Annotated in this window: 103 protein-coding genes, 1 tRNA gene, 1 pseudogene and 1 riboswitch (2 of these 106 cut by a window edge); of the genes and pseudogenes, 50 read left to right on the forward strand and 55 right to left on the reverse strand. The window is 73.0% G+C overall.

Annotated features, from left to right (window positions below; translation table 11 throughout):
• Nucleotides 1-125, forward strand: the end of a protein-coding gene (locus ACFYM0_RS06460) for an ABC transporter ATP-binding protein (protein WP_388497247.1). The gene continues 715 nt to the left of window position 1, outside the view; the window shows 125 of its 840 coding nt (coding positions 716-840); its start codon lies off the left edge, out of view; it ends in the stop codon at nt 123-125.
• Nucleotides 126-216: 91 nt separating this feature from the next.
• A complete protein-coding gene (locus tag ACFYM0_RS06465) occupies nt 217-1359 on the forward strand; it encodes an agmatine/peptidylarginine deiminase (protein WP_388497250.1) in 1143 nt (380 codons plus the stop codon).
• Nucleotides 1360-1446: 87 nt separating this feature from the next.
• Here ACFYM0_RS06465 and ACFYM0_RS06470 read toward each other — a convergent pair whose 3' ends face one another.
• Both ACFYM0_RS06470 and ACFYM0_RS06475 read right to left on the reverse strand, forming a co-directional pair.
• Nucleotides 1447-1857, reverse strand: coding sequence for a DUF4440 domain-containing protein (locus ACFYM0_RS06470; RefSeq protein WP_388497253.1), 411 nt, complete (start codon nt 1855-1857; stop codon nt 1447-1449).
• A 385-nt stretch (nt 1858-2242) separates the two neighbouring features.
• Nucleotides 2243-2327: transfer RNA gene (locus ACFYM0_RS06475), tRNA-Leu, on the reverse strand.
• Between the two features lie 334 nt (nt 2328-2661).
• Between ACFYM0_RS06475 and ACFYM0_RS06480 the strand changes: the two genes are divergently transcribed.
• Nucleotides 2662-3912 carry a low temperature requirement protein A gene (locus ACFYM0_RS06480; RefSeq protein ID WP_388497256.1) on the forward strand — a complete coding sequence of 417 codons (1251 nt, stop codon included), beginning with the start codon at nt 2662-2664 and terminating at the stop codon, nt 3910-3912.
• On the opposite strand, the gene ACFYM0_RS06485 is transcribed toward ACFYM0_RS06480, so the two are convergent.
• The gene (locus ACFYM0_RS06485; RefSeq protein WP_327256070.1) at nt 3899-4840 is read right to left on the reverse strand and encodes a beta-ketoacyl-ACP synthase III; all 942 of its coding nucleotides are present in this window, start codon (nt 4838-4840) and stop codon (nt 3899-3901) included. The genes ACFYM0_RS06480 and ACFYM0_RS06485 overlap by 14 nt on opposite strands.
• Nucleotides 4841-5054: 214 nt before the next feature.
• Between ACFYM0_RS06485 and fdhD the strand changes: the two genes are divergently transcribed.
• Entirely contained in the window at nt 5055-5888 is an 834-nt protein-coding gene (gene fdhD / locus ACFYM0_RS06490; RefSeq protein WP_388497258.1) for a formate dehydrogenase accessory sulfurtransferase FdhD, read from the forward strand.
• A 68-nt stretch (nt 5889-5956) separates the two neighbouring features.
• Here fdhD and ACFYM0_RS06495 read toward each other — a convergent pair whose 3' ends face one another.
• The 3 genes from ACFYM0_RS06495 to ACFYM0_RS06505 all read right to left on the reverse strand — a co-directional run bounded on the left by ACFYM0_RS06495 (nt 5957) and on the right by ACFYM0_RS06505 (nt 7916).
• The gene (locus ACFYM0_RS06495) at nt 5957-6229 is read right to left on the reverse strand and encodes a hypothetical protein (RefSeq protein ID WP_388497261.1); all 273 of its coding nucleotides are present in this window, start codon (nt 6227-6229) and stop codon (nt 5957-5959) included.
• Between the two features lie 118 nt (nt 6230-6347).
• A complete protein-coding gene (locus ACFYM0_RS06500) occupies nt 6348-6779 on the reverse strand; it encodes a (2Fe-2S) ferredoxin domain-containing protein (protein ID WP_388497263.1) in 432 nt (143 codons plus the stop codon).
• Nucleotides 6780-6788: 9 nt separating this feature from the next.
• The gene (locus ACFYM0_RS06505; RefSeq protein ID WP_388497266.1) at nt 6789-7916 is read right to left on the reverse strand and encodes a bile acid:sodium symporter family protein; all 1128 of its coding nucleotides are present in this window, start codon (nt 7914-7916) and stop codon (nt 6789-6791) included.
• A gap of 201 nt (nt 7917-8117) precedes the next feature.
• Between ACFYM0_RS06505 and ACFYM0_RS06510 the strand changes: the two genes are divergently transcribed.
• The 9 genes from ACFYM0_RS06510 to ACFYM0_RS06550 all read left to right on the forward strand — a co-directional run bounded on the left by ACFYM0_RS06510 (nt 8118) and on the right by ACFYM0_RS06550 (nt 18423).
• A complete protein-coding gene (locus ACFYM0_RS06510; RefSeq protein ID WP_388497267.1) occupies nt 8118-8969 on the forward strand; it encodes a LysR substrate-binding domain-containing protein in 852 nt (283 codons plus the stop codon).
• A gap of 158 nt (nt 8970-9127) precedes the next feature.
• Entirely contained in the window at nt 9128-9250 is a 123-nt protein-coding gene (locus tag ACFYM0_RS06515) for a hypothetical protein (protein WP_388497270.1), read from the forward strand.
• Between the two features lie 154 nt (nt 9251-9404).
• On the forward strand, nt 9405-10052 hold the full coding sequence (locus tag ACFYM0_RS06520; RefSeq protein ID WP_388497271.1) for an NADPH-dependent F420 reductase: 648 nt from the start codon (nt 9405-9407) through the stop codon (nt 10050-10052).
• 109 nt (nt 10053-10161) lie between these two features.
• Nucleotides 10162-11985 carry an AMP-dependent synthetase/ligase gene (locus tag ACFYM0_RS06525; RefSeq protein WP_388497274.1) on the forward strand — a complete coding sequence of 608 codons (1824 nt, stop codon included), beginning with the start codon at nt 10162-10164 and terminating at the stop codon, nt 11983-11985.
• A 132-nt stretch (nt 11986-12117) separates the two neighbouring features.
• Entirely contained in the window at nt 12118-13383 is a 1266-nt protein-coding gene (locus ACFYM0_RS06530; protein WP_388497277.1) for an ABC transporter substrate-binding protein, read from the forward strand.
• 16 nt (nt 13384-13399) lie between these two features.
• Complete coding sequence (locus ACFYM0_RS06535) at nt 13400-16192, forward strand: ATP-binding cassette domain-containing protein (protein WP_388497279.1); 2793 nt, start codon at nt 13400-13402, stop codon at nt 16190-16192.
• Complete coding sequence (locus ACFYM0_RS06540) at nt 16189-16962, forward strand: ABC transporter ATP-binding protein (RefSeq protein ID WP_388497282.1); 774 nt, start codon at nt 16189-16191, stop codon at nt 16960-16962. The genes ACFYM0_RS06535 and ACFYM0_RS06540 overlap by 4 nt, the downstream gene beginning before the upstream one ends.
• 155 nt (nt 16963-17117) lie before the next feature.
• The gene (locus ACFYM0_RS06545; RefSeq protein ID WP_388497284.1) at nt 17118-17966 is read left to right on the forward strand and encodes an aldo/keto reductase; all 849 of its coding nucleotides are present in this window, start codon (nt 17118-17120) and stop codon (nt 17964-17966) included.
• 7 nt (nt 17967-17973) lie between these two features.
• A complete protein-coding gene (locus ACFYM0_RS06550) occupies nt 17974-18423 on the forward strand; it encodes an RICIN domain-containing protein (protein ID WP_388497287.1) in 450 nt (149 codons plus the stop codon).
• Nucleotides 18424-18519: 96 nt separating this feature from the next.
• On the opposite strand, the gene ACFYM0_RS06555 is transcribed toward ACFYM0_RS06550, so the two are convergent.
• Together ACFYM0_RS06555 and ACFYM0_RS06560 are read right to left on the reverse strand one after the other, a co-directional pair.
• The gene (locus ACFYM0_RS06555; protein ID WP_388497289.1) at nt 18520-19278 is read right to left on the reverse strand and encodes a class I SAM-dependent methyltransferase; all 759 of its coding nucleotides are present in this window, start codon (nt 19276-19278) and stop codon (nt 18520-18522) included.
• 23 nt (nt 19279-19301) lie between these two features.
• Nucleotides 19302-19607 carry a 4a-hydroxytetrahydrobiopterin dehydratase gene (locus ACFYM0_RS06560; protein WP_388497290.1) on the reverse strand — a complete coding sequence of 102 codons (306 nt, stop codon included), beginning with the start codon at nt 19605-19607 and terminating at the stop codon, nt 19302-19304.
• A gap of 233 nt (nt 19608-19840) precedes the next feature.
• On the opposite strand from ACFYM0_RS06560, the gene ACFYM0_RS06565 reads away from it, so the two are divergent.
• Both ACFYM0_RS06565 and ACFYM0_RS06570 read left to right on the forward strand, forming a co-directional pair.
• The gene (locus tag ACFYM0_RS06565; RefSeq protein WP_388497293.1) at nt 19841-21643 is read left to right on the forward strand and encodes an FAD-dependent oxidoreductase; all 1803 of its coding nucleotides are present in this window, start codon (nt 19841-19843) and stop codon (nt 21641-21643) included.
• Between the two features lie 49 nt (nt 21644-21692).
• Nucleotides 21693-22517 carry a helix-turn-helix domain-containing protein gene (locus ACFYM0_RS06570; protein WP_388497294.1) on the forward strand — a complete coding sequence of 275 codons (825 nt, stop codon included), beginning with the start codon at nt 21693-21695 and terminating at the stop codon, nt 22515-22517.
• Here the strand turns inward: ACFYM0_RS06570 and ACFYM0_RS06575 are convergent.
• Nucleotides 22503-22925, reverse strand: coding sequence for a hypothetical protein (locus tag ACFYM0_RS06575; protein WP_388497297.1), 423 nt, complete (start codon nt 22923-22925; stop codon nt 22503-22505). The genes ACFYM0_RS06570 and ACFYM0_RS06575 overlap by 15 nt on opposite strands.
• 332 nt (nt 22926-23257) lie before the next feature.
• Here ACFYM0_RS06575 and ACFYM0_RS06580 point away from each other — a divergent pair, with 332 nt between their 5' ends.
• The 4 genes from ACFYM0_RS06580 to ACFYM0_RS06595 all read left to right on the forward strand — a co-directional run bounded on the left by ACFYM0_RS06580 (nt 23258) and on the right by ACFYM0_RS06595 (nt 27617).
• Nucleotides 23258-24349: a hypothetical protein gene (locus ACFYM0_RS06580; RefSeq protein ID WP_388497298.1), complete on the forward strand. Its 1092-nt coding sequence runs from the start codon at nt 23258-23260 to the stop codon at nt 24347-24349.
• Nucleotides 24346-24906 (forward strand): toxin-antitoxin system, toxin component, encoded by a 561-nt coding sequence (locus ACFYM0_RS06585; protein ID WP_388497301.1) that lies wholly within the window; start codon nt 24346-24348, stop codon nt 24904-24906. Before ACFYM0_RS06580 ends, ACFYM0_RS06585 begins: the two co-directional genes overlap by 4 nt.
• 103 nt (nt 24907-25009) lie before the next feature.
• Nucleotides 25010-26431 (forward strand): NAD(P)/FAD-dependent oxidoreductase, encoded by a 1422-nt coding sequence (locus ACFYM0_RS06590; protein WP_388497304.1) that lies wholly within the window; start codon nt 25010-25012, stop codon nt 26429-26431.
• Between the two features lie 7 nt (nt 26432-26438).
• Nucleotides 26439-27617 (forward strand): MAB_1171c family putative transporter, encoded by a 1179-nt coding sequence (locus tag ACFYM0_RS06595; RefSeq protein ID WP_388497306.1) that lies wholly within the window; start codon nt 26439-26441, stop codon nt 27615-27617.
• A gap of 63 nt (nt 27618-27680) precedes the next feature.
• Here ACFYM0_RS06595 and ACFYM0_RS06600 read toward each other — a convergent pair whose 3' ends face one another.
• Nucleotides 27681-29207: a peptide MFS transporter gene (locus ACFYM0_RS06600; protein WP_388497308.1), complete on the reverse strand. Its 1527-nt coding sequence runs from the start codon at nt 29205-29207 to the stop codon at nt 27681-27683.
• A gap of 135 nt (nt 29208-29342) precedes the next feature.
• Nucleotides 29343-30260 carry a bifunctional 5,10-methylenetetrahydrofolate dehydrogenase/5,10-methenyltetrahydrofolate cyclohydrolase gene (locus ACFYM0_RS06605; protein WP_388497310.1) on the reverse strand — a complete coding sequence of 306 codons (918 nt, stop codon included), beginning with the start codon at nt 30258-30260 and terminating at the stop codon, nt 29343-29345.
• A gap of 28 nt (nt 30261-30288) precedes the next feature.
• Nucleotides 30289-30389, reverse strand: a riboswitch (ZMP/ZTP riboswitch).
• A gap of 90 nt (nt 30390-30479) precedes the next feature.
• Here ACFYM0_RS06605 and ACFYM0_RS06610 point away from each other — a divergent pair.
• Together ACFYM0_RS06610 and ACFYM0_RS06615 are read left to right on the forward strand one after the other, a co-directional pair.
• Nucleotides 30480-31241, forward strand: a complete 762-nt coding sequence (locus ACFYM0_RS06610) for a methyltransferase domain-containing protein (RefSeq protein ID WP_388497312.1) — start codon at nt 30480-30482, stop codon at nt 31239-31241.
• Nucleotides 31242-31454: 213 nt separating this feature from the next.
• The gene (locus tag ACFYM0_RS06615) at nt 31455-33029 is read left to right on the forward strand and encodes an RNA polymerase sigma factor (RefSeq protein ID WP_388497314.1); all 1575 of its coding nucleotides are present in this window, start codon (nt 31455-31457) and stop codon (nt 33027-33029) included.
• Nucleotides 33030-33047: 18 nt separating this feature from the next.
• Here ACFYM0_RS06615 and ACFYM0_RS06620 read toward each other — a convergent pair whose 3' ends face one another.
• The 5 genes from ACFYM0_RS06620 to ACFYM0_RS06640 form a co-directional block, all read right to left on the reverse strand.
• Nucleotides 33048-34862, reverse strand: coding sequence for a hypothetical protein (locus tag ACFYM0_RS06620; RefSeq protein ID WP_388497316.1), 1815 nt, complete (start codon nt 34860-34862; stop codon nt 33048-33050).
• Nucleotides 34859-35920, reverse strand: coding sequence for an ATP-binding protein (locus tag ACFYM0_RS06625; protein WP_388497318.1), 1062 nt, complete (start codon nt 35918-35920; stop codon nt 34859-34861). The genes ACFYM0_RS06620 and ACFYM0_RS06625 overlap by 4 nt, the downstream gene beginning before the upstream one ends.
• Before the next feature lie 123 nt (nt 35921-36043).
• On the reverse strand, nt 36044-36493 hold the full coding sequence (locus ACFYM0_RS06630; RefSeq protein ID WP_388497321.1) for an SRPBCC family protein: 450 nt from the start codon (nt 36491-36493) through the stop codon (nt 36044-36046).
• 186 nt (nt 36494-36679) lie between these two features.
• On the reverse strand, nt 36680-38764 hold the full coding sequence (locus tag ACFYM0_RS06635; protein WP_388497323.1) for an alkaline phosphatase family protein: 2085 nt from the start codon (nt 38762-38764) through the stop codon (nt 36680-36682).
• 156 nt (nt 38765-38920) lie between these two features.
• Nucleotides 38921-39325: a hypothetical protein gene (locus ACFYM0_RS06640; RefSeq protein ID WP_388497325.1), complete on the reverse strand. Its 405-nt coding sequence runs from the start codon at nt 39323-39325 to the stop codon at nt 38921-38923.
• 143 nt (nt 39326-39468) lie between these two features.
• Here ACFYM0_RS06640 and ACFYM0_RS06645 point away from each other — a divergent pair, with 143 nt between their 5' ends.
• Complete coding sequence (locus ACFYM0_RS06645) at nt 39469-40239, forward strand: MBL fold metallo-hydrolase (RefSeq protein WP_388497327.1); 771 nt, start codon at nt 39469-39471, stop codon at nt 40237-40239.
• On the forward strand, nt 40236-40862 hold the full coding sequence (locus tag ACFYM0_RS06650; RefSeq protein WP_388497330.1) for a DedA family protein: 627 nt from the start codon (nt 40236-40238) through the stop codon (nt 40860-40862). The genes ACFYM0_RS06645 and ACFYM0_RS06650 overlap by 4 nt, the downstream gene beginning before the upstream one ends.
• 262 nt (nt 40863-41124) lie before the next feature.
• Here the strand turns inward: ACFYM0_RS06650 and ACFYM0_RS06655 are convergent, their stop codons facing one another.
• The 3 genes from ACFYM0_RS06655 to ACFYM0_RS06665 all read right to left on the reverse strand — a co-directional run bounded on the left by ACFYM0_RS06655 (nt 41125) and on the right by ACFYM0_RS06665 (nt 44313).
• A complete protein-coding gene (locus ACFYM0_RS06655) occupies nt 41125-42300 on the reverse strand; it encodes an MBL fold metallo-hydrolase (RefSeq protein ID WP_388497333.1) in 1176 nt (391 codons plus the stop codon).
• 96 nt (nt 42301-42396) lie between these two features.
• Entirely contained in the window at nt 42397-43638 is a 1242-nt protein-coding gene (locus ACFYM0_RS06660; RefSeq protein WP_388497720.1) for an aminotransferase class I/II-fold pyridoxal phosphate-dependent enzyme, read from the reverse strand.
• A 102-nt stretch (nt 43639-43740) separates the two neighbouring features.
• Complete coding sequence (locus tag ACFYM0_RS06665) at nt 43741-44313, reverse strand: TIGR03086 family metal-binding protein (protein WP_388497723.1); 573 nt, start codon at nt 44311-44313, stop codon at nt 43741-43743.
• Nucleotides 44314-44515: 202 nt separating this feature from the next.
• Here ACFYM0_RS06665 and ACFYM0_RS06670 point away from each other — a divergent pair, with 202 nt between their 5' ends.
• Entirely contained in the window at nt 44516-45370 is an 855-nt protein-coding gene (locus ACFYM0_RS06670) for a class I SAM-dependent methyltransferase (RefSeq protein ID WP_388497335.1), read from the forward strand.
• Between the two features lie 87 nt (nt 45371-45457).
• Here the strand turns inward: ACFYM0_RS06670 and ACFYM0_RS06675 are convergent, their stop codons facing one another.
• The gene (locus ACFYM0_RS06675) at nt 45458-46255 is read right to left on the reverse strand and encodes an SGNH/GDSL hydrolase family protein (RefSeq protein WP_388497338.1); all 798 of its coding nucleotides are present in this window, start codon (nt 46253-46255) and stop codon (nt 45458-45460) included.
• Nucleotides 46242-46811: a PadR family transcriptional regulator gene (locus ACFYM0_RS06680; protein ID WP_388497340.1), complete on the reverse strand. Its 570-nt coding sequence runs from the start codon at nt 46809-46811 to the stop codon at nt 46242-46244. The genes ACFYM0_RS06675 and ACFYM0_RS06680 overlap by 14 nt, the downstream gene beginning before the upstream one ends.
• A gap of 111 nt (nt 46812-46922) precedes the next feature.
• Here ACFYM0_RS06680 and ACFYM0_RS06685 point away from each other — a divergent pair, with 111 nt between their 5' ends.
• The 3 genes from ACFYM0_RS06685 (at nt 46923) to ACFYM0_RS06695 (ending at nt 48778) form a co-directional block, all read left to right on the forward strand.
• On the forward strand, nt 46923-47369 hold the full coding sequence (locus ACFYM0_RS06685) for a nuclear transport factor 2 family protein (protein WP_388497342.1): 447 nt from the start codon (nt 46923-46925) through the stop codon (nt 47367-47369).
• A 69-nt stretch (nt 47370-47438) separates the two neighbouring features.
• Nucleotides 47439-48236, forward strand: coding sequence for a thymidylate synthase (locus ACFYM0_RS06690; protein ID WP_327256032.1), 798 nt, complete (start codon nt 47439-47441; stop codon nt 48234-48236).
• 20 nt (nt 48237-48256) lie between these two features.
• Complete coding sequence (locus tag ACFYM0_RS06695; RefSeq protein WP_388497725.1) at nt 48257-48778, forward strand: dihydrofolate reductase; 522 nt, start codon at nt 48257-48259, stop codon at nt 48776-48778.
• Nucleotides 48779-48820: 42 nt separating this feature from the next.
• On the opposite strand, the gene ACFYM0_RS06700 is transcribed toward ACFYM0_RS06695, so the two are convergent.
• The 6 genes from ACFYM0_RS06700 to ACFYM0_RS06725 all read right to left on the reverse strand — a co-directional run bounded on the left by ACFYM0_RS06700 (nt 48821) and on the right by ACFYM0_RS06725 (nt 56680).
• Nucleotides 48821-51397, reverse strand: a complete 2577-nt coding sequence (locus tag ACFYM0_RS06700) for an ABC transporter permease (protein WP_388497345.1) — start codon at nt 51395-51397, stop codon at nt 48821-48823.
• Entirely contained in the window at nt 51394-52185 is a 792-nt protein-coding gene (locus tag ACFYM0_RS06705; RefSeq protein ID WP_388497349.1) for an ABC transporter ATP-binding protein, read from the reverse strand. The genes ACFYM0_RS06700 and ACFYM0_RS06705 overlap by 4 nt, the downstream gene beginning before the upstream one ends.
• On the reverse strand, nt 52182-52481 hold the full coding sequence (locus tag ACFYM0_RS06710; RefSeq protein ID WP_388497352.1) for an SHOCT domain-containing protein: 300 nt from the start codon (nt 52479-52481) through the stop codon (nt 52182-52184). Before ACFYM0_RS06710 ends, ACFYM0_RS06705 begins: the two co-directional genes overlap by 4 nt.
• A gap of 143 nt (nt 52482-52624) precedes the next feature.
• Entirely contained in the window at nt 52625-53299 is a 675-nt protein-coding gene (locus ACFYM0_RS06715) for a response regulator (RefSeq protein ID WP_388497355.1), read from the reverse strand.
• Nucleotides 53296-54573 carry a sensor histidine kinase gene (locus tag ACFYM0_RS06720; RefSeq protein WP_388497357.1) on the reverse strand — a complete coding sequence of 426 codons (1278 nt, stop codon included), beginning with the start codon at nt 54571-54573 and terminating at the stop codon, nt 53296-53298. Before ACFYM0_RS06720 ends, ACFYM0_RS06715 begins: the two co-directional genes overlap by 4 nt.
• 136 nt (nt 54574-54709) lie before the next feature.
• Nucleotides 54710-56680 carry a DUF5107 domain-containing protein gene (locus ACFYM0_RS06725; RefSeq protein WP_388497358.1) on the reverse strand — a complete coding sequence of 657 codons (1971 nt, stop codon included), beginning with the start codon at nt 56678-56680 and terminating at the stop codon, nt 54710-54712.
• A 113-nt stretch (nt 56681-56793) separates the two neighbouring features.
• Here ACFYM0_RS06725 and ACFYM0_RS06730 point away from each other — a divergent pair, with 113 nt between their 5' ends.
• Nucleotides 56794-57345, forward strand: a complete 552-nt coding sequence (locus ACFYM0_RS06730; protein WP_388497359.1) for a DinB family protein — start codon at nt 56794-56796, stop codon at nt 57343-57345.
• Nucleotides 57346-57459: 114 nt separating this feature from the next.
• Here the strand turns inward: ACFYM0_RS06730 and ACFYM0_RS06735 are convergent, their stop codons facing one another.
• Both ACFYM0_RS06735 and ACFYM0_RS06740 read right to left on the reverse strand, forming a co-directional pair.
• Nucleotides 57460-58359, reverse strand: coding sequence for an arginase family protein (locus tag ACFYM0_RS06735; RefSeq protein WP_388497362.1), 900 nt, complete (start codon nt 58357-58359; stop codon nt 57460-57462).
• A 4-nt stretch (nt 58360-58363) separates the two neighbouring features.
• Nucleotides 58364-58963 carry a GNAT family N-acetyltransferase gene (locus ACFYM0_RS06740; protein ID WP_388497365.1) on the reverse strand — a complete coding sequence of 200 codons (600 nt, stop codon included), beginning with the start codon at nt 58961-58963 and terminating at the stop codon, nt 58364-58366.
• Between the two features lie 34 nt (nt 58964-58997).
• Here ACFYM0_RS06740 and ACFYM0_RS06745 point away from each other — a divergent pair, with 34 nt between their 5' ends.
• Nucleotides 58998-59783 carry a hypothetical protein gene (locus ACFYM0_RS06745; RefSeq protein ID WP_388497367.1) on the forward strand — a complete coding sequence of 262 codons (786 nt, stop codon included), beginning with the start codon at nt 58998-59000 and terminating at the stop codon, nt 59781-59783.
• Nucleotides 59784-59808: 25 nt separating this feature from the next.
• On the opposite strand, the gene ACFYM0_RS06750 is transcribed toward ACFYM0_RS06745, so the two are convergent.
• The 6 genes from ACFYM0_RS06750 to ACFYM0_RS06775 form a co-directional block, all read right to left on the reverse strand.
• Nucleotides 59809-60042: a LapA family protein gene (locus ACFYM0_RS06750; RefSeq protein WP_266884983.1), complete on the reverse strand. Its 234-nt coding sequence runs from the start codon at nt 60040-60042 to the stop codon at nt 59809-59811.
• A gap of 33 nt (nt 60043-60075) precedes the next feature.
• On the reverse strand, nt 60076-62127 hold the full coding sequence (locus tag ACFYM0_RS06755) for a prolyl oligopeptidase family serine peptidase (RefSeq protein ID WP_388497370.1): 2052 nt from the start codon (nt 62125-62127) through the stop codon (nt 60076-60078).
• Nucleotides 62124-63515: a M20/M25/M40 family metallo-hydrolase gene (locus ACFYM0_RS06760; RefSeq protein ID WP_388497372.1), complete on the reverse strand. Its 1392-nt coding sequence runs from the start codon at nt 63513-63515 to the stop codon at nt 62124-62126. Before ACFYM0_RS06760 ends, ACFYM0_RS06755 begins: the two co-directional genes overlap by 4 nt.
• On the reverse strand, nt 63508-64341 hold the full coding sequence (locus ACFYM0_RS06765) for a M55 family metallopeptidase (RefSeq protein WP_388497374.1): 834 nt from the start codon (nt 64339-64341) through the stop codon (nt 63508-63510). The genes ACFYM0_RS06760 and ACFYM0_RS06765 overlap by 8 nt, the downstream gene beginning before the upstream one ends.
• Before the next feature lie 160 nt (nt 64342-64501).
• Nucleotides 64502-64945 carry an SRPBCC family protein gene (locus tag ACFYM0_RS06770; protein WP_388497378.1) on the reverse strand — a complete coding sequence of 148 codons (444 nt, stop codon included), beginning with the start codon at nt 64943-64945 and terminating at the stop codon, nt 64502-64504.
• Nucleotides 64946-65019: 74 nt separating this feature from the next.
• Nucleotides 65020-65850 carry a hypothetical protein gene (locus tag ACFYM0_RS06775; RefSeq protein WP_388497381.1) on the reverse strand — a complete coding sequence of 277 codons (831 nt, stop codon included), beginning with the start codon at nt 65848-65850 and terminating at the stop codon, nt 65020-65022.
• Nucleotides 65851-65961: 111 nt separating this feature from the next.
• On the opposite strand from ACFYM0_RS06775, the gene ACFYM0_RS06780 reads away from it, so the two are divergent.
• The 3 genes and pseudogenes from ACFYM0_RS06780 to ACFYM0_RS06790 all read left to right on the forward strand — a co-directional run.
• Nucleotides 65962-67005 carry an Rv2578c family radical SAM protein gene (locus ACFYM0_RS06780; RefSeq protein ID WP_388497384.1) on the forward strand — a complete coding sequence of 348 codons (1044 nt, stop codon included), beginning with the start codon at nt 65962-65964 and terminating at the stop codon, nt 67003-67005.
• Nucleotides 67006-67128: 123 nt separating this feature from the next.
• A complete protein-coding gene (locus ACFYM0_RS06785; protein ID WP_388497386.1) occupies nt 67129-68727 on the forward strand; it encodes an alpha/beta hydrolase in 1599 nt (532 codons plus the stop codon).
• A 25-nt stretch (nt 68728-68752) separates the two neighbouring features.
• Nucleotides 68753-69163: pseudogene (locus tag ACFYM0_RS06790) on the forward strand (RidA family protein); the annotation flags it as partial.
• 184 nt (nt 69164-69347) lie between these two features.
• Here ACFYM0_RS06790 and ACFYM0_RS06795 read toward each other — a convergent pair.
• Nucleotides 69348-69917 carry a HEAT repeat domain-containing protein gene (locus tag ACFYM0_RS06795; protein ID WP_388497389.1) on the reverse strand — a complete coding sequence of 190 codons (570 nt, stop codon included), beginning with the start codon at nt 69915-69917 and terminating at the stop codon, nt 69348-69350.
• A 450-nt stretch (nt 69918-70367) separates the two neighbouring features.
• Here ACFYM0_RS06795 and ACFYM0_RS06800 point away from each other — a divergent pair, with 450 nt between their 5' ends.
• From ACFYM0_RS06800 to ACFYM0_RS06850, 11 genes are all read left to right on the forward strand, one after another.
• Nucleotides 70368-72209, forward strand: coding sequence for a 3-hydroxyacyl-CoA dehydrogenase family protein (locus tag ACFYM0_RS06800; protein WP_388497728.1), 1842 nt, complete (start codon nt 70368-70370; stop codon nt 72207-72209).
• A gap of 187 nt (nt 72210-72396) precedes the next feature.
• Nucleotides 72397-73224: a TetR family transcriptional regulator gene (locus ACFYM0_RS06805; protein WP_388497391.1), complete on the forward strand. Its 828-nt coding sequence runs from the start codon at nt 72397-72399 to the stop codon at nt 73222-73224.
• Nucleotides 73225-73663: 439 nt separating this feature from the next.
• Complete coding sequence (gene ccrA / locus ACFYM0_RS06810) at nt 73664-75001, forward strand: crotonyl-CoA carboxylase/reductase (RefSeq protein WP_388497392.1); 1338 nt, start codon at nt 73664-73666, stop codon at nt 74999-75001.
• Between the two features lie 33 nt (nt 75002-75034).
• Complete coding sequence (locus ACFYM0_RS06815; RefSeq protein WP_388497395.1) at nt 75035-77131, forward strand: protein meaA; 2097 nt, start codon at nt 75035-75037, stop codon at nt 77129-77131.
• Nucleotides 77128-78102 (forward strand): CoA ester lyase, encoded by a 975-nt coding sequence (locus ACFYM0_RS06820; protein WP_327256009.1) that lies wholly within the window; start codon nt 77128-77130, stop codon nt 78100-78102. Before ACFYM0_RS06815 ends, ACFYM0_RS06820 begins: the two co-directional genes overlap by 4 nt.
• Nucleotides 78103-78106: 4 nt before the next feature.
• Nucleotides 78107-78619, forward strand: a complete 513-nt coding sequence (locus tag ACFYM0_RS06825; protein ID WP_053681718.1) for a MaoC family dehydratase — start codon at nt 78107-78109, stop codon at nt 78617-78619.
• Nucleotides 78620-78623: 4 nt separating this feature from the next.
• Nucleotides 78624-79829: an acyl-CoA dehydrogenase family protein gene (locus tag ACFYM0_RS06830; protein WP_388497399.1), complete on the forward strand. Its 1206-nt coding sequence runs from the start codon at nt 78624-78626 to the stop codon at nt 79827-79829.
• Nucleotides 79830-80014: 185 nt separating this feature from the next.
• Nucleotides 80015-80671, forward strand: coding sequence for a phosphatidylserine decarboxylase (locus ACFYM0_RS06835; protein WP_254381045.1), 657 nt, complete (start codon nt 80015-80017; stop codon nt 80669-80671).
• Nucleotides 80672-80753: 82 nt separating this feature from the next.
• Nucleotides 80754-81536: a CDP-diacylglycerol--serine O-phosphatidyltransferase gene (gene pssA / locus ACFYM0_RS06840; RefSeq protein WP_266912559.1), complete on the forward strand. Its 783-nt coding sequence runs from the start codon at nt 80754-80756 to the stop codon at nt 81534-81536.
• Nucleotides 81537-81797: 261 nt separating this feature from the next.
• A complete protein-coding gene (locus ACFYM0_RS06845) occupies nt 81798-83291 on the forward strand; it encodes an AlkA N-terminal domain-containing protein (RefSeq protein ID WP_388497400.1) in 1494 nt (497 codons plus the stop codon).
• A gap of 31 nt (nt 83292-83322) precedes the next feature.
• On the forward strand, nt 83323-83826 hold the full coding sequence (locus ACFYM0_RS06850) for a methylated-DNA--[protein]-cysteine S-methyltransferase (RefSeq protein WP_388497402.1): 504 nt from the start codon (nt 83323-83325) through the stop codon (nt 83824-83826).
• Between the two features lie 20 nt (nt 83827-83846).
• Here ACFYM0_RS06850 and ACFYM0_RS06855 read toward each other — a convergent pair whose 3' ends face one another.
• Genes ACFYM0_RS06855 through ACFYM0_RS06870 form a run of 4 tightly spaced genes read right to left on the reverse strand, consistent with a single transcriptional unit; the run spans nt 83847 to nt 87267 of the window.
• Entirely contained in the window at nt 83847-84494 is a 648-nt protein-coding gene (locus ACFYM0_RS06855; protein WP_388497405.1) for a CatB-related O-acetyltransferase, read from the reverse strand.
• 2 nt (nt 84495-84496) lie between these two features.
• Nucleotides 84497-84925 (reverse strand): hypothetical protein, encoded by a 429-nt coding sequence (locus tag ACFYM0_RS06860; RefSeq protein WP_388497406.1) that lies wholly within the window; start codon nt 84923-84925, stop codon nt 84497-84499.
• Between the two features lie 52 nt (nt 84926-84977).
• Nucleotides 84978-85478, reverse strand: coding sequence for an NUDIX domain-containing protein (locus ACFYM0_RS06865; RefSeq protein ID WP_388497409.1), 501 nt, complete (start codon nt 85476-85478; stop codon nt 84978-84980).
• Between the two features lie 37 nt (nt 85479-85515).
• A complete protein-coding gene (locus ACFYM0_RS06870) occupies nt 85516-87267 on the reverse strand; it encodes a BCCT family transporter (protein WP_388497412.1) in 1752 nt (583 codons plus the stop codon).
• A gap of 144 nt (nt 87268-87411) precedes the next feature.
• On the opposite strand from ACFYM0_RS06870, the gene ACFYM0_RS06875 reads away from it, so the two are divergent.
• Complete coding sequence (locus ACFYM0_RS06875) at nt 87412-88560, forward strand: glycerate kinase (protein ID WP_388497414.1); 1149 nt, start codon at nt 87412-87414, stop codon at nt 88558-88560.
• 170 nt (nt 88561-88730) lie between these two features.
• Here ACFYM0_RS06875 and ACFYM0_RS06880 read toward each other — a convergent pair whose 3' ends face one another.
• On the reverse strand, nt 88731-89327 hold the full coding sequence (locus tag ACFYM0_RS06880; protein WP_388497732.1) for a cysteine hydrolase family protein: 597 nt from the start codon (nt 89325-89327) through the stop codon (nt 88731-88733).
• 280 nt (nt 89328-89607) lie between these two features.
• Between ACFYM0_RS06880 and ACFYM0_RS06885 the strand changes: the two genes are divergently transcribed.
• Both ACFYM0_RS06885 and ACFYM0_RS06890 read left to right on the forward strand, forming a co-directional pair.
• Entirely contained in the window at nt 89608-90612 is a 1005-nt protein-coding gene (locus ACFYM0_RS06885) for a GlxA family transcriptional regulator (RefSeq protein ID WP_388497416.1), read from the forward strand.
• Entirely contained in the window at nt 90609-93434 is a 2826-nt protein-coding gene (locus tag ACFYM0_RS06890; protein WP_388497419.1) for a SpoIIE family protein phosphatase, read from the forward strand. Before ACFYM0_RS06885 ends, ACFYM0_RS06890 begins: the two co-directional genes overlap by 4 nt.
• A gap of 32 nt (nt 93435-93466) precedes the next feature.
• Here ACFYM0_RS06890 and ACFYM0_RS06895 read toward each other — a convergent pair whose 3' ends face one another.
• The 4 genes from ACFYM0_RS06895 to recQ all read right to left on the reverse strand — a co-directional run bounded on the left by ACFYM0_RS06895 (nt 93467) and on the right by recQ (nt 99324).
• The gene (locus ACFYM0_RS06895) at nt 93467-94069 is read right to left on the reverse strand and encodes a GNAT family N-acetyltransferase (protein ID WP_388497421.1); all 603 of its coding nucleotides are present in this window, start codon (nt 94067-94069) and stop codon (nt 93467-93469) included.
• Nucleotides 94070-94109: 40 nt separating this feature from the next.
• Nucleotides 94110-96179, reverse strand: coding sequence for a SpoIIE family protein phosphatase (locus ACFYM0_RS06900; protein ID WP_388497424.1), 2070 nt, complete (start codon nt 96177-96179; stop codon nt 94110-94112).
• 39 nt (nt 96180-96218) lie between these two features.
• Nucleotides 96219-97127, reverse strand: coding sequence for a hypothetical protein (locus ACFYM0_RS06905; protein ID WP_388497427.1), 909 nt, complete (start codon nt 97125-97127; stop codon nt 96219-96221).
• A gap of 88 nt (nt 97128-97215) precedes the next feature.
• Nucleotides 97216-99324, reverse strand: a complete 2109-nt coding sequence (gene recQ, locus ACFYM0_RS06910) for a DNA helicase RecQ (RefSeq protein ID WP_388497429.1) — start codon at nt 99322-99324, stop codon at nt 97216-97218.
• A 174-nt stretch (nt 99325-99498) separates the two neighbouring features.
• On the opposite strand from recQ, the gene ACFYM0_RS06915 reads away from it, so the two are divergent.
• From ACFYM0_RS06915 to ACFYM0_RS06925, 3 genes are all read left to right on the forward strand, one after another.
• The gene (locus ACFYM0_RS06915; RefSeq protein ID WP_388497432.1) at nt 99499-100269 is read left to right on the forward strand and encodes a maleate cis-trans isomerase; all 771 of its coding nucleotides are present in this window, start codon (nt 99499-99501) and stop codon (nt 100267-100269) included.
• A 115-nt stretch (nt 100270-100384) separates the two neighbouring features.
• Entirely contained in the window at nt 100385-101209 is an 825-nt protein-coding gene (locus tag ACFYM0_RS06920; RefSeq protein WP_388497433.1) for a PP2C family protein-serine/threonine phosphatase, read from the forward strand.
• A gap of 77 nt (nt 101210-101286) precedes the next feature.
• Nucleotides 101287-102231: an MASE1 domain-containing protein gene (locus tag ACFYM0_RS06925; RefSeq protein WP_388497735.1), complete on the forward strand. Its 945-nt coding sequence runs from the start codon at nt 101287-101289 to the stop codon at nt 102229-102231.
• A 56-nt stretch (nt 102232-102287) separates the two neighbouring features.
• Here ACFYM0_RS06925 and ACFYM0_RS06930 read toward each other — a convergent pair whose 3' ends face one another.
• The gene (locus ACFYM0_RS06930; RefSeq protein ID WP_388497435.1) at nt 102288-103508 is read right to left on the reverse strand and encodes an aromatic amino acid transaminase; all 1221 of its coding nucleotides are present in this window, start codon (nt 103506-103508) and stop codon (nt 102288-102290) included.
• Nucleotides 103501-104478, reverse strand: a complete 978-nt coding sequence (locus ACFYM0_RS06935) for a DMT family transporter (protein ID WP_388497437.1) — start codon at nt 104476-104478, stop codon at nt 103501-103503. Before ACFYM0_RS06935 ends, ACFYM0_RS06930 begins: the two co-directional genes overlap by 8 nt.
• A gap of 135 nt (nt 104479-104613) precedes the next feature.
• Here ACFYM0_RS06935 and ACFYM0_RS06940 point away from each other — a divergent pair, with 135 nt between their 5' ends.
• On the forward strand, nt 104614-105102 hold the full coding sequence (locus ACFYM0_RS06940) for an Lrp/AsnC family transcriptional regulator (protein WP_388497440.1): 489 nt from the start codon (nt 104614-104616) through the stop codon (nt 105100-105102).
• A gap of 84 nt (nt 105103-105186) precedes the next feature.
• Here the strand turns inward: ACFYM0_RS06940 and ACFYM0_RS06945 are convergent, their stop codons facing one another.
• From ACFYM0_RS06945 to ACFYM0_RS06980, 8 genes are all read right to left on the reverse strand, one after another.
• The gene (locus ACFYM0_RS06945) at nt 105187-106869 is read right to left on the reverse strand and encodes an alpha/beta fold hydrolase (RefSeq protein ID WP_388497442.1); all 1683 of its coding nucleotides are present in this window, start codon (nt 106867-106869) and stop codon (nt 105187-105189) included.
• 73 nt (nt 106870-106942) lie between these two features.
• Nucleotides 106943-107500 (reverse strand): TetR/AcrR family transcriptional regulator, encoded by a 558-nt coding sequence (locus ACFYM0_RS06950; protein ID WP_388497444.1) that lies wholly within the window; start codon nt 107498-107500, stop codon nt 106943-106945.
• Nucleotides 107501-107612: 112 nt separating this feature from the next.
• On the reverse strand, nt 107613-108125 hold the full coding sequence (locus tag ACFYM0_RS06955; protein WP_388497445.1) for an O-acetyl-ADP-ribose deacetylase: 513 nt from the start codon (nt 108123-108125) through the stop codon (nt 107613-107615).
• A 59-nt stretch (nt 108126-108184) separates the two neighbouring features.
• Nucleotides 108185-108496 carry a hypothetical protein gene (locus tag ACFYM0_RS06960; RefSeq protein WP_388497447.1) on the reverse strand — a complete coding sequence of 104 codons (312 nt, stop codon included), beginning with the start codon at nt 108494-108496 and terminating at the stop codon, nt 108185-108187.
• A 41-nt stretch (nt 108497-108537) separates the two neighbouring features.
• A complete protein-coding gene (locus tag ACFYM0_RS06965; protein WP_388497448.1) occupies nt 108538-109959 on the reverse strand; it encodes a phytoene desaturase family protein in 1422 nt (473 codons plus the stop codon).
• 142 nt (nt 109960-110101) lie between these two features.
• Nucleotides 110102-110926: an inositol monophosphatase family protein gene (locus ACFYM0_RS06970; RefSeq protein ID WP_388497450.1), complete on the reverse strand. Its 825-nt coding sequence runs from the start codon at nt 110924-110926 to the stop codon at nt 110102-110104.
• 289 nt (nt 110927-111215) lie between these two features.
• Complete coding sequence (locus tag ACFYM0_RS06975; RefSeq protein ID WP_388497452.1) at nt 111216-111446, reverse strand: hypothetical protein; 231 nt, start codon at nt 111444-111446, stop codon at nt 111216-111218.
• 98 nt (nt 111447-111544) lie between these two features.
• On the reverse strand, nt 111545-111805 hold the final stretch of the coding sequence (locus ACFYM0_RS06980) for a tetratricopeptide repeat protein (RefSeq protein WP_388497454.1). 2208 nt of this gene lie beyond the right edge of the window; the window shows 261 of its 2469 coding nt (coding positions 2209-2469); its start codon lies beyond the right edge, outside the window; the stop codon is at nt 111545-111547.

Below are 111805 nucleotides of genomic sequence, written 5' to 3' on the forward strand. Positions count from 1 at the left end.
AGTCGGGCCCGACGCAACAGGTGCTCGCCGACCCCCAACACCCTTACACGCGCCTGCTCCTGGAGTCCGTGCCCCGCCCGGGGTGGGATCCGCGGAGCATCGCCGCCGCGCGCCGCGCCCTGTGAGGGGGGCCGCGGGTGCGTCGGCGCCCGCGGCCCATCGGTTCACCCGTTCCACGCCATCGCGCATCCACGCTGGACTGATCGGAGATCAGAGATGAACGAGCACGTAGCAGGGAAGCTGGACAGACGAGGGTTCCTGGCCGCGGCCGGCCTCACGGCCGCGGGAGCGGCACTGGCATCGGTGGGCGGGCAGGCCTTCGCGGCCGGCCGGCCGTCGGCCGCGGCCGCCGGGGCCTTCTCCGTACCGTGCGAGACCGTCCGGCACACCCGGACCTGGATGGCGTGGCCGGACCGGACCTCCATCTGGGGCAACAAGCTGGCCGGGGTGCAGGCGAACATCGCGCTCATCGCGAAGACCATCGCGAAGTACGAACCGGTCGTGATGCTCGCCAACCCCGCGAGCCTCTCGAAGGCGAAGAGCGCCTGCGGGACGTCGGTCACCGTCATCAGCTCGATCCCCGTCGACGACTGCTGGATCCGTGACAGCGGCCCGGTGTTCCGCACCAACGGGGCGGGCGGCGTGGACGCGTTCGGCACCAACTTCAACGGATGGGGCAACAAGCAGAGCCACGCCAAGGACGCCCTGGTGGCGGGCCGTGTCGCCGCCTACGCCGGGGTGGCGTTCAGCACCGCCGCGTTCGTCGGCGAGGGCGGCTCGGTGGAGACGGACGGCGCCGGCACCCTCATGGCCACGCGCAGCTCCCTCATCAACTCCAACCGCAACCCCAACATGAGCCAGGCGCAGCTGGAGGCGGGCATGTGCGCCGCCTACGGCGCGTCCAAGGTGATCTGGTTCAAGGGCATCTCCGGCCAGGACATCACCGACGACCACGTGGACGCCACGTCCCGGTTCCTCGAAGCGGGCACGGCCCTGGTCCAGATGCCGCTCGCGAGCGACAACGACATCTGGGCGAAGGACGCGCGCGAGCAGTACCAGGTCCTGTCCACCTCCACCAGCGCCCAGGGCAGCCCGATCGCGGTCACCAAGCTCCAGGGCCCCGACTACAACAAGATCCGCTCCACGAACCCCGACTTCGTGGCCTCGTACGCCAACTACTACGTGTGCAACGGCGCGGTGATCTCCTCGCAGTTCGGTGACACCCGGGCCGACGCCGCGGCCAAGGCCACCCTCCAGCAGCTCTTCCCGGGCCGGGTCGTCGTGCAGCTGAACACCGACAGCCTGGGCGGGGGCGGCGGCGGCATCCACTGCGTGACCCAGCAGCAGCCCGTCGGGTAACCGCTCCCCCACCCGTCCGGCCCCCCGCTGTCCGCGGGGGGCCGGTTCCGTTCCTGCGGGGCTGCGGGCCCTGCTGCCCGCACGGCTCTACGGGGCGACGTCGTCCCAGGCCATCGCGCTCATCCGCCAGCCCTCGGGCGTGCGGACGTACTGGGTGGTCTTGTGGCCGGTGCCCTCGAACCAGGTTCCGTCGAGGTATCCGGACTTGCGGTACTCGCTGAACCGGTGCGCGATCGAACCGAAGACCTCGGTCCGCTCGGCGACCTCCCATTCGCGGAACTCCGTCAGCGTCCCGTCGGTGAGGATCTTCTCCCGCGGCTCGATGAAGCCGTCGAGGTCGTAGATCACGGGGTCGCCCCCGATGTTCTTGATGATCATCCCCTGGGGAATGAACACCTCGCGGACGGCGCCCAGATCCGGCCGCCCCCCGTCGGCGTTGCTGAACGCGCCGAGGAAGACGCTCATCAACCGGTCCAGCTCGGCCTTGACTTCGGACACGCGTACCCTCCCAAGAGCAAAGATTCCCGGCCGATCTTCGCCCACCCCCGGCACCAGGGCAATGGTCCGGGCGGTCGGGGCCCGGGCCGGCGCCGCTCCCCCCGTGGTCCTGCCCACCCTCTACGCCCGGGTCGGCGAGCACCTCTACCCGGACGGCTCGGTGGACTCGCGGCCCATGCGGCCGGCCGCGTCCGGCGCGGAGCGTCCGGAGGGAGACCACACGGGCCTGGACGTGTGCGTGACCGCCACCCACCTGGACGGACTGATCCTGGGCCGGTCCGCCTTCCGGCACCAACGACGAACCCCGGGTCCGGGTACGACGACAGAGCCGGTCAAAGCGACGTTTCGTCACTTTGACCGGCTCTGTCTGGTCGATCGACCTCTGTGTCCGAGGGGGGACTTGAACCCCCACGCCCGATAAAGGGCACTAGCACCTCAAGCTAGCGCGTCTGCCATTCCGCCACCCGGACTAGGTGGTCGGCCCCGGTTTCCCGCGGCGACATGGACAACAATAGCAAAGGTTCGGCGGGGTTCCGACCAGGTATTTCGCCCGGCCCGAGTCCGACGCGCCGCGCTGACCTGCGGGCATGTCCGGGGGGTGGGCCCGCTGATTGAGCGAGACGCGGTGTCTCGCCGCGTGGGGACTCCCCGTTCCCGCGCTCTCCCGCCACCAGGTCCCCGCCCGTGGTCTTCATCGAGTACCGCAGGGCCCCGGGGGCTCCCGGATGCTGATACCGGCTGGACACGGGCGGGCCGAGGCGATCGGATGGGCGCCGCACGTTCGACTCCTGGGGGGAATCGCGCATGGAATCCGAGCATCGCGTCAGCACGCTGGAGCTCTTCTTCGACCTCGTCTTCGTCTTCACCATCACCCAGCTGACGGTGCTGCTCGCGGACGACCTCACCCTGCGCGGCGCCGGGCGGGTGCTGCTGATCTTCACGGTGCTGTTCTGGATGTACGGCGGCTACGCGTACCTGACCAATCAGGTACCGCCCGACCGGCCCGTGCGCCGCTTGCTGATCCTGCTCGCCATGGGGGCGTTCCTGGTGTGCGCCCTGGCCGTGCCGACGGCCTTCGGGGACGGCGGGGTCGCCTTCGGGCTCGGCTACCTGGTCGTCGTGATCATGCACAGCGCGCTGTACAGCCAGGCCCACGGGCGCGGGGTGCTGTGGTTCGCGCTGCCGAACGCGCTGTCCGCGCTGTCGGTGACGGCCGCCGGGCTGTTCGACGGGGCGGCGGCCCTCGGGCTGTGGGGGCTGGCGCTGCTGTTCCAGTTCGTCACGCCCGCCATCTCGCGGCGGGCGGCGGCCACCGGGGCCGACGCCGTCGAGGGCAAGACCATCGAGGACCAGCTCGGCGGGATCGGGGCCGCGCACTTCGTGGAACGGCACGGGCTGCTGCTGATCATCGTGTTCGGCGAGTCGGTCATCGCCGTCGGCATCGGCGTGGGCTCGCTGCCGCTGACCTTCGGGATCATCGTCGGCGCGTTCCTGACGCTGGCCGTCGGGGCCGCGCTGTGGTGGATGTACTTCGTACGGGACGAGGGGCGCGCCGAGCGCGTCTTCGCGGGCTGTCCCCCGGACCGGCGTTTCAAGCTGGCGCTGCGCGCGTACTACTACTGCTTCATCCCGATGCTGCTGGGCATCGCGGCCTTCTCGGCGGGCGTGAAGAAGAGCATCGGGCACCTGGGCGAGCAGCTGCCGGCCGGGCCCGCCCTCGCGCTCGCGGGCGGGGTCGCCTGCTATCTGGCCGGGGACGTCGCCTTCCGGCTGGTGCTGGGGATCCGCCCGGTACGGTTCCGCGCGCTCGCGGTGGTGCCCGTACTGGCCACGGCCGCGGCGGGCATGCGGATCGGTGCGGCCTGGCAGCTGACCGCGCTGGTCCTGGTGCTCGTGGGCGCGCTGGCGGCGGAGTCCCGCGCCGCCGGGCCCGACACGGGCCCGGCCGGGGCCGGGCCCACGGGCGAACCCACGACCGAGACCTCGGCCGAACCCGCCGCCGAAACCGCGACGGGAACCGCCGCGGGCTCCGGCCCGGGCGTCACGGGCAGCTGATGACCTGGCCGGCGTAGGAGAGGTTTCCGCCGAAGCCGAAGAGGAGGACGGGCGCCCCGGAGGGGATCTCGCCGCGCTCGACCAGCTTGGACAGGGCCATCGGGATGGAAGCGGCCGAGGTGTTGCCGGAGTCGACCACATCGCGGGCGACGACGGCGTTGACGGCACCGATCTTCGCGGCGAGCGGCTCGATGATCCGCAGGTTCGCCTGGTGCAGGACGACCGCGGCCAGGTCCTCGGGGGTGATCCCGGCCTTCTCGCACACCTTGCGGGCGAGCGGGGGGAGCTGGCTGGTGGTCCAGCGGTAGACGGACTGGCCCTCCTGGGCGAAGACCGGCGGCGAGCCCTCGATGCGGACCGCGTTGCCCATCGAGGGGACGGAGCCCCACAGGACCGGGCCGATACCGGGCTCCTCGCAGGCCTCGACCACGGCCGCGCCGGCGCCGTCGCCGGTCAGGACGCAGGTCGTGCGGTCGGTCCAGTCGGTGATCTCGGTCATCTTGTCGGCCCCGATGACCAGTGCCCGGGTGGCGGCGCCGGCCCGGATCGCGTGGTCGGCGGTGGCCAGGGCGTGGGTGAAGCCCGAGCAGACGACGTTGATGTCCATCACGGCGGGGCTGGAGCCCATGCCGAGCTTGGCCGCGACGCGGGCGGCCATGTTCGGGGAACGGTCGATCGCGGTGGAGGTGGCGACGAGGACGAGGTCGATGTCGTCCGGGGTCAGACCGGCGCTCGCGAGGGCCTTGCCGGCGGCCTGGTAGGCCAGCTCGTCGACCGGCTCGTCGGGTCCGGCCATGTGCCGGGTCTTGATCCCGACGCGGGACCGGATCCACTCGTCGTTGGTGTCCACCATGGCGGCGAGGTCCTCGTTGGTGATCACCTTCGAGGGTTGGTAGTGCCCTAGCGCCACCACGCGTGAACCGGTCATGGGCGGGGTCCCCCCTTGTAAGGCAGTCAGGATTTACCAGCTTTGCCTGCTACTGATGGGTACAAGGGCGCGTGACCCGACAGGATTCAGTGCCCGGAATTTGGAGCTTCCCGAGGGTCCTCCAGCCAGGGAAGGTGCCGGGCGCGGATCCTGGAGAATGGGTGCTCCCGGCGTGGGAAAAGCCGGTCGACGACAGAACAGGTGGACTGATCACATGGGACGGGTCACCGAACGCCGTCGCGTCGTCCGGATCCGGGGCGGCGTGGCGGGGGCCCGCGCGGACACGCTGGTGGCCGAAGAGCCGCTGGAGATACGGCTGAACGGCAAACCGCTGGCCATCACCATGCGCACCCCGGGTGACGATTTCGCGCTGGCCGTGGGCTTCCTGGCCAGCGAGGGAGTGCTCGCCTCGGCCTCGGACGTCCGGGCCGTGACCTACTGCGAGGGCGCCGCCGAGGACGGAACGAACACCTACAACGTGGTGAACGTACAGCTCGCCGCCGGAGTTCCGGTGCCGGACATCACGCTGGAACGGAACGTCTACACCACCTCCTCGTGCGGCCTGTGCGGGAAGGCCAGCCTGGACGCGGTGCGCACCGCGACCCGGTTCCCTGGGCTCGCGGACGATCCCGTACGGGTGGGCGCGCGGGTCCTCGGGGAGCTGCCGGACCGGCTGCGCGCGGAGCAGAAGGTGTTCGAGCGCACGGGCGCCCTGCACGGCGCCGGGCTGTTCTCGGCGGGGGGCGAGCTGATCGACGTACGGGAGGACGTGGGCCGGCACAACGCCGTGGACAAGATCGTCGGGCGGGCGCTGCAGGCCGGCCGGCTGCCGCTGGCGGGTTCGGTGCTGCTGGTGTCCGGGCGGGCTTCCTTCGAGCTGGCGCAGAAGGCCGTGATGGCGGGCATCCCCGTGCTGGCGGCCGTATCCGCTCCGTCCTCGCTCGCGGTGGACCTGGCGCTGGAGGCGGGGCTGACGCTGGTCGGGTTCCTGCGGGGCGGGGACATGAACATCTACGCGGGCGAGGAACGGATCGACCTGACGGCGTGAGCGAGGAGCGGCGGGGGCCGCGGGGCGGGGCTGTCCCGCGGCCCCCGCCGCCCCCGACCTCACACGGGTCACTTGTCCGCCATGACCCCCGCGCCGGTGTGCTCGGTGCCCGCCGGGGCCTCGATGGTCTGGCTGTACGGGTTGTCCTTCGACGCGGGCCGGACCTTCTGGGCGGCCTTGTGCGGGGTGCCCGCCGGGGCTTCGACCGTGTGGCTGTAGGAAGATCCGCCGCCCCTGGGGGCGCCACCGCCGTTGTCCGCGGCGTGGGCGGCCCCGCCGAGGGCGAGCGTGCCGAGCAGGGCGGCGGCGGAGACGGCGGCGATGCGCTTGTTGAGCTTCATGAGGGGCTCCCTGGTGGTTCGGGGTTTCTTGCTGACACCCAGAACGTAGAAGAACCGGACATTTCCTCGCTCTAACGCTTTCCGAACCCGGACCCCCTCCGCGCTTACTCCGCCCCGATCAGCGCTTGCGGCGGCCGCGGCGGGAGGCGGGCTCGGCCGGCTTCGGATCCGGTGGGTCGATGCGGTGGAGGTCGAGGGTCGCCGGGAGCGGGGTGGCTCCGGGGCCTCCCGTTTCGGCCCAGGCGATGATCTCGTCGGTGGCGGTGTCGTCCAGGGCCCAGCCGAACCAGACCGCGCGGGCGCCCCGGCGGCGGGCCTCCGTCGTGGGCTGGACCACGATCACGTTGGCCTGCGCGCAAGGGCCGAGGCAGTCGCTCGTACGGACGGCCAGGCGCCCGCCGGAGGCGGCCGCGGCCTCGTTCAGCCGGGCCAGTTGTCCCGCGTGGTCGGTGCCGGGGTTCTTGCGGGGGTCGCCGCAACAGCAGCCCCGGCAGACCACCAGGGTGCAGGGGCGCGGGGCGTGGGCGGAGAGCGGGCGTATCCAGGTCACCGCCGCACGTTACCGGGCCTGCGGGACCGGGTGTTGGGGGGTGTGCGAGACCTCCGCCACATGCCCGGCGGCGCGTTCGTGCTGTTCCGGGGCCTGTGGGGCTTCCGTGAACTGCGGGTCCCGGGTGGCCTGCGGCTCCCGGGTGGCCTGCGGGTCGTGGGAAGCCTGCGGGTCCCGCGCGCGACGGCGGGCGAGTACCGCGCAGACCATCAGCTGCATCTGGTGGAAGAGCATGAGCGGCAGCACGGCGAGGCTCGCCTGGGCGCCGAACAGGACGCTGGCCATGGGGAGTCCGGCGGCCAGGCTCTTCTTCGACCCCGCGAACTGGATGGCGATCCGGTCCTCGCGGGTGAAGCCGAGGCGCTTGGCCCCGTACCAGGTGGCCGTCAGCATCACGGCGAGGATGACCGCCTCCACGGCCATCAGTCCGCCGAGCCGCGGGAAGCTGACCTGGCGCCAGATCCCGGCGACCATGCCCGCGCTGAAGGCGGTGTAGACGACGAGCAGGATCGAGCCGCGGTCGACGTAGCCGAGGACCTTCTTGTTGCGGACGAGGAGCCCGCCCACCCAGGAGCGCAGGGCCTGGCCGAGGAGGAAGGGCAGGAGCAGCTGGAGGACGATCTTCACCAGCGAGTCGAGGGAGAAGCCTCCCGCACTGTTGCCGAGCAGGCCCGCGGCGAGGAGGGGGGTGAGGAAGATGCCGATGAGGCTGGAGAAGGAGCCCGCGCAGATCGCGGCTGGGACGTTGCCGCGGGCGATCGAGGTGAAGGCGATGGAGGACTGGATGGTGGAGGGCACCAGGCAGAGGAAGAGCAGGCCGCTGTAGAGCGGGGGCGTGAGAACGCCGGGCACCAGGGCGTGCGCGGCGAGGCCCAGGAGGGGGAAGAGGAGGAACGTGGAGGCGAGCACGGTGAGGTGGAGCCGCCAGTGGCGCATTCCGTCGAGGGCCTCGCGGGTGGAGAGCCGGGCGCCGTAGAGGAAGAAGAGCAGGGCCACCGCCGCGGTGGAGGCGGCCTCGGCCACGGAGGCGGCCGCGCCGCGGGCGGGCAGCAGTGCGGCGAGGCCGACGGTGGCGAGCAGACCCATGATGAACGGGTCCACGGGGAGCCGGGCGGGAAGGTGCGGGCGGCGGCGCATGCGGATGCTCACTTGCTGGGGTCGGCGGGCGGGCGGGACTGGGCGGTACGGAACCCGAGCGGACTCGAGGGGACTCGAGGGGACTCGAGGGGACTCGACGAGCTCCCTTTTCATTCTCGGGGGCGGGCTGGTGATCGGGAAACCCGTACACCGATCTCACTGTCATCACGGAACGCGATGAGCGGGAGTAGGGTCAGCGGTGTGTACGACCCCGTTCAGCTGCGCACCTTCCTCACCGTCGCCCAGACCCTGAGCTTCACGCAGGCCGCCGCCCGGCTCGGCGTGCGCCAGTCCACGGTCAGCCAGCACGTGCGCCGGCTGGAGGAGGCCACGGGCCGGCCCCTCTTCCTGCGCGACACGCACAGCGTGGAGCTCACCGAGGACGGCGAGGCCCTGCTCGGTTTCGCCCGCTCGATCCTGGAGGCCAACGAGCGCGCGGCGGCCTTCTTCGCGGGGACGCGGATCCGGGGCCGGCTGCGCTTCGGCGCCTCGGAGGACTTCGTGCTGACCCGGCTGCCGGAGATCCTGGAGGCCTTCCGGCACGAGCACCCGGAGGTGGAGCTGGAGCTGTCCGTGGAGCTGTCGGGGACCCTGCACGAGCGGCTGGACGCGGGCCGGCTGGACCTCGTACTCGCCAAGCGGCGCGGGGACGGCGACGAGCGGGGACGCCTGGTGTGGCGGGACCGGATGGTGTGGATCGGGGCGGAGGGGCTGCGGGTGGACCCGGACCGGCCGGTCCCCCTGATCGTCTTCCCGCCGCCGGGGATCACGCGGGCCCGGGCGCTGGACGTGCTGCAGGCCGACGGGCGGCCGTGGCGGATCGCCTGTACGAGCGGCAGCCTGAGCGGCCTGATCGCGGCGGCGCGTGCGGGGCTCGGCGTGATGGCCCATACGCGGGGACTGATTCCGCCGGGCCTGGTCCGGGTCGGCGGGCTGCCGGACCTCGGCACGGTGGAGTTCGCACTCCTGCGCGGCCCCCGCGGCTCCGCCGCCGCGGAAGCCCTGGCCGCGGCCATCCTGTCGGGCGCGGACCGCCTGACCCGAACCGCGTAGGGGGCTCGCGCAGCCGGGGGGCACGGCTCCGCAGCCAGGGGGCACGGCTCCGCAGCCAGGGGGCACGGATCCGCAAGCCGGGTCCGCCCGCAAGACGCAGGGGAGCCGCGTCCAGGCGGGAGCCCCTCGGCCCTGGCGCCGACCTGCGGTCCAGCGGGGTGAGCGTCGTCGACGGCCCGGCCCTGGGCGGCGGCGGGGCGGGGCGCCCGCACGCTGCGGCCGGGCAGCTCGGCGCGGCGATCGGGATCATCGCGGCCGAGGCCGCCCCACCGCTCCCCTGACCTGGGAACCAGGACGTCCCGGTGGGCCGAATGTGCTGCCGTTCGCCGCATCGTGCGTTTAGGGTCGCGGTACGCCAACCGGTCGTGGCACGCCAACCGGTCGCGGTCCGGCGGGAATTCGTACGCCACGAACAGAACGAGCAGGGGGACGCACGTGAAGATCGCGGTACTGGGGACCGGTGAGGTCGGGCAGCGGCTGGCGGGGAAGCTGGTCTCCGTCGGACACCAGGTCACGATGGGGTCCCGTACGGCGGACAACGCCGATGCCGCACGGTGGGCCGCCGGGACGGGTGGCTCCCACGGGACCTTCGCCGAGGCCGCCGCCTCCGCCGAGCTCGTCGTCAACGCGACCGGCGGGCTGGTCTCGCTCGCGGTGCTGGAGGCCGCCGGGGCCGGCAACCTCCGGGGGAAGACCGTCGTCGACGTCTCCAACGCACTGGACTTCTCCGAGGGGTTCCCGCCGAAGGTGGTCACCCCGGACGGCCACAGCGTCGCCGAGCAGCTCCAGAAGGCCTTCCCCGAGGCGCGGATCGTCAAGACGCTCAACACCATGAACAACGCCGTCATGGTCGATCCCGGCCGGGTGCCCGGACACCACACCGTGTTCGTGAGCGGCGACGACGCCGGCGCCAAGGCGGAGACCACGGCGCTCCTGCGCTCCTTCGGCTGGGCGCCCGGGCAGATCACCGATCTCGGCGACCTGTCGAGCGCCCGCGCCACGGAAGCCCTGATGGCGCTGTGGCTGCGCCTCTACGGGGTGCTCGGCCCGGTGGACTTCAACCTCTCCGTGGTCACCGCCTAGGCCACGTCCGGGCACCCCACTGGGGAGGTCTTGTGGAGGTCTCCCTTCCGTGATCACCGGCGGGTGGGCGTGGGATAGCGTCGCCGCGCCGTACGGAGAGGAGCGGGCCTTGCACGAGATCACCGTCCCGCCGGTCGTCACGGGCTCGCCCGTCGGCGGCCTGGCCGACGCCGTCTTCCTGCACGCGCGCGAGGACCCCGGCCGGGTCGTGCTCGGCCGCAAGTCGGGTGGGGTCTGGGGGGACGTGACCTCGGGCGAGCTGGCCTCCGAGGTGCTCGGGCTCGCCAAGGGGCTGCTGGCGCAGGGCATCCGCTTCGGGGACCGGGTCGCGATCATGTCCCGTACCCGGTACGAGTGGACGCTCTTCGACTTCGCCCTGTGGGCGATCGGCGCCCAGCCGGTCCCGGTCTACCCCTCGTCCTCCGCCGAACAGGTGCACTGGATCCTCTACGACTCCGCGTGCACGGCCTGTGTGGTGGAGGACGAGGACCAGGCCATGACCGTCGGGTCGGTGATCGAGCGGCTGCCGGAGCTGCGCCGGCTGTGGCAGCTGGACGCGGGCGCCGTGGACGGGCTCGTCCAGGACGGACTCCAGGTCGCCGAGGACGTCGTGCACCGCCACCGGAGCGCCGTGACGCCCGACGCGACGGCCACCGTCATCTACACCTCGGGGACCACCGGACGCCCCAAGGGCTGCGTGCTGACCCACGGCTCCTTCATGTTCGAGGCCGACACGATGGTGACCCGATGGGAATCCGTCTTCCAGGCCGGGCCCGGCGAGCAGCCGTCCACCCTGCTGTTCCTGCCGCTCGCCCACGTCTTCGGGCGGATGGTGGAGGTGGCGGCCGTCCGCGCCCGGGTGAAGCTCGGGCACCAGCCGGTGCTGGCGGCGGCCGAACTGCTGCCGGACCTCGCCGCGTTCCGGCCGACGTTCGTGCTCGGGGTGCCGTACGTCTTCGAGAAGGTCTTCGCCGCCGCCCGCCGCAAGGCCGAGAGCGAGGGCCGGACGGGGCCCTTCGACCGGGCGGTGGAAACGGCCGTACGGTACGCGGAGGCCCGCGAGCAGAAGGCGTTCGGCGTGGGGCCCGGGCCCTCGGCGAAGCTGCGCATGGAGCACCAGCTCTTCGAGAAGCTGGTGTACGGGAGGGTCCGCGAGGCGCTGGGCGGCCGGGTGCGGTACGCCATGTCGGGCGGCTCCGCGATGTCGCGCCGGCTGGGGCTCTTCTTCGACGGCGCCGGGGTGACGGTCTTCGAGGGCTACGGGCTCACCGAGTCCTGCGCGGCGGCCACCGCGAACCCGCCGGGGGCCGTCAAGTACGGCACCGTCGGGCAGCCGATCCCCGGCGGTACGGTGCACATCGCCGAGGACGGGGAGATCTGGCTGTACGGCGCCCACGTCTTCTCCGGATACCTGAACGACCCGCACGCCACGGAGGCCGTCCTGCGGGACGGCTGGCTGGCGACGGGGGACCTGGGGCGTCTCGACGCGGACGGGTACCTCACGATCACGGGGCGCAAGAAGGAGATCCTGGTGACCTCCAACGGCAAGAGCGTGGCCCCGGCCGCCCTGGAGGAGCGGGTCCGCTCGCATCCGCTGGTCTCCCAGTGCGTCCTGGTGGGCAACGACCGGCCGTACATCGCGGCCCTGCTCACCCTGGACATGGAGGGGGTCGCGCACTGGCTGGCGATGCGCGGCCGCCCCCGGCTGACGGCGACGGAGCTGGTGCTCGACCCGGATCTGACGGCGGAGGTCCGCCGGTCGGTGGTGGCGGCCAACACGCTGGTCTCCCAGGCCGAGTCGATCCGCACGTTCCGCGTCCTGGCCGAGCAGTTCACCGAGGAACGGGGGCTGCTGACGCCCTCGCTGAAGCTGAAGCGGCGGGCGATAGAGAAGGTCTACGCCAAGGAGGTGGCGGCCCTCTACCAGTCCTGACGGGCGCACGGCGTGATCACACCGACGGTCCGAACCGTTACCTGACGGGTCGTCACTTTACTTGTCGTTGATATTGACGATGCGTCAGGTCGCGCACAGAATGCGGGGATTCCGACCGGAGGGGATCCACACATGTTGCGACCGATCCGCACCCTGGCCGCCGCGGCAGCGGCGCTCGCGCTCGTCTCCGCCTGCAACTCCGCCTCCAACGGCGCCTCCACCGACAAGCCGGGAGTAGCCGGCGGCAACTCCCGCGGGGTGAGCGCCGACTCGATCAAGGTCGGCGGCATCGTGTCGATGACCAGCGCCAGCGGCTACAGCAAGAAGGGCACCGACCTCGGGGCGAAGGCCCGCTACATGAGGGCCAACGCCGAGGGCGGGATCAACGGCCGCAAGATCGACTACATCGGCGCCGAGGACGACGGGCAGGACCCCGCCAAGAACCTGGCCGCGGCCCGCAAACTCGTCCAGCAGGACAAGGTCTTCGCCGTCTCCCCCATGAGCTCGGTCACCTTCACCGGCGCCGACTTCCTGGAGCAGGAGAAGGTGCCCACCTTCGGCTGGGGCACGCTGCCCTCCTTCTGCGGGCCCAAGTACATCTACGGGTTCAACGGCTGCCTCGTCCCCACCCCCGGCGGCACCATCAACCAGACCTGGCCCGAGGGCATCGGCCAGATCCTCGGCGGCGCCGCGGGCAAGTCGGTCGCGATCATCGCCAACGACAGCGACGCCGGAAAATTCGGTGTGCGCACCTTCCAGCAGGGCTTCGCCAGCGCCGGGTTCAAGGTCTCCTACGCCAAGGCCTCGGTGCCCGGCACCGCCGTGCCGAGCGACTGGTCGGCGTACGTCAAGGAGATCCTCGAGAGCAACGACGGCAAGGCCCCGGACGCGGTCGTCTCCGTCATGCAGACCCCCAACAACATCGGGCTGTTCACCTCGCTCAAGCGCAGCGGGTACAAGGGACTGCTCTCCGACCCGACCGACTACGACCCGGGTCTGCTCGCCAAGGACGCCACCAAGCAGGCCCTCGACGGCGTGCACGTCCTGCTCCAGTTCGAGCCGTTCGAGTCGACGAACCCGAAGATGGCTCAGTTCAAGGCCGACATCAAGGCCGCGTCGGGCGGGCTGGACGTGCCGCTCAACATGCACATGTTGACCGGGTACATGTCGGCCGACCTGTTCGTGTCCATCGCGCAGAAGGCGGGCAAGGGCCTGACCGTCGAGTCCTTCCAGGCCGCCGCGCAGGGCTTCTCCGACACCGACACCCTCGTCGGCAACCGCACGGAGCCCAAGGGCCAGAAGGACAGCTTCGGCTGCGGGGCGCTCGTACAGCTGAAGAACGGCGCGTACGAGGTCTCCGTACCGTTCAAGTGCTACGAGCCCATCCCCTTCAAGTAGGGGTGCGGGAAACGGAATGGGAGATCTGCTCGCCTTCGTACTGAGCGGTCTGGTGTCCGGCGCCCTGTACGCACTGCTGGCCACCGGGCTGGTGCTGTCGTACTCGGCGTCCGGGCTGTTCAACTTCGCGCACGGGGCCACCGCCTACCTGTGCGCGCTCACCTTCTACGAACTGCACTCCGGGGTCGGCTGGCCGGCCGTCCCGGCGGCACTGCTGGTGGTCCTCGTGCTGGCGCCCGGCCTCGGGTGGGCGCTGGACCGGCTGATGTTCCGCCGGCTCGCGCAGGTCGGCGAGACGGCGCAGATCGTGGCCACCATCGGACTCCTGGTGGCCCTGCCGGCGGCCGGGCTGTGGACGGTGGAGCTCCTGACCGACGCGGGAGCTCCGCTCAAGCCGGCGGAGAACCAGTTCGGGCTGCCGGGGGTGGGTCCGAGCCCCGCCACGTCCTGGCAGCTCACGGCCGACGTGGGCATCGACTCCGACCAGCTGATCACCTGGGTGGCCACGGCCCTGGTGGCGGTCGCCCTGTGGGTGCTGATGCGGCACACCCGGCTGGGGCTGCGGCTGCGGGCCGCCGTCGACAACCGCTCGCTCACCGAGCTGCGCGGGATCGACGCCGACCGGCTGTCCTCGGTGGCGTGGATGATCGCCTCGGGGCTGGCCGGGCTCGCGGGGGTGCTGGCGACGCCGCTGCTCGGACTGTCGGCGCACGACTTCACCCTGTTCCTGTTCGTATCGGCCACCGCGGCCGTCATCGGGCGCTTCGCCTCCGTCCCGCTCGCCTTCGCGGGCGGGCTGGGGCTCGGCGTCCTGCAGAACCTGGTCGTCGGCTACGCGTCCTTCGCCGACTCCGTCACCGGCTTCAGGACGGCCGTGCCCTTCCTGATCCTCTTCGGGGGCCTGCTGGTGCTCACCCGGCGGGCCCGGGCCGCCGGGACCGCCGCCGTGGACGTGGCCTCCCCGGACCATCTGGCCGGCGCACCGTGGGGGCGGCGCTGGGGGGTGTGGGCCGGGGGCGCGGTACTGCTCGGCACGGCCTTCTACACCGTGACCACCCCCTTCTGGAGCGGGCTCCTCGCCCAAGGGCTGGCGCTGGCCCTGGTGTTCATGTCCTTCACCGTGGTCACCGGGCTCGGCGCGATGGTCTCGCTGGCCCAGGGCACCTTCGTGACCGGGGCCGCGCTGGTGGCCGGACTGCTGATGAGCCGCGGGTGGCCGTTCTTCGCGGCGCTGGCCGTCGGCACGTGCGTGGCCGCCGTCCTGGGAGCGCTGGTCGCACTGCCCGCGCTACGGCTCGGCGGGCGCTCCCTGGCGCTGGCGACACTCGCCCTGGCCTTCCTGGCGGACCAGGTGCTCTTCCAGATGCGGTGGCTGCGCAACGGGGACTCCGGGTGGTCGATCCCGCGGCCCGTCATCGGGCCGGTGGACCTCTCCGACGACCGGGCGCTGGGGGTGGCGCTGGTCCTGATGGTCTCGGCGGTCGCCGCCGGGCTGAGCGCGCTGCGGGGCTCCCCCTCGGGCCGGGCGATGCTCGCCGTACGGTCGGCTCCCGCGGCCGCGATGGCCTCCGGGGTGTCCGTGCTGCGGACGAAGCTGCTGCTGTTCACGCTGTCGGCCGGGCTGGCCGGGTTCGGGGGCGTGATGTACGCCTCGTACAACACCCGCATCACCGCTACGGACTTCACGGCGATGACCGGGCTGGTGTGGCTGGCGGTGGTCGTCGCGGCGGGCGTGCGCAGGCCGCAGTACGCGGTGGTGGCGGGGCTGGTCTTCGCCGTCGCTCCGCGGGTGATGGCGGACTACGTCACGGAGTCGGCGCACCTGCCGGTGATCTTGTTCGGGCTGGCGGGGTTGGCCCTGGCCAACGATCCCGATGGGTATTGCGCGGCGGTGCCTGTGCGGCTCGCGCGGCGGCGGGCCGTTGTCTCGGCCGGAGCCGCAGCCGGGGCCGTTCCCGCTGCCCGGGTCGGCGGTGGAGCCGGGGTGGGCCCTGCGGGGCGTGCCCCCACCCCGCCCCTTCCCGAAACCGGGGCTGCGCACCGGACCCCGTCGGGGGCTCCGCCCCCGGACCCCCGCTCCTCAAACGCCGGAGGGGCTGATGTTCAGCCCCCGGACGGCCCCGCCCTGGAGCTGCGCGGCGTCACCGCCGGATACGACGGCGGGCTCGTCCTCCACGGTGTGGACCTCGTCGTCCGGAAGGGAGAGATCCTCGCCGTGCTCGGGCCCAACGGGGCCGGGAAGAGCACTGCCTGCCGGGTGGCGGCCGGAGCGCTGGCCGTCGCCGGCGGGACCGTCCACGTGGGCGGGCGGGACGCCACCCGCAACGGCGCCGTGGGCCGCTCCCGGGCGGGGGTGCTGCTCGCACCCGAGGGGCGGGGGATCTTTCCCTCGCTCAGCATCGAGGAGAACCTCTCCCTCTACCTGAGGGACGCGGAGGAACGGGACGCCGTCTACGACCGGTTCCCCCGGCTGCGCGAGCGGCGCACGCTCTCCGCCGGGTCGTTGTCCGGCGGGGAACAGCAAATGCTGGCCCTCGCACCGCTGTTGCAGCGGCCACCCGGAGTGCTGATCGCGGACGAGCCCTCCCTCGGGCTCGCCCCCCGCGTGGTCGACGAGGTGTACGGGCTGCTCATGGAGCTCCGCGCCGCCGGGACCGCGCTGCTGCTGGTGGAGGAGAAGGCGGCCGAGATCCTCGGGATCGCCGACACCGTCGCCTACCTCTCGCAGGGCCGGGTCTCCTGGTGCGGCCCGCGCTCCGAGGTGGAGGCGGACCGGCTGACCGAGGCCTACCTGGGGATGGCGACATGAGAGAAGACCCCTATGTACTGGAGGCCCGCGGCGTCAGCGTCCGGTTCGGCGGGGTCAGGGCGCTGACGGGCGTGGACCTCGGGATCCGGGCCGGAGAGGTGTGCGGGCTGATCGGGCCGAACGGGGCCGGGAAGACCACCCTGTTCGACGTGCTGTCCGGGATCCGGCGGCCCGACCGGGGGCGGATGCTGCTCGACGGGGTGGACGTCACCCGGCGCTCCCCGGTCTGGCGGGCCCGGCACGGAATGCGCCGGACCTTCCAGCGCCAGCAGTTGTTCGGGCAGCTCAGCGTGGCCGACAACGTCCTCGTCGCGCAGGAGTGGCGGGGCGGGGGCGGCGGTCTCGCCGCCGATCTGGTCGCCTCGCCCACCCGGCGCCGCCGGGAGCGGGAGCGGCGGGAGCGGGCCGCGCGGGTGCTGGCCGACTGCGGCATCGGCGCGCTCGGGGACTCGTACGCCGGCGGTCTGCCGGTGGGGCGGGCCCGGATGGTGGAGCTGGCCCGCGCGGTGGCCGATCCGCCCCGGGTGCTGCTCCTGGACGAGCCCGCGTCGGGCATGTCCGCGCCCGAACGCGAGCAGCTCGCGGCGGTCGTGCGCCGGCTCGCCGAGGAGGAGGGCTGCGCGGTGCTGCTGGTCGAGCACAACGTCGCCTTCGTGATGGACCTCTGCACCCGGGTGGTCGTCCTGGACCTGGGGACCGTCCTCGCCGAAGGCACGGCGGCCGAGGTGCGGGCCAACGCCCTGGTCCGGGAGGCGTACCTGGGGGCGTAGGGCGTGACGTGCCCATTTCCCGCCGTACGGATTCACCCCTACGGCGGGAATAGGCCACGCCGGGGTCCGGTTGTCGCCGGTCGTACGGGCATGCTCACCAGCGCCCGTACGGCAGTCAGCACCCGCACCAGCGACGACCAGAGGGAACGACCGACGTGAACCAGGTCCCCGGCATCAAGCTCAACAACGGCACGCTCATGCCCCAGCTCGGCTACGGCGTCTGGCAGGTTCCGGACGCCGAGGCGGAGCAGGCCGTCCGGACGGCGCTGGAGGCGGGCTACCGCAGCATCGACACGGCCGCCATCTACGGCAACGAGGAGGGCACCGGCAAGGCCATCGCCTCCGCCGGAGTGCCGCGCGAGGAGCTCTTCGTCACCACCAAACTGTGGAACGGGAAGTCCGAGACCTGGGGCCGGGACAACGTGCTGCGCGAGTTCGACGCCTCGCTCGCCAAGCTGGGCCTCGACGAGATCGACCTGTACCTGATCCACTGGCCGCGCCCGATGCGCGACGACTTCCTGGCCATCTGGAAGACCTTCGAGGAGATCGCGCGGAGCGGCCGCGCCAAGGCCGTCGGCGTGTCCAACTTCCGCCCCGCCGACCTGGAGCGGCTCGGCGCCGAGAGCGCCCTGGTCCCCGCCGTGAACCAGATCGAGCTGCATCCGCTGCTCCCCCAGACCGAGCTGCGCGCCCTGCACGCGCGCCTGGGCATCGCCACCGAGGCCTGGTCCCCGCTCGGCCAGGGCAAGGACCTGCTCACCCTCCCCGCCGTCACCGCGATCGCCGACAAGCACGGCCGCTCGGCCGCGCAGGTGGTGCTGCGCTGGCACCTCCAGCTGGGCAACGTCGTGATCCCGAAGTCCGTGACCCCGGCGCGGATCCGGGAGAACCTCGACGTCTTCGGCTTCGAGCTGGACGCCGGGGACATCGCCGCGCTGGACGCGCTCGGCGCGGGCTCGGCGGGGCGCCGGATCGGTCCCGACCCGGCCGAGTTCGACTACTGAGCCGCCGGTGACAGGGACGGCGCAGAGGAACGCGCAGACGAAGGCTCCCGACGGCGTGTACCTGATCCGCAATGCCGGGAGCGGGCTGCTGCTCCAGGTCGAGAGCGGCAACCGGGTCTGCGTCGGGCCGGACGGCGAGCCCGCCGCGGCCAGGCGGTGGGAGATCACCCCGGTGCACAGCGGCGGCGGGATCTTCCACCTGGTCAGCGTCCACAACGGCAAGCGGCTCGATGTCGCGAACGCGTCGACCGAGAGCGGCACCCGGGTCCAGGTGTGGAAGGCGAACGCCTTCGGGGCGCAGGAGTGGGTCGTGGAGGAGCACCTTGACGACCCCGGCGTGGTCTCGCTGATCGCGGCCATCAGCGGCCTGCCGCTGGAGGCGGACGCGGAGGGCCGGGCCCGGCAGTGCGAGGACACCGATTCCCCGGCGCAGTGGTGGCGCCTGGAGCCCGCCTGAGGCGGGGCGGGGCAGGCGGGCGGGCGGGCAGACAGGCAGGCGGGGGCAGTGGCGGGGGGGCAGTTGCCCCGTCGCCGCTGCCCCCGCCGCCGCCCGTCAGGCCCGTACGAAGCCGTGCAGCCGGTACGTCGGCTCCGCGCGCGGGGTGTCCGGCCCGGGCAGGAGTTCCAGCCGGTCCGCGAGCTCGCGCGGAGTGATCCCGCGCGGGTGGACCCGGGAGGCGTACCGCCCGGCGAGCAGCGCTTCGGCGGCCCCGCGCGGGGTGCGGCCCTGGCCGTGGCCGGTGAAGAGGGCTTCGCCGGCGGGGTACAGGCCCACGGCGGCCGCGTGGCCGGTGACGGCCTGGGCGGAGTCGGCGGGAGTGGCGGTGAGGTGCTCGGCGAGTACCGCGTCGATGTCGCTGCCCACGTCGTGGGCGGCGTCCTTGTCGACGGTGGTGACGAACACCCCGCCGGGCCGCAGCACCCGCCCGGCCTCGGCGATCACGGCGGCCACCAGGCCCGGTGAGCGCAGCAGGTGAAGCAGCCAGACCGCGCTGACCGCGTCGAGCGAACCCGAACGGAACGGGAGCCGGGTCCCGGAGGCGAGGACCACCGTGACCCCGCGGGAGCGCGCCATGGCGGCCATCCCGTACGAGGTGTCCGCGCCGAGGACGCGCAGCTCCGGGCGGGCGGCGGCGATGCGGGTGGTGACGATGCCCGTGCCGCAGCCGAGGTCGAGCAGGGTGGCGGTGTCCGGCGGGAGCAGGCCGAGGACCGCCGCGGCGGCGGCCTCGGCGCGCGGGGCGCCGCCGCGGGTGGCGTCGTAGGCCTCGGCTTCGGCGTCGTAGTCGAGGAGCGGTCTCGGCGTGGGCACGGGCATCGGCAGAGCTCTCGGCATCAGGCGGCGCCGTGGGAGGGGGCCAGGGATTCGACGCGCTCGGCGAGGGTGAAGTCGGCGTCGGTGACGCAATCGCCGGCGTCGTGCGTGTTCACGGAGAGGCGGACGGTGTTGTAGCCGAGGGTGAGGTCGGAGTGGTGGTTCAACTCCTCCTGCACGGAGGCGATGTGGCCGACCAGCGCGCTCGCCGCGAAGTGACTGCCCAGCCGGTAGGTGCGGATGATCCGGTCGTCCTCGAAGGCCCAGCCGGGGAGTTCCCTCAGCCGGTCCTCGATCTCCTTCTGCGAAAGCGGCTCTCTCGACATCCGCAGGCTCCTTCCCCGTACACGGTGTACTCGATGTACACGACTGCCCGATTGACCTGACGTGAAGTCAAGGTTCCCACAGCTCAGGCTCGGGGGAAGGTTTCGCGCCATAGTGCGTGCGGGTACTTCCGCGCCTTCCGTGACCATCGCGCCGCCCCTATGCTCCTGCGCCGGACGTGACTGTTACCGCCGGTAATACCACCGGGTGCCGACGACATCGAGGGAGCATCACCGTGACGCGCACAGGAAACTCCAGGCGCACGTTCATCGCGGGGGCCGCGGCCACCGCGGGCGGGTTATCGGCTGCCGGGAGCCTCGCGGCCCCGGCCGCGGCCGCCACCGGATCCGCCGCCACCGGATCCGCCGCGGCCGGGCAGGCGCGCCGGGTCGCCGTCCTCGGCGGCGGGGTCGCCGGCCTCACCGCCGCACACGAACTGGCCGAACGCGGCTACGCCGTCACCGTGTACGAACGGCGGGCGCTCGGCGGCAAGGCCCGCAGCATGGACGTCCCCGGCAGCGCCCGCGGCGGCCGCCGGCCGCTCCCCGCGGAGCACGGCTTCCGCTTCATCCCGGGGATCTACCACAACCTGCCGGACACGATGCGGCGCATCCCCTTCCCCGGCAACGCGAACGGCGTCTGGGACAACCTGGTCGCCCCGCGCGAGATGATGTTCGCCCGGGCGGCCGGCCGCGAGGACCTGCGCGCGCCCATCCCCTGGCCGGAGCACTCCCCCGCCGAGCTGACCCCCGACGAGCTGCGCCGGGCCCTCACCGGCATCCTCCAGTCGCTGGTCCGCCTCCCGCTCCACGAGACGGCGTACTTCGCCGACCGCGCCCTGGTCTTCCTCACCAGCTGCGACGAGCGGCGCGAAGGGCAGTGGGAGCGCACCCCGTGGTGGGAGTTCACCCGGGCCGCGCGGATGTCGAGCGAGTACCAGCGGATCCTCGCCATCGGCGTCACCCGCAACATCGTCGCCACCAAGGCCGAGGAGGCCTCGACCCGCACCGTCGGCACGCTCGGCGAGGCCTTCGTCTTCAACCTGCTGGGCCGCGGCGCCGACGGTCCGCCGGACCGGATCCTGAACCTGCCCACCAACGAGGCGTGGATCGATCCCTGGGAGGCCCATCTGCGCTCGCTGGGCGTGGAGTTCAAGATCGGGTGGACGGTACGCGAGGTCCGGTACGGGGACGGCCGCGTGAGCGGGGTCCTCATCGAGGACCCGGCCGGAGCCGTGCGGACCGTCACCGCCGACCACTACGTCAGCGCGCTGCCCGTCGAGCACGCCCGCCGCACCTGGAGCCCGGCACTGCGCGCGGCCGACCCGATGCTCGGGCGGTGCGACCTGCTGCGGACCGACTGGATGACCGGCATACAGTTCTACCTCACCGAGCGCGCACCCCTCGTACACGGCCACCTCAACTGCATCGACTCGCCCTGGTCGTTGACGGCGATCCAGCAGGCCGAACACTGGCCGGCGCGGAACTTTCCCGCCGACTACGGGGACGGCACGGCCGTGGACTGCCTGTCCGTGGACATCTCCGAGTGGGACAAGCCGGGGATCCTCTACGGGAAGACGGCCAAGGAGTGCACCCGCGAGGAGGTCGCCCGCGAGGTGTGGGCGCAGTTGAAGGCTTCGCTCAACGACACCGGTAAGACCCTGCTGTCGGACGGGAAGCTGCACTCGTGGTTCCTGGACCCGGGGGTGGACGGGATCGGCACCCCCCATCCGACCAACCAGGACGAGCTGCTGATCCACCCGGCCGGGACCTTCCACAACCGGCCGAGCGCGGGCACCCGGATCCCGAACTTCTTCCTCAGCGGGGACTACGTGTCCGTCGACATCGACCTGGCGACGATGGAAGGGGCCAACGCCTCGGCCCGGGCGGCCGTCAACTCCCTTCTGGACCGGGATGGTTCGACGGCGGCGCGGTGCACGGTGCGGGGGCTCTACCGGGCGCCCGAGGTGGAGTCCGCCAAGCGGAACGACCTGTGGCGCTACCGTCTCGGGCTGCGGAACGTCTTCGACGTGGGGTGAGCCGCGGGGCGACCGGGCCGCGATCCCCCGGCTGGGCTAACGTCACCGTATGACGACTGCTGCGCCCTTGACGGTAGGCGCCCTGCTGCGCACCTGGCGGGAGCGGCGCGGGCTCAGTCAGCTGGAGCTGGCGGGCCGCGCCGACTCCTCCTCCCGGCACATCAGCTTCGTGGAGACGGGCCGGTCCCGGCCGAGCGAGGAGATGGTGCTGCGGCTCGCGGACCACCTGGACGTCCCGGTGCGGGACCGCAACGCCCTTCTGGTGGCCGCGGGTTACGCGCCCCGGTACGCCCACACCCCGCTGGGCGACCCATCCATGGAGGTGCTGCGCGAGGGGCTGGAGCGGCTGCTGACCGGCTACGAGCCGTATCCGGCTCTGGTGGTGGACGCCACGTACGAGGTGGTGGCCGCCAACCGGGGCATCCTGATGCTGATGGAGGGTCTGCCGGAGCACCTGCTGGCCGGTCCCCTCAACGCGATGCGGCTGACGCTGCACCCGGAGGGCCTCGCCCCGCGGATCCGCAACCTGCGCGAGTGGCGCGGGCACCTGCTGGCCCAGATGGAGCGGCAGATCGCCCTGGCCCGCTCGGCTCCGCTGCGCGCGCTGTACGAGGAGGTGGCCGCCTATCCGCTGCCCGCGACGGCGGAGGGGGCCGACGGGGCGGACTGGCCGTACGGGGACGGGCCGGTCGAGGCCGTCGCGTACCTCGCGCTCCCCCTGCGGATCGAGCACGACGGGCACCTGCTCTCCTTCGTGTCCTCCATCTCCACCTTCAACACCCCCATGGACGTGACGGTCGCCGAGCTGGCCATCGAGACCCTCCTCCCGGCCGACCCGGCGACGGTGAAGTACCTGCGGTCACTGGCGCCCTGAGTCCGCGCGCAGCGCGAGCTGCTGGAAGAGGGCGAAGGAGCCGACGACGAGGGCCTGCGCCGTGATCCACACTGCCCCGGCGGTGGTGGGCTCGAACCAGAGGACGAGGGCGACGAGGCTGAGCGCGGCCCAGGCGTAGTTGCCTTCGATGACGATCCTGACGGGGAAGACCGGGGGCTGCCGGCGCGAGGCCAGCAGGCCGACGGCCGACCCGTAGAGCAGCATGAAGACCCCGAGTCCCAGCAGCACCCCCTGCCCGACGCCGAGCAGCCGGCCGAGGGGCCCGGAGAAGGCGACGTAGGCGAGCCCGTTGCCGGTGCTGACGACGGCGTCGAGGGCGAGGAACCGGCGCAGCGCGGTCCGGGGGACGGTGGTACGGGCTACGGCGGTGAACAGGGTTGCGGACATGGCGGATCAGCCTCCGTCGAGGGTCGAATGCGCTGATGGGGCAGGGCTGCCCGGGCCCCGGAGCCGAGTGCGCGGCCCCGGAACCCGATGGCTCCACTGTGCCGCCGAAGCCCCGGCCGGGTCGATTACCTGGCAGGTAATGGGCGTACGGACGCGCGGGCGTACTGACGCACGGGCGCCCGGGGGTTCCCGGCGGGGGCGCGGTCCCCACATTTTTTGAGCTGAGCGGAAAGAAAGGTGGGGGACGGCCCTTTTCCGCCACGGAACCGGGGGTTAGGCTTCACGCAGAGCAACCAGTTCGAGCCATCTCTCTACTGACGGAGAAATACCCGGTGCGAGCCACCGACCGACCCGGCCTCCACGAGGTCCGGGCCCGCGTCGCGGCACTGGCGGAGCGGTGCGGCCAGGACCCGGCGCACGTGCTCGCCGTGGAACGGCTCAGTCTGCTGTCCGGGGTCGACCCGGCTCGGGTGCCCCGGATCCTGGACGGCACCGCCGCCGAACTGCCGCTGTGCGAGCGGGTGCACCGGCGTTTCCTGCGGCTGCGCGCCACCCGCCGCGACAAGCACGGCCGGGAGTGGTCGCTCGCGGCCATAGCCGAGGACTTCGACGCCCCCGGCGCCTCCCTCGGCCCGCTCAATGCGGGCACCGGACTGCCCCGGCTCGGCCACGCGGCCGGGGTGCAGCGGTTCTTCGGGGTGTACGCCGGCTTCCTGCTCGCCGACAGCAAGAGCGCGGTGGAGCGCGCCCTGGCCACCACCGGGCCCGGATCCGGACCGGAGGGCCGGGCCGCGGAGGGTCGGGCGTCTGGCGCCGCGGAGGGCCGGACGGCTGGCGCCGCGGACGACCTCGAACGCCTCTCCTACCTCACCGGCATCACCCCGCAGGACATCCGGCTCACCCTCGACGGCAACCCGCCCCGGCTCCCGCTGAAGGAGCAGGTGCGCCGCCGCTTCGAGCACCTGCGCCGCACCCGCCCCCGGGAGGACGGACAGCCGCATTCCCTCTCCGCCATCGCCGGCTCCTTCGACGCCTCGGGCCAGTCGCTGACCCGCCTCGCCCAGGGCGAGGGGCTCCCGAACCTGGCGGCGGCCGCCGGGATCCAACGCTTCTACGGGGTGGAGAGCGGCTTCCTGCTGGCCGACGACACCGAAGCGCTGACCGGGGCACTCAGCGGGATCGAGCGCGAGCTGCGGTCCTCCGAACGGCAGGCCGAGAACCCCATGCTCGCCGTACTGCGGGCGCACGACGTACGCAGCATCGTCACCCGGGCCGGCCGGCTCTCGCCGGGCGGCTGGAAATCGCTGGCCGACTACCTGGACGACCTGCTCGCGCGGGAAGGGCAGTTGGGCCGCCCGCCGGCCCCCCGCCCGCCGGGCGGCGCCGATGACATCGACCGCAGTGCCGAAGGGGAAGCGCCATGAGGACCACGCGGGCCATGCGGAAGCTCGGCGACGATCTGCTGGCGGCGGCGCGCCTGACTCCGGGCACGGACGCCACCGGCATCATCGGGAGCCTGTGCGCCGCCTACGGGAGCGGCCGCGACCGGCCCGTGCTGTTCCGGTTCGCCGCCTTCCCGCCCGACACGGCCAGCGGGCTGTGGCTGGAGATGGAGGACCGCGACCTCCTCGTCATCGAGGAGCGCACCCGTCCCGAGCACCAGCTCGTCATCGCCTGCCACGAGCTGTGGCACCTGGACGAGGGAACCTGCGACCGGCACGGCCGGGGCATGGCGGTGGCGGCCCGGCTGACCGGCCGGGGCGGCCGCCTGACGGAGCTGCTGCACTCCGAGGACGGGCTGGGCGCCGTGGTGCGGCAGGCGGCCGCCCGGGCCGACCGCAGCGATCCCGCGGAGGTCCGGGCGGAGACCTTCGGCCTGTACCTCGGAAAGATCCTCAAGACCTTCTTGCCGCCGCCCCGGGAAGAGCAGGTGCCCGAGGCGATCGAGCGCATCAAGACCTCGTTCGGCTGTGGACGTTGAGCGGGCCCCGGCCCAAGCCCCCGGCGGCTGACCACCGCCTTCCCGCCGACGCACCCATTCCGCCGATGCGCACGCGCACGGCCCTGACAGAGAGCACCACACGATGACCCAGTCCTCCCCACCCCGCCGCGCCGTCGTCATCGGGGGCAGCATGGCCGGTCTCCTGGCGGCCGCCGTCCTCGCCGAGCACGCGACGGTCGTCATCATCGACGCCGACACCCTGCCCGAGCTCCCGGAGCCCCGGCGCGGACTGCCGCAGGCCCGCCACGTGCACGTCATGTGGTCGGGTGGCGCCCGGGCCGTCGAGGAGATCCTGCCGGGCATCATGGAGGACTGGACGGCAGCGGGGGCGATGCGCCGCAGCCTGCCCACCGACCTGGTCACCAAGACCGCCCGGGGCTGGATCCCGCGGTACGGGGAGAAGCAGTTCGGCGTCTCCTGCAGCCGCGACCTCCTCGACTCCGTGGTCCGCGCCCGGGTGATGGCCCTGGACGGGGTCACCACCCTCCAGCGCAGCCGGGTCCGCTCCCTGGAGGGGACCACGGCGCGGATCACCGGCGTCCGGGCCGACACCCCGGAGGGAGAGGGCCGGCTGATCACCGCCGACTTCGTGGTCGACGCGAGCGGCCGCGGCTCCCGGGCTCGCGCCTGGCTCCGGGCGCTCGGTGTGGACGGCATCCGGCAGGCGGAGGTCGACTCGGGCCTGGTCTGCGCGACCAGGATCTTCGAGGCCCCCGCCGGAGCCCACGAGCTGGGTTTCCCCATCGTCCACGTCCAGCCCGACCCCCGGGTCCCGGTCCCCGGCCGGACCGCGACGATCGTCCCCATCGAGAACGGCCGGTGGCAGGCCACCCTCTCCGGGACCCGGGGCGGCCGGCCCACCGGCGACCCCGACGAGTTCATCCCGTTCGCCAAGGGCGTCCGTGACCCGATCGTCGGCGAGCTCCTGGAGGGCAGGAAGCCGCTGACGGACGTCGCCGTCACCCAGGACACCGCCAATCGCCGGGTCTTCTTCGAGAAGGCCCGGCTCCCCGGCGGCTTCTTCGCCGTCGGCGACTCGGTCGCCGCCTTCAACCCGCTCTACGGCCAGGGCCTGACGGTCGCGGCCAAGGGCCTGCTGGCCGTCCGCGCCCTGCTGCGCGCCAAGAGCCTGGCCCACCCGGCCATCGGCATGGAGGCGCAGCGCGCCCTCGCCCCACAGGTGGCCGCCGCCTGGGAGTTCGCCACCTCGCAGGACATCCTGTACCCGGGCGCCACCGGTACGGAGCCGCGCGCCGGAGCCGGCCTGCTCAACTCCTACGTCTCCCGGCTGGCCACCGGGGCCACCACCCGGGAGGAGCTGACCGCCGCCTTCCTGGAGGTCGTCACCATGAGCGGCCCGCCCGCCCACCGGGTCAAGCCGTCGGGGATCTGGCAGGTCCTGCGCGCCTCCGACCGCGATGCGCTGGGGGCCCCGCCGCTGACCGCCGCCGAGCGGGCCGTCGCGGGACTCGACCAAGAGGCCGACCCCCTCGAAGCCCGCTAGGCGCCCGATGACGGACGGGCTCATCCTCTACGTTCCGGGGTTCGTGATCCTCCTGGCACTGGCCGTCAAGGCTCCGACCCTGCGCCGTGGCCGGGACCGGCCGCTGATGCGTGCCGTGTGCACGCTGCTCGTCGTCGGTTCCCTCGCCATGTTCCTGTCCGCGCCCCCGACGATCGCCGCGGTCAACCGCCTCACCGGCATCGTCAACTTCTCCGCCCCGCTGGTCTACGGCACGCTCACCGCGTTCTCCGCGTCGTGCATCGTGCTGGTCCTGCACTGGGGCGGCGGCCCGACACCGGGGGTCCGCCGGGCCACCCGGATCACGGTGGTCGCGTACGGCGCCGTCGTCGTGACGATCGTCTTCCTGTTCGCGATGGGGGACGCGCCGGTCGAGCGGCTGCGCGACCTGGACACGTACTACGCCGACACCCCGTGGATCCGCGAGATGATCGCCCTCTACCTGGCCGCGCACGCCGTCGGCAGCACGGCGCTGACCCTGCTGTGCTGGAAGTGGCTGCGGCGCGTGGACCCGGCGCTGCGGGCGCTGCGCACCGGGCTGGCGCTGCTCATGTCCGGCATGGTGCTGGACGTGGGGTATCTCGTCGCGAAGTGGGCGGCCGTCGGCGCCCGCTGGTCCGGCCGGGACTGGGACGGCCTGTCCACCGATCTGGCTCCGCCGCTCGCCTCCGTGGCTGCGTTGCTGGTCGGCACCGGGTTCATCGTGCCCCTGGTCGGCGGATCGGCGGCCTGGCAGGAGCTCAGCCAGTACCGCAGGCTGCGTCCGCTGTGGAAGGCCCTGCACGGGTTCGCCGCGTCCAGTGTGATGACGGTGCCGCTGACCTGGTGGTCCCCCGTCGGGATCCGGCTGATCCACCGCGAATCGGTGATCGACGACGGGCTGCTGGCGCTCGCCTCCTGGTTCGACCCCGCCGTCCGGAGCGAGGCTTACGAGGCCGCGCTGGCCCAGGGCCGGTGCGCGCGGGGCGCCGCCCTGGTGGCGGACGCGGCCGTACTCGCGGCCGCCTGCCGGCGCCGTGCCGCATCCGGCCGGGTGGAACCCGGGCCCGGATCCGGTCCCGCCGAGCCCTGCCACCTCGGCGGCCGGCCGCTGACGGAGCTGGCCCGGGAGTTCCACACCTCGCCCATCGTGGCGGAGGCCCGCCGCCGGGCCGCGGCCCCGGCCTGAGACCGGGCCGGCCCGGTCCCGGACGAGACCGGAAGAGACCGGAGGAGAAGCGGGGAGGGGTGCTCAGGCCGCCACCGCCACCGTTTCCCGAGCGGCGGCCGCCTCGCCCGTCAGCACCTTGAGCCGCTTGGTGAAGAAGACCATCACCGCGCCCGCCGCGATCACCATGGCGCCCTGCCACAGGAAGTTCCAGCTCTGGCCGATGACCGCGTCGAGCCGGGGCAGCTGCGCGCCGATCGCGTCTCCGGTGGCGGCGGCGAGGAACCACACGCCCATCATCTGGTTGGTGAAGGCCCGCGGGGCGAGCTTCGTGGTGACCGAGAGGCCCACCGGGCTCAGGCACATCTCGCCCATCACCTGGATCACGTACACGCCCACCAGCCACATCAGCGAGACCTTGACCCCGCTGGAGGCGATGGCCGCGGCGCCCGACATGACCACGAAGGAGGCGCCGGTCAGCAGCAGGGCCAGGCCGAACTTGAACGGGGTGCTCATGTGCTTGCCCCGGCGCACCCAGAAGGCGGCGAAGACGGGGGCCAGGATGATCACGAACAGCGAGGGCAGCGACTGGGTCCAGCTCGCCGGGATGTGCCAGCCGAGCAGGGACAGGTCCGTCTTCTGGGCGGCGAACAGGTTCAGCTCGTTGCCCATCTGGTCGTAGACCAGCCAGAACAGCGTGGCGGCCAGGAAGAGCCAGACGTAGGCCCGCAGCCGGGTCTTCTCGACCCGGTCGATCTTGGGGCTGCGGTACATCGAGAGCAGCACGCCCGCCGGAACCACTACGGCGACGATCGTCAGCACGAAGGTGATGTTGTCGATGCTCAGCGCGTGCGAGGCGGCCAGCAGGGTGATCAGTACGGCGGTGAAGACCAGGCCGTACGAGGAGGACTTGCGCACCTTGGCCCGCTCGGCGGGGGTGAGCCGGACCACGGGCTCCGCCCGCAGCTGCTCCGAGAGGCGGCGTCCGCCGAGGACGTACTGGACCAGGCCGAGGGCCATGCCGACGGCGGCGGCGCCGAAGCCGAGGTGCCAGTTGACCTCCTCGCCGAGGTAGCCGACGACGAGCGGGGCGATCACGGCGCCCAGGTTGATGCCCATGTAGAAGATCGAGTAGCCGGCGTCGCGCCGCTGGTCGTCGTCGGCGGCGTACAGCCGGCCGACCAGCGCGGAGATGTTCGGCTTGAGCAGGCCGGTGCCGATGACGATGAGGACCAGACCGGGCCAGACGAAGACCGGGTTCGGGACGGCCATCAGGACGTGACCGGCCATGATGACCACGCCGCCCCACAGGACCGCCCGCCGGGCGCCGAGGAAGCGGTCGGCGATCCAGCCGCCGGGCAGCGCCAGCAGCGAGATCATGGCCATGTAGACGCCCTCCACCGCCTCCGCGGTGCCCTCGTGGAGTCCCATGCCCCCGTGGCCGCGGGAGGCGGCGAGGAAGTGCACGAGGATGGCGACCATGCCGTAGAGGCTGAAACGCTCCCACAGCTCGGCGAGGACGAGGGTGGCGAGCCCGCGCGGGTGGCGCTTCCCGCCCACCGCCGCCGCGTCCGGTGCTGCGTCCGACGCCGGGGGCTTCTGCATATCCATCGAAGGCTTCACATATTCATTGGAGCCCTGTCGCGCCGGACCGGGATCGGTCTTTCGGCCTGTTACCGGAGGAAACGGAACGCCCCGGACCGAAGGGCCCGGGGCGTTCGTCCGCGTCGGGGGGTGCGGACCGGGTCAGAGGTCCGCGAGGGCCAGGCCGGCCTGCGCGGCGGCGGCCTGGACGGTCTGCTCCAGCAGTACGGCGATGGTCATCGGGCCCACGCCGCCCGGTACCGGGGTGATCAGCGAGGCGCGTGCGGCGGCGGACTCGAAGTGGACGTCGCCGACGTTCCCCTCGTTGTAGCCGGCGTCCAGGACCACGGCGCCCGGCTTGATGTCCTCGCCGCGGATGAACTCGGCCTTGCCGACGGCGGCGACCAGCACGTCCGCCTGCCGGACGATGGACGACAGGTCCACGGTGCGCGAGTGGCAGTAGGTGACGGTGGCGTTCTGCTCCAGCAGCAGCATCCCGGCGGGCTTGCCCAGGATCGCGCTGCGGCCGACGACCACGGCGTGCTTGCCGGTCAGGTCCACGTCGTAGGCCTCCAGCAGGCGCATGATGCCGCCGGGGGTGCAGGAGACGAAGCCCGGCAGTCCGAAGCCCATGGCGGCGAAGGAGTGCATGGTGACCCCGTCGACGTCCTTGCCCGGGGCGATGGCCTCGAAGGCGGCGCGCTCGTCGATGTGGTGCGGGACGGGGTGCTGGAGCAGGATGCCGCTGATCTCCGGGTCCTCCGAGAGCGCGGTCAGGGTGGCGACGAGCTCCTCGGTGGTCGTCCCGGCCGGCAGCTCCACGTGGCGCGAGGTGATCCCGGCCTTGGCGCAACGGTTCTGCTTCATGCGGACGTAGGTGACCGACGCGGGGTCCTCGCCCACGAGCACGGTGGCCAGACAGGGCGCGGTTCCGGTGCGCTCGGTGATCTTCGCGGCGTACTCGGCGGTCCGCTCCGAAATGCGGCGGGCGAGGGCGGTGCCGTCCATCAGCCGGGCGGTCCCGGCGGCGGGAACGTCCGGGGTGGCGGAAACGGTCTGGGCGGTCGTCTGAGTGGTCATCGGGGCTCCTGAGCGTCGCTGCGGGATCGCGGTTCGCCCAGGCGCGCGGCAGTCGGCGTACGGGATGCGGGTGTACGCCGGGCCGCTCCCCGGTGGTGATCCACCCGAACGCCAGTCACGGCCCGCCGCCCAGTGTAGGCGACCTCCCGGGATGTCCGGCGTGGCCCCCGGCCCGGCAATCCGGTGGATGACCGGCGCCGGACCTGGGACGATCGAGACATGACGCGCACTTTCGACCATCTCGTCGCGGAAGCGGAATCCGTTTCCGTGGACGGCTGGGACTTCTCCTGGCTCGACGGCCGCGCCACCGAGCAGCGCCCCTCCTGGGGGTATCAGGGAATCCTGGCGCGGCGCCTGGCGCAGGTCGGCTCCGCCCTGGACATCCAGACCGGCGGCGGAGAGGTGCTCGCCGGAGCCGGGCCCCTGCCCCGGCTGACGGTGGCCACCGAATCGTGGCCGCCCAACGTCGACAAGGCGACAAGGCTGCTGCACCCGCTCGGCGCGGTCGTGGTCGCCGACTCCGACGAACCGCCGCTGCCGTTCGGCGACGGAGCCTTCGAGTTCGTCGCCAGCAGGCATCCGGTCACGATCTGGTGGGAGGAGATCGCGCGGGTGCTGAAGCCCGGTGGCACGTACCTCTCCCAGCAGGTCGGCCCGGCGAGCGTTTTCGAGCTCGTGGAGTACTTCCTGGGAGCGCAGCCGGAGGAGGTCCGGCGGGCCCGGCACCCCGACGACGCGGTCGCCGAGGCCACGAAGGCGGGACTGGAGGTGGTCGATCTGCGCTCCGAGCGGCTGCGGACGGAGTTCCACGACATCGGAGCCGTGATCTACTTTCTACGGAAGGTGATCTGGATGGTGCCGGGCTTCACGGTCGGGCAGCATCGGGCCCGGTTGCGCGAGCTGCACGAACAGATCGAGCGCGAAGGCCCGTTCGTCGCACACACCGCCCGTTTTCTCATCGAGGCCCGCAAAACGGGCTGACAAAACGGGCGGACGCGACCACCCGCGACCGGCTCCCCGGTCGCAGCGTGGCGCAGGTCACTCAATTCAGCGCGTAACGAATCTACTCGGGCATGCGATGAACCGACAGGTGTCCTCGTGCGGCCCGGAATACAGACCCCCCTCGGGTCTGTTTCCCGAGTTCGCGCGATGATGTCCCGCCACCCCTTATCTGTTCGCAACGAGAGGCTCCTTGTGTCGCTCAGCCCGTCCCGTACGTTCCCCACGGAGATCGCCGAATCCGAGGCCCTGGTCGCGCTTGTCGAGCGTGGCCGCGAGCAGGGTCACATCAACGGTGATGACGTGCGCCAGGCCTTCGAGGCCGGCCGCATCCCGGTGGACCAGTGGAAGCGGGTCCTGCGCAGCCTGAACCAGGTCCTGGACGAAGAGGGCGTCGCGCTGCACGTCAGCGCCGCCCCCGCCACGAAGGCTCCCGCCAAGAAGGCGCGCAAGGCGGCCGCCGCTCCGGCGCGCACCGTCGCCAAGAAGGCCGCCGCCCCGCCGCGCCTCATCGGTGCGCGCAAAACGGCTGCCACCACCCCCGCCGCGGCGATATCCGACCCGTCGGCCTCCGGGACCGAGGAGGAGGTGGCGGCCGAGGCCGCCGCCGCGCCCAAGAAGCGGACGGTCAAGAAGACCGCCGTCAAGAAGACCGCCGTGAAGAAGACGGCCGCCACGAAGAAGACCGCCAAGGACGGCGACGAGGGCGACGCCCCCGTGGCCGAGGGCGAGGACTGGGCAGCCGAGGACCTGGACGAGGGCGACGAGAAGGAGACGCCCAAGACGGGCGGCAGCGCCGGCTTCGTCCTGTCCGACGACGACGAGGACGACGCCCCGGCCCAGACCGTCATGGTCGCCGGCGCCACCGCCGACCCCGTCAAGGACTACCTCAAGCTCATCGGCAAGGTGCCGCTCCTCAACGCCGAGCAGGAGGTGGAGCTCGCCAAGCGCATCGAGGCCGGTCTCTTCTCCGAGTACAAGCTCGAAGAGGAGGAGGACCACAAGCCCGCGTTCAAGCGCGAGCTGGAGATCCTCGTCGAGGACGGCCGCCGGGCCAAGAACCACCTGCTGGAGGCCAACCTCCGCCTCGTGGTCTCCCTCGCCAAGCGCTACACCGGCCGCGGCATGCTCTTCCTGGACCTGATCCAGGAGGGCAACGTCGGTCTGATCCGCGCGGTGGAGAAGTTCGACTACACCAAGGGCTTCAAGTTCTCCACGTATGCCACCTGGTGGATCCGGCAGGCGATCACGCGTGCCATGGCCGACCAGTCGCGCACCATCCGCATCCCCGTCCACATGGTCGAGATCATCAACAAGCTGGCCCGCGTCCAGCGCCAGATGCTCCAGGACCTCGGCCGGGAGCCCACTCCGGAGGAGCTGGGCAAGGAACTCGACATGACCCCCGAGAAGGTCATCGAGGTCCAGAAGTACGGCCGCGAGCCGATCTCCCTGCACACCCCGCTGGGTGAGGAGGGCGACAGCGAGTTCGGTGACCTCATCGAGGACTCCGAGGCGGTCGTGCCGGCCGACGCGGTCTCCTTCACCTTCCTCCAGGAGCAGCTCCAGTCCATCCTGGGCACGCTCTCGGAGCGCGAGGCGGGCGTGGTCTCCATGCGCTACGGCCTCAACGACGGCCAGCCGAAGACCCTCGACGAGATCGGCCGCGTGTACGGGGTCACCCGTGAGCGCATCCGCCAGATCGAGTCGAAGACCATGTCGAAGCTCCGTCACCCGTCGCGCTCGCAGGTGCTGCGCGACTACCTCGACTAAAACCGGGGTGCACGCCCCTCAGGCCAGTCGGAAGACCGGCCCGCGGGGCGTGAACGGCAGGGAGGCACCCTGCGGGATCAGATAGGCGTGCTCGCGCCGGATCCGCAGGGTGCCGCACTCGCCGTCCGTGATCACGAGGACCGGGGCACCGGGCGGGAAGTCCTCCGCCCGGTGCAGCAGGTCGATGCCCGGTTGCAGGACCGTGCCGCCCCGGCCGCGCACCCGGACCCGTCCGGCGATTTCGGTGGGTGGCAGATAGCCCGCGTCGTACGGCGCCGCGTCGCAGAACACGACGCGGGCGGCCGGTACGTCGCGGGCTTCCGCGTACGAGGCGATGGCGCCGAGCGCCTTGCCGAGCAGGGCGGCGTTCATCGACCCCGAGGTGTCGAGGACCACCCCGAAGGTGCAGCGGGCGGTCTCCTCGAGCGGGAAGTACCGGCCCGCGCGAGGGATGTCGGGGGTCGAGGCCTGGCGTCGGGCCGGGCGGGCGTAGGACCGTACGGCCACGGGCCGCGGCACGTACGCGTCGAACCAGCGGGCGAGCGCCGCGTCCCACGGCACCGGCGGGTGGGCCAGCGCCCGGATCTCCTGGATCAGCCCGGCGGGGAGCAGCCCGCGCTCCCCGTACCCGTGCAGGTCGAAGCCCTGGACCAGGCCGCGCCGGTAGAACTCGTCCAGGTCGGTGTACGGGCAGCTGCCCGGGTGGGGCAGCGGCTCGCCCAGGATGTCCCCGCGGCCCTTGCCGCGCAGGGTGGCGAGGCGGCGCATGCGGCGCAGGTCGGCGGTGATCCGGTCGTAGACCTCCTCGACGGACAGGTCGCGCAGCTCCGCGTCGTACAGCAGCCCCTCCGGCATCTCGCCGACGTCCATCTCCACGAGCCAGCCGTTCACCACGTAGTCGGCCGCCACGTTGTGCAGGTACGGGTCGCGGGCGCCGCGGCGCTCCCCGTGGCGCAGGGCGGCGTGCAGCATCTCGTGGGCCAGGATGAACCGCCATTCCCCGTCGGTGAAGCTGCGCAGCGGGTTGACGTAGATCTCCCCGGCGCTCGCGCTGACGGCGGCGATGTCGATGCCCTGGGCTCGGGCCAGCTCGGCGTCGGCGACGATCTTCAGCCCGGCGGCGAGCCCCCCGAGCAGCGGGTACGAGGAGACGAACCAGTTCAGGGCCCGGTCCCAAGGGTGCAGCCGTACGTGCTCCCCGGTGACCCGGTCGCGGCGGCCGCCGGCCACGTCCATGGCGGCCGAGACGCTGCGGGTCAGGGCGTGCGCGAAGGAGGTCTCCCAGTCGGGGACGGTGGTGTTCCACGCCTGCCAGGTCACCAGGACCTGGTCGGGGTGGTCTCCGGCGGTGCCGCAGTGTTCGTGGGCCGCGGGGATGCCGTCGCGGCGCCACCGGGCCGCGAGCAGGTCCTCGTCGCCGCCCGGGTGCTCGGCGGGCAGGCGGTCCGGGGTCCAGCCGGGTGCGAAGCTCGCCAGGAACCGGTTGACGACGGCGCAGCGGGCGGCCAGGTCGAAGCGGTCGGGCTGGGTGCGGCGCTCGTCCTTGGCTGCGGGGACGTGTCCGAAGCCGAGGTGGAGCAGTGCGTGGGAGAGCGTCCAGGCCCATTCGCCGGGCGTGGCGCGCCGGGTGGGGTGGACGTGGACGGTGCCGTTGGAGTCGACGGCCGCCAGTCCACCGGCGGGGGTGGCCGGGCACTTCGCCTGGCGGCAGACGGTGGCGGAGACGGCGGCGAGGGCCGGGTTCCGCTTGACCAGGGCGAGGCCCTCGGCGAAGGCCTGGTCGGCGGGGTCGGGCTTGGCGTTGCCGGTGTTCTTGCGGGTGGGGCGGGTCACCGGCGGGCCTCGACCAGGCGCGGCATGTCGCGGGCAGCCTCGACGAGGAACCAGGCGGGCAGCACGGGCAGGCCGTCGGCGTCGTCGGCGATGACGGTCTGGGCGACCTCGACGGAAATCTCGGCGAGCTGGACGAGGAGGGACTTGGCCCGGTACGCGGTCTGCCGGACGGCGGGCGAGACGTGCTCGCGCTGTGCGGGCAGCTCCTTGACCAGCCGGCCCCGGAAAGCGTCGGCCAGGTAGTAGAGCAGGTCGCGGTCGGCGAGGCGGGTGGGCCAGTTCGCGTCGCCCTTCATGATCGCCTCGATGCCGAACGAGTGGCGGACGATCTTCGCGTAGCCGCAGAAGGACACGGCGTGCGCCGGGGTGAGGGTGCCGTGGGCGATCACCTTGAGGGTCGTCTCGTCCAGCTCGGGCCCGAAGGAGTGCAGGGCGTCCGAGAGCATGTGCCAGGAACGCGGCGTGGAGAACGGCTCCTCCGTCTTGGGCGGCTGCGACCACAGGTGGTCGGGCCGGTCCGTGAGGTAGTCGGTGACCCACGGGTGGATTCCGTGCTCACCGGCCCACACCAGCCAGTCCCCGGCGGAGGCGTTCAGGTGGACGTGGGTGAGCCGGTTGACGAGCGCGGAGGCGATGGGGCGGGCCAGGGCGTTGTCGGTGGCCCGGTTGCCCGCGCCGATGACGATGGAGCCCGCGGGCAGCTCGTAGGAGCCGATCCGCCGGTCGAGGATCAGGGAGTAGAAGGCCTTCTGCACGTCCGGGCCCGCGGCGTTGAGCTCGTCGAGGAACAGGCAGTACGGCTCCTCGCGGGCGATCGCCTCCGGCGGGCAGAACACGGACCGCCCGTCACGGATCTGCGGTACGCCGATCAGGTCCTCGGGCGCGAGCTGGGTACCGAGCAGGCTCACGCACTCCAGTCCCAGCGAGCCGGCGAACTTCCGCACGAGCGAGGACTTGCCGATGCCGGGCGCCCCCCAGAGGAACACGGGCCGCACGGTGGCGAGGCCGAGGAGCAGTTCGGGGAGCTGGGCGGGGGTGACGGTGACGGCAGCCTGCACGGGTGGGGACGTCCTTCGGGTTCCGGGTACGCGGTGCGCCCAGTGTGGGCGCACCGCATGTCCCGGAGCATCCGGTTTTCCCCGGGGTGTCCTTCCGGGGCGCGGAGCCTCAGGGCCCGGAGCTCAGGTCGCGGAGTGCTCCAGCAGGTGCTTGAGCTTCTCCTCGCTCCGGGGCATCTCCTTGCGGACCATGGGCTTGACCGCGAGGGGGACGAACGCCCGGCCCAGGCCGTGGCCCTCGAAGTCGACCGCGATGGTGACACGGGAGCGGGTCCCGCCGTCGAGGGGTTCGATGTGGCCGCGCACGTCCGGACGGACCGGCCCGTCGACGCCGTGGAAGTGCCAGCTCCTCGGCGGGTCGAGTTCCATGACCTGCATGGTGGTGGGCATCCTGCGCTTGCCGATCTGCCGGGTGACGATCACCTTCGAACCCACGTGGACGGGAAGGTCTCCCATCGGCACCGCGGAGAGGGCACTGTCCTGCCACTCCGGCAGGTGCGTGGGGTCCGTGATGTACGAGTAGACGTCCTCGGGCCTGCGGTCTATGTCGATGCTCTTGCTGATCGCGGACATGGCGACCCCTTGGAGCCCCCCTGATGGACTCTGCTTCCAACGTACGCCCGGCGCCGGACGGACGCACGACCCCCCGGGCTGCGGTGATCCGTCGGGTCGGGCCGTCGGGTCGGGCCGTCGGGTCGGGCCGTGGTGTCAGGCCGTGGTTCAGGCCGTGGTGTCAGGCCGTCCGGTCAAGCCGTCCGGTCAGGCGGCCGGGTCCGTGCCCGGGGTCACCGAGATCGCCGGCGGGACCGGGACCTGGGGCCCGTCCGCCTCGGTGAGCCAGCGGCGCAGGACCTCGTGGACCGCCTCCGCGCCCACCAGTTCCCCGTCGGGGCGGAACACCGGTTCGGAGAGCTCCACCGGCCACATCAGGAACGGGTGGCCCTGATCCCCGCCCAGGCCGCCGTGCGAGCCGATCTGCTCCTCGAAGGCGTGCACCGCGCCCGTCCGCGGGTCGTAGGCCGAGTTCACCATCACGTCGGCCGCGTGCGGGAAGGTGTCGGTCCGCCGGACCGCCTGCGCCGCGCCCGGGCCGAAGGCGGCCAGCAGTTCCTCCGCCGCGCCCGGCTCGTCCAGCCGTGCCTCGGCCCCTCCGGCAGCCAGGACGGTCCCGTCGACGAGCAGGAACCCGACCCCGGGGTGGCTGGCCAGGGTGGAGAGCAGCGCCGGGTGCGCACACTCGATCTGCTCCCTCGACGCCCGGCCGGGCAGGTCGGGGAAGGAGATCAGCCCGAGGTTGCCCGAGGCCAGTACCACCGGGTCCGGACCCGCCGCGGGGTGCACCTCCTCGTCTGTCTCCTCCACCGGCCGGTGGAGGGCGGCGCGTACGGCGACCCGTGCCTCGGCGCCGCTGTGCGTGCGGCCGGCCTTCCGGGACACGGGCAGCCCGCAGCCCGCGCGGACCAGGTCCTTCAGGGTGAGCCCGTAGCGGGCCAGGAACGTCTCCCCCGGGCTCTGGCCGTGGTCCGAGAGCAGGACGATCCGGTACTCCCGGGGCGCGTGCTCGGCGACCCGGGCGATGAGCGCGAGGCTGCGGTCGAGCCGGGCGAGCACCTGCTCGGTGTCCCGGGAGCGCGGGCCCGAGTGGTGGGCGACCTCGTCGTAGGCGACCAGGTCTGCGTAGACCGCGGCGCGCCCGGCCAGCATGTCGCCGATCACCGCGGCGACCACGACGTCGCGCTCCACCACCGTCGCGAAGGCCCGGATCAGCGGGTACAGCCCGCCGCGCGAGACCCGTGGCCGGTCCCCGCGCAGGCGGCCTCGTACCGACTGGGTGATCTCGCGGGCCACCTCGGCGACGAAGGAGAGCGCCGTGCGGACCGCGTTGGCCGGGTCGGAGAAGTACGCGAAGTAGCCCGCGCGGGAACGGTTGTGCGGGCTCCGCCGGGCGGAAACGGACAGGACGAGCGCCAGTTGGCCGGCGCCGCCGCTGAAGAGGTTGCCGCGGCTGGCCCCGTCGAGGGTGAGCAGGCCCCCGTCCCCGGTGCGTTCGACGGCCCGCCGCTGGAGCTCGGCGGCGCTGGTGGGGCGGTTGCAGACCACCACCTCGCCGGTGTCCTTCTCGTACCAGCGGAAGGCCGGGACGTCGAAGTTGGAGCCGTGCAGGATGCCGAGCTGGCTGGCGCCGGTCTGGCTGGACCAGTCGGTGCGCCAGGAGGTGATGCGGTGGCTGCGGTCGAGCCATTCGCCCACCGTCGGCATCAGGCCGCTGCCTGCCGCGCGGCGCAGCACCTCGTACCCGACCCCGTCGAGCTGCAGGAACACCACGGCGGGGGCGCGCTCGTCGGCCCCCGGCATGCCCTCGCGGTGCTGGCGGCGCCGGCGGCGGTCGGCGAGCCGGTAGAGCCGGCGCCGGTAGGCCTCGTCGTCCCGGACGGCGAGCGCGGTGGAGGTCGCGGAGGCGACGGCGGACATCACGGCGGCGACCACCACCGCGGTCTCGGGGTCCGCCTCGCCGCGGCCGGCCGGGATCAGGCTGAGCGCGATCAGCAGCAGCGAGCCGTTGAGGAAGAAGACGAGCAGGCCGAGGACCAGGGCCGGCACGAGCAGCAGGGCGCGTACGAGGACCGGCCACACCAGCGCGCTCAGCAGACCGAACGCGCCGGCCCCGAGGGCGGCCGTCAGGCCTATCTGCGTGATGCTGTCGCGGTCGCCGCCCGCGCCCGCCTGGAGCCTGAAGTCGGGGAGGATTCCGGCCAGGACGAGCATGGTGAGGGTGGACACCGCCCAGACGATGACCACCCGCACCAGGGCGCCGCCCGTACTCCGCCACCGGCCTCGCAACACGCCCCAACCACCTCACCACCCTGGCCCGCACCGCGCCGACGAGCCCCCGTCCCACGGTGTCCAGGCTCGCACAACGGCGCCCGCCCGGCCGGGTGACACGGGCGGCGGATGTGCGTACGGGGGCGCGGCGCAGGCGCCGACGGAGGCTGCCGGGGGCTACGTGCCGTCGTATCCGGCGGTCGGCATGGAGAGCCGGCGGTGCACCTCGGCCTTCATCGCGGAGGTGTAGCGCGGCTCGTCGAGACCGGCGGTTTCCAGCCGTACGCCGCGCCGTGCGCATTCCGCGGTGAACTCCCCCACGGAGCGCAACGCACGGGTCAGCACCCGGTGGTTGGCGGTGACGAACAGGTCGACGCGCCCGGCATCGATGTCGTTCCACAGCCCGCAGTGGTCGGCGCGCAGCCCGTAGACGAACAGTTGGCGGGTCACCACGTAGCCCTGACCGGCCGCCCAGCGGGCGCACATGGCGTGCTGGCTCCGGGTGTCGACGGCGAAGGGATCCGTGTCCAGATCCTCCAGCGGGGCCAGGCTGGCGATCGCGGCCACGCGCAGCTCATCCATGCCGCCCGACCCTACTCCGATCCGCCGCCGGGGAGGAGGGGGCGTGGAGGCCCGGTTCTCCGGTTCCGGGCGGTTCGGGCGGGCAGCCTTTAGGCTCGGACGGGACCCGGTGGCAAGCGGGACCAGGGAGGGAGCGGGGGCCGGTGGAGATCACTTGGTGGGGCCACGCGACGTGCACGGTCGAGGACTCCGGTGTCCGGCTGCTCACGGACCCGCTGTTCGCGCGCCGGCTGGCGCACCTGCGGCGCCGTCGCGGGGCGGTGCCCCCGCCTGAAGCCGCGGTCGCCGACGCCGTGCTCGTCTCGCACCTGCACGCCGACCATCTGCACCTTCCCTCGCTGGCGCGCCTGGCGCGCGGCACCCGGCTGCTGGTGCCGCGCGGGGCTCGGGGCGCGGTGCCGGGGCTGGCGCGGATAGCCGGGGTACGGGGGCTGGAGGTCGCGGAGCTGGTGCCCGGCGACGCGGTGACCGTGGGGGACGGCGTACGGGTGCGGGCGGTCGGCGCACGGCACGACGGCCGGCGGCTGCCGTTCGGACCACAGGTCTCTCCCGCGCTCGGGTACGTGATCGAGGGCTCGTCGCGGACCTACTTCGCCGGGGACACCGGCCTGTTCGACTCGATGGCCGAGGAGGTCGGACCGGTGGACGTGGCCCTGCTGCCGGTGGGCGGCTGGGGACCCTACCTGGGTCCCGGGCACCTGGACGCGGCGGGTGCCGCGCGGGCACTGGCCCTGCTGGCGCCGGCGGCGGCGGTTCCGGTGCACTGGGGTACGTACTGGCCGATCGGGATGGACATGGTGCGGCCGCACGAGTTCCACGCGCCGGGCGAGGAGTTCGTGCGGTGCGCCCGGCGGGAGGCGCCGAAGGTGACGGTCCGGGTGCCCGCGCACGGCGAACGGGTGCGGCTGCCGTGAGGGCCCTGTCCCTGCTCGCGGAGGCGGCCGCGCAGGTACCGCCGGAATCCACCCAGCAGGCGATCGGCTACCCGACCCTCTTCGTGCTGGTGGCGCTGGGCGCGCTGGTGCCGGTGATCCCGACGGGCGCGCTGGTCAGTACGGCCGCGGTGGTCGCGTTCCACCAGGACTCGCTGCCCTTCGGGCTGCTCCTGGTGTTCGGGGTGTCCTCGCTGGCCGCCTTCGCCGGGGACCTGGCGCTGTACTGGCTGGGCCGGCGCGGCGTGCACTCGCGGAACGGATCGCGGTGGCTGGAAGCGCTGCGCCGGCGCGCGACCCCGGAACGCCTCGCCCAGGCGCAGCGCAAGCTCGACGAGAACGGCGTACTGGTCCTGGTGGTCTCGCGGCTCCTCCCGGGCGGCCGCATCCCGGTGATGCTGGCCTGCCTCCTCGCGGAGCTCCCCCTGCGCCGGTTCGCCCGCGGCGACGGCCCCGCCTGCCTGGCCTGGGCGGCGACCTACGGCCTGATCGGCATCGCGGGCGGCTCCCTCTTCGCGGAACCCTGGAAGGGCGTGGCCGTGGCGGTCGCCCTCACCGTGCTCATCAGCGTGACCCCGGCCGTCTGGCGCCGCGTCCGCGGTTGACCCGTCCGGTCGCGGAACCCGTCTCCCGTGCGGCACCGTCGCCGGGGACCAGCCCCCCCCCCCGGACCTCCGCTCCCCAAACGCCGGAGGGGCTGGTTTTCGGTCGGCCGGGGCCGGATTGCCCGCGGGGCAATTTCAGCCCCGCCGGCGTTTGAGGCGCGGGGTCCGGGGCGGAGCCCAGGGGGTCCGGGGCCGGCCCCGGGGGACGGTGGAAGGGCGGGTAGGGGACAGCCCCGCAGGGCCGCCCGGTCCGCAGCCGCGGCTACAGGGCTCGGGACGCCCCGACCGGGAGGTCCCACAGGTGCTCCCGGGGCAGCCCGGTACGGGTCCACGCGGCCCGCACCCGCTGCAAGGGCTCCATCACCGGCTCCGAGGACAGCACGAACGTCCCCCAGTGCATCGGAGCCATCCGCCGCGCCCCCAGGTCCATACAGGCCTGCACGGCCTCCTCCGGATTCGCGTGGACGTCCCGCAGCCACCACCGCGGGGCGTACGCCCCGATCGGAAGCAGCGCGAGGTCGATCCCGGGGTGCCGCCGCCCGATCTCGCCGAACCAGTGCCCGTAGCCGGTGTCGCCCGCGAAGTAGACCTTCCTCGCGGCTCCCGGCCGCCCGCCAGCGCTGTCGGCTGTGGCGGTGGCGGTGGCGGTGGCGGTGCTGAGCATCCAGCCGCCCCACAGCGTCCGGCACGCGTCGATCAGCGACCGCTTCGACCAGTGGTGCGCCGGCACGAACTCGAACCGTACGCCGCCCAGTTCGGCCGCCTCCCACCAGTCGAGTTCGGTGACCCGGGTGAACCCCCGCCGCCGGCACCAGCGTGCGAGACCGGCCGGGACGAAGAGCGGCGTCGCGCGCGGGAGGCGTTTGAGGGTGGGGGCGTCGAGGTGGTCGTAGTGGTTGTGGCTGATCACCACGGCGTCGACCGGTGGCAGTTCCTCCCACCGCACCCCGACAGGGGTCATCCGGGCCGGGGTGCCGAGGATCCGCCGGGACCAGACGGGGTCGGTCAGGACGGTCAGTCCGCCGATCCGCAGGATCCAGCTGGCGTGCCCGGCCCAGGTGACGGACACCGTCCCGGCGGCCACGGCGGGCAGCGGGGCGGGCGCGTACGGCAGGTCCGGGATGCCCCGCAGCCCCTCGGGTCCAGGCCGGAAGGCGCCTTCGCGGGCGAGCCGGGCGAGGGCACGCATCCCCGGCAGCGGGGTGGTCAGCCGGTCCGCGAACGAGCGCGGCCACAGCCGGTGTTCGCCCAGCGGCCGCGGCCGCGCGTGCCGGACGCCGGGGGCGGAGGCGGGGGCGGGGGCGCCTTCACCGGTGCCGGCTCGTGTGGCCGCCGGGGGGACGTCCGGGCCGGCCACGACCTCGGACCCGGCCCCTACACCGGCCCCGACACCGGCCTCGGCCCGGGAGGCCGAGGGGGCGTCCGTCTGATCCCTCATCGAGCAGTCTCCGTTCACCTGCGGCATTCGTGGGTTCCGGACGGGGTGTGCGGGCGGGCCCCAAGCGGACAGCCGGACGGCCCCGATCGGACAGCCTCAGTCGGACAGCCCGGCCAGGACCGACCGCAGCCGGGCCAGGGAGTCCCGTACGTGGGGCAGTGCGAGGGGGTCGGTCGCGGTGAGCGCCGCGAGCTGCTCCTCCGGGGTGGCTCCGAGCAGCGGTCCGGTCGACAGCCGGACCCTCGGGGCGACGGGCTCGTCCGCGAACCGCTGCCCGCCGGGCGTCGGCGCGCCGAGCCGTCCGGCCAGCCAGTCCTCCAGTTCCATCGCGTCGCCGACCCCCTGCCGGGCGAGCCCCGAGCGCAGGGGGGTCAGATCGGCGTAGAGGTGGCGGCCGGCCTGCGGGGGCCGGGCCAGCGCTCCGGCGGCCAGCAGCTCCCGGTGCGCGGCCCGGGCCACGGCGCCGTGCAGGGCGGCGGCCGCGATGGTGCGTCCCGCGACGGCGGCGGGCTCGTCGAGGGCGTGCGCGGCCGCCCCGGCGACGGGGCCCGCGACGAGCCCGCCGGTGGCGGTGAGCACGTCCAGGGTCCGGGCCCGCAGCCAGGTGCCGTGCGGGGTACCGGGGAAGCGGATGACGGCGGCGGGCCAGCCGGCGGGCAGCAGTGCGCCGGACAGGTCCAGGAGCACCGCGGTGTCGTCCGGAAGCATCTCGGCGGGGCTGAGCACGACGGGCCTGTCGAGCCCGTCGCGGGAGCCCGGGCGGCCGCGGGCCGGCCGGTGGACGGTGTCGCGCCAGGTCTCGTCACTGACGACGAACAGCCCGGCGGACTCGGCGGCCTCGCAGGCCTCCCGGAGCAGTTCGGGCGGCGGGACGGTCGCGGTCGGGTCGTCGGCCACCGACAGCAGCAGCACCCGCGGGTCGCCGCCCTCGGCTCGCACCCGGCGCACGGTCTCCAGCAGGGCGTACGGATCGGGTACGCCGCCGCACTCGGCCGGGGTGGGGACGTGGTAGGCCCGCCGTCCCAGCAGCCGGACCTGTGGTGTCCACCAGGCGGGACACGGCCGGGGCAGCATGACGTCGCCGCCGTACGCGCCGAGCAGCGCCAGCAGCAGGGCGGGCGCGCCCGGTCCGGCGGCCACGTGGTCGGGGTCGGTGGGCAGCCCGCGCCGCCCCCAGTGCCGGGCGGCGGCGGCCCGTACGGGCGCTCCCCCGCCGGCGGGCTCCGGGGCCGACCGCCAGGCGGCCGCGGCGAGGACGGCCGTGAGCTCGGGCAGGACGGGCAGGCCGGGCTGGGGCGGGGGCGGACCGTAGCGGACCGGGCCCCGGCCCTCGGCCATCGTGCGCTGGATCCCCGACACCGCGCGCCACCTCTCCCTGCCGTTCCGCGCTTCCAATCCATGCCTTTATACGGTTATTCGTCCACGATCGCCCGTTGTGCGTCAGCCGCTCCTCCCCAGCAGCGCGAGCAGCCGGGTCTGGGCGTTCGCCCCGGCCGGGATCTCCAGCGCGGCCGCGTACATGCCGCTCGCGGCCAGTCCGTCCGCGTAGGGCATGACCTCCTTGATGGAGAACTCGACGAGGCCGTCCGGCAGCCGGTCGTCGGCGCCGATGCCCCGCGCGAGGTCCCAGGTGTGGACGACGCAGTCGGCGGTCAGTTCCGAGCAGTACGCCGACCCGAGCGCGGGCCCGTACGAGAGCCGGACGGTGCGCTCCAGCGCCCCGGGGATCTCGAAGGCGGTGTGCGCGGCGGCGGAGGCCTCGTCCCAGGCGGCGGCGGGATCCGTACCGAGGACATCGCCGTTGAAGGTGCTCCCGATGTCCTCGACGGTGCGGCCGTCCGTGACCAGGGGCGGTATCCAGAGCTGTTCGGCGGTGACGTGGTTGACCAGGTCGCGCACGCTCCATTCGCTACAGGGCGTCGGCGCGTCCCACTGCGCGTCCGAGACCGCGTGGACGTACCGGCCGAAGAGCCGCAGCGCCTCGGCGTGCCGTTCGAGCAGGGGGTCCGGCATGGATGGCATGCGTCTCACCGTCCTTCGTTCTCCCGGATTCACTGTCCTCGCCCGCACCAGGACCTGCCACCTGTCCACCCAAATCCTTTGGCGCGCAAGGATGGTGTCCACATGTCAAAACACATATCTCAGATGACGAACTGATCCCTTACGGTGAAACCAACGCCTCGACAGCACTTCGACGACGAAGGAGCCAGCTCCCATGAACGCGACGGAAGCCACTCGCACGGCAGCTGCCACGGAGCCCGCGCACGAGACCGCGGTCTACACCCACGGGCACCACGAGTCGGTGCTGCGCTCGCACCGCTGGCGCACCGCCGAGAACTCCGCCGCGTACCTGATCGGCGAGCTGCGCCCCGGGATGACCGTCCTGGACGTGGGCTGCGGGCCGGGCACGATCACGGCGGACCTGGCGGAGCTGGTGGGGCCGCGGGGCCGGGTCACGGCGGTGGACGCGGCGCGGGACGTGGTCGACCAGGCCGCCGCGTACGCGGAGGAACGCGGCCTGACCGGCATCGAGTTCGCCACCGCCGACGTCCACGCGCTGGACTTCCCCGACGACTCCTTCGACGTGGTCCACGCCCACCAGGTGCTGCAGCACGTGGGCGATCCGGTGCAGGCGCTGCGCGAGATGCGCCGCGTGTGCCGGCCCGGCGGGATCGTCGCGGCGCGGGACGCGGACTACGCGGCGATGACCTGGTACCCCGCGACTCCGGGGCTGGAGGAATGGCTGGACCTGTACCGGCGGGTGGCGCGCGCCAACGGCGGCGAACCGGACGCCGGACGCCGTCTGCGCGCGTGGGCGCGGGCGGCGGGCTTCACGGACGTGACCTGCACGGCGACCTCGTGGTGTTACGCGACCGAGGAAGAGGCCGCGTGGTGGTCCGCCCTGTGGGCGGACCGTACGACGGCCTCGGCCTACGCCGGGATCGCGACGGGCGGCGGACACGCGACGCAGGCGCAGCTGGCGGCCGTCGCGGACGCCTGGCACGCCTGGGGCGCGGAGCCGGACGCCTGGTTCTCGGTGCTGAACGGCGAGATCATCTGCCGCGCCTGACCCTGCCGCACCGACTCCGCGCGCCCGGCCCGCGCGCCCGGCCGCCGGTCCGGCCCGCGCCCGGTCCGCCGGTCCGGACGCCCCGGTTCAGGCCGCCAGGCGTACGGGAAGCAGTTCGGGCCGCTTGGCCGTACGGCCGTCTCCGGAGGAGCGCCCGCGCAGCCGTCGCCCGATCCAGGGCCCGGCGAAGCCGACGGCCCACCGCAGCTCCCCCGCCACGCCGCGCAGCCCTGCCGGGGCGGCGGGCGGCGGGCCGGGCAGCGGGCGGGTCCAGGCGTCGTCGCTGCCGGGCAGTCCCAGGGCGTGCGCGACGCCGGCGGCGATCATCGCGTGGCCGGACGGCGCGGCGTGCAGCCGGTCCGCGCTCCACATCCGGGGGTCGGTGGAGGCCTCGTGGCGGGCGAAGTCGGCGACGGCCACCCCGTGCCGCTCCGCCGCCCGCCGTATCCGCTCGTTGAGCGCGGTGACGCGCGGGGCCGCCCCCTTGGCGAGCGGGACGAGCTTCGCGATGTCGGGGAAGGTGACGGTGGCGACGCGGGCACCTTGCGCGGTGAGCGCGGCGAACATCGCCTCCAGGTGCCCGGCGACCTCGTCGGCGTCGAAGCGGGGCCGCAGTACGTCGTTGACCCCGGCGACCACGGTGGCCAGGTCGGGGCGGAGCGCGAGGGCCGGTGCGAGCTGCCCCTCGCGGACGCCCGCCGCGAGGCGGCCCCGTACGGCCAGGTTGGCGTAGAGCACGTCGGGCTCGTGCACCGCGATCAGCTCGGCGAGCCGGTCGGCGCACCCGCGCAGCCCGGTGCGGTCGTCCCCGTCGCCCACGCCCTCGCTCTGGCTGTCGCCGAGCGCCACGTACCGGGTCGGCCGTCGCTGCTCACTGCTCTCCACGGGATGCCCGCCTCTCGTTCAGAATGATCGTGGTGCGCTCGTACCAGGCGCGGTTGGCCCGCTCGAACTCCAAGCCGCGCAGGCAGGTGAGGTAGGGGCCGATCCGTGCGCCGTGGCGCAGGAACTCCTCCTCCGTGCGCTCCCCGCGCATCGAGCGGAGCAGCTTCTCGAACAGCTCCGCCTTGGCCGTCGCGAAGGCGGTCCGCTCCGCGAGCTGCACGATCAGCGCCCCCGTGTCGACGTACTCGGCCGCCTGGACCTTCACGAGCAGGTCGTCGCGGATGACGCAGGGCTTGGTCTCGGCGGCGGTGAAGCGCTCCAGCTCGGCCAGTCCGGCGTCGGTGACCTGGAACAGCCGCTTGTTCGGCCGGGTGTCCTGGACGACCTCGCGGCCCGCGATGAAGCCTTCCCGCTCCAGCCTGGCCAGCTCGGCGTAGAGCTGCTGGGGCAGGGCGTGCCAGAAGTTGGCCACGCCCGTGCCGAAGGCCTTGGCCAGCTGGTAGCCGCTCAGCTCCTCGTCGAGCAGCGCCGCCAGTACGGCGTGGCGCAAAGCCATCGGGAGGCCTCCTCGGGTCCGTGTCCGTTCACGGCGCCCTCTTCCTCAGGACGCCCGGCCATGATAGTCAAGAAACTGACTAATCAGATCGGTGACTATCGAGGAGCCCTCATGAGTACCGACACCAGCACGGCCGACCGCTTCCGCGCCGCCGTAGCCGGCCATGACCTCGCCGCACTGGACGCGCTGTTCACCGACGACGTCCGGCTCAACAGCCCGGTGAAGTCGAAGCCCTTCGTGGGCAAGCCGGCGGTGCTGGCCCTCTTCCGCGTCCTCCTGCGCACGTTCGAGGGCTTCCACTACGTCGGTCACTTCGACGGCAGCGTCCAGTCCGCCGGCGTCCCGTTCGGGGCGGAGGGAGCAGAGGGACCCGCGACCGTGCTGCCGTTCCGGACCAGCGTGGGCGACCGGCAGGTGCACGGCATCGACATGCTGCACCTCACGCCCGAGGGCCTGATCGACGAGATCACCGTGATGATCCGCCCCCAGACCGCGGTCGTGGCGGTCGGAGAGGCGGTACTGGCCGGCCTGCTCACCGACGGCGTGGTGACCGGCTGACCGGCCGGCTGGCTGGCTGACCGGCTGACTGACCGGACCTCGGACGGCAGGCCAGTAGACTCGGTGCCCGTGGCGGATACCCAGTACGAAGACCTGTTGAAGCTGGTGCTCACCTCCGGGACGGCGAAGGCCGACCGGACGGGCACCGGCACCCGGAGTGTCTTCGGGCACCAACTGCGTTACGACCTGTCGCAGGGGTTTCCCCTGGTCACCACCAAGAAGGTGCACCTCAAGTCGATCGTGTACGAGCTGCTGTGGTTCCTGCGCGGCGAGTCGAACGTCGGCTGGCTGCGCGAGCACGGCGTCACGATCTGGGACGAGTGGGCCGACGAGAACGGCGACCTCGGCCCGGTCTACGGCGCCCAGTGGCGCTCCTGGCCCACCCCGGACGGCCTGCACATCGACCAGATCACCGAGGTCCTGGACACACTGCGCCGCGACCCGGACTCCCGCCGGATGATCGTCTCCGCCTGGAACGTCTCCGAGCTGTCCAAGATGGCGCTGGCGCCGTGCCACGCCTTCTTCCAGTTCTACGTGGCCGACGGCAAGCTCTCCTGCCAGCTCTACCAGCGCAGCGCGGACCTGTTCCTCGGCGTGCCGTTCAACATCGCCAGCTACGCCCTGCTCACCCACATGGTGGCGCAGCAGGCAGGCCTGGAGCCGGGCGACTTCATCTGGACCGGCGGTGACTGCCACATCTACGACAACCACGTCGACCAGGTGACCGAGCAGATCTCGCGCACCCCCTTCGAGTTCCCCGAGCTGAAGCTGCACCGGGCCGACTCGCTCTTCGACTACGCCTACGGCGACGTGAAGGTGGCCGGCTACCAGCACCACCCGGCCATCAAGGCCCCGGTCGCGGTATGAACCTCGACACGAACGTCGGCATGAACGTCGGACTGATCTGGGCGCAGAGTTGCGACGGCGTGATCGGTGCGGACAACGGGATTCCCTGGCGGCTGCCCGAGGACATGGCCCACTTCAAGGCCACCACCCTCGGCCATCCGGTGGTGATGGGCCGCAAGACCTGGGATTCGCTGCCGGCGCGGTTCCGTCCGCTGGCCGGCCGGCGCAACATCGTGGTGACGCGGGATCCCGAGTGGGCCGCCGAGGGCGCGGAGCGCGCCGGATCCATCCCCGAGGCCCTGGAGATCGCGGCCGGGCAGGCCGGGCAGCCCCGGCCCGCCGCCACCGCCACCGCCACCGCCTGCTGGGTGATCGGCGGCGGAGAGGTCTACCGTGCCGCGCTGGCCCATGCCGTGATGCTTTCGGTGACCGAAGTCGATACGAAGGTCGTCGGCGACACCCACGCCCCGGAGCTGGAACCGGCGTGGACCGTCGCCGAGGACGGCGGCTGGCAGTCCTCGGTGACCGGCCTGCGCTACCGCATCCGCACCTACGCCCGGTAGGCGCACAGGCCGGCGGAGGCCGGCCGTCCGGAGGCCGGCCGTCTAGTCGGTGGCGACCGCGCGCAGGATGTCCAGACGGGCCGCGCGCCGCGCCGGGCGCCAGCCCGCGAGGACACCCGCCGCCACGCCCGCCAGTGCCACCAGGGTGAGCTGCAGCGGCGGGACGGCGAACGTGAACGCGCTGTCGCTCACCCCGTCGGAGGCCTTCACCAGGACCCACCCGAGGACCCCGCCCAGTGCCAGACCGCCGGCCGTGCCGAAGGCGGCGACCAGGACCGACTCCCAGCGGACCATGGCCCGCAGCTGCCCCCGGGTCTGGCCGACCGCCCGGAGCAGCCCCAGTTCGCGGGTGCGCTCGTGGACGGCGAGGGTCAGCGTGTTGGCGATGCCCAGCAGGGCGATCAGCACGGCGAGGGCGAGCAGCGCGTAGACGAGCGTGAGCATCATGTCGATGCCGCCCGCCGCCGACCGCGCGTACGCCTCGCGCGTCTGCACCTCGGGTCCGCCGTACAGCGCGGCCGTCTTCTCGACCGCCGCCGTACCGGCCGCGGTCGGCACTCCGTCCTTGAAGGTGACGCTCACCAGCGAGTCCGTGTCCTGCGCCCGGTGCGGTGCCCAGGCCGCTCGTGTGATGACGTAGTCGCCGGCCAGCTCGGAGTGCTCGTACACCGCGCGGATCGTGAAGGGCTGCCGCTGCCCGTCGGTGAAGGCCAGTTCCACCGTGCTGCCGGGCCGCCAGCCGCGCCGCGAAGCTTCCTTCTCGGAGACCGCGATCCCGTCCGGCCCCAGCGCGTCGAACCCTCCCGACACCGCGCCCAGGTCGAGGCCGGCCGCGAGGGCGGCGGGGTCGGTCACGGTCAGCGCCCGCCCCGAGCCGTCGACCTCCGCGACCCCCTTGCCCAGGCCCACCGCGCCCGCCACCTCGGGCAGCGCCGCGACGGCCGGTGCCAGCTTCGGGCTCAGGCCGCTGCCGCCCGCGCCGAAGGACGGGGCGCTGATGGCCACGTCACCGGCGAAGGAACGCGACACGGTCGTGTCCATCGTCGCCTTCAGCGATGCGCCGAAGACGGTGAACAGGGAGACGACGGCGACCCCGATCATCAGCGCGGTCGCCGTGGACGCCGTCCGCTTCGGACTGCGCCGTGCGTTGCGCGCCGCGAGGACGCCGGTGACCCCGCGCACCCGTTCCAGGGGACGGCCGAGCATCCGGACGGCGGACGAGGAAGCCACCGGACCCAGCACGACGAACGAGCCCGTGGCCAGCGCCGCACCCGCCCCGGACAGCCACAGCGACGGTACGGCGAGCACCCCAGTCAGGAGCAGGCCGATGGCGGCCGTGCCCAGTGCCACGCCGGTGACCGTGCGGGGCCGGGAGGCCCCCGAGTGGTCCACCGCGCTGTCGAGCAGCGCGGCCAGCGGCGCCGTGCGTCCGGCGCGCAGGGCCGGCAGTACGGCCGAGCCGAGACAGACGAGGACGCCCACGGCGAGGGGAAGCAGCAGCGACGGGCCGCTGATCACCAAGTCCCCTTCGGGGAAGGGGAATCCGATAGCCGGGAAGAGGGCCTGGAGCCCTGCGGCGATGCCGACGCCGCCGAGCAGCCCGGCTGCCGAGGCGGCGAACGCGACGACGGCGGCCTCGGCCAGCGTGCCGGCGACGACCTGGCGCCGGGAGGCGCCCAGGGCACGGAGCAGGGCGTTCTCGCGGGTGCGCTGGGCGACGACGATCGCGAAGGTGTTGTGGATGCTGAAGGTGGCGACGAGCAGGGCGATGCCCGAGAAGACCAGCAGCATGGTGGTGAAGAGGGTCAGGAACCGCCCGGAGATCATGTCGGTGTTCTCCCGGGCCGACTCCTGCCCGGTGATCGCCTCCACGCCCTGCGGCAGCATCGCGGTGAGCGCCTCCACCAGCTCGCTCTGGCCGGTTCCCGGGCCGGCGCGGACCTGGATGGACGCCGCCTGACCGGGCGCGGGGGTCAGGTACTTCTCCGCGTCCGCCTGGGTCATCCCCGTGTACGTGACCTGCCCCATGCCGTCCGCACCGCCGAAGGTGGCCAGGCCGACGACCGTCACCGGGACCGGGTCGGGCGTGCGCAGCACGGTCGTGTCGCCGAGCTCCAGTCCGCCCTTGTCGGCGGTGGCCCGGTTGACGACGACCTCTCCGGTCCGCTCCGGCGCCCGGCCCTCGGCGAGCCGGTACGGGTTGAGTTCAGGGTCCTCGATCCAGTTCCCGGCGAGCGTGGGCGGCCCCTGGCCCCCGATCGGCTTGCCGTCGGAGCCGACGAGCTGCCCCGCGCCCTGGACCGCGGGGGCGGCGGCGACCACGCCCGGGACGCGCCGGATCTCCTCCACGAGAGCGGTCGGTACGGGCTGCCGGGTGCCCTGGGCCTCGCCCGGGACGGTCACCACACGGGAACTGCGGACCACCGCGTCGGTACCGCTCGCCGCACCGGCGAACATGCTGTCGAAGCTCGCGCGCAGGGTGTCGCCCATGAGGAGCGTCCCGGCGAGGAAGGCGACGCCGAGCAGCACGGCCGTGAAGGTCCCGGCGAACCGCCGCTTGTGCGCGCGCAGTGAGGCCGCGGCGAGCCGCAGCACGGGTGGGGCACCGCTCGTACTCATGACTCCTCCCTCGGGGCAGCCGCCGTCGGGGGGCGGGTGTCGAAGGACTTGAGCCGGTCCAGGACGCGGTCCGCGGTGGGACCCGCCATCCGGTCGACCAGCCGCCCGTCGGCGAGGAAGACGACCTCGTCGGCGTGGGCGGCGGCCACCGGGTCATGGGTGACCATGACGACCGTACGGTTCATCGCGCGCACCGCCCTGCCCAGCAGGCCGAGCACCTCCTCGCCCGAACGGGAGTCGAGGTTGCCCGTGGGCTCGTCGGCGAAGACGACATCGGGGCTGCCGGCGAGGGCGCGGGCAACGGCGACGCGCTGCTGCTGGCCGCCGGAGAGCTCGGCGGGCCGGTGGTGCAGCCGGTCGCGCAGTCCGACGACGTCGATGAGGCCGTCGAGCCAAGCCTGGTCCGGGCGGCTGCCCGCGAGGTCCTGCGGGAGCGTGATGTTCTCGGCGACGGTGAGCGTGGGGATCAGGTTGAAGGCCTGGAAGACGAAGCCGACGCGCTCGCGGCGCAGCAGGGTGAGCCCGCGGTCGTCGAGCGCGCTGAGATCCGCGCCGCCGATGGAAGCGGATCCGGAGGTGAGGGTGTCGAGACCGGCGGCACAGTGCATCAGGGTCGACTTGCCGGAACCGGACGGTCCCATGATCGCGGTGAAGCGGCCGGCCGGGAAGCCGACGCTCACCCCGTCCAGGGCCCGTACCTCGGTGTCGCCCCGGCCGTAGACCTTCACGGCATCGACGACCCGTGCGGCGACGCCTCCGCCGCCACCCGGCGCGGTGGCGGTCCTCATGCCGCACCGCCCTTGGAGAGGCGGCCGAACTGCTCGTCCAGGACGGACAGCCGCCGCCAGTACTCGTCCTCGTCGATCTCGCCGGAGGCGAAGCGCCGGCCGAGGACGGCGATCGGCGAGTGCTCGCCGTACGCGGCGCCGCGGGCCTGCCACGGGGCCCGGCGGCCACGCCACAGGGTGCGGCGCAGCACGGTGACGGCGGCGACGACCACGGCCGCCCAGATCAGCGGGAAGAACAGGATCCACGGGCCGGGCCCGTCGTACGCGAGGGTGGTGAAGGTGGTGAGGGTGTTCATCTCGGTTCAGCTCCTCGGAAGTGCGGACGTCCGCGTTGGACGTCCGCGTCACATTCCGAGACTGGCTCCGGGAGGGGGTCCGGGGCGTCGTACGGCCGGCTGCACCGCGCGTACTACCCGGGGAGTACGAGGGCGGGTGGGAGTCAGCCGAGCCAGCCGGGCCGGACCAGCCCCGACTCGTAGGCCAGGACGACCAGTTGGGCGCGGTCGCGGGCGCCGAGCTTCACCATCGTCCGGCTGACGTGGGTCTTCGCGGTGAGCGGGCTGACGACCAGACGGCGGGCGATCTCCTCATTGGACAGGCCGAGGCCCACGAGGGCCATCACCTCGCGCTCCCGCTCGGTGAGCCGGTCCAGGCCGAGGGCCGCGCCGTCGGCCGCGGGCTGCTTGGAGCGGGCCGCGAACTCCTCGATCAGGCGGCGCGTGACGCCCGGGGACAACAGGGCGTCGCCGTCCACCACGGCCCGGACCGCCCGCAGCAGTTCCTCCGGTTCGGTGTCCTTGACCAGGAAGCCCGAGGCTCCCGAGCGCAGGGCCTCGAAGACGTACTCGTCGAGCTCGAAGGTGGTGAGCATGACCACCCTGACGCCGGCCAGCACCGCGTCCCCGGTGATCCGCCGCGTGGCGGCGAGCCCGTCGCAGACGGGCATCCGGATGTCCATCAGGACCACGTCCGGGCGCAGCTCGCGCACGAGGCGGACGGCCTCGTCCCCGTCGGCGGCCTCTCCCGCCACCTCGATGTCCGGCTGCGCGTCGAGCAGGGCCCGGAATCCCGCCCTGACGAGGAGCTGGTCGTCGGCGAGCAGAACACGGATCACGGATCCTCCTGGGGCGGGGCGGGCTTGGGGACGGCCTCAGGGGCGGGGTCGGGGTCGGGGTCGGCCTCCGGTTCCGGCGGTGCCGTTTCGGCCTTCAGCGGGAGCCGGGCGACCACGCGGAAGCCGCCGTCGGGGCGCGGGCCGGCCGCGATGGTGCCGCCGAGGGCGGCGGCCCTCTCGCGCATGCCCACGAGACCGTTGCCGCTGCCGCCCGCCGGACCGCCCGTGGCCGGCCCCTCGTCGTCCACGCGCAGCTCCAGGAAGCGGGGCTGCCAGGACAGCCGCACGCGGGCGGTGCGCGAACCGGAGTGCCGCACCACGTTGGTCAGCGCCTCCTGGAGGATGCGGAAGGCGGCGAGGTCCGCTCCGGGAGGCAGCGCCAGGGCGTCCCCGTCCGTGGTGATGCCCACCGTCAGCCCGGCCGCCGCTGCCTGCTCGGTGAGCTCGGGGAGCCGGTCGAGACCGGGGGCGGGCGCGCGCGGTGCGTCGCCGGGGGTGCGCAGGGTGTCGAGGACCTGCCGGACCTCGCCCAGGGCCTCCTTGCTGGCCGCCTTGATGGTGGTCAGCGCCGAACGGGCCTGCTCGGGATCGGAGTCGAGCAGGGCGAGCCCCACGCCCGCCTGGACGTTGATCACCGAGATGCTGTGGGCGAGGACGTCGTGCAGCTCGCGGGCGATGCGCAGCCGCTCCTCGTTCACCCGGCGCTTCTCGGCCGCCGCCCGCTCGGCCCGGGCGAGGGCCCACTGCTCCCGGCGTATGCGGACCAGCTCGGAGACGGCGAGGATGGCGAGCACCCAGGCGGTGATGCCCAGTTCCTGCGCCCAGGGCGCCGGACCGTCCCCGGCGGGCGGGAGCAGCCGGTAGAGCCAGTGGCCGATGAGCAGGTGGCCGGCCCAGAGCAGCCCGACGGCCCCCCAGGCGGCTCTTCGGCGTCCGGCGATGACGGCGGCGAAGCAGGCCAGGGCCAGGCTGATGAACACCGGTCCGTAGGGGAACCCGGCGCCGATGTACACCAGGGTGACGGCGCTGACCCCGTACGCCACGGCCACCGGGTACCGGTGCCGCCACACGAGCAGCAGCGGCCCGAGCAGCAGCAGGAGCCGGGCGAAACCGTCCAGCGCCACCCGGCCGGTCTGCTCCTGCGCGGCCCATCCCGAGCCGGCCTGGGCGAAGACGGCCACGAGCAGCGAGGAGCGCCAGGCCGGGCCCCGCCCGGTCCGCTCCATCCATCGCTGCCACGGAGGAACCCCCGGGCGCTCGCGCTGCTCGTCCATACCACCCACGCTAGGCCGCGCCCGGCCTGACCGGCGTCACCCCGGCGTAGCGTTTCCGGCGTACTCCCCAGGTAGTACGCGGTACTACGCGGCCTCCACGCGGCCGCGGCCGCTACCACTCCCCCGGAATCGGTCGCTACTCCCCCGGCGGGCGCATCCGGAAGTTGTACGCGGCCGGGAGCGGGCGGTCCGTGAGGCTGGCCCAGACCTCCGAGAGGGTCTCCTCGCCCTCGCGGAGGTCGGGCAGTTCGAAGCCCTCCTCGAAGACCCGCCGGGCCGCGCCCACATGGCCCTCCGCCGCGAGCAGCCGCGCCGCCGACAGCCGGAAGCGGCCCTCCTCGCGCAGGGCGGGGCGCAGCCGGTCCCACACCGAGCGGGCCTCCGGCAGCAGCCCCGCCGCCAGCAGGGACGCCAGTGCCTCCCGGCCCAGTGCCGATTCGGCGGCCAGCCAGCCCGTGCCGCCCCGGCTCTCCTGGGCCAGGTCCTCGAAGGCCTCGGCGTACCAGCGGGCCGCCCGGGCCGGGTCGCCGGCCAGGTCGTCGGCGACCGCCAGGCACCTCAGCAGCGGCCACCGCGAGGGGGCCAGCGCCAGCCCGCGCTCCCAGCTCCGTACCGCCTGGGCGATGTCCCCGGCGTGCCACTGGGCGACCCCGAGGTGGTACTCGGTCAGCGGGTCCGCCGGGGCCGTCTCCAGCATGTCCCGCCAGTGCGGGGCGACCAGGCTCGGGCCGGGCGGGGCAACCCGGCGCGGGGCGGGGAAGACGCCCGTGCGCCACAGCTCCAGCCAGGGGGCCTGGTCCTCGTCGAGGGTGTCCTCCCCGAAGGGGGTGCCGGGCAGTTTGTGGCCCCCGCACAGCACCTCCAGCGCGCCCCATCCGGAGCCGGCCGCCAGCCGCTCCCCCGGTTCGGTGTCGGCGCACCCGCGCCACGCCTCGTACGCCGCGTCCACGGCGGGCCCGGGCAGCGCGGACTCCAGCGCCGTCCCGGCCGCGGCGCGGGCCGCCGCCCAGTCGTCCCCGTGCACGGCCACCGGGTCCGCGGCCAGGGGTCCGTAGGCCTCCAGCCAGCTGAACTCCGCGCCCGCCTCCAGCCGTACGTGTTCCAGCTGGGTGCGGGCGAGCCCGGCCTGGATCTCCGCGTACCCGCCCGTGCCGGGCTCGGTCAGCCACTCCTGCCAGCGCCGGCCGCCCTCGCCCGCGCCCCAGACGAAGAGCTTGCGGCCGCGCAGCCGGGCCGTGGAGGTCTGGACGAGTCCGCGCCCCTGGGAGTCGAGGGAGGCGATCCAGGGCCGGGTCCCGGCTTCGACCTCGTAGAAGAAGTCGGCGGGGTACGTGCTGCGCAGCGGGTACGTACGGTCCGCGCCCTCCCATCCGGGTACGGGGATCCGCCGCAGGGAGCGCTCGTACCCGAAGTGCCAGGCCTCGTCGGCCGGGGCCAGGACGCGGGTGCCGGTTTCCTCGGGCACGGCGATGTTGGACCACCAGTAGACGGGCACGGGCCGCTCGTGCGGATTGCGCACGCGGACGCCGACGTGGAGGAACTCCGAGTCCTCGGGCAGCCACAGGTCCACCTGGAACGGCAGGTCGCGCAGCCGCTCCCACTCCCAGAGCCGCACCATGACTCCCCCGTCGGGCGCCGGGACGAGCGCGGCGTGCAACGGGGCGCAGGAGAGGGTGGTGTGGCCGGTGGCACCGAGGTTCCACTCGATGCCGCCGGAGAACCAGGCGCCGTTCAACGCGAAATTCGCGGGCTGGAACACCGGGTTGCGGTAGAGCAGTTCGCGTCCTGTGGGGAGGTGGACGAGCGAATGGATCCGGCCACCGAGGCCGGGCAGGACGGTGGCGCGCAGGTGCGCGTTCTCGATGACGATCGTCTCGAAGTCCCGCTCGGTGCGCTGGCGTTGATATCCGTCCCGGATCCGGACGGGCAGCAGCGAGCGCAGCGGCTCGTACCCGATCTGGCGTGCCATGTCGCGCGGCAAACCCTCGCGCGAGCGCTCGTCGAGCGTGTGCACCCCGCCGGACGCGCGCAGGGCGGGCAGTGGGTTCTCGGGACCCAACGGGGCTGCGGGGAGGGTCAGTACGGAGCGGCGGACGGTGGTGGCCATGAGGGAAATGGAACACGCCACGGCCGCCGGTGCACAGGGATTCGGCGGATCACCACCGGTCAGGATTACGCAAAACCTTTCGCCGCGCGGGCCGGTGTCCGATCATGGAGGCCATGAGTGACGTGATCAGAAGAGGCCAGCTCTTCGACGGGGAAGAGTCCGCGGGCCGGTTCACGGGGCCGACGACGGGCGACGAACGACGGATGCTCGTCGACATGCTGGGGGCCCAGCGCACGACGCTCAGGCTCAAGTGTGCGGACCTGGGAGCCGAGTTGGCCGAGCGGTCGGTGGAGCCGTCCACGCTGTCGCTGCTGGGCCTGGTCCGCCACCTCTCGGACGTGGAGCGCCGCTGGTTCCGTCAGGTCCTGGACGGCCAGGAGGTCGCGCTCCGGTTCTGGTCCGCGGCCGCCCCCGACGGGGACTTCGACGGCGCGGTGTCCGCGCCCGGCGTGGTCCGGGAAGCCTGGGAGGCGTGGCGGGCGGAGGTGGGGTTCGCGGAGGCGTTCACCGAGCGTGCGCCGGACCTGGAGGTGTCCGGGAAGGACGCGTGGCGGGGCGAGGTCTCGCTGCGCTGGGTCCTGATCCACATGATCGAGGAGTATGCACGGCACAACGGCCACGCGGACCTGCTGCGCGAACGCATCGACGGCGCGATCGGGATCTGAGTACGGCGGCCCGGCGGCAGGCATGCGGACCGGTGCCTGGCCGGTACCTGGCCGGGCAGTGCCGGGCCGGGCGGCGCGAGCGCGGCCCCGACCGGCAGAACCCGAGGAGACGGCCTACGCGAACGCCCCCGCCACCAGGTCGGCGAGCAGCGCCCCCGCACGCCCCTCCGGGTCCAGGTCCGGGTCGTAGATGGTGACGTTGAGCCCGACGCAGCGCGGGGAGCTGATCAACACGCCGAGCAGTTCGGCGAGTTCGTCGGGGATCAGGCCGCCGGGGTCCGGGCTGTCGACGGCCGGCATCACGGACGGGTCCAGTACGTCCGCGTCCAGGTGGACCCAGAACCCGGCCGTGGCCGGAGGCTGCAGCCCCGTCAGGGCGGTACGGGCCACCGGCCCGGCGCCGCGGTCGCGGATCGCCCCGACCGTGGCGGCGAAGATCCCGGCGGCGCGCAGTTCCGGGAGGTCCGGGTCCCCGTCGCGCAGTCCGAAGAGCCGTACGTCCTCGTCGCGCACGTAGGGCCGCAGGCCCTCCAGGTCCGCGAGGTCCGCCTGGCCGCGCCCGGTGGCGAGTGCCAGCTCCTCGCCGCCGGCCGCTCCGACGGGCCCGTTGACGGCCTCGTTGCCGGGGTGGCGGAAGTCGGCGGAGCCGTCGATCGCGGCGATGCCGTACCGCCCGAGGCGCCGCATGGCCAGGGAGGCACCGAGCTGGATGGAGCAGTCGCCGCCGAGGACCACGGGGAACTCCCCGGAGCGCAGGTGGTCCTCGATCCGGTCGGCGAGCGCGACCGTGTAGGCGGCGAGGGCCCCGGCGTGGAACACCCCGTCGCCCTCCTTCCAGTCGCCCCGGTCGTAGCGGGGCGGGACGACCACCCCTCCCTCGCGCGCGCCGAGGCGGGCCAGCAGGCCCTGTTCGCGCAGGGCCCCGGCCAGTTTGTACACACCGGGAACGGCGCCCGGGGCCGGGGGGCGGAGCCCGAGGTTGGACGGTGCGTCGAGGAGCACGAGGGTTCGCATGCACTCATCCTGTGCGATGCGGGGCTCCGGGACATGGCATTTCGGACGTGAGCGCCCAGCGTTCGTGGTCCCGCCAGGCCCCGTCGACCTGGAGGAAGTCCGGAGACAGCCCCTCCAGCCGGAAGCCGAGCCCCCGGACGAGGGCGATCGAGGCGGTGTTTCCCGGCTGGATATTGGCCTCCAGCCGGTGCAGTGCGAGCCCGTCCGCCGCGAAGGCGTGGCCGGCGGCCAGGGCCAGCGCCTCCCGCATGAGGCCGCGGCCCGCCGCGTGCGCGAAGGCCCCGTAGCCGAGCGCGCCGCACCGGAAGGCGCCGAGGACGATGTTGTTCACGTTCACGAAGCCGGCGATCGCGCCCGACTGCCGCTCACACACGAGGAATCCGGCCCTGCCCGCGGCGGCGGCCCCGGCCGGGCCCCCGGTGGCGCCGGCGATCAGCGGGGCGGCGTACGCCTCGTAGGCCTCCGCGGTCGCGGGCGGCGACAGCCACGGGTGGTGGAGCGCCCGGCTCTCGCGCACCCGGGCGGTGAACTCGGCCTCGTCGGTGGGCCGGTAGGGCCGCAGCCCGATCCGGCCTCCCTCCGCGGTGTACGGAAAATATGGCATCGCCCCAGGCTAGGGGCTGTGGCAGGATCCCGATGTGATCATCACCCCGAACACCGAAGAACTCCTCCTCGCGGCCGCGTACAACAACGCCGCGTGGTGCGCCGCGGTCTGCCGCGACGGTGACTTCACCGCCCAGGCCTGGAGCAGTCCGCGCCCGACTCCGCTCTACTACCCGGACGCCGTTACCCTCACCCGGGACACCGACACGGCCGCCCTGCTCGCCGGGATCGACACCGCCGCACCGCGCGCCTCGGTCAAGGACAGCTTCGCCGCGCTCGACCTGGCCCCGGCCGGCTTCGAGGTCCTCTTCGGCGCCGAGTGGATCCACCGCCCGGCGGGCGCTCCCGGCGCCGCCCCGGCGCTGGCGTGGAGCCGGATCTCCGGCCCCGCGGAGCTGGAGGCGTGGGAGACGGCCTGGGACGGCGAGGAGAGCACCGGTCTGTTCCACCCGGGGCTGCTCACGGGGACCGGCGAGGAGGCCGCGGAGGGCGAAGAGACCGGGAAGGCCGCAGAGGGCGGGGAGGCCGCAGAGGGCGGGGACTTCGGGGACATCGCCTTCCTCGCGGGTCGGGACGCCGAGGGCCGGATCCTCGCCGGGGCCGCCGCCAACCGCACCGGCGAGGTGGTCGGCATCTCCAACGTGTTCAGCGCCGACGGGACCCCGGACGACGAGGCCTGGACCGGCGCGCTGACCCTCACCGCCGCCCTCTGGCCCGGCCTGGCGCTCGTCGGCTACGAGTCGGGGGACGACCTCGGCACGGCGCTGCGCCACGGCTTCACGGCCGTCGGCCCGCTCCGGGTCTGGGTCCACTCGGGCTGACCGGGCGGGCCCGGCCCGGCTCCCGCTACTTGCGGCGCCGGGCGAAGTAGGCCCCGCAGAGTCCGCCGAGCACCGCCGCGATCAGCAGGGCGACGTACAGCGGCATCGTCACCTGCGGGATCAGCAGCCGGATCTTGGTGGGGCGGGTGTTCTCGAAGATGAACACCAGGGTGAGCACCGCGAGGGCGGCGACGCCCGCGCGGCCCGGGGTGATCTGCCCGCGACCCTTGCCGCGGCTCTTGGACGTGTGGGAGCTCATGGTCCCATCGTCCGGCCGCGGCGCCCCGGGAGCTCAGTCGGACAGGACCAAACGGGGGATGTCCGCCCGCTCGAACCCGAACACCTGCGCGTACAGCGACAGCTCCGCCTCCAGCGCCCGGACCATCGTGTCCGCGCGCCGGAAGCCGTGCCCCTCGCCCTCGAAGGCGACGTACGCGTGCGGTACCGACCGCCCGCGCATCGCGGCCAGCAGTCGCTCCGCCTGCGCGGGCGGACACACCGGGTCGTCCAGGCCCTGGAGCAGGACGAACGGCGCCGTGATCCGGTCGGCGCGGGCCACCGGGGAGCGCTCGCGACTGAGCAGCGCCAGGGTCTGCGGGGGCCCGGCGAGGCCGTCGACGTAGCGGGACTCCAGGTCGTGGGTCTCCGCGGCGAAGCCGGCCAGGTCCAGTACCGGGTAGATGATCGCCGCGCACGCGTACAGGTCGGTGGACGCCAGCGAGGCCGCGGCCGTCCAGCCGCCCGCGCTGCCGCCCCGGATCGCGAGCCGGTCCGGGTCGGCGGTGCCCTCGGCGGCCAGGGCCCGCGCCACCGCGGCGCAGTCCTCCACGTCGACGACGCCCCACTGTTCGCGCAGCCGTTCCCGGTAGGCGCGCCCGTAGCCCGTGGAGCCTCCGTAGTTGACCTCGACGACGCCGATGCCGCGGGAGGTGAAGTAGGCGATGTGCAGGTCGAGTACGGGCGGCACGTGGTCGGTGGGGCCGCCGTGCGCCCACACCACGTAAGGGGGCAGCTCATCGGGCCGGGCGCGCAGCAGGGGGTGGTGCGGCGGGTAGACGTGGGCGTGGATCTCCCGGCCGCCCCGGCCGAAGAAGGTCCTGCTCTGCGGCTCCGGGTAGTACGCGGGATCCGCCCGGTCGGCCGGCCCCGGCCCGGGGGCGCCGGCGGCCCCGTCCGCCTCGGGGGAGCCGCGGCCTCCCACCGCCCGGGCGTGGCCGGTGGCGGTGTCCAGCTCCACCACCTCGTACGCGCTGCGCGGGCTGGCCGCGACCCCGTAGACCCGGCTGCCGCTGACGGCGAGCGTGGGCTGCCAGGCCGTCCACGGCCCGGCCGCGTCCACCAGGTCCCCGCTCTCCGGGTCGAGCACGCCGAGCACCGAGGAGCCACGGCCGTGCAGGACGGCGACCAGTCCGTCGGGGAGCGCGGCGATCCAGCGCAGGCCGGGCTTCCACAACGGCCCGCCGAACTCCTCTTCGCGGGGGCACAGGTTGACGGCCACCGCTTCGCCGCCGGGCCCCCGGTCCACCCGGTACGGGTTCCACCAGCCGCCCCGGTCGCTCACCGCGAGGAGGCTTCCGCCGGTGGTCCACTCGACCTGCGCGACGGCCTCCTCGGGTCCGCCGAGCACGGTACGGGGCTCCTCGAGCCGGCCGTCCGCGGTGACCTCGGCGAGCCGGAGCTCGGTGCCGTCCCACGGCATCCGGGGGTGGTCCCACACCAGCCAGGCCGCTTGCCGCCCGTCCGGGGAGAGTCGGGGCCCGGTGCTGAACCGGTACCGGTCGTCGGTCAACTCCCGCACCAGGGAACGGTCTTCCGCGGCCGACCCGTCCAGCGGCACGGCGGCCAGCACGCGGCGCACATCGGCCGGGCCGGCTCCGGTGAACTCCTCCAGCACGCACCAGACTTCACCGTCCCGCAGCACCGGTTCGGCCCAGCGCAGCCCGCCGCCGACCGCCGAGACGGGGGTCAGGGCCCGCGGCGCGGGGCTGCCGGGCGCGTCGGGCTCGTACGCGTACAGCCGCTGGTCGGCGAAGTGGACGAAGACCACCAGCGGTCCGCCCTCGGGCCGTTCGGCGCCCGCCCAGGGCAGGCCGCCGTATTCGGTGACCCGGCTGCGCACGTTCCACGGCGCGGGCAGCGCGCAGAGCGCGGGGCCCCCGTCCGCGGGCCGGCGGATCAGGGCGCGGCGGCCGCCCTCGGCCGGCCGGGGCACCGTCCACCACACCTCGGCGCCGATCGCGCCGACGTACTCCGGCCTCCCGTCGAGGGAGGCGGCGAGCGCGGCGCCGATGGGCGAGGGCCAGCTGCCGTAGGGGGCGGTGCCGTCGCCGCGCGGGGTCTTCACAGTGCGCGCAGGGCGCGGTCGAGGACGCGGACCCCGAAGTGCAGGGCGTCGACGGGCACCCGTTCGTCCACACCGTGGAAGAGGGACCAGTAGTCGAAGCCGGGCGGCAGCTTGAGCGGGGAGAAGCCATAGCCGGTGATGCCGAGCCGGGAGAACTGCTTGGCGTCCGTGCCGCCCGCCATGCAGAAGGGCACCACGTGGCCCTCGGGGTCGAAGGCCTCGACGGACTCGCGCAGGATCCCGTACGTCCGCCCGTCCACGGGGGCTTCGAGGGCCACCTCCCGGTGGTGGAACTCCCAGCGCACGTCGGGGCCGGTGAGCTCGTCGAGGGTGGCGGCGAACTCGGCCTCGCCGCCGGGCAGCGTCCGGCCGTCCACGTAGGCGGTGGCGGTGCCCGGGATGACGTTGAGCTTGTAACCGGCGCTGAGCATGGTCGGGTTGGCGCTGTTGCGGACGGTCGCCTCGACGAGGGCGCCGGCCGGTCCGAGCTTGTTGAGGATCTGGTCGAGCTGGAATCCCGGATCCCGGGGATCCACCGACATCCCCTGCAGGGCGGCGAGTTCGGTGATGCAGGCGGTGACGGTGTCGGTGAGGCGGACCGGCCAGTCGTGTTCGCCGATGCGGGCGACGGCGGCGGCGAGCCGGCTGACGGCGTTGGCCCGGTTGGGCTTGGAGCCGTGCCCGGCGGTGCCGGTCGCGGTGAGCTTCAGCCAGGCGGTGCCGCGTTCGCCGGCGGCGATCGGATAGAGGGCCTGTCCGGGGGCGGCGTGCACGGTGAAGGCGCCGGATTCGCTGATGCCCTCGGTACAGCCTTCGAAGAGCTCGGGGTGGTGGTCGGCGAGGAAGCCCGAGCCGTCGATCGCGCTGTCCTCCTCGTCGGCGGTGTAGGCGATCACGATGTCCCGCCGCGGCTTCGCTCCGGCCCGCGCCCAGGCCCGTGCGACGGCCAGCACCATCGCGTCCATGTTCTTCATGTCGACGGCGCCGCGGCCCCACACCACCCCGTCCCGGACCTCGCCCGAGAACGGATCCACGCTCCAGTCGGCCGCCTCGGCCGGGACCACGTCGAGGTGGCCGTGGACCAGGAGGGCGGGGGCGGTGGGGTCGGTGCCCGCGATCCGGGCCACCACGTTGGTGCGGCCCGGGGTGCGCTCCAGCAGCACGGGCTCGAGCCCGATGTCCGCCAGCCGCTCGGCGACGTACTCGGCGGCCGGGCGCTCCCGGCAGTCGCCGCCGCCGCGGTTGGTGGTGTCGATGCGGATCAGGCCGGAGGTGAACTCCACGGCCTCGTCGAGCGCCGTCTGATCGACGGGGGCGCCGGGGGTGCCGGGGGCGGCAGGGGCGGCCGGGCCGCTCCCGGGTCCACCCGGACCGGACATGTCAGCCATATTGCTCCTCCACCGCTGCCGAGACGATCGTGGTGACCGCCTTGAAGGTCCGGATCCCCTCGTACATCGTTTCGCTCGTGTACCCGACCCTACGCTCACCCGATCGCTCGACTCCGGGCACCACCGTGGCGGCCATCGCCAGGTGCTCGGCGTCGAACTCGACCTCCACCGCGAACGGCCCGCCCCGCACCGGTTCGTACCGGACGGCGAGGGCCGCGGCCTCCTTGGCGGCGGCCCTGATGTCGGCGGCCGTACGGGCCGGGGTGCGGCAGACGGCGGCGTAGCGCGAGACGTGGTCCTTGACCGCGACGGTCACCGCGTCCGGGGCATAGCCGGCGGCGTCGGCGCAGGTCAGGTCGTCTCCGGTGACCAGGACGACCGGGACTCCGTACTCGGCGACCACGTGCGCGTTGAGCAGGCCCTCGCTGGCACGGGTCCCGTTGATCCAGACCCCGGTGATGGAGTTGGCGAGGTAGGTGTGGGCGAGCACCCCCTCGGCACCGGCCCCCGTGTGGTAGCCGACGAAGGCGATGCCGTCGACGTCTCCGTGCTGGACGCCCTCGACCATGGAGAGGGACTTGTGGCGGCCGGTCAGCATCTCGACGCGCGCGTCGAGCCGCTCCAGCAGCAGGTTGCGCATGGTCCAGTGGGCCTCGTTGACGAGGACCTGGCCGGCGCCGGCGTCGTAGAACCCGAGGACGGCGGCGTTCACGTCGGAGGTGAACATGGTCCGGCAGCGTTCCCACTGCGGGGTCCCCGGCAGCACGTCGGCGGGCCAGGTGACGCCGGTGGCGCCTTCCATGTCGGCGGAGATGAGGATCTTCATCGGGCCCCCGGGCGGTCGGTAGCGCTCAGGGCCCCACCCTAGCTCTCCGACCCCCGCCCGCCCGCGACCCGCCACGCCCGGGCCGCGCCGGGTCGCGGGCGGGCTCATTTCACCCGATCCGGTGAGGCCCGGTCTCCGACCTCACCGGCAACGGCCTTGCTCAGCGCTCGACTTCGGCGGCCAGGTTGGCGAGGAGGGTGTCGTAGATGCGGGCCAGGCCCTTGGGCGCGAAGGTGCGCTCGAAGAAGCCGCCGATGCCGCCGGCGCCGTTCCACACGGTGGTGACGACGGCCTTGGACTTGCCCTCGCCCGCCGGGGTGACGGTCCAGGTGGTGACCATGGTGGAGTTGCGGTCCTTCTCCACGAGCTGACCGTCGGTGGGCTCGGTGACCTCCAGCAGGCAGTCGCGGACCCGCTTGCTCGTGGCCTGGAGCTTCCAGTGGACGAGGGTGCCCTCGCCGTCGCCGCCCTCGCGCACCTCGTACTCGCTGAAGTGCTCGGGCAGCACCTTGCCCCGGGTCCCGGTGTAGTCGGCCAGCGCGTCGAACACGGTCTCCGCGTCCGCCCCGATGATGCGTTCCGTGGTGGCCTCGACCTGCGCCATGGCGTTCCTCCAGCAGTTGTGTTCGCTCGTCACCGCGAAGCCAACCACCTCCGGGGCGGGCGCCCAAATCCGGGTCAGACGTGGCAGCGGACGGAGACCAGCAGGGTGTCGGCCGGCAGCCCGGCGAGGTAGGCCGGCCCGCCCCCCGCGCCGAGCGCCGACGGCGGGGGATGCGGGCAGACGGCGGGGTCGTCGCAAGCGCCGTGCACGGGCAGATCTCCGTCCTCGTACCACCAGCCGTCTAGGGTCAGCAGGTTGCAGGGCCCCACGACCTCGCGAGCGCCGCGCCGGGCGAACTCCTCCCGGGTCCAGCGACCGATCGCTCCGAGCGGGTCCCTGTGCCCGTCGACGAGGACCGGGCGGAACGCCTCGTCCGCCGGGTCGAGCCGCAGCCCGGCGGCCCACTCCCGATACGCGGCGACGGGGGTCTGCGCGAGGTACTCGGCGTGGGCCGAACTGCGCAGCCTGCCGTACGCACCCTCGTCCATCCCCGGCCGCGGCCCTGGGTGGAAGTCGTCCCAGGGGCGGGAAGGCGGGTTCGCCCGAGCCACTTCCCGCCAGCCGTCCCAGACGAGGCGGGCGACCGCGGCGGCCCGGTCCCAGGGCATGCGCTCCAGCAGTCCGAGCGGACCGCCGGCGCACCACCCGGGCAGGCTCGGCTGGGTGGTGCCGTCCCAGAGCGGCTGGTCGTGGACGATCCGGGGGTCCGCCTCGTGGCCCGGACGGATCCGGTGACCCAGGCCGTCCGCACCTCCGGAGATCCGCCAGTGATCCCAGATCAGCAGTTCGTGCGAGAGGTCACCGTCCCTCTCGTAGGAGAAGGGCGCCATCGCCTCGCCGATCGCCTCCTCCAGCCGCTCCCGGGCGTCGCCGGGAAGGCACACCGTGAGTCTGTATCTCGCCATGGGGCACAGGCTCTCAGCAGCCCCACGCCCTGACCAGCGATTTCTTCACCTCGCACGATCATGGGAACGTTTGTTCTATTCTCGGAGCCGAGCTACCGAGGGAGGCGCACCATGCGCTGGGACAACCTGACCGAGGGCGCCACGGGCCCGGCCGCGCTCTTCGGCGCCGACTCCGTCGTCACCCGCACCGTCGACACCCCCGAATTCCGCGGGATCACCTTCCACGAGGTCCGGGCCCGCTCGATCGTCAACCGGGTCCCCGGCGCCTCCCGCATGCCGTTCGAGTGGACCGTGAACCCCTACCGGGGCTGCAGTCACGCCTGCGTGTACTGCTTCGCACGCAAGACGCACGGCTATCTCGACCTCGACACCGGCATCGGCTTCGACTCGCAGATCGTCGTCAAGACCAACGCCCCCGAGCTCGTGCGCCGCGAGCTCGCCTCGCCCCGCTGGACCGGCGCGCACATCGCGATGGGCACCAACGTCGACTGTTATCAGCGTGCCGAGGGCCGGTACCGGCTGATGCCCGGGATCATCGAGGCCTTGCGGGATCGGGCCAACCCCTTCTCCATCCTCACCAAGGGCACGCTGATCCTCCGGGACCTCCCCCTCATCCGGGAGGCCGCGGCCGTCGCCGAGGTCGGGATCTCCGTCTCCGTCGGCTTCACCGACACCGCCCTGTGGCGCACGGTCGAGCCGGGCACCCCGTCCCCCGCCGCCCGGCTGCAGGCCGTCCGCACCCTCACCGGCGCCGGCATCGAGTGCGGGGTGCTGATGGCCCCGGTGATCCCCTTCCTCGGGGACTCCCCGGAGCAGTTGCGGGCCACCGTCCGCGCCGTCGCCGAGTCGGGCGCGAGCTCCGTGACACCCCTGGTACTCCATCTGCGCCCAGGGGCGCGGGAGTGGTTCACGGCCTGGCTGGGCGAGCACCACCCCCACCTGGTCGGGCGGTACGAGCGGATGTACGCGGGCGGCTCGTACGCGCCCACCTGGTACCAGCGGATGATCACCCGCCAAGTCCACGAGCTCGCCGCCGAATTCGGCATCGGCCCCGGAGGTCACGGAGACCGCGGACCCGACCGGCGGATCGCCGTACCGGAGCGGCCGGGCAGGCCGGCGCCCGCGCCCGGGGCGACCCAGCTCAGCCTGCTCTGAGCACCCGTACGACCGTACGACCGACTGAAGGGTCATCACATCGGGCCAATCGGGGCCCCAATCCCCCCTTCCGGGCGCAGGTTCCGGGACGATTCCGCCCAGAACCCTCGGCTGGGAGGCCCCATGCTGCACCCGATGCTGCACCCGATGAAGAACAAGTCCGGTCCCGCTCTGAGGCGCGCTGCCGTGCTGCTGGCCGTGTCGACCCTCACCGCCGCCCTGGCGGGCCCGGTCACGGCCGCGGCCCCGGCAGCGGCCGCCCCGGCCGCCGAAGCCCTGAAGTGGTCCAACTGCGCGACCTCCCGCTACCCGACGCTCCAGTGCGCCTCCCTCAAGGTCCCCCTCGACCACGAGAACCCGGCCGGCCGGCAGATCTCCCTCGCCCTGACCCGGGTCCCCCACACGGCCGCCCGCTCCCAGGGCCCGCTGCTGGTCAACCCCGGCGGGCCCGGCGGCAGCGGACGCACCCTGGCCGGGTTCATCGCCTCCGCGCTGCCCAAGGAGGTCGCGGGCCAGTACGACGTGATCGGCTTCGACCCCCGCGGCGTCGGCAAGAGCGAGCCCGCCCTGGACTGCGGCGCGGGCCACTTCACGCCCGTACGGCCCGACTCCGTACCGCTGGACGAGGAGACCGAGCGGGCCAATCTGGAGCGGGTGAAGTCCTTCGCCGAGTCCTGCCAGACCAAGCACGCCGATGTCCTCCCCCACATCGGCACGGTGTCGGCGGCCCGTGACCTCGAAGTACTGCGCACCGCCCTGCGCGCCGACAAGCTGAGCTACTTCGGCTACTCCTACGGCACCTACCTGGGTGCGGTGTACGCCAAGCTCCACCCCGACCGGGTGCACCGCCTGGTCCTGGACTCCGTCGTCGACCCGTCCGGGGTCTGGTACGAGGACAACCTCGCCCAGGACCAGGCCTTCGACTCCCGCCACAAGGCCTTCCTGGCCTGGGTGGCCCGGTACGACTCCACGTACCACCTCGGCACCGACCCGGCCCGGGTCGAGTCCCGCTGGTACGAGATGCGGACCGCCCTGCGCACCGCACCGGCGGGCGCCAAGGTGGGCCCGGCGGAGCTGGAGGACACCTTCATGCCGGGCGGCTACTTCAACGGCTACTGGCCCCACCTCGCGACGGCCTTCGCCGCGTACGCGGTGGACGGCGACCCGAAGCCGCTGGTCTCCGCGTACGAGAAGTTCGGCGCGGTGGAGCCCTCGGCGGGCAACAGCTACAGCGTCTACACCGCCGTGCAGTGCCGGGACTCCGCGTGGCCGAAGGACTGGAACCAGTGGCGGGCCGACATGTGGCGCACTCACGCCAAGGCGCCCTTCATGACCTGGAACAACGCCTGGTACAACGCCCCGTGCGCGTTCTGGCCGACCGAGCCGCTCCGGGCCCCGGACGTCACCAACGCCGCGCTCCCGCAGGCGCTCCTCTTCCAGGCGACCGAGGACGCGGCGACCCCGTACGAGGGCGCGGTGAGCATGCGGCGCAAGCTCGCGGGCTCGGCGCTGGTGGTCGAGGAGGGCGGCGGCAACCACGGCATCGCCCTCAGCGGCAACAAGTGCCTCGACGAGAAGCTGGCTTCGTACCTGCTGACGGGCAGGGCCGCGGACGCCGTCTGCCCCGCACAGCCCGCCCCCACCCCGATCCCGGCGACCCGTGCGGTCCCGCCCTCCGCGGGCGGTGCGGCGCTCCACGGTCTGCTCGGCTTCCGGGGCTGACACGGGACCGGGCAAGATCCTGGCCATGACCACTTCACAGGACAACCACCTCACCCGCATCGCCGCGCCCGAGGGCGTGGCCCCCGGCACCGGCTACAACCATGTCGTCTGGGGCACGGGCCGGTTCGTCGCCGTGTCCGGACAGTGCGCCTTCGACGAGAAGGGCGAGCTGGTCGGTGAGGACGACGCCGGCGCCCAGGCCCGGCAGGTGTTCGAGAACCTGCGGCGGTGCCTGGCGGCGGCCGGGGCCACCTTCGAGGACGTGGTGAAGCTGACGTACTTCGTCACGGACGTCGCCCACCTCCCGGCGGTACGGGAGGCCCGTGACGAGGTGATCGCCCCGGACCGCCTCCCGGCCTCCTCCGCGGTCCAGGTGGCGGCGCTGTTCCGGCCCGAACTGCTGATGGAGATCGAGGCCTTCGCGGTCCTGCCGGAGCGGACCGGGACCGCTCCCGCCGACGAGTCCGAGTCCGAGCCCGGTTTCCGGACCGGCTCCCGGGCCGGCTTCGGAACCGGGTTCAAGACCGGATTCGCCGGCTGAGGCTCTCGCTGGGTGGCGTCCTGTCGATCAGGCCGGATCAGGGAACCGGGTCTGATCTGATCGACAGGGCGCCCCCTGGCTAGGCCGCGCCCAGCCCCCGCAGGGCCGCGGTCGCCGCCACCGCCAGCCGGGGGTGCGACTGGGCCCGGGTCAGGACCTCACGGGCGCGCTGGTCCGCCAGCGCGCCCAGCCCCTCCACGCAGGCCAGCGCCACCCGCCAGTACGGGTCGTGCGGCGCGAGCAGCCGCGACAGCGTGCTGATCAGTGCCGGGGCGGACTCCGGGGCGCGCAGCGCCGCCAGCAGCCGGACCGGGTGCAGGGCGTAGGCCGTGCGCAGTTCGTTCGTGGCCAGCGCCGCCGCCGCGCGGGCGGTGCGCGGGTCCCCGAGGACGGCCAGCGCCTGCGCGGCCGCCTCGCAGCGCGGCGGGTCCCGGTGGTTGAGCAGCAGGACCAGGGACTCGAAGGCGCGCCGGTCTCCGGCCAGTCCCAGCCGGTACGCGGCCGTCTCGCGGGCCCACAGGGGCAGCCCTGCGGAGGTCAGGGAGGCCGCCAGGCCGTCCGCGTCCTGCGCGAGCAGGGCCTCGTACTGCGCCTCGCCCTCCGGGGCCAGCCCGGCTTCGGCCCGCAGACGTTCCAACACGTCGTTCACGCGGCCACCCTAGAGCAGCCGGTTGATCGATGATCGATGATCGGTACATTTGGGCGGTACAGGTCACATCTGCGCGCTCTGGCGGACCAGTTGGGGACGGGTTACTGTCCCTACAACACGTACGAGGGCGGCCTGGTGACGCAGCCACCTCGTGCCAGTCGGTTCTGCACGACTTCCGCACCACCTCACGGCGTGACCCCGGGACAGGGCTCCGCCGCTTGCGCCCCACCGGCTCCTTGCTGCCGGGTTCCCCGGGTTCCCCGGTTCCGCCGCGATCCCCGGTCATCCGGGAGCCCCGGGCTTCTCCGCACGCTTTCCGCACGGTTTTCCGCGTGCTCCCTGCGCGTGCTCCTCCGCACGGATTCCCGTACGGATCCCCGTACGGCCTCCGCGCGCGCCGTGCTCCGCGCGCTCCCCTCAGTCGTCACCCTCTTCCACTGGAGTCCCGCGATGGACCTTCCGTCCACGTCCAGTCAGTCCTCTTCGCCTTCCTCTTCCTCCCAGCCCGTCCGTCCGGCGCTGCAGACCATCGCCGTCGTCGGTCTCGGCACGATGGGCTCCGGCATCGCCGAGGTCCTCGCCCGGGCCGGCCGCGAGGTCATCGGCATCGACGTCAGCGAGGCCGCCGCCCGCCGGGCCACCGCGGCCCTCGCGGCGGCCACCGCCCGCTCCGTGGTCCGGGAGCAGCTCACCGAGCAGGAGCGCGAGGCGGTGCTCGCCCGCTTCCGCACCTTCTCCGAGCTGGACGCCGCCGCCGATGCCGATCTCGTCATCGAGGTGGTCCCCGAGTCCTACGAGCTCAAGCAGCGGATCTTCCGCGAGCTCGACGCGATCGTCCGGCCCACCGCGATCCTGGCCACCGGCACCAACGCCCTGTCGGTGACGCGGATGGCCGCCGAGTCCCAGCGCCCGGAGCGCGTGGTCGGCCTGCACTTCTTCAACCCGGTCACGGCGATGAAGCTGGTCGAGGTCGTCTCCAGCGTGCTGACGGCCCCGCCGGCCGTCGAGGCCGTCACCACACTGGCCCGCGAGCTCGGCAAGGAGCCCGTCGCGGTCGGCGACCGCCCGGGCTTCGTCGCCGACGGCCTGCTGTTCGGCTACCTCAACCAGGCCGCCGCCATGTACGAGGCGAAGTACGCCTCCCGCGAGGACATCGACGCGGCGATGAAGCTGGGCTGCGGCCTGCCGATGGGCCCGCTCGCGCTGCTCGACCTGATCGGCGTGGACACCGCCCGCACCGTCCTGGAGGCCATGTACACCTCCTCGGGCGACCGGCTGCACGCCCCGGCCCCGATCCTCGGCCACCTCGCCGAGGCGGGCCTGACCGGGCAGAAGTCCGGGCGCGGGTTCTACACGTACGAGGCTCCGGGCAGCCAGGTCGTCGTCCGTGACCTGCAGACCCCGCCGGACGGGGATCTGGTCCGGGCGAGCCGTCCGGTGAACTCGGTCGGCGTGGCCGGCTCGGGCACGATGGCCAGCGGGATCGCGCAGGTCTTCGCGCAGGCCGGCTTCCCCGTGGTGCTGGCGGCCCGCAGCCAGGAGAAGGCGGACGCGGCGAAGGCGGCGATCGGCAAGTCGCTGGCCCGCGCGGTGGACCGGGGCCGGCTGACGGCCGAGGCCGCCGCCGCCACCGTGGGCCGGATCACGGCGGCGGGCTCGCTGGACGCCTTCGCCGACGTGGACCTGGCCGTGGAGGCCGTCGCCGAGGACCTGGAGGTGAAGCAGGAGCTGTTCCGGGCGCTGGACAAGGCCTGCAAGCCCGGTGCGGTGCTCGCCACCACGACCTCCTCGCTCCCGGTGATCGCGATCGCCCGCGCGACCTCGCGGCCCGAGGACGTGATCGGCATGCACTTCTTCAACCCGGCCCCGGCGATGAAGCTGGTCGAGGTGGTCCGGACCGTCCTGACCGCCGACGACGTGCACGCGACGGTCCGCGGGATCTGCGGGCAGGTGCGCAAGCACGCGGTGGACTGCGGGGACCGGGCCGGCTTCATCGTGAACGCGCTGCTGTTCCCGTACCTCAACAACGCGATCAAGATGGTCGAGCAGCACTACGCGGGCATCGACGACATCGACGCGGCGATGAAGCTGGGCGGCGGCTACCCGATGGGGCCCTTCGAGCTCCTCGACGTGGTCGGCCTGGACGTGTCGCTGGCCATCGAGCAGGTCCTGCACAAGGAGTTCCGCGACCCGGGCCTGGCCCCGTCCCCGCTGCTGGAGCACCTGGTCGCGGCGGGCTGCCTGGGCCGGAAGACCGGCCGCGGATTCCGTGAGTACGCCCCCCGCCGGTAATTCGCGGCAGGCGCAGGAGCCCCATGAGCAGGATGCGTGGGGAGGGCTGCTCGGGTCTGCCGGACCCTCACGGCAGACGAACCCTCCCGAGGAGCACTGTGTGCCCAGTGCCGGCCCTCCCCCGCATCCATTCCCGTCCCACCCCCCTCGGGAGCGCTCTCCCGCGCGAATGAAGTACTTTCGCTCTATGTCCCAGCCCGCCAAGACCTCACCCCGCGCCTCCGCGGTCTCCGACGCCCCGGAGACCCCGGCCGGTACCAAGGCGGCCGCGCAGCGGCTCAAGATGCGCCGCGAGCTCGCGGCGGCCGCCATGGAGCTCTTCGCGAACAAGGGGTACGAGGCCACGACGGTCGACGAGATCGCCTCGGTGGCCGGAGTGGCGCGCCGGACCTTCTTCCGGCACTTCCGGTCCAAGGAAGAGGCGATCTTCCCGGACCACGACGACACCCTGACCCGCGCCGAGGCCGTCCTCGACGTGGCCCCGGCGCACGAGCACCCGCTCGACACGGTGTGCCGCGGGATCAAGGAAGTCATGAAGATGTACGCCGCCTCGCCGGCGGTGTCGGTGGAGCGCTACCGGCTCACCCGCGAGGTGCCGGCGCTGCGGGAGCGGGAGATCGCCTCGGTCGCCCGCTACGAGCGGCTGTTCACCCGCTACCTGCTGGCCCATTTCGACGAGACCGACCACCACGACGGCAACGACGACCCGCTGCTTGCGGAGGTCGCCGCCTCGGCGGTGGTCACGGCCCACAACCACGTGCTGCGGCGCTGGCTGCGGGCGGGCGGGCAGGGCGACGTGGAGGCGCAGCTCGACCACGCCTTCTCGATCGTGCGCAAGACCTTCGGTTCGGGGATCGGCGCGGGGCGCACGCTCAGTGCGGCGCCGCCGGCGCCCACCACCGCGCCGCCCGCCTCGGTGCGTACGCAGGGCGAGGTACTGGTCGCGGTGGCCCGTACGGACGCCCCGCTGGACGAGGTCATGCGGACCATCGAAGAGGCGCTCAGAAACAAGTAGGCGACACGCTCACGCGACACTCGTCACAGCGGCCGCTCCCGTACCGGGGGCGGCCGCTTTCGTTTGTCCGAGTTGCCCCTACTCGCGGGTAACTCTGATCGATCATCGCTCATCGGTGCAGGTCAATCGGCAAATGAGAGAAAGTTTTGGCACGCGGTGCCTTGCTGAGTGACACGGGGTGCCATACGTTGAATCTCGTCCGGATGTCCCCGCGGCCCAGCCCACTCGGCACGGAACGCGCCCCGGATGCCTGCGTCACCAGGCCCCCCGCACCGCCCCACCACAGGCAACGCGCAGCTCCACCCCAGCCGAATCGACGGCGCCCCAACGCATCGCTCCACGCTCATCGCTCCACCCCCACCGCTTCGCCGCACAGCAGCTCGACGCACCCCGTTTCCCTCAGCGCACCCTCATCAGCGCACCGGCCGGAGGCAATACCGTGAAGGACATCCTGGACGCGATCCAGTCGCAGGCCGCGACGGCCGCCGACTTCGCGGCCCTGCCGCTCCCCGACTCGTACCGCGCGATCACCGTGCACAAGGACGAGGCGGAGATGTTCGCCGGGCTCACCACCCGCGAGAAGGACCCCCGCAAGTCCCTGCACCTCGACGAGGTCCCGCTCCCCGAGCTGGGCCCGGGCGAGGCCCTGGTGGCCGTCATGGCCTCCTCGGTCAACTACAACTCCGTGTGGACCTCGATCTTCGAGCCGGTGTCCACCTTCAGCTTCCTGGAGCGCTACGGGCGCCTCTCGGAGCTCACCAAGCGCCACGACCTGCCGTACCACATCATCGGTTCGGACCTCGCGGGCGTCGTCCTGCGCACCGGCCCCGGCGTGAACGCCTGGAAGCCGGGCGACGAGGTCGTCGCGCACTGCCTGTCGGTCGAGCTGGAGTCCTCCGACGGCCACAACGACACGATGCTCGACCCCGAGCAGCGCATCTGGGGCTTCGAGACCAACTTCGGCGGCCTGGCGGAGATCGCGCTGGTCAAGTCGAACCAGCTGATGCCCAAGCCCGACCACCTCAGCTGGGAGGAGGCCGCCTCCCCCGGCCTGGTCAACTCCACCGCCTACCGCCAGCTGGTCTCCCGCAACGGCGCCGGCATGAAGCAGGGCGACAACGTCCTGATCTGGGGCGCCAGCGGCGGACTCGGCTCGTACGCCACCCAGTTCGCGCTGGCCGGCGGCGCCAACCCGATCTGCGTGGTCTCCTCCCCGGAGAAGGCCGACATCTGCCGGGCGATGGGCGCGACGGCGGTCATCGACCGCAACGCCGAGGGCTACAAGTTCTGGAAGGACGAGCACACCCAGGACCCGAAGGAGTGGAAGCGCTTCGGCAAGCGCATCCGCGAGCTCACCGGTGGCGAGGACATCGACATCGTCTTCGAGCACCCGGGCCGCGAGACCTTCGGCGCGAGCGTCTACGTCACCCGCAAGGGCGGCACCATCACCACCTGCGCCTCGACCTCGGGCTACATGCACGAGTACGACAACCGCTACCTGTGGATGTCCCTGAAGAAGATCATCGGCTCGCACTTCGCGAACTACCGCGAGGCCTGGGAGGCCAACCGCCTGATCTCGAAGGGCAAGATCCACCCCACCCTGTCGCGGGTCTACTCCCTCGAGGAGACCGGCCAGGCCGCCTACGACGTCCACCGCAACCTCCACCAGGGCAAGGTCGGCGTGCTCTGCCTGGCCCCCGAAGAGGGCCTGGGCGTGCGGGACCACGAGATGCGGGCGACGCACCTCGACGCGATCAACCGCTTCCGCAACATCTGAGAATCCCCTCAAAGGCCAAAGGGACAGCCTGAGATGACAGAGCGCCAGAAGGACCGTCCGTGGCTCATGCGGACGTACGCCGGCCACTCCACGGCCGAGGCGTCCAACGAGCTGTACCGCCGCAACCTCGCCAAGGGCCAGACCGGCCTGTCGGTCGCGTTCGACCTTCCGACGCAGACCGGCTACGACCCCGACCACATCCTCGCCCGCGGCGAGGTCGGCCGGGTCGGGGTCCCGGTCTCCCATCTGGGCGACATGCGGCGGCTGTTCCAGGACATCCCCCTGGAACAGATGAACACCTCGATGACGATCAACGCCACCGCCATGTGGCTGCTGGCGCTCTACCAGGTGGCCGCCGAGGAGCAGGGCGCGGACATCGCCCAGCTCCAGGGCACGACCCAGAACGACATCGTCAAGGAGTACCTCTCGCGCGGGACGCACGTCTTCCCGCCCGGGCCCTCGCTCCGCCTGACGACGGACATGATCGCGTACACGGTCAACCACATCCCGAAGTGGAACCCGATCAACATCTGCAGCTACCACCTGCAGGAGGCCGGGGCCACCCCCGTCCAGGAGATCTCGTACGCGATGTCCACGGCCATCGCGGTCCTGGACTCGGTGCGCGACTCGGGCCAGGTCCCGCCGGAGCGGTTCGGCGAGGTCGTCGCCCGGATCTCCTTCTTCGTGAACGCGGGCGTCCGCTTCATCGAGGAGATGTGCAAGATGCGCGCCTTCGGCCGCATCTGGGACAAGGTCACCCGCGAGCGCTACGGCATCGAGAACGAGAAGCAGCGCCGCTTCCGGTACGGGGTCCAGGTCAACTCCCTGGGCCTGACCGAGGCGCAGCCGGAGAACAACGTCCAGCGCATCGTGCTCGAGATGCTCGCGGTGACCCTCTCCAAGGACGCCCGCGCCCGCGCCGTGCAGCTGCCGGCCTGGAACGAGGCGCTCGGCCTGCCCCGGCCCTGGGACCAGCAGTGGTCGCTGCGCATCCAGCAGGTCCTGGCCCACGAGAGCGACCTGCTGGAGTACGAGGACATCTTCGCCGGCTCGCACGTGATCGAGGCCAAGGTCGAGTCCCTGGTGGCCGAGTGCCTGGCCGAGATCGACCGGATCCAGGAGATGGGCGGCGCGATGGCGGCCGTCGAGTCCGGGTACCTCAAGGGTGAGCTGGTCTCCTCGCACGCCGCGCGGCGGGCCCGGATCGAGGACGGCCAGGACAAGATCGTCGGCGTCAACTGCTTCCAGCAGACCGAGGAGAACCCGCTCACCTCCGACCTGGACGGCGCCATCATGACGGTGGACGGGGCCCTGGAGGCGCAGACCGTCGAGCGCATCGGCCGCTGGAAGGCCGAGCGCCAGGAGTCCTCGGACCGGCAGGGCGGCGGCGACCCGTTCGTCTTCCCCACGGTCATGCAGTCCCTGGACCGGCTGAAGGAGGCCGCCGCCGGGGACGAGAACCTGATGGAGGCCACCCTGGAGTGCGCCCGCGCCGGTGTCACCACCGGCGAGTGGGCGGGCGCGCTGCGCGAGGTGTTCGGCGAGTTCCGGGCTCCGACCGGGGTCTCTTCGGCGCCGGTGGCCGTGACCGCCGAGGAGGGGACCCCCATGGCCCTCGTCCGCGCGAAGGTCACCCGTACCGCCGACGAGCTGGGCTCCGGCCGGCTGCGCCTGCTGGTCGGCAAGCCCGGCCTGGACGGGCACTCCAACGGCGCCGAGCAGATCGCCGTGCGGGCCCGCGACGCCGGCTTCGAGGTGGTCTACCAGGGCATCCGGCTGACCCCCGAGGAGATCTCCTCGGCGGCCCTGGCCGAGGACGTGCACTGCGTGGGACTGTCCATCCTGTCCGGCTCGCACAGCGCGCTCGTCCCGGACGTGCTGGAACGGCTGCGTGCGGCGGGGGCGGGTGACATCCCCGTCGTGCTCGGCGGCATCATTCCGAATGCCGACGCCGTGGCGCTCAAGGAGGCCGGGGTGGCGGCGGTCTTCACCCCGAAGGACTTCGGCATCACGGAGATCATCGGCCGTATCGTCGACGAGATCCGCAAGGCCAACAAGCTCCACCCGCTCGGCGACGCCGACGACACCGCTTTCACAGACATCACCGCAAGCACGGAGGTCCCCGCATGACCACGCCCTCTTCCCCGGTCAACCGGCTGCGGCCGCGCCGCTCCTGCCTCGCGGTGCCGGGTTCAAACCCCCGGTTCCTGGAGAAGGCCCAGGGCCTGCCGGCCGACCAGGTCTTCCTGGACCTGGAGGACGCCTGCGCGCCGCTCGCCAAGGAGGGCGCCCGCCACACCATCGTGGAGGCGCTGAACCAGGGCGACTGGACCGGCAAGACCCGCGTGGTGCGCGTCAACGACTGGACCACGCACTGGACGTACCGCGACGTGATCACGGTCGTCGAGGGCGCCGGCCAGAACCTCGACTGCATCATGCTGCCGAAGGTCCAGGACGCCCAGCAGGTCGTGGCGCTCGACCTGCTGCTGACGCAGATCGAGAAGACGATGGGCTTCGAGGTCGGCAAGATCGGCATCGAGGCGCAGATCGAGAACGCCAAGGGCCTGGTGAACGTCGACGCGATCGCCGCCGCCTCGCCGCGGCTGGAGACCATCATCTTCGGGCCGGCCGACTTCATGGCCTCGATCAACATGAAGTCCCTGGTCGTGGGCATGCAGCCGCCCGGCTACGGCGCGGACGCCTACCACTACATCCTGATGCGGATCCTGATGGCGGCCCGCATGCACGACCTCCAGGCGATCGACGGCCCCTTCCTCCAGATCAAGAACGTCGACGGCTACCGCGAGGTCGCCGGTCGCGCGGCGGCCCTGGGCTTCGACGGCAAGTGGGTGCTGCACCCCGGCCAGGTCGACGCGGCCAACGAGGTCTTCTCCCCCTCGCAGGAGGACTACGACCACGCCGAGCTGATCCTCGACGCCTACGACTGGTGCACCTCCGAGGCGGGCGGCAAGAAGGGCTCCGCGATGCTCGGCGACGAGATGATCGACGAGGCCAGCCGCAAGATGGCGCTGGTCATCTCGGGCAAGGGCCGCGCCGCGGGCATGCAGCGCACCACCAAGTTCGAAATCCCGGAGGCGTAGCACCATGCAGTTCGGACGCACCTACGAAGAGTTCGAGATCGGCGCGGTCTACAAGCACTGGCCCGGGAAGACCGTCACCGAGTACGACGACCACCTCTTCTGCCTGCTGACCATGAACCACCACCCGCTCCACATGGACAGCAACTACGCGGAGAACACGACCGACTTCGGCAAGAACGTGGTCGTGGGCAACTACATCTACTCCCTGCTGCTGGGCATGTCGGTGCCGGACGTCTCCGGCAAGGCCATCGCCAACCTGGAGATCGAGTCGCTGCGGCACGTGGCGCCGACCTTCCACGGGGACACGATCTACGGCGAGACCACGGTCCTCGACAAGACCCCGTCGAAGTCGAAGAACGACCGCGGCATCGTCTACGTGGAGACCAAGGGCTACAAGCAGGACGGCACCCTCGTCTGCGTCTTCCGGCGCAAGGTGATGGTCCCGACCGAGACGTACATCAAGGAGCGCGGCGGCGAGCAGCCCGGCCGCCCCACGCTGAAGGAACAGGGGAAGTAGAACCATGAGCCGACTTGCCCAGACCGCCGGCCTGACGGACGACCAGAGGGACATCCTCAAGACCGTCCGGGAGTTCGTCGACAAGGAGATCATCCCGGTCGCGACCGAGCTGGAGCACCGGGACGAATACCCGCAGCAGATCGTCGACGGCCTCAAGGAACTCGGCCTCTTCGGCCTGATGATCCCGGAGGAGTACGGCGGCCTGGGTGAGTCGCTCCTCACCTACGCGCTGTGCGTGGAGGAGATCGCGCGCGGCTGGATGTCCGTCTCGGGCATCATCAACACCCACTTCATCGTGGCGTACATGCTCAAGCAGCACGGCACGCAGGAGCAGAAGGAGTACTTCCTTCCGCGGATGGCGCTGGGCGAGGTGCGCGGCGCGTTCTCGATGTCCGAGCCGGGACTCGGCTCCGATGTGTCGGCCATCACCTCCAAGGCGGTGAAGGACGGTGACGAGTACGTCCTGAACGGCCAGAAGATGTGGCTGACGAACGGCGGCACGTCCACGCTGGTGGCCGTTCTGGTCCGCAGTGACGAAGGACACCCGGAGGGCACCGCCCCCCACAAGTCGATGACGACCTTCTTGATCGAGAAGGAGGCCGGCTTCGGTGAGGTGCGTCCCGGCCTGACCATCCCGGGCAAGATCGACAAGATGGGCTACAAGGGGGTCGACACCACCGAGCTCATCATGGACGGACTGCGCATTCCGGCCAATCGGGTCCTGGGCGGGGAGACCGGCCGAGGGTTTTACCAAATGATGGACGGGGTCGAGGTCGGCCGCGTCAACGTGGCGGCCCGTGGCTGCGGCGTCGCACAGCGTGCATTCGAGCTGGGTGTCTCGTATGCCCAGCAACGTCACACTTTCGGCAAGGCCATCGCCGAGCACCAGGCGATCCAGTTCAAGCTGGCCGAGATGGCTACCAAGGTCGAAGCCGCCCATGCGATGATGGTCAATGCAGCACGCAAAAAGGACTCCGGGGAACGAAACGACCTCGAAGCAGGGATGGCGAAGTACCTCGCCTCCGAGTACTGCAAGGAGGTGGTGGAGGACGCGTTCCGCATCCACGGTGGCTACGGCTTCTCGAAGGAGTACGAGATCGAGCGTCTCTACCGAGAGGCACCCATGCTGCTCATCGGTGAAGGTACCGCCGAGATCCAGAAAATGATCATCGGGCGACGCCTGCTCGAGGAGTACCGGCTCCAGGGCTGAAAGTCCCTTTTGCGGTAAATCATCCAGTGGTTTTCCGCAAAAGAGTCACTAGCAGTCACTGGCTCACGGCCATCGACTCGGCTTCTGGCTTGCCCAGTTGTTGCGTGCAACCGATAGCATTCCAGTAAAGCCGCCGTCCCGTCCCCCCGTTTGCGGCGCGGCATCACCCGCTACGAAGGTCATCCATGCCCCACAGCCAAACCTCTGCACCTCGCGTCGGCCTCCTCGGTGGACGCCTCGCGCGCGGAGCATCGCCGTGGCTTCTGCCGACCGTCGCCACCGCCGCCGTCAGCCTCGTCCGGGCCCGCAAGTCCGGACGCTGGGCGGCTGTGGCCGTGCCCACCACCGCGCTCGCGGCGGGCATGCTGTGGTTCTTCCGCGACCCCGAGCGTGAGATCACGCAGGGCCGGGTCATCTCCCCCGCCGACGGTGTGGTGCAGAGCATCATGCCGTGGAAGGACGGACGGACCCGCGTCGCGATCTTCATGAGCCCCCTGAACGTCCACGTCAACCGGGCGCCCCTCGCGGGCACGGTGACGTCCGTGGAGCACATCCCCGGTGGATTCGTTCCGGCGTTCAACAAGGAGAGCGAAAACAACGAGCGCGTCGTCTGGCACTTCGACACCGAACTCGGCGACATCGAGATGGTGCAGATCGCCGGCGCCGTCGCCCGTCGCATCGTCCCGTACCTGCCGGCCGGTACCAAGGTGGAGCAGGGCGAACGCATCGGTCTGATCCGCTTCGGCTCCCGCGTCGACATCTACCTCCCCGAGGGTGTCGAGGTCGCGGTCGAGGTCGGACAGGCCACCACCGCGGGGGTGACCCGAATTGACCGTGACTGAACCTGAAACCCCGGCGAACCTGTCGACGCCGGCGTCGGGATGGGTACCCGAGGCGTCCGAGGAGGACTCCGCCGAGGACGACATGCCGCTGTCACTGCGGCTGTCGATAGCGGACACCCTGACCCTCGGCAACGCGACGTGCGGATTCATGGCGGTGTACTTCACCACCACCGGGATCCTCATCCCGCACCTCACCGGCAGCGGCGAGTCGGGCATGGCCCGCAGCAGCGCGGCCACGGCCGTGATACTGATGCTGCTCGCCGCGGTCTTCGACCTCTTCGACGGCATCGTGGCCCGCAAGCTGCGCAGCTCGCCGATGGGCGCGGAGCTGGACAACCTGTCCGACCTGATCAGCTTCGGCCTGGCTCCGGCGTACTTCGTGCTCGTCTACGGCATGGTCGCCGATGACGCCGTGCAGAAGATGTCGGCGCTGGCGGCGATCGTGGTCCTGCTGGCGGTCGTGCTGCGCCTCGCGAGATTCAGCTGCGTGGCGATGAAGGACGGCATGTTCCAGGGCATGCCGAGCCCCTTCGGCGCGCTGACGGTCGTCTCGATCGTGCTGCTGGAGCTGCCGTTCATCCCGACCCTGCTGGCGATCGTCGGCGTGGCCTGGCTGATGGTGAGCCGGGTCGAGTACCCCAAGCCGCGGGGTGTCCTCGCGGTGGCGATGCTCAGCTGGATCGTCGCGGCGATGGGTCTGCTGGCCGCGTGGGCGTTCGACGCGCCGGGCGGCGGGCTGCTGCTCCAGACCGGCTGCGCGCTGCAGATCGCTCTGGCGGCGACCATTCCGCTGTTCGCGACGACCCGTCGCGCGAACACGTTCCGCCACAACCGCCGCGAGGCCCGGGCCACCCAGGCCCCGTAGCCACGGCTGTACGCGTACGAGAGGCCCCCGGCCGCCACCAGGCAGCCGGGGGCCTTCCGCATCCCGGGGGATCCCCCACTCCGCTGCGCGGGGCTCCCGAGCCGCCACGCGGGCCGCCTGTGCCGCTGCGCGGGGCGAAGTCCCCGCAGCCCCCTTTGCCGCTGCGCGGACCGGGGCCGGGGCCGGGGCCGGGGGTGCAGCCGTAGGCTTGGTGTCGGAAAACCGCCAGCCCGGCGGGGCACCGGCCGGGAGGATGGAGCCATGCACACCGACACGGAGCGTTGCGTGCGGGCCGTCCGGTCGAAGGACGCCCGCTTCGACGGCTGGTTCTTCACCGCCGTGAGGACCACCGGAATCTACTGCCGCCCCAGCTGCCCCGCCGTACCGCCCAAGGTCGAGAACATGACCTTCCTGCCCAGCGCCGCCGCCTGCCAGCAGAGCGGGTACCGGGCCTGCAAGCGGTGCCGGCCCGACACCTCCCCCGGCTCCCCCGAGTGGAACGCCCGCGCGGACGCGGTCGCCCGCGCCGTACGCCTCATCCAGGACGGGGTGGTCGACCGGGAGGGCGTCCCGGGGCTGGCCTCCCGGCTCGGGTACTCCGCCCGCCAGGTGGAGCGCCAGCTGGGCGCCGAGCTCGGCGCCGGGCCCCTCGCCCTCGCCCGGGCCCAGCGCGCGCAGACCGCCCGGCTGCTGATCGAGACCTCCGGGCTCCCGATGGGCGACATCGCCTTCGCCGCCGGTTTCTCCTCGATCCGGACCTTCAACGACACCGTTCGCGAGGTCTTCGCCCTGGCCCCGAGCGAGCTCCGGGCCAAGGCGGCCGGCCGGGCGGCGGTCCGGGGCGCCGGGTCCGCCGAGGTGCCCGGCACCATCAGCCTGCGGCTCCCCTTCCGCGCCCCGCTCACCCCCGACAACCTCTTCGGCCACCTCGCCGCGACCGCCGTCCCCGGGGTCGAGGAGTGGCGGGCGGGCGCCTACCGCCGCACGCTCCGCCTCCCGTACGGCACCGGCGTCGTCGCGCTCACCCCGCAGCCCGACCACATCGGCTGCCGCCTCGCCCTCACGGACCTGCGCGACCTGACCATCGCCATCAGCCGCTGCAGGCGGCTGCTGGACCTCGACGCGGACCCCGAGGCCGTCGACGAGCAGCTGAGCTCCGACCCGCTGCTCGCCCCGCTCGTGGCCAAGGCTCCCGGGCGCCGGGTGCCGCGCACCGTGGACGCGGAGGAGTTCGCCGTACGTGCGGTCCTGGGGCAGCAGGTGTCCACCGCGGCGGCCCGTACGCATGCGGCCCGGCTGGTCCGCGCGCTCGGCGAGCCGGTGACCGACCCCGACCCCGAGGGCGGGCTGACGCACCTGTTCCCGACCCCGCAGGCCCTGGCCGGGCTGGACCCCGAGTCCCTGGCCATGCCGCGCAGCAGGCGGGCCACCTTCAGCGCGCTCGTCTCGGCCCTGGCCGACGGCTCGCTCCCGCTCGGCATCGACAGCGACTGGGAGGCGGCCCGCGCGCGGCTGGGGGCGCTGCCCGGCTTCGGGCCGTGGACCACCGAGATCATCGCGATGCGGGCCCTGGGTGACCCGGACGCCTTCATCCCGGCCGACCTGGGCATCCGGCGGGCCGCGCAGGGGCTCGGGCTGCCCTCCACGCCCGCGGCGCTGACCGCCCGCGCGGCGAAGTGGCGGCCCTGGCGCGCGTACGCCGTGCAGTACCTGTGGGCCACCGAGGACCACGCGATCAACGTCCTGCCCGCCTGACCCCACCGACTTCCGAGGAGTACGAGCCGTCATGAGCAGCAGCACCAAGCAGCACACCGTCGTGGACAGCCCCTACGGGCCGCTCACCCTCGTCGCCGCCGACGGGGTCCTCTGCGGCCTCTACATGACCGGGCAGCGCCACCGCCCGGCCGAGGAGTCCTTCGGGGAGCGCGTCACTGCCGGTGAGGAACCCTTCCCGGAGGTGGTGCGGCAGCTGACCGCGTACTTCGCCGGGGAGCTCACCGCCTTCGACCTGCCGGTCCGGCTGGAGGGCACCGACTTCCAGCGCAGCGTGTGGGAGCAGCTCGTACGGATCCCCTACGGGCAGACCTGGTCCTACGGGGAGCTGGCCGCCGAGCTCGGCAAGCCGAACGCCTCGCGGGCGGTGGGGCTGGCCAACGGGAAGAACCCGGTCGGCATCATCGTGCCGTGCCACCGTGTGATCGGGGCGTCCGGCTCCATGACCGGCTACGGCGGCGGCATCGACCGCAAGGTGCGCCTGCTGGCCTTCGAGTCCGGGGCCGAGCAGCTCTAAAGGGTGTTGCCGGCCGGGGCTCAGCGGACCGGCGGTGCGACCGCCTCGAGGTCCGCGACGGTGCCGGACATGACGGTACGGATGTGCCGGGTGAGGTGCTCCACGGGCCAGTTCCACCAAGCGAGCGCGAGCAGGCGGGCGATCTCCCCGTCGGTGTGGCGGGTGCGGATGAGGGTGGCGGGGTTGCCGCCGACGATCCCGTAGTCGGGGACGTCGTCCACGACCACGGCGCCGGCCGCGACGATCGCGCCGTGTCCGATGCGCACCCCGGGCATGACCACGGCGCCGTAGCCGATCCAGACGTCGTTGCCGACGACGGTGTCGCCCCGGCCGGGCAGGCCGGCGAGCAGGTCGAAGTGGTCGGCCCAGGATCCGCCCATGATGGGGAAGGGGAAGGTGGACGGGCCGTCCATGCGGTGGTTGGCGCCGTTCATGAGGAAGCGCACCCCGGTGCCCAGCGCGCAGAACTTCCCGATGACCAGCTTCTCGGGCCCGTAGTGGTAGAGCACGTTGCGGGTCTCGAACGCGGTCGGGTCGTCCGGGTCGTCGTAGTAGGAGTACTCCCCCGCCTCGATCAGCGGCGAGGTCACCAGCGGCTTCAGCAGGACCACCCGCGGCTGGTCGGGAAACGGGTGGAGCACCGTCGGGTCGGCGGGGAGGGAACCCACGGCTAGATGACCACCAGAGGGACCAGCAGCGCGAAGGCGGCGCCGGCCTCGACCGCGTAGCCGTACAGGGACGGGTGATGGACGGGGGCCGCGAGCAGGACCACGCTCTGCCGGGCGGCGGCCGCCCCGACCCAGTCGGCGTCGGCGCCGAGGCCGCCCTGGTACCAGCCCTCGCAGGAGCCGGGGCCGGTGACGGCGAGGACGTCGTCCTCGCGGCGGTAGAAGGCCTGCCAGCCCTCGGCCGGCACGGACCAGGCCTCGAAGTCGGTGAACTGGGCCCATCCGCCGTCACGGATCGCGGTGTCGAACATCCAGACCGGAACCCCGTCGGGAGTGACCTCGCCGCCCTCCTGCTGGTCGGTGGTGAAGTGGACCATGGGCAGGGCGTCGGGCCCGTCGGCGGTACTGGGCCAGGCGTACATCGTGATCATCTGCTGAATTCTGTCCTGCTCGGTGTAGGCACGGAATAACGAGCGGAAGGGACTACGAGGCCTGCGGCCGGCGGCCGTTCTCCAGCTCCACGGTGCCCTCGCCGGTCTCCAGGACCCGGCACGCCTCCACGGTGCGCCGGCCCAGGGATCCGAGCAGATGGTCCGTCAGCTCGGCCTGCTCCACCAGCTTCCACGAGATCAGCTCCTCCTCCTGGAGCTTGATGGAGGCGAGCTGTTCGGCACCGAGCACGCCGCCGTCGTAGAGGTAGGCGACGAGCGGGGGCCGGTCCTCGCCGGTCGACCAGTCGACGGCGAGCAGCCGGCCGAGCGGCAGGTCGATGCCGATCTCCTCGGCGCTCTCCCGGCGGGCGGCCGTGCGCGGGGACTCCCCCGTGTCCGACTCGATGGTGCCGCCCGGCAGGGCCCAGCCCTCCCGGTAGTTGGGCTCGACGAGGAGCACGCGCCCCCGGTCGTCCCGGAAGAGCGCGGCCGCGCCGGCCAGCACCCGGGGCAGGCTCGCGATGTAGGTGGCGAAGTCATCGATGGTGGTCACGCCGACACCCTACCCAGCCGCCCCCGGCCCGCGGTGATCACGCTTCCGGGGTGGACCCTCCGCCGGCCGCGCCGCCGGAGCCGTCCTCGCGGTCGCGGTTCCTGGACTCCGCGAGGCGGCGCAGGCGGGGGTGGCGGGCCGGGCCCCGTTCGGTGATGGCGTCGCCGACCATGGCCTTGACCGCGTCCCGCAGTCCGTGGAGGGCGTGGTGGCGGACGGGGCCCGCGCCCGGATCCTCCCGCAGCTCCTTCACCAGGGCCCAGCACAGGAGCAGCATCACCACGACGAACGGCAGCGCCACCAGGATCGTGGCCGTCTGGAGGGACTTCAGGCCGCCCGCGACGAGGAGTACGGCGGCCACGGAGGCCATCAGCACGCCCCAGGTGACCACGAGCCAGGTCGGCGGGTTCAGGGAGCCGCGGCTGGTGAGGGAGCCCATGACGAGGGAGGCGGAGTCGGCGCTGGTGACGAAGTACGTCATCACCAGGAGCATCGCGATCCACGAGGTGAGCGTGCCGAGCGGGAGCGCGTCGAGCATCGCGAAGAGCGAGGCCTCGGTGCCCTCCTTGGCCTTGGCGGCCATGTCGGCGACGCCGGTGGAGTCGAGGCGGATCGCGGTGCCGCCCATGACGCAGAACCAGACGACGGTGGCCCCGCTGGGCACCAGGAGGACGCCGATGAGGAACTCGCGGATGGTGCGGCCGCGCGAGATGCGGGCGATGAAGGTGCCGACGAAGGGTGCCCAGGAGAGCCACCACGCCCAGTAGAAGATCGTCCAGGCGCCGAGCCACTCGCTGTCGGTGAAGGCGCCGGTGCGGGTGGCCATCGGGAGCAGTTCGTGCAGGTAGCTGCCGACGCTGGCCGGGATCACGTCGAGGATGTAGACGGTCGGTCCGAGCACGAAGACGAAGAGCATCAGGGCCGCGGCGAGCACGATGTTGATCGTGCTCAGCCATTTGACGCCCTTGTGCAGGCCGGAGAAGGCGGAGAGCACGAAGGCGGCGGACAGGGATCCGATGATGATCAGCTCGACCGTGGTCGAGTCCTCGATCCCCGTCGTGATGTTGAGCCCCTTGGCCACCTGGAGGGCGCCGAGGCCGAGGCTGGTGGCGGTCCCGAAGACGGTGGCGAAGACGGCGAGCAGGTCGATGGCCTTGCCGGGCCACCCGTTGGCCCGCTCCTCGCCCATGAGGGGGACGAAGGCGGAGCTGAGGCGGTTGCCGCGGCCCTTGCGGAAGGTCGCGTAGGCGAGCGCGAGGCCGGCGATGCCGTAGATCGCCCAAGGGGTGAGGGTCCAGTGGAAGAAGGAATAGTCGAGCGAGGCGCGGGCGGCGTCACCGGTGCCGGCGGCCGCACCGGAGGCCGGGGGCGGGTTCAGGTAGTGGGTGAGCGGCTCACCCACTCCGTAGAACATCAGTCCGATGCCCATGCCCGCGCTGAACATCATCGCGATCCACGCGAGGTTCGTGAACTCCGGCTCCGAGTCGTCCCTGCCGAGGCGGATCCGGCCGAAGCGGCTGATCGCGAGCACGACGCACATGACGAGGAACACATCGGCGGCGATCACGAAGAGCCACGCGAAGTTGTTGAGCACCCAGGCCAGCGCGCTGCTCGACGCCGAGTCGAAGGAGCTCTTCCCGAGGGCCGCCCAGGCGACCACGGCCAGGACGGAGATCACTCCGATGACGACGACGGTCCGGTCGGGAGTGCCGTCGGCGCCGGCGGCGGGGCCTTCGGACCCGCCGCCCGGCGAATCCGGACGTGGCTGTTCCAGTGAATCCGTGCTCATGCGGCCACACTATGCAGGCGTATATCCCTATTTAGGGGTATGCCGCGCCGGGTGTGGCCCAGGCCACGCATGGGCATAGGAGGATCCTCCGGATAGGCTCATGGGTGGCGCGACTGCACTGTTCGATAGCAAGGGATTAGCAAGGTGACGGACGGAGCAGTAACTGAGACCGCGCGCGTGCTCATCGCCGCGGACAAATTCAAGGGCTCGCTCACGGCCGTTCAGGTCGCGGAGCGGGTGACGGCCGGCCTTCGCAAGGCCGTACCGGGCGTGGAGATCGAGACCCTCCCCGTCGCGGACGGCGGCGACGGCACGGTCGCGGCCGCCGTGGCGGCCGGTTTCGAACGCCGGGAGGTACGGGTCACCGGACCGCTCGGCGACCAGGTCACGGCCGCTTTCGCCCTGCGCGAGGGCACCGCGGTGGTCGAGATGGCGGAGGCCTCCGGGCTCCAGCTGCTGCCGGCGGGTGTCTTCGCCCCGCTGACGGCGACCACCTACGGCTCCGGCGAGCTGCTGAAGGCCGCGCTCGACGCGGGAGCGCGCTCGATCGTCTTCGGTGTGGGCGGCAGTGCCACCACCGACGGCGGTGCGGGCATGCTGGCCGCGCTGGGCGCGGTGTTCCTGGATGCGAACGGTGAACCGGTCGGTCCGGGCGGCGGCGCACTGGCAGGGCTGGCCTCGGCCGACCTGTCGGGCATCGACCCCCGCATCAAGGAGATCGACTTCGTCCTGGCGAGCGACGTGGACAACCCTCTGACGGGTCCGAAGGGCGCTCCGGCGGTCTACGGCCCGCAGAAGGGGGCGTCGCCCGAGGACGTGGCGACGCTCGACGCGGCGCTCGCGCACTTCGCGGTGGTCCTGGAGAAGTCGATCGGCTCCCTGGCCGCCGAGGCGGCGGTTTCGCCGGGCGCGGGCGGAGCGGGCGGCATCGGCTACGGGGCACTGCTGCTCGGCGCCTCGTTCCGTCCCGGCATCGAGCTGATGCTCGAGGTGCTCGGCTTCGCGCCGGCGCTCGAGCGGGCCACGCTGGTCATCACCGGCGAGGGTTCGCTGGACGAGCAGACCCTCCACGGCAAGGCTCCGGCCGGTGTCGCGGCGGCGGCTCGTGCGGCGGGCAAGCCCGTCGTCGCGGTCTGTGGCCGCCTGCTGCTCACGCAGGAGGCCCTCCAGGCCGCCGGCATCCAGCGGGCCTACCCGCTCACGGACCTCGAGCCGGACCCGGCGGTGAGCATCCCGAACGCGGGGCCGCTGCTGGAGCGGGTGGCGGAGAGCATCGCGGCCGACGTCCTCTGACGGCGTCCGCCCTCACCACCGACGGCCCGGATCCCCTGACGGGGGGTCCGGGCCGTCGGCGTGTGCGGGGCCCGCGACACGGCCGGGCCGGGGCTGCCGGGGGCTGCCGGGCCGGGGCCTGCGGGATGTCCCCTACCCGCCCAGCCCCGCAGGGCCCACCCTCGGCCGGGTCAGTGCCGGGTGGTGCGGGCCGCGGTCACGAGTTCCGCGGTGGTGACGATCCGGGCGAAGCCGCCGCCCTGGAGGTTGACCGCGGTGGCGGTGGCGAGCTGGTCGGCCGTCAGCCGGGGTGCGTCCGGGCCGGGTTCGGCGGCCAGGTCGAAGGTGTGCGTGGCGTCGAGCGGCACGAGGACCTCGTAGCCCAGGTTCCCGGCCATCCGGGCCGTGGTCTCGACGCACATGTTCGTCTGGATGCCGGCGACGACGAGCTGCCCGACGCCCTGGGCCGTGAGCCAGTCGGCGAGGTCCGGGGTCCCGTAGAAGGAGGAGTTGACGGATTTCGTGATGTGCAGGGCCGCTCCGCCGGCCCGCTCGGCGACGAAGTCCTTGAAGGCGTACCCGGGCCGGTCCGGCGCGAGGACCGAGCCGGCGGTGCGGGAAGCGTGCTGCACGAGCACGACCGGCCGGCCGGTCTCCTGCCAGGCGTCCATCAGTGCGGCGATGTTCTCCTCGGCGCGCGGGTTGTTGCGCGGCCCCCAGAACTCGGGGTCGTCGAAACCCTGTTGGACATCGATGACCAGGAGGGCACTGTTCGCGGCGATCTCGATGCCGATCCCGGTCGCGGTCGTGGTCTCGGTCGTCATCGCGGTGGCGGTCTCGGTCTCGGTCGTGGTCGCGCTCTCGTTCGTCATGGCCTCATCCTGGGCGCTGCCTCCCCCTCGAACCAGTACCACCCGGCCCACGAACCGATGGGATCCTGCCAGCGTGGCAGTCCGGGCCGGGCGAGGTCCGAATTCGGGCTCCGCCCCAGGTCGGGGGCGTCTCGGTGGCATCTTCCGGGGGCTCGGCCCTCCCCTTCGGCCGGGCCCCCGTGGCAGACTCTCGGCCATGCACCGCGTCGCGATCGTCGCCCAGCCCGGCATCCGCGCTTTCGACCTGGCCGTCATCACCGAGGTCTGGGGGCACGACCGCGGCCATCTCGGGGTGCCGGCTTTCGAGCTGCGGCGGTGCGCCCTCGACGCGGGCCCGATCCCGCTTCCCGGCGGGCTGACCCTGACTCCCGACCGCGGGCTCGACTGGCTCACCCGCGCCGACCTCGTCGTGGTCCCCGCACTGGAGCGGCCCGGCGACCGGACGCCCGAAGCGGTCCTCGCCGCCCTGCGGGACGTGCACGCCCGGGGCATCGCGGTGGCCGCCCTGTGCGCCGGCGCCTTCATTCTCGCCGAGGCCGGGCTGCTGTCGGGTCGCCGGGCCGTGACCCACTGGTCACTGGCCCCGGCGCTGGCCGGCCGGTACCCCGCCGTGCGCGTCGAGGAGGCCCCGCTCTACGTCGGCGACGACGGGCTGTGGACCTCCGCCGGCGTCGCGTCCGGAATCGACCTCTGCCTGCACCTGGTCCGCGAGGCCCACGGCTCCGAGGCGGCCGCCGCCATCGCCCGCTCAATGGTGACCGGCCCCTTCCGCACCGGCGAGCACGCCCAGTACCTGGACCGCCCGACCCCGGTAGCCGACCGGACCGCCGAGGCCCTGGCCCTCGTACGGGAGCGGGCGCTCGGGCGGCTGCACGAGGCGCTGGACGTGGCCACCCTGGCCCGGTGGGCCGGGATGTCGCCGCGTTCCTTCGCCCGGCACTTCGCCGCCGCCACCGGCACCACCCCGCACAAATGGCTCCTGGGCCACCGTCTGGACGAAGCCCGCAAACTGCTGGAGCGCACCGATCATCCGGTCACCGAGGTGGCCCGGCGGGCCGGATTCGCCAGCGAGGTCACCTTCCGCCAGCACTTCGTCTCGTACGTCGGCACGAGCCCCCGGGCGTACCGTGCGGCCGCTACCGCACCAGGGCCCCCAGGGCCTCCCCCAAACCCCGTCGACAGTGTTAGAAATGGCTCATGACCGGACGTTTTGGGCTAGCCAGGGGCTCTGAAGGAGCGCCCGAGGACAGGCCCCCGCCCGAGGACGGGTCCCCACCCGGAATCGGGACCGGACGCTCCCGGCTGTTCACGCACCTCTCGCTCGGCGCCCGAAGCGTCGCCGGCCAGGTCTTCGCCCTCCAGGCCGTCCTCGTGCTGGTGCTGATCACGGCCGCCGCCACGGCCCTGTTCTTCCAGGCCCGGTACGACAGCCAGCGCGACGCCCGCAACCGCTCCCTGGCCGCCGCCGAGGCCTTCGCGCACGCCCCCGGCCTCCCGGCGGCCCTGGAATCCCCCGACCCCACCGCCGTGCTCCAGCCGCTGGCCGAGGGCGCCCGCCGGGCCTCGGGGGTCGATTTCATCGCCGTCATGACCACCGACGGGATCCGGTACACCGACTCCAGACCCGAGCTGATCGGACAGCGCGCCACCGGCGACCTCTCGCGCGCCGCGGACGGTCAGGCCTTCACCGAGACGTTCGAGGGGAAGCCGAGCGACGTGGTCCGCGCGGTGGTCCCCGTACGGGACTCCGCGGGCAAGGTGGTGGGCCTGGTCGCCACCGGCATCGAGGTCGAGAACGTCGGCGACGGGGTCGAGGGCCAGCTGCCCCTGCTCCTCGGCGCGGCGACCGGCGCCCTGCTCCTCGGCACCGGCGGCGCGGCCCTCGTCAGCCGCCGGCTGCGGCGCCAGACCCGGGGACTCGGCGAGGCCGAGATGACCCGGATGAACGAACACCACGAAGCGGTGCTGCACGCCGTCCGCGAGGGCGTCCTGATCATCGACGCCGAGGGCCGGCTGCTGCTCGCCAACGACGAGGCCCGCCGCCTCCTGGACCTCCCCGCCGACGCCGAGCAGCGGCACGTGGCCGAGCTCGGCCTCGATCCGCCCACGGCCGCCCTGCTGGCCTCCGGGCGGGCCGCCACCGACGAGGTGCACCGGGCGGGCGACCGGCTCCTCGCCGTGAACGTGCGCCCGACCAAGCCCCACGGGGGCCGCCCGTCCGGCACCGTGACCACCCTGCGCGACTCCACCGAGCTCGCCGCGCTCTCCGGCCGGGCCGCGGTGGCCCGCGACCGCCTCCAGCTGCTCTACGACGCCGGCGTGCGCATCGGGACCACCCTGGACGTGGTGCGCACCGCCGAGGAGCTCTCCGAGGTCGCGGTCCCGCGGTTCGCGGACTTCGTCACCGTCGAGCTGCTGGAACCGGTGCTGCGCGGCGAGGAGCCCGGCAGCGGGGCGCACACCGAGATGCGCCGGGCCGCCATCAGCGGGATCCGCGCCGATTCCCCGCTCCAGCCGGTGGGCGACGTCATCCGCTTCGTGGTGGCGACCGCGCCGATGTCGGCGGCCCTGGACGCCGGACGGGCGGTCCTCGCGGCCGATCTGCACAGTGCCTTCGGCTGGCGGGCCCAGGACCACGACGGCACCCGGGTGGCCCTGGACTACGGGCTGCACTCGCTGATCTCCGTACCGCTCCAGGCCCGCGGGGTGGTCCTCGGCATGGCCAACTTCTGGCGGGCCGACACCCCCGAGCCCTTCGACGAGGAGGACCTGTCCTTCGCCGAGGAGCTGGCGGCCCGGGCCGCGGTCTCCATCGACAACGCGCGCCGCTTCACCCGCGAGCACGCGGTGGCGGTGACCCTCCAGCGCAGTCTGCTGCCGCGGGTGCTGCCCGATCTGAGCGCCGTGGACGTCGCCTTCCGGTACCTGCCCGCGAAGGCGGGGGTGGGCGGGGACTGGTTCGACGTGATCCCGCTCGCCGGGGCCCGGGTCGCGCTGGTCGTCGGCGACGTGGTGGGACACGGGGTGCACGCCGCCGCCACCATGGGCCGGCTGCGGACCGCCGTGCACAACTTCTCCACGCTCGACATGCCTCCGGACGAGCTGCTGGGCCACCTCGACGAGCTGATCGACCGGATCGACCAGGACGAGTCCTCGGCCGGCGAGGGGTCCGGGGAGGGCGAGTCCTCCGGCGTCACCGGCGCCACCTGCCTCTACGCGGTGTACGACCCGGTGTCCGGCCACTGCGCCATGGCGAGCGCCGGCCACCCGGGCCCGGCGCTGGTCGGGCCCGACGGCGGGGTCGAGTACCCCGAGCTGCCGATCGGGCTGCCGCTGGGCGTCGGCGGGATGCCCTTCGAGGCCGTGGAGCTGCAGCTGCCCGAGGCGAGCCGGCTCGTGCTGTTCACCGACGGGCTGCTGGAGGACCGCGACCAGGACTTCGACACCGGCCTCGGCATGCTCACCCAGGCCCTGTCCCGGGCGGACCGCAGCCCCGACCAGGCCTGCGCCGACGTACTGGCCGCGCTGCTGTTCCCGTCGCCGAGCGATGACATCGCCCTGCTGATCGCCGACACCCGGCGGCTCCCGGCCGAGCGGATCGCGGAGTGGGAGGTGTTCCCGGACCCCTCGGACGTGTCCCGGGTCCGCCGTGCGGGCTCCGCGCAGCTCTCCGCGTGGGGCCTGGGGGACGTCACCTTCACCGCCGAGCTCATTCTCAGCGAGCTGATCACCAACGCCATCCGCTACGGGACGCCGCCGATCCGGGTCCGGCTGCTCCGCGACCGCACCCTGATCTGCGAGATCTCCGACGGCAGCAGCACCTCACCGCACCTGCGCTACGCGGCCACGACCGACGAGGGCGGGCGCGGCCTCTTCCTCGTCGCCCAGTACGCGGAGCGCTGGGGCACCCGCTACACGGACCGCGGCAAGGTGATCTGGGCGGAGCTCCCCCTGACGGGCGCCGCGGAGCCGGAGCCGCCGGCCGTGGTGGACCTGGAGGCCCTGGAGGACCTGGCCTGGTAGCGGACGGCGCCCGGGCGGTGGCCGCCGCCGGGTCAGAGCCGGGCGGCCAGCCGGGCCTTCGCCTCCGGCCATTCGGTGGCCAGCAGGGAGAAGTACACGCTGTCGCGCCAGGTGCCGTCCGGGCGCCGGCGGTGGCGGCGCAGGACGCCTTCGCGCTGCGCTCCGAGGCGGGCGATCGCGGCCTGGGAGCGGGTGTTGAGGTGGTCCGTCTTGAGCTGGACCCGGCCCATGCCGAGGTCTTCGAAGGCGTGGGTGAGCAGGAGCAGCTTGGACTCGGTGTTGACGGCGCTGCGCCAGTACGCGCGCCCGTACCAGGTCCAGCCGATCTCCAGCCGTTCGTCGGCCGCGCTGATGTCCAGGTACGTGGTCCAGCCGACGGCCCGGCCGCTTTCGAGGTGGATGACGGCGAAGGGGACGTACTCTCCGCGCTCCGCCGCCTCCAGCACGGCGTCGAGCTTGGCACCCAGCTCCTCCTGCGTCCGCGGCGCGGGGCCGCCCTGCCAGCGCCACACCTCCTCGTCTCCGCCGCCGGCCGCGTACAGGTCGGGGAGGTGGCTCCGGGTGAGCGGCTCCAAACGGACGTGGCGGCCGGTGAGCGTGGTGGGGGACGGCGACTTGGCCGACGTGGAAGGCATGGCGGAGACGTTAGCCGCTCATTGCGCTAGACACAAAACATTATTGCGCTAGTGCGTTCGCGGGAGTCCGGGCCAGCAGTACCGCCACGTCGTCCTGCGGGGCCTCCGGGAGGAGGTGCGCCAGGATCGTGTCGCAGAGGGCATCCAGCGGCTCCCCCGCGCCCCTCAGGGCGCCCGCCAGGCCTGCCATCCCCTCGTCCAGGTCCCGGTCCCGGGACTCGATCAGGCCGTCCGTGTAGAGCACGAGCAGGCTGCCCGGCTCGAGCCGGACCTCCTCCGTGCGGAACTCCCGGCCGCCCGTGCCGAGCGGGGTTCCCGGCGGACCGTCCAGGAAGGTCACGGCCCCGGCGGCCGTGACCACGGCCGGCGGCGGGTGGCCGGCGCGGGCGATGACGCACGCGCCGGTCGCCGGGTCGTGGACGGCGTAGACGCAGGTGGCCATCTCGTCCTCGCCGAGGTCGGCCACCACCGCGTCCAGCGAGCGGAGCATCTCCTCCGGGGTCACCTGATGCCGCGCCAGGGTCCGTACGGCTGTGCGCAGTTGGCCCATGACCGCGGCCGCGTGGATGCCGTGGCCCATCACGTCGCCGATCACCAGGCCGGTCCGGCCGTCCGGCAGCTCGATCACGTCGAACCAGTCCCCGCCGACGTCGTGGTCGCTGGCCGGCAGGTAGCGGCCCGTCAGCTCCAGGCCGGCGACCTCGGGCAGCGCGTTGTTGGTGAGGCTGCGCTGCAGGGTCAGGGCGGCCGCGCGCTGGGTGGTGTACATCCGGGCGTTGTCGATGTTCAGGGCCGCCCGGGCCACCACCTCGTCGATCAGCACGCAGTCCTCGTGGTCGAAGACCTCGCGCCCGCGCACCCGGGTCACCACGACCACCCCGAGCACCCGGCCGCGGGCCACCAGCGGGACCATGCGGGCGCAGCCGAGGGTGGCCAGGTACGCGCGCAGCGCTCCCGCGCGCGGATCCTTGATCAGGGCCGGGATGTCGGCGGTGAAGAGGTTCATCGCCACGCCCTCGGTGATGACCTGCTCGTAGGCGGTGCCCGCCGGGATCTGGAAGGTCTGCCCGGCGGTCAGCTTGGAGGTGGGCGCTCCCGGGTCCGGGAAGAGGGAAGCCAGGCGACGCAGCACGCCCCGCGTGGAGGCCCCTGCCTCGTCGGGGTCCAGTACGGCCTCCAGGAGCTGTACGTCGGCCGAGTCCGCGAGCCGCGGTACCAGCACCTCCACGATCTCCTGGGCCGTCTGCCCGAGGTCCAGCGTGGTGCCGATGCGGGTGCCGGCCTCGGCGAGCAGGGCGAAGCGGCTGCGCGCCCGCTCCGCCTCCGCCTGGGCGCGCTGCCCGTCGGTGATGTCGATGAGGGAGGCGATCAGGCCGAGCCGGCGCCCGGATCCGTCCAGCAGGGGGGCGTAGGAGCAGGACCAGGTCCGGTCGTGGTCGGGGTCGGCGGGGGTGCGGCCGGTACGGCGGACGTCCACGACGGCGGAGCCGCATTCCAGCACCTTGCGCATGAGCCGTTCGAGCGCGGCGGCGTTCACCCCGGGCACGACCTCGGTGAGCCGTTTGCCGACGTGCTCGGCGGCGGACACCCCGTTCATCCGGGCGAGGGCGTCGTTGACGCGCAGGAAGCGCAGGTCGGTGCCGAGGGTGCCGAGTCCGATGGGCGACTGGGTGAACAGGCTCTGCAGGGCGGCGAGCGAATCGCGCATCCGCAGGACCTCGGTGGTCTCCACGGCGATGAGCATGGAACCGGTGCGCCCCTGCGGATCGGGGGAGGGCAGGATCCACATCTCCATCGGGACCTGGTGGCCGTCGCGGTGGCGCACGGGCAGGGTGCCGACGACGGTCTCCCCGGCCTGGACGCGGCGGGTCAGCTGGTCGGCGAGCTCGTGGTTGGCGTCGGGGACGAGCACGTCGGAGCCCGGCCGGCCGAGGATGTCCTCGGGGCGGTGCCCGAGCAGGTCCTGGGCGGCCAGCGACCACTCGACGACCAGCCCGTCGGCATCCTCCCGCCACAGGGCGATCGGCAGCAGCTCGCTCAGTACGCCCGCGTACCCGACAGCAGCCACCGGCTGGTCCGGTACCTCGCTCGTCTCCTGGTACGTGTCCAATGCGCCGACCTCACCCCAGGGGGCCTGATTCCTAACGATTCACACTATCCGAGCCTTCGCTGACCGGCGCTGTGTCGCGCCGGATTCCGGCTTCGGGTGGAGCCGGGGCAGGATCACGGTGACCCACAGCAGGACGACGTACAGGATCAGGGCGCCCCACCAGCCGCCCAGCGGGCCCCGCTGGAACTGGACCAGGCCGGCGAGGGCCCCCGCGAACAGGGCGGACCCGAGGGCCGGCCCCCACCGCTCGGAGCCGGTGAAGAGCAGCGCGGCGGCGGCCAGCGCGAACAGCGCGCCGACCAGCAGGGTGCGCTCCCAGCCGTCGGCGCCGGGCGGGCCGGGCAGGTGGGCGCGCGGCAGCCACAAGCCGACGACCGGCAAGGCGGGCAGCAGGACGAGCAGCAGGACCACGCGCAGGGGCCTGCCCGGGACCCTGGAGCGGATCAGGGCCGCCAGGGCGGCCATCGCGAAGAGGCAGAGCGGGACGTGCCCGGGCAGCGAGGACCAGTGCCCGGTGCTGAAGGCGACGCCGGTCCACATCAGTGCGGCCGCCACCAGGGCCGGTACGGGTGCGAACAGGGCGACCACCGGCAGCAGGCAGAGCAGCGGCTTCAGCGCGGACAGCACCGCGCGCGGCAGCCGGGCCGCGAACCGTCCGGAGGGCTGGAGCGCGGGCCAGGCGATGAGCCCCGTGCGCACGACCGCCCGGCACGGATCGGGGGCCGTCAGGAGCCGGTCGACCCGTTCGGCGGCGACCTCCCCGAGCGCGTCGAACCCCTTCTTCAGGGCTCCGGGGGCGTCGAGGTCGGGCTCCAGGAACGACTGTGCCCGCGGGATCTCGCGCGGGCGGTTCCCGGAGGTGGGGCCTTCCCGGTGCAGGGCTGTCAGCAGGGGCAGTTCCTCGTCGAGGATCTCGCGCTGGCGGACGGCGGTCAGTACGTAGCGCACCCGGTCCCAGGGGCACATCCGCGGCCTGAGCCGCAGGGAGTCGGCCCACAGTGCGGCGAAGCGGGGGCGGAGGCCCGCAGCCGGGCTGCTACTCCCAGTCGTCCCAGGGCGGGTCGATGTCCTCGTCCTCCGGGCCGAAGAGCGATTCCTCCGCCCGCGGGGCCGGACTCGCCTGGGCGGGCACCGCGGCGGGGGCTGGGGCTGCGGGGGCGGCGGCGGGCACGGCCTGTGCGGCCGCGGCCGGCGCGGCCGCGGCGGCCCGGGTGACCGCCGCGGGGACCGCCGCCGCCGGGGCGGCTCCGCTCTCCGCCGCCGCGGCCCCGGCGCCGGGCTCGGGCCGCGCACCGTCCAGGGTCTTCAGGATGCCCTCGGCGTACTTGGCGAGCTTCGCCTCGCCGACTCCGCTGATCGTGCCGAGCTCCGCGACCGTGGCGGGCAGCTGCGTCGCGATCTCCCGCAGCGTGGCGTCGTGGAAGACGACGTACGCCGGCACGCCCTGCTCCCGCGCGGTCTCGGCGCGCCACGCCCGGAGGGACTCGAACACCGGCACGGCGGCCGCCGGCAGGTCGACCGGTACCCGGCCGCCCTTCCCGGAGCGCGCTCCGCCGGACTCCTTGCGGGACGAACCGGCCGCCGGCGCCGTCTCCTTGCGCATCGAGACGCTCCGGCGGCCGCCCAGCACCTCGCCGCTGGCCTCGGTCAGCACCAGCGTGCCGTAGTCGCCCTCGACCGCCAGCAGTCCCAGTGCCAGCAGCTGCCGGACGACCCCGCGCCATTCGTTCGTGCCCAGGTCCGCGCCGATGCCGAACACCGAGAGCCCGTCGTGGTCGAACTGGATGACCTTGGCCGTCTTCTTGCCCTGCAGGATGTCGATGATCTGGCCGGCGCCGAACTTCTGGCGCCGTTCCTTGGCCAGCCGCCACACCGTGGACAGCAGTTTCTGCGCCGCGACCGTCCCGTCCCAGGACTCGGCCGGCGTCAGGCAGGTGTCGCAGTTCCCGCAGTCCGGCGCACCGGTCTGCCCGAAGTACGCCAGCAGCCGGACCCGGCGGCAGCCGACGGTCTCGCACAGTGCGAGCATCGCCTCCAGGTGTCCGGCCAGCGCACGGCGGTGCGCTTCGTCTCCCTCGGAGCCCTCGATCATCTTGCGCTGCTGCACCACGTCCTGGAGCCCGTACGCCAGCCAGGCGGTGGCGGGCTCCCCGTCGCGGCCGGCGCGGCCGGTCTCCTGGTAGTAGCCCTCGACCGATTTGGGCAGGTCCAGGTGGGCCACGAAGCGCACGTCCGGCTTGTCGATGCCCATGCCGAACGCGATCGTGGCCACCACCACGACCCCGTCCTCCCGCAGGAACTTCGACTGGTTCGCCGCGCGCGTCCGGGAGTCCATGCCCGCGTGGTAGGGCACGGCGTCGATGCCCTGCTCGACCAGGGCGGCCGCCGTCTTCTCCACCGATGCCCGCGAGAGGCAGTAGACGACCCCGGCGTCCCCGGGGTGCTCGGTGCGGATCAGCTCCAGCAGCTGCTTGACCGGGTTGTTCTTCGCCACGATCCGGTACTGGATGTTCGGCCGGTCGAAGCCGGCCACGAAGTGGCGGGCTTCCTCCAGGCCGAGGCGCGCCGCGATCTCGGCGTGGGTGGCCTCGGTGGCCGTCGCGGTCAGCGCGATCCGCGGCACCTTGGGCCAGCGCTCGTGCAGCATGGACAGCGCGAGGTAGTCGGGGCGGAAGTCGTGGCCCCACTGGGCGACGCAGTGCGCCTCGTCGATGGCGAAGAGGGAGACCGTGCCCCGGTCGAGGAGCCGCTGCGTCCCTTCGGTGCGCAGCCGCTCGGGCGCCAGGTAGAGCAGGTCGAGCTCGCCGGCGAGGAAGGCCTGCTCGACGGCGCGCCGGTCGTCGGACAGCTGCGTCGAATTGAGGAACCCGGCCCGCACTCCGAGCGCGTTGAGGGCGTCCACCTGGTCCTGCATGAGGGCGATCAGGGGTGAGATCACCACTCCGGTACCCGCTCTGACCAGAGCCGGGATCTGGTAGCAGAGCGATTTGCCGCCGCCGGTGGGCATGAGCACCAGCGCGTCGCCGCCACCGGCCACGTGCTCGATGATCTGCTGCTGCTCGCCGCGGAACGAGTCGTACCCGAAGACGCGGTGGAGCACCTGCTGGGCGTCGGGGATCTCGACGGCTGCTTCCGAAGGGGTCATCCCAGAAGCCTAGCGACCTCCTCGGACACATCCGCCCGGATCCCCCCGACCCTGTGGATATCCGGGAGGGACCTCCCGGTCGCGTACGCGGCGGCGCGGCCGGGCGCCCCGGCGGCCCGACCGGTGACACAGTGGAAGATCTCCGGTATCCCAGGCCTCCGAGAGGAACACGCGATGTGGCAGCCCGACGGGTGGGACGTGCGCGTCCGCCTCGGCGTACTCACCCCGCACGCCGATGTCGGCCCCGAGTCCGAGCTGCGCGCCATGGCTCCGGCCGACGTGGGCCTGCACGCCGCCCGGGTGCCGTTCCGCGCGATGGGGCGCGGCGGCGCGATGGACCCCACCATTCCGCTCGCCCCCGTACGCGCCTTCGCCGAGTCCCCGCACGTGGACGAGGCCGCCGAGCTGCTGGCCGCCGCCCCGGTGTCGGCGATCGCCTACGCGTTCACCAGCTCGGCCTACGTCATCGGCCCGCGCGGGGAGGGGTACATGCTGGACCGGCTGCGCGAGCGCACCCACGGGCTGCCCGTGGTCGCCACCTGCGCCGCCACCGTCGAGGCGCTGCGGGCTCTGGGGGCGGGCCGACTCGCCCTGGTGGACCCGCCGTGGTTCGACGAGACGCTGAGCGACCTGGGCCGCGGCTACTACGAGGACGCCGGGTTCGAGGTCCCGTACGCCGCCCCCTGCGGGCTTCCCAGCGGGCAGACCCTCATCGGGCCGCGGGCCCTGCACGACTGGGTGGCCTCGCACGTGCCCGACACCGCGGACGCGGTCGTGATCGGCGGCAACGGCTTCCGCGCCGTCGGGGCGATCGAGGCCCTGGAGGCCACCCTGGGCCGCCCGGTCCTCACCGCGAACCAGGCGCTCCTCTGGGCGGCCCTGCGCGCGGCGGCCATCCCGACCACCCCCGTCACGGCCTACGGCCGGCTGTTCTCGACGGCCTGAAGGCCTCCGGCGCCTCCCCGGCCACCTGCGCGCCGGGCGCCGGGCCGAAATATGATGGGCCCGGGTCTTTCGCTCAGCGGAAGCAGAGGCACATGGACGTATCCCGGAGCGGTCCGTGACCCCGCGCCGGCCTCCCCGGCCCGCCAGCGCGGATCTGCTGAGCAAGCTGGGCCGGCTCACCGCCCAGGCGCGGGAGGGCGCGGAGCTGCAGCAGGCCCGGGTGGAGCTGGCCGAGGCCCTGCAGCGCGAGTTGCTCCCCGCCTCCCTGCCCGTACTGCCGGGGCTGAGGACCGCGGCCCGGTACGCGCCCGCCCGGCGCGGCCTGGACATCGGCGGTGACTGGTACGACGGCTTCCGGGTGGCGGGCGGGGCCCTCGCCTTCTCCATCGGCGACGTACAGGGGCACGATGTGGCGGCCACCGCCTTCATGGGGCAGGTCCGGGTGTGTCTGCGCGCCGTGGCCGCCGTCGTCCTCGACCCCGGCGAGGTGCTGAGCCAGGCCAATGACGTGCTGCTCTCGATGGACAGCGAGCTGTTCGCGACCTGCAGTCTGCTCCGCTTCGATCCGCGCACGTGGGAGCTCCAGACGGCCCGGGCCGGCCACGTCCCCACCGTCTGGGCCACCGTCGACGGCCGGTACGGCGTCGCCGAGGACGCCGGCGGTCCGCCGCTGGGCACGGTCTCCGGGGCCCGGTACCCGGTGACCCGCCGGAGGCTGACGGAAGCGGGCTCCATCGTCCTGGTCACCGACGGGGTGGTCGAGGGGCCGTCGTTCCCGATCGACGTGGGGCTGGAGCGCGTGGCCCGGATCGTCGGGGAAGCGGCGGGAGCCGATCCCGAAGAGCTGGCCGCGGAGGTGATGAAGGTGGCCGATTTCACCGGCCACGCCGACGACGCCGCGGTGCTCGTCCTCAGCCACGACGCGTCCGGACCACGCTGACCCTCCCCCGGCAACCAGCAGCCCGTCCACGCGTGTCACGCCCTGCCGAGGCGCCCGGGCCGTTGTCTGATGCAGAGGTGCGCACCGTGGAATGGCGACGTCCGGCCGAAGCCCTCCTTCGGATCCTCGGGGTCGCCGTCGCCTACTACGCGACCGGTCGGCTCGGCCTGCTGCTGCACGTGAGCGTCGACGGGGCGGTCGTCACGCCCCTGTGGCTGCCCACCGGGATCGCCCTCGCCTGCCTGCTGTGGTTCGGGCCCCGGATCTGGCCGGGCATCGCGCTGGGCACCTACCTCGCCATCGAGCGGATCAGTACGTTCGATCTCGTCGATCTCGGAATCCTCGCGGGCAACACCCTCGCTCCGCTGTGCGCCTACGCGCTGTTGCGCCGGGTGGGCTTCCGCCCCGAACTGGACCGGCTGCGGGACGGGCTGGCGCTGGTCTTCCTCGGCGGTCTCGTGCCGATGCTGATCAGCTCCACCACGGGGACCTGGACGCTGGTGCTCACCGGCGACCTGCCGCTGGCGAGCTTCTGGCCGGTCTGGTCGGCCTGGTGGGCCGGCGACACGATGGGCATCCTCCTGGTGACCCCGCTGCTGCTGGTGCTGCGCCGGGCCCGGCTGCCCCGGGACCCGTACCGGGCGGCCGAGGCGGCGGCTCTGGCGGTCACGGTCGGCGCCGTCACCCTCACGGCCACGCGCAGCTCCCTGTCCCTGCTCTTCCTCGTCTTCCCCCTGCTCATCTGGGCCGCGGTGCGCTTCCGGCTCCCCGGCAGTGCGCCGTGCGCCCTGCTCGTGTCCGTCATCGCGATCACGGCGGCGACCGACCGCGCCGGACCGTTCGCCGGCCACACCCTCTTCGAGGTCATGGTCAACCTCCAGGCGCTCAACGGAGCGGCCGCCCTGACCGCGCTGCTGCTGGCGGCCCTCGTCACCGAGCAGGACAACATCCGCCTGAAGATCGAGGAGGTCTGCGAGGACCTGGCGGACGTGGTGGCCCGCCTGGCCCCGCCGAAGGACTGACCGGCAGCCGGACGCCGCGAGTCCGGCCTGATCGGCGAGGTCCGAAAGACACCCCCCTAGGCCGGCAGGACCGCCCGCCGTGCGTCCGCCGGGTCCAGGACCGCCGCGATGCCGCGGGCGAGGCAGGGGATCCGGTGCGCCGGGATTCCCGCGATGTTGATCCGCCCCGAGGTGGTGCCGTAGATGGCGTGCTGACGGCGCAGCCGGAGCATCTGGTGCGGCGTGAGCGGCAGCATGGAGAACATCCCCTTCTGCCGTGCCAGCGACCCCGCCTGTTCCGTACGGCCCAGCGCGCTCAAGTGGGCGGCCAGATCGGCCCGGTTGGCCATGATCCGGTCCCGCATGACGTCCAGTTCCGCCCGCCAGGCGGCCCGCAGGCCCTCGTCCTCCAGGATCGTGGTCACGACGGCCGCGCCGTGCTCGGGCGGCATCGAGTACAGGGTCCGGGCCGCGTTCTGCAAGGCCGTCTCGGCGTGCCGCACGGACTGGCCCGTGGCGCCGAGCACGATCGCGCAGCCGACGCGGTCGCTGTAGAGGCCGAAGTTCTTGGAGCAGCTGACGGCGATCAGCATTTCCGGCACGCGCTCGGCCAGCATCCGCGTGGCCAGCAGGTCGGCTTCCAGGCCGTCGCCGAGCCCGTGATAGGCGAGGTCGACGAAGGGCACCCAGCCGCCGTGGACGGCCGACTCGGCCAGCGCCTCCCAGTCCTCGGGGAGGGGGTCCACGCCCGTGGGGTTGTGGCAGCAGCCCTGGAGCAGGACGACGTCGTCCCGGCGGGCCTCGCGCAGTTCCCGCAGCACGCCGGCCGTGTCGAAGCCGCCCCCGGCGTCGCGCCAGCCGTACGGACGGACCTTCAGCCCGGCGGCCTCCAGGATGGGCCGGTGGTTGACGTAGGCCGGATCGCTGACCCACACCGTGGTGCCCGGGCGGGTACGCCAGATCAGATCGGCCAGCAGCCGAAGTGCGCCGGACCCCGCGACGGTCTGCACGGCCGCGGCCCGGTCGCCCGCTCCGCCCGGGCCGGGGCCCAGGACCAGGTCCAGCAGGGAGCGGTTGAAGGCGGCGTTGCCTGAGAGCCCCCGGTACTCCTTGGACTCCGAGCGCTCTGCCAGACGTATCTCCGCCTCGCGTACGGCGGCCATGACGGGCGTGGTTCCCGTCTGGTCCCGGTAGACGCCGAGCACGAGGTTCAGGCGTTCGGGCCGGTCGTCGGCGCCGAACTCGTAGGTCAGGTCCCACAGCGGGTCGGTGGGCGGCGGCGGGAGGAGCTCAAGCATCTGCGGGAACCTCGGGTCGTGGGCGGCGGTTGGCGAGGACGACGCCGGCGGTGATGAGGGGGACGCCGATGAGCACGGCGGGGGTCGGGGACTCACCGAGCAGGGGGACGGCGAGCAGGACGACGGCGACGGGGCTGAGGCTGCCGACCACGGAGCTGCGCTCGGCGCCCAGCCTGCGGATGGCGAAGGCGTACAGCAGGCCCGCGCACAGCCCGACTCCGAGTCCCTGCACCACCAGGAAGAGCACGATGTCGCTGCCCGCGGCGTGCGCGATGCCCGTCGGGAGCACCCCGGTCAGGACCAGGAGTGCGATCACCGCGAAGGAGGGCAGGCACAGCAGTCCGATCGAGCCGACGGGGTCGAGGTCCACCTCGCGCAGTCCCACCGTGTAGAGGGCCCACAGGCCGCTGGCCACCAGAAGCGTGCCGGTCCCCGCGAGGACGTCCGTGTCCACCGGAACGACGTAGCGCCAGACGAGGGCGACCACACCGGACGCGATCAGCGCGAGCCCGGCCGCCTGCGTTCCCCGGGGAACCCCGTGTCCGCGGCGGACCATGATCCCGGAGACGAACAGCGGGACCATCCCGGGGACGATCGAGCCGACGAAGGCCGCGGACGTCAGCGCGCCGCCGTGCATCGCCGCCAGGAAGAAGGGCACCCCCGCACCGCAGATGATCTTGAGTGCGACGCCCGGCCGCACCGCGGCGATGCGCCGACGGCGTCGCCACAGGGCGGGGAGCAGGACGAGGAGGGGGACGCCGAACCGCAGCAGGGCCGCGTCGGCGGGCAGGAGGGAGGAGGCGCTCAGCGCGCGGGCGCTGAGCGCGAAGGCCGCCCAGATGGCCACGGTCAGCAGGAGTGCCAGCATGCCCTCGGCTTGCGGGGAGAGCCCGAACCGGCCGGGGTGTCCGGCCTTCGGGCCCGCCGCGTCGGGAGGCGCGGTCGCCGGGGTGGTGTTCGTCGCGACCAAGGAAATTGCTCCAGCCTCTGAGAGCGGACCGGTCCGGTCCGTTCCAGGGCAACGCTAGGGCTTGGGGCGGGGCAGTCGATTGCCAGTTCTGCCTCTCAGACATACGTTTGGGGCAGAATCTGCCAAGGAGTGGCCATGGACGCAGTCGATCTGCAGATCATCAGGGAATTGCAGGCCGACGGGCGCCTGTCCAACCAGGATCTCGCCGACCGGGTCCGGCTCTCCCCGTCGCCCTGTCTGCGCCGGGTTCGGCGCCTGGAGGAAGCGGGCCTCATCCGCGGCTACACCGCCATGGTCGACCAGGTCGCCTTCGGACTCCCGGTCACCGTGTTCGTCCGGATCCGCCTCGAACGCCACACGGCGGAGGCGGTGAGGCTGTTCGAAGAGCACGTCGCGGTGATCGAGCACATCCAGGACTGCTACCTGATGGCGGGGAGCAGCGACTACCTGCTCCGAGTCGTCATCGAAGACCTCGAAGCCTACGAAGCCCTGGTGCGTCACCGGATCCATGCCATTCCCGGCATCGCCTCGATCGAGTCGAGCTTCGCGTACGGCAGCGTCAAGCAGTCCAGGACGTACCCGCGACCCACCCCGGGCGCATCGAGGCGATCAGCGTCCTCCTGAGCCGGTCACGGCGCTCCCGACCCGGTCACCGCGGCACGTGCTCACGGGACCCGGCCGGCCGCGCCCACGGGGCCCGGCCGGTCATCAGCCGATCGGAGCGGAGGCGGCGGCGACGTGGCGGGCGACCTGTGAGGGGTGGGTGAGCTGGGGGTAGTGCCCGGCCCCCTCGATCTCGGCCACCGGATGACCGACGGCCTCGACCAGCGGATCGGCCGAACCCACGATGATCCGGACCGGGACGCCCACCCGGTCCAGCAGCGCCCGCGAGCGCCCGCGTCCGGCGACGTCCGTGCGCACGGCGGCGACCACGCGGCGCGCCACGCCGCGACGGCGCAGGTCCGCCGCGGCGCTCCGCACCTCCGCCCCCTCGGGGACGCCGAGCGTCCGGGCCAGCCGCGCGGCGGGCATGCGGCGCATGAGCGGCGCGGCCAGGCCCGAGCGGGCGAGCCGGGCGGCAGGTGCCTGCAGGAACGCCGGGGAGATGAGCACGAGGCCGCCGATGCGGTCCGGGTGGTCGACGGCGAAACGCAGCGCGGCTCCGCAGGCCAGGGAGTGTGCGACCAGCACGGGGCGGGTCCGTACCGGGCTCAGCAGGTCGGCCAGCCACGCGTCCACCGGCCGGGACGTGGGGGCCGAGCGGCCCAGGCCCGGCAGGTCGGGTGCCAGGACCGGGCCGGGGAGATGGCCGGCGAGGGGTGCCCAGAGGTCGGCGTTCATCGGGAGTCCGTGCAGCAGGACGTGGTCGGGGCGGTACCGCTCCCCGCTCACCCAGGTACGGCTGCCCGCCACGTCGGAGAAGCCGTACGGGCTCAGCCAGGGCTCCGCGGCGCCGAAACGGGCGGCCACCAGGTCGTCGGCCCACGTGCGCAGGACGTCGGCGACCGGGGGCATCTCCAGACCGGCGCTCGCGGCGAAGGCGCGGGCGGAGGCGGTCGGATAGCGGTCGGGCGACAGGAACGCCAGCGTCTCCGGATCGGCGCCGGTCAGCTTGCGCGGCAGGCGCCGCAGCAGACCGGCGGGAACGGTCCGCCGGGGTGCCCGTACGCCGGTGTGGCCGGCGAGGGCGGCGATCAGCTCGGGCAGGAGCGGAGTGCTGTCGTCGAGCACCCAGTAGTGCTCCCCCGCGGGCGATGCGGGGACCTCCGCGAGAAACCGTACGAAGTAGTCGATCGTGGTGACCGGCAGGAAGGTGTCCGGGCCGCCGGGCAGCGCGGGAAGCCGGCCGTTCCACAGGTCCTCGACGAGGGCGGCCAGACCGATGTACTGGCCCGGCCCGATCACCGTGCTGGGGTTCGCGATGGTCAGCGGGACCTCCAGTTCACGGGCCCGGGCGCGCACCGCGAGATCGCCCTCGACCTTCGACGCCTCGTACGCTCCCAGCCCGGCGTAGTCGGGTCGGCCCCCGGAGCCGCTCACCCGGTACCCGCTGATGTGCACCAGCCGTCGCAGCCCGGGGAGTCCGGCGGCCCATTCGAGCACGTTGAGCGCCCCGGTGACGTTGGTCGCCCGTGCCTCCGGCACGCCGAGGCCGAAGGCGAAGCGGCCGGCGGCGTTGTAGACGTCGCGCACCTCGGGCAGCCCCGAGAGCGGTCGTGTGATGTCGGCGGCGACGATCTCCAGCCCGCCGGTGTCGACGCCCTGGGAGGTCAGCCAGGGGGTCAAGGTGTCGTTGCGTACGGCTGCCGCCACCCGCTGCCCCCGGGTGAGCAGCTCGGCGACGAGCGAGCGGCCGATGAAGCCGGTCGCGCCGAAGACGATCGCGTCCATGAAAGCTCCTCGAATAGATCGGTCTACATATTTTTAGGCCGAAAAAGAAGCCCGCCGGTCACGGCGGGCCGTGTCAGCTCAGCAGTGCGCCGATCCGACGGGAGACGCTGTCCAGCGGCCCCCGACTGCGGTGCGCCCTGGCCAGCAGGAGCGCCCCCTCCACCAGGGCCAGGACGGTGAGCGCGAGATCGTCGGCGTCCGGACGGCCCGCCAGCTGTGCGCGCAGGGCCGCCTGCCACGAGGCGTAGACCTCCGAGCACGCCTCCTGCAGCGGGTCGCTGGTGGCGGCCATCTCCAGCGCCACGGTGGCCACCGGACACCCCTTGCGCCAGCCCGACTCCTCCAGCCGGTCGCCCAGGTGCCGCAGCACCGCGTCGACGAACGCCGCCACCGACGGACTGGAGTCGGCCAGGCCGCCCAGGGCATCGCCGATCGTCCCGCCGGCCCGCCGGACGGACTCTGCGACCAACTGGTCCTTGCCGCCGGGGAAGTGGAAGTAGAGCGAGCCGCGGGGCGCGCCACTGGCCGCGATCACCTGGTTCAGCCCGGCACTGAAATATCCCCCGGTCTCGACCAACTCCTGCGTCGCGTCCAGCAGTCGGTCCCGCGTCTCGGCGCCCTTCTGTCCCATGACACGAGACTAGACCGATCTACATATTCTTTCAACCGCCCCTTTGCGGCAAGGTCGCCCCTCGGCCGGTCGGGCGGGCCGGACCGACCGGCCGACCGGTCGGCCCGGCGCCCTATCCGGCGACGGCCGCCCCGAAGGCCTCGTACGCCCGCTCGTCGAACAGCACGAAGCGCACCTCCTCCACCTCGGTGCGGGCCGCCCGCACGGTCTCCACCGCGATCCGGGCCCCGTCGTCGATGGGCCACCCGTAGATGCCGGTGGAGATCGCCGGGAAGGCGACGCTACGGGCGCCCAGCTCGTCGGCGACCCGCAGCGACTCCCGGTAACAGGAGGCGAGCAGCTCGGAGCGGTCCTCGTCCCGCGACCAGACCGGCCCGACGGTGTGGATCACGTGGCCGGCCGGGAGCCGGCCGGCCGTGGTGGCGACCGCCAGGCCCGTCGCGAGGCCCTTGCCGTAGTGGGAGCGGCGCAGGTCCTCGCAGGCGGCCAGGATCTCCGGGCCGCCGCGCCGGTGGATCGCTCCGTCGACCCCGCCGCCGCCGAGCAGCGAGGAATTCGCGGCGTTGACCACGGCGTCGGCCTTCTCGACGGTGATGTCGCCCTGGACGAGGGTGATGCGGGGCATCGGGGTTCCTTCCTTCGCGGATGGCGCACGCTATCGGGGTTCCCGGGCCCGCGCCCCGATCAATCCGCCTCTTCCAGGCGGGCGGCGAGGCGGGTGAGGGCCGGCAGCGCCGCACGGAGCGCCGTGCGGTCGGCGTCGGGCAGGATCGGCACCGCGAGGCGTCCGCCGTCGCCGCCCGCGTGCAGGGCCAGGGTGACGAGGGAGACTCCGATCGCGGTGCCGAGCCCGCGGGCCGTGTCGATCAGGCCGCCGCCGGCGCCGGGAGCCTCCGTCGGCACCGCCCGCATCACCAGGGCGTCGTCGGCGGGGGCGGCCCTGCCGGGGCGGTCCTGTGGAATCTGGCGACCTGGCTGCTCGGACAGCCCCCACAAGGGCGCCTTCGGGTAGCCGTCGGGGCGGGTGCGGAGCGCCCTCAGGCGCCCTTTCCGCGCAGGTGGCGCCAGACGGCCTTGGCCGCGTTGTGGCCCGACATGCCGTGCACGCCGGGGCCGGGCGGGGTGGCCGAGGAGCACAGGAACACCGCCGGGTGGGCCGTGTTGTACGGGGACAGCGTGAGTTTGGGGCGCAGCAGGAGCTGGAGCCCGGAGGCGGCTCCGCAGGCGATGTCGCCGCCGACGTAGTTGGGGTTGCGGGCGGCGAGCTGCGGCGGGCCCGCCGTGGCGCGGGCGAGCACCAGGTCGCGGAACCCGGGGGCGAAGCGCTCCAGTTGGCGCTCGACGGCTTCGGTGAGGTCGCCGTCCCAGCCCGCCGGGACGTGCCCGTACACCCAGAAGGTGTGCTTGCCCTCGGGCGCCCGGCCCGGGTCGACCAGGCTGGGCTGGGCGGCGATGAGGAAGGGGGTGCGCGGGACCCGCCCGCCGGAGGCCAGTTGCAGGGCCGCGTCGATGTCGCGGGTGCGCGGACCGATCTGCACGGTGCCGGCCCGGCGCGGCTCCTCCGCCGTCCAGGGGACGGGCCCGTCCAGAGCGTAGTCCAGCTTGAACACGGAGGCGCCGTAGCGGTATCCGTCGTAGACCCGGCCCAGCCGGGCGATGCGCGCCAGCGCGGTCGGCGAGGTGTCGAAGACGTACGCCCGGGCCGGCGGCAGGTCGTCGAGCCGCTTGACCTCGAACCCGGTGTGCACGGCCGCGCCGAGGTCGCGCAAGTACCCGGCGAGGGCGTCGGAGATGGACTGCGAGCCGCCGCGCGGCATCGGCCAGCCGTTCGCGTGTGCGGCGAGGGCGAAGACCAGGCCGACGGCGCTGGTCCCGATCCCGCCGAGCGGGGCGATGACGTGCGCGACGAGCCCCGCGAACAGGGCGCGGGCGCGGTCGTCGCGGAAGCGGCTCAGCAGCCAGGTGGAGGGCGGCAGCCCGGCCAGTCCGAAGCGGGCGAGGGTGAGCGGGTCATGGGGCAGTGCGGTGTTCGGCAGCGACATGAAGTCCCGGGCGAGGGTGTCCCACTTGCCGAGGAACGGCTCGACCAGCCGCCGGTACGTGCCCGCGTCGCGGGCCCCGAAGGACGCGGCCGTCTCCGCGACGGACCGGGAGAGCACGGCCGCCGTGCCGTCGTCGAAGGGGTGCGCCATGGGCAGCGGGGCGTGCAGCCACTCCAGCCCGTACCGCTTCAGGGGCATGGTGGAGAAGACGGGGGAACCGGCGCCGAGCGGGTGTACCGCCGAGCAGGGATCGTGCCGGAAGCCGGGGAGGGTGAGCTCCTCGGTCCGGGCCCCGCCGCCGACGGTGTCCGCGGCTTCGAAAACGGCCACCGAGTAGCCGCGCCGGGCCAGTTCAACGGCGGCCGTCAGCCCATTGGGCCCGGCCCCCACCACGACCGCATCGAGGATCGACGGCACTTGCGACTCCTTCGTCCGGCGGCGCCACCGCCCCCAGGGTATTGCGCCTGTCCATACCGGGCTCCGCGATCCGCGCCGGCTCCGTCCGCCCTGGGCTCGGCGGCGGGGGCGGCCGTCGGCTCGCCGCTGCTGCGCGGCGGGGTCACGCGCCCCGCAGCAGCTCCCGGATCCGTACGGCCGTGGCCTCGTCCCGGCCGACCGCGAACGGCAGCGCGTTGTCCCGGTCCACCCGGAAGGGGACCCCGTCGACGGTGCTCTGGGAGCCGCCCGCCTCGGCGACCAGGAGCAGCCCGGCCGCGTGGTCCCAGGCCGAGGGCCAGTTGAAGGCCAGGCCGTCCATCTCTCCCCGGGCCACCTTCAGGTACTCCAGGCCCGCCGAACCGCACGCCCGGGAGGCCACGCCGGGGACGTCGAGGCGCGCCAGGATCCGGCGCTCCTCCTCGGTGGTGTAGAGCGGGTGAGCGGTCGCGACCCGCAGCTCGGCGCCGGGCTCGGGCGAACCGCTCAGGATCCGCTCGCCGTTGACGTACGCGCCCTGTCCGCGCACGGCGGTGGCCATCTCCTCCAGCGCCGGAGCGAAGGTCCAGGAGGCGAGGAGCTCCCCGCGGTGCGCGAGCGCGACCAGCGTGCAGAACGCGGCCTCCCCGTGCACGAACTGCCGGGTTCCGTCGACGGGGTCCACGATCCACACCGGGGCGTCGGCGCGCAGCGCCCCGTACACCCCGGGGTCGGCGTGCACCGCCTCCTCGCCCACCACCGCCGAGCCCGGCAGCAGCCGGGTCAGGGCGGCCGTGAGGTATTCCTCGGCCTTGCGGTCCGCGTCGGTCACCAGGTCGTGCGGGCCGCTCTTCTGGTCCACCTCGTGGTCGGCGAGCTGGCGGAATCTCGGCATGATCTCGATCGCCGCCGCCTTGCGCACGGCTTCGTCGACGTCGGACAGGTTCCGGGCGAGGAATTCATCGATCATGCCTCCAGCAAAGCACGCCCGGCTGACAATCCCCACCGCCGGACCGGGCGGGCGGCCGGACCCCGGATGGACCGCGGGTGAACTCCTCCCCGGGACGGCCGGCGGCAATCGGAGGCATGCCGAGGCGGAGGAGTGCCGAGGCGGGGCCGATGCCGGGGCAGCGGAGCTGCGGGTGGATACGGGGAGGTGCCGGTCGTCAGCGAGCAGTGACGGCCGGGGCCCCGTGCACCCGGAACCCCGGCCCCCTCCCGACGGATGGGGGGGCCGGGGTCCGCGCCGCCCCGGCGGGCTAGTGCTCGTAGGCGCCGTCAGTGAGGTGAAGGAGCTGCGGGCCCTGCTCCCCCTGGAGGTACTGCGCGCCCTGCTCGCCCTGGACGTACTGCGGGCCCTGCTCGCCGAACGTCCCGAAGGAGCCCTGCGGTGCGACGCTGATGTGGTTGTCCGCGAAGGCCGGGCCCGCGCCGAGCACGGCCAGGGCGAAGGCTGCGGTGGCGGTTATCGCGGCGGCTCTGGTGTTCATACTGGTCCCCCCGGGTCCGGCCGGCCCCTGGTCGGGCCGGCTCGGAAACAGGCTGTCAGGCCCGCCCGGAGTCCTGCAACAGCATCGGGACGATCCGCTCAGCCCGCTCCCGCGCCGAGCTCCTCCAGGAGCGAGAGCCCCGCCGCGCGGTGCCCGGCGGCCGCGGCCGGGTCCGTGTCGTCGAGCAGGGCCGCGATGCCCTCGTGGGCCAGCGCCTCCTCGTGCCGGTAGCCGAGCCCGGGGGCCAGCTCCAGCGTCTGCCGGTGCAGGCGCAGGGCTTCCCCGGGGAGTCCCGCGAGCCGGCAGGTCTCGGCGTAGCCGCCCAGGAACCGGACCTTCCAGTGCTCCTCGAACAGCTC

Origin of the sequence: Streptomyces sp. NPDC006487, assembly GCF_042870555.1 — a bacterium.
Lineage (GTDB): Bacteria > Actinomycetota > Actinomycetes > Streptomycetales > Streptomycetaceae > Streptomyces.

What these genes read in the sequence shown, in the direction of transcription:
- ACFYM0_RS06800 (WP_388497728.1), top strand. Translation starts at nt 70,368, where the DNA reads ATGGACCTTCCGTCCACGTCCAGTCAGTCCTCTTCGCCTTCCTCTTCC.
- ACFYM0_RS06915 (WP_388497432.1), top strand. Translation starts at nt 99,499, where the DNA reads ATGTGGCAGCCCGACGGGTGGGACGTGCGCGTCCGCCTCGGCGTACTC.
- ACFYM0_RS06530 (WP_388497277.1), top strand. Translation starts at nt 12,118, where the DNA reads ATGTTGCGACCGATCCGCACCCTGGCCGCCGCGGCAGCGGCGCTCGCG.
- ACFYM0_RS06885 (WP_388497416.1), top strand. Translation starts at nt 89,608, where the DNA reads ATGCACCGCGTCGCGATCGTCGCCCAGCCCGGCATCCGCGCTTTCGAC.
- ACFYM0_RS06975 (WP_388497452.1), bottom strand. Translation starts at nt 111,446, where the DNA reads ATGAACACCAGAGCCGCCGCGATAACCGCCACCGCAGCCTTCGCCCTG.
- ACFYM0_RS06815 (WP_388497395.1), top strand. Translation starts at nt 75,035, where the DNA reads ATGACAGAGCGCCAGAAGGACCGTCCGTGGCTCATGCGGACGTACGCC.
- ACFYM0_RS06765 (WP_388497374.1), bottom strand. Translation starts at nt 64,341, where the DNA reads ATGAAGATCCTCATCTCCGCCGACATGGAAGGCGCCACCGGCGTCACC.
- pssA (WP_266912559.1), top strand. Translation starts at nt 80,754, where the DNA reads ATGCCGCTGTCACTGCGGCTGTCGATAGCGGACACCCTGACCCTCGGC.
- ACFYM0_RS06710 (WP_388497352.1), bottom strand. Translation starts at nt 52,481, where the DNA reads ATGAACACCCTCACCACCTTCACCACCCTCGCGTACGACGGGCCCGGC.
- ACFYM0_RS06660 (WP_388497720.1), bottom strand. Translation starts at nt 43,638, where the DNA reads ATGGCCGAGGGCCGGGGCCCGGTCCGCTACGGTCCGCCCCCGCCCCAG.
- ACFYM0_RS06560 (WP_388497290.1), bottom strand. Translation starts at nt 19,607, where the DNA reads ATGTCGAGAGAGCCGCTTTCGCAGAAGGAGATCGAGGACCGGCTGAGG.
- ACFYM0_RS06575 (WP_388497297.1), bottom strand. Translation starts at nt 22,925, where the DNA reads ATGTCCGCAACCCTGTTCACCGCCGTAGCCCGTACCACCGTCCCCCGG.
- ACFYM0_RS06770 (WP_388497378.1), bottom strand. Translation starts at nt 64,945, where the DNA reads ATGGCGCAGGTCGAGGCCACCACGGAACGCATCATCGGGGCGGACGCG.
- ACFYM0_RS06680 (WP_388497340.1), bottom strand. Translation starts at nt 46,811, where the DNA reads ATGGCTTTGCGCCACGCCGTACTGGCGGCGCTGCTCGACGAGGAGCTG.
- ACFYM0_RS06540 (WP_388497282.1), top strand. Translation starts at nt 16,189, where the DNA reads ATGAGAGAAGACCCCTATGTACTGGAGGCCCGCGGCGTCAGCGTCCGG.
- ACFYM0_RS06535 (WP_388497279.1), top strand. Translation starts at nt 13,400, where the DNA reads ATGGGAGATCTGCTCGCCTTCGTACTGAGCGGTCTGGTGTCCGGCGCC.
- ACFYM0_RS06930 (WP_388497435.1), bottom strand. Translation starts at nt 103,508, where the DNA reads ATGCTTGAGCTCCTCCCGCCGCCGCCCACCGACCCGCTGTGGGACCTG.
- ACFYM0_RS06485 (WP_327256070.1), bottom strand. Translation starts at nt 4,840, where the DNA reads ATGACCGGTTCACGCGTGGTGGCGCTAGGGCACTACCAACCCTCGAAG.
- ACFYM0_RS06890 (WP_388497419.1), top strand. Translation starts at nt 90,609, where the DNA reads ATGACCGGACGTTTTGGGCTAGCCAGGGGCTCTGAAGGAGCGCCCGAG.
- ACFYM0_RS06945 (WP_388497442.1), bottom strand. Translation starts at nt 106,869, where the DNA reads ATGGACGCGATCGTCTTCGGCGCGACCGGCTTCATCGGCCGCTCGCTC.
- ACFYM0_RS06570 (WP_388497294.1), top strand. Translation starts at nt 21,693, where the DNA reads ATGACGACTGCTGCGCCCTTGACGGTAGGCGCCCTGCTGCGCACCTGG.
- ACFYM0_RS06480 (WP_388497256.1), top strand. Translation starts at nt 2,662, where the DNA reads ATGGAATCCGAGCATCGCGTCAGCACGCTGGAGCTCTTCTTCGACCTC.
- ACFYM0_RS06740 (WP_388497365.1), bottom strand. Translation starts at nt 58,963, where the DNA reads ATGCCATATTTTCCGTACACCGCGGAGGGAGGCCGGATCGGGCTGCGG.
- ACFYM0_RS06820 (WP_327256009.1), top strand. Translation starts at nt 77,128, where the DNA reads ATGACCACGCCCTCTTCCCCGGTCAACCGGCTGCGGCCGCGCCGCTCC.
- ACFYM0_RS06640 (WP_388497325.1), bottom strand. Translation starts at nt 39,325, where the DNA reads ATGGATGAGCTGCGCGTGGCCGCGATCGCCAGCCTGGCCCCGCTGGAG.
- ACFYM0_RS06860 (WP_388497406.1), bottom strand. Translation starts at nt 84,925, where the DNA reads ATGATCACGATGTACGCCTGGCCCAGTACCGCCGACGGGCCCGACGCC.
- ACFYM0_RS06830 (WP_388497399.1), top strand. Translation starts at nt 78,624, where the DNA reads ATGAGCCGACTTGCCCAGACCGCCGGCCTGACGGACGACCAGAGGGAC.
- ACFYM0_RS06725 (WP_388497358.1), bottom strand. Translation starts at nt 56,680, where the DNA reads ATGGCCACCACCGTCCGCCGCTCCGTACTGACCCTCCCCGCAGCCCCG.
- ACFYM0_RS06495 (WP_388497261.1), bottom strand. Translation starts at nt 6,229, where the DNA reads ATGAAGCTCAACAAGCGCATCGCCGCCGTCTCCGCCGCCGCCCTGCTC.
- ACFYM0_RS06595 (WP_388497306.1), top strand. Translation starts at nt 26,439, where the DNA reads ATGACGGACGGGCTCATCCTCTACGTTCCGGGGTTCGTGATCCTCCTG.
- ACFYM0_RS06805 (WP_388497391.1), top strand. Translation starts at nt 72,397, where the DNA reads ATGTCCCAGCCCGCCAAGACCTCACCCCGCGCCTCCGCGGTCTCCGAC.
- ACFYM0_RS06845 (WP_388497400.1), top strand. Translation starts at nt 81,798, where the DNA reads ATGCACACCGACACGGAGCGTTGCGTGCGGGCCGTCCGGTCGAAGGAC.
- ACFYM0_RS06950 (WP_388497444.1), bottom strand. Translation starts at nt 107,500, where the DNA reads ATGGGACAGAAGGGCGCCGAGACGCGGGACCGACTGCTGGACGCGACG.
- ACFYM0_RS06895 (WP_388497421.1), bottom strand. Translation starts at nt 94,069, where the DNA reads ATGCCTTCCACGTCGGCCAAGTCGCCGTCCCCCACCACGCTCACCGGC.
- ACFYM0_RS06630 (WP_388497321.1), bottom strand. Translation starts at nt 36,493, where the DNA reads ATGTCCGCGATCAGCAAGAGCATCGACATAGACCGCAGGCCCGAGGAC.
- ACFYM0_RS06750 (WP_266884983.1), bottom strand. Translation starts at nt 60,042, where the DNA reads ATGAGCTCCCACACGTCCAAGAGCCGCGGCAAGGGTCGCGGGCAGATC.
- ACFYM0_RS06705 (WP_388497349.1), bottom strand. Translation starts at nt 52,185, where the DNA reads ATGAGGACCGCCACCGCGCCGGGTGGCGGCGGAGGCGTCGCCGCACGG.
- recQ (WP_388497429.1), bottom strand. Translation starts at nt 99,324, where the DNA reads ATGACCCCTTCGGAAGCAGCCGTCGAGATCCCCGACGCCCAGCAGGTG.
- ACFYM0_RS06970 (WP_388497450.1), bottom strand. Translation starts at nt 110,926, where the DNA reads ATGATCGATGAATTCCTCGCCCGGAACCTGTCCGACGTCGACGAAGCC.
- ACFYM0_RS06590 (WP_388497304.1), top strand. Translation starts at nt 25,010, where the DNA reads ATGACCCAGTCCTCCCCACCCCGCCGCGCCGTCGTCATCGGGGGCAGC.
- ACFYM0_RS06605 (WP_388497310.1), bottom strand. Translation starts at nt 30,260, where the DNA reads ATGACCACTCAGACGACCGCCCAGACCGTTTCCGCCACCCCGGACGTT.
- ACFYM0_RS06700 (WP_388497345.1), bottom strand. Translation starts at nt 51,397, where the DNA reads ATGAGTACGAGCGGTGCCCCACCCGTGCTGCGGCTCGCCGCGGCCTCA.
- ACFYM0_RS06760 (WP_388497372.1), bottom strand. Translation starts at nt 63,515, where the DNA reads ATGGCTGACATGTCCGGTCCGGGTGGACCCGGGAGCGGCCCGGCCGCC.
- ACFYM0_RS06955 (WP_388497445.1), bottom strand. Translation starts at nt 108,125, where the DNA reads ATGCCCCGCATCACCCTCGTCCAGGGCGACATCACCGTCGAGAAGGCC.
- ACFYM0_RS06685 (WP_388497342.1), top strand. Translation starts at nt 46,923, where the DNA reads ATGAGTACCGACACCAGCACGGCCGACCGCTTCCGCGCCGCCGTAGCC.
- ACFYM0_RS06940 (WP_388497440.1), top strand. Translation starts at nt 104,614, where the DNA reads ATGGACGCAGTCGATCTGCAGATCATCAGGGAATTGCAGGCCGACGGG.
- ACFYM0_RS06735 (WP_388497362.1), bottom strand. Translation starts at nt 58,359, where the DNA reads ATGCGAACCCTCGTGCTCCTCGACGCACCGTCCAACCTCGGGCTCCGC.
- ACFYM0_RS06665 (WP_388497723.1), bottom strand. Translation starts at nt 44,313, where the DNA reads ATGCCGGACCCCCTGCTCGAACGGCACGCCGAGGCGCTGCGGCTCTTC.
- ACFYM0_RS06610 (WP_388497312.1), top strand. Translation starts at nt 30,480, where the DNA reads ATGACGCGCACTTTCGACCATCTCGTCGCGGAAGCGGAATCCGTTTCC.
- ACFYM0_RS06655 (WP_388497333.1), bottom strand. Translation starts at nt 42,300, where the DNA reads ATGAGGGATCAGACGGACGCCCCCTCGGCCTCCCGGGCCGAGGCCGGT.
- ACFYM0_RS06465 (WP_388497250.1), top strand. Translation starts at nt 217, where the DNA reads ATGAACGAGCACGTAGCAGGGAAGCTGGACAGACGAGGGTTCCTGGCC.
- ACFYM0_RS06600 (WP_388497308.1), bottom strand. Translation starts at nt 29,207, where the DNA reads ATGGATATGCAGAAGCCCCCGGCGTCGGACGCAGCACCGGACGCGGCG.
- ACFYM0_RS06850 (WP_388497402.1), top strand. Translation starts at nt 83,323, where the DNA reads ATGAGCAGCAGCACCAAGCAGCACACCGTCGTGGACAGCCCCTACGGG.
- ACFYM0_RS06505 (WP_388497266.1), bottom strand. Translation starts at nt 7,916, where the DNA reads ATGCGCCGCCGCCCGCACCTTCCCGCCCGGCTCCCCGTGGACCCGTTC.
- ACFYM0_RS06825 (WP_053681718.1), top strand. Translation starts at nt 78,107, where the DNA reads ATGCAGTTCGGACGCACCTACGAAGAGTTCGAGATCGGCGCGGTCTAC.
- fdhD (WP_388497258.1), top strand. Translation starts at nt 5,055, where the DNA reads ATGGGACGGGTCACCGAACGCCGTCGCGTCGTCCGGATCCGGGGCGGC.
- ACFYM0_RS06780 (WP_388497384.1), top strand. Translation starts at nt 65,962, where the DNA reads ATGCGCTGGGACAACCTGACCGAGGGCGCCACGGGCCCGGCCGCGCTC.
- ACFYM0_RS06835 (WP_254381045.1), top strand. Translation starts at nt 80,015, where the DNA reads ATGCCCCACAGCCAAACCTCTGCACCTCGCGTCGGCCTCCTCGGTGGA.
- ACFYM0_RS06720 (WP_388497357.1), bottom strand. Translation starts at nt 54,573, where the DNA reads ATGGACGAGCAGCGCGAGCGCCCGGGGGTTCCTCCGTGGCAGCGATGG.
- ACFYM0_RS06785 (WP_388497386.1), top strand. Translation starts at nt 67,129, where the DNA reads ATGCTGCACCCGATGCTGCACCCGATGAAGAACAAGTCCGGTCCCGCT.
- ACFYM0_RS06870 (WP_388497412.1), bottom strand. Translation starts at nt 87,267, where the DNA reads ATGAGCACGGATTCACTGGAACAGCCACGTCCGGATTCGCCGGGCGGC.
- ACFYM0_RS06585 (WP_388497301.1), top strand. Translation starts at nt 24,346, where the DNA reads ATGAGGACCACGCGGGCCATGCGGAAGCTCGGCGACGATCTGCTGGCG.
- ACFYM0_RS06730 (WP_388497359.1), top strand. Translation starts at nt 56,794, where the DNA reads ATGAGTGACGTGATCAGAAGAGGCCAGCTCTTCGACGGGGAAGAGTCC.
- ACFYM0_RS06775 (WP_388497381.1), bottom strand. Translation starts at nt 65,850, where the DNA reads ATGGCGAGATACAGACTCACGGTGTGCCTTCCCGGCGACGCCCGGGAG.
- ACFYM0_RS06670 (WP_388497335.1), top strand. Translation starts at nt 44,516, where the DNA reads ATGAACGCGACGGAAGCCACTCGCACGGCAGCTGCCACGGAGCCCGCG.
- ACFYM0_RS06695 (WP_388497725.1), top strand. Translation starts at nt 48,257, where the DNA reads ATGAACGTCGGACTGATCTGGGCGCAGAGTTGCGACGGCGTGATCGGT.